Below are 96,990 nucleotides of genomic sequence, written 5' to 3' on the forward strand. Positions count from 1 at the left end.
TTCAACCGTTACCTGCAGCACCGCGGTATCAAGGACACCTCCCAGCAGCACGTCTGGGCGTTCCTCGGCGACGGTGAGATGGACGAGGTCGAGTCGCTCGGCGCGATCGGTGTGGCCGCGCGTGAGGAGTTGGACAACCTCACCTTCGTGATCAACTGCAACCTGCAGCGGCTGGACGGTCCGGTGCGGGGCAACGGCAAGGTCATGCAGGAGTTGGAGGCGTTCTTCCGGGGCGCCGGCTGGAACGTGATCAAGGTCGTCTGGGGTCGGGAGTGGGACCCGCTGCTGGCCGCGGACACCGACGGCGCGTTGGTCAACCTCATGAACACCACGCCCGACGGTGACTACCAGACCTACAAGGCCGAGTCCGGGGCGTACGTGCGGGAGCACTTCTTCGGCCGCGACCCGCGCACCCGCAAGATGGTCGAGCACCTGTCCGACGACGAGATCTGGAACCTCAAACGCGGTGGCCACGACTACCGCAAGCTCTACGCCGCCTACAAGGCCGCGATGGAACACACCGGCCAACCCACGGTGATCCTGGCCAAGACCATCAAGGGCTGGACACTCGGCTCGCACTTCGAGGCCCGCAACGCCACCCACCAGATGAAGAAGCTGACCCTGGAAGACCTCAAACTCTTCCGCGACCGCCTCTACCTCGACATCCCGGACAAGCAACTGGAGGACAACCCCTACCTCCCGCCCTACTACCGTCCGGTCGACACCTCCGACGAGATCGAATACCTGCACGAGCGACGCAAGCAACTCGGCGGCTACCTGCCGAGTCGCGTGACGAGGAGCCAGCCGCTGAGCCTGCCCGGCGACGCCGCGTACGCGAGCGTGAAACGTGGCTCGGGCGGCCAGGCGGTGGCCACCACCATGGCCCTGGTGCGGCTGGTCAAGGACCTGATCAAAGATCCCGGGATCGGGCACCGGCTGGTGCCGATCATCCCGGACGAGGCGCGCACGTTCGGGCTGGACGCGCTCTTCCCCACCAAGAAGATCTACTCGCCGCACGGGCAGACCTACACCTCGGTCGACCGGGAGCTGTTGCTGTCGTACAAGGAGGCGACCGACGGCCAGATCCTGCACGAGGGGATCACCGAGGCCGGAGCGACGGCGTCCTGGACGGCCGTCGGCACGTCGTACGCCACGCACGGGGAACCGATGATCCCGCTCTATATCTTCTACTCGATGTTCGGGTTCCAGCGCACCGGCGACGGGCTCTGGGCCGCCGCCGACCAGATGACGCGGGGCTTCCTGCTCGGCGCCACCGCCGGCCGGACCACGCTCAACGGCGAGGGACTGCAGCATCAGGACGGCCACTCCCTGCTGCTCGCCTCGACCAATCCCGCCTGCGTGGCCTACGACGCGGCCTACGCCTACGAGCTGGGTCACATCGTGCGGGACGGCCTGCGTCGCATGTACGGGGAGGCGCAGGAGAACATCTTCTACTACCTCACCCTCTACAACGAGCCGATCTTCCAGCCGGCCGAACCGGATGACGTCGACATCGACGGCATCGTGGCCGGGATGCACCGGCTCCGTGGCGCCGGCAACGCCGAGGCGCCGGCGGCGCACATCCTGGCGTCCGGTATCGCCGTGCCAGCCGCGCTGGCCGCGCAACGCCTGCTCAGCGACGACTGGGGCGTAGCCGCCGACGTCTGGTCGGTCACCTCCTGGACCGAACTGCGCCGCGAGGCCCTCGCCGCCGACGTGTGGAACCTGCACCATCCGGACGAGCCGGCCCGCGTCCCGTACGTCACCAGTCGGCTGCGGGAGCACACCGCGCCGGTGGTGGCCGTGTCCGACTGGATGCGGGCCGTACCGGACCAGATCGCCCGGTTCGTACCCGATCGATGGGCTTCTCTGGGCACCGACGGATTCGGCCGGAGCGACACCCGCGCGGCCCTGCGCCGGCATTTCCACACCGATGAGGCATCGATCGCCCTGCGCGTGATGCAGGAGTTGGCCGCGAGCGGACTGCTGGACAGGGCCACGCTCCGCAAGGCGCAGGCAGCGTACGCCGGCACCGCCCACGGCGGCACAGGATGAGGGGCGGCACGGGTGCCCGGTCGCCAGTCCACCGCGGTGCCGCGGCGGTCAGCGGCTAGGGCAGGTCGCCCCGGAACGGCATGACGGGGTCTGCGCCGGGCCAGTCGATGCCGGTCAGGGTCGCGGTCAGCCGTCCCTCCGCGAGCGCCACACCAACATCCGCGCCGCTTGCCGCAGCCTCGCTGAAGGCGGCGGGCGCGGTGTCTTCGAGGAGGAAGACGAAGTGCAGGGCGAACGGGTACCGGTCCTCGTGGGGGCAGCCGTCGGCGTCCAGCTGGAGATTTGCCTTCCACGCTGGCGGCCCGGATCCGCTTCCGGGGCAGCCGGATGCGGGTCAGCCCGCGATGAGTACGGCGACTGCGCCGTCCGAGGTGACCGTGCGGCCGGTCGTGCGCTCGTAGCGCAGGACGAGATCGTGGTGGCGGGATCGCCGACCGATCCAGCGTTCGGCGCGCAGCAGCGGGTTGCGCTTCGGTGGGGGGAAGGCGTGTGCCAGCTCGGCGAGTAGGGCCGCGGGGTCGACGCCGGCGGCGGGCAGTACCCACCGGGCTCCGGGGTCGAGCGCGACGAGGGTCAGCGCGAGGTGTTCCGGACGGTGTTCGCGGTCGCGACGGGCGAGTGCGAGCCGCAGTGACGCCTCGTAGGCCGCCTGGGCGTCGAGTCCGAGCGGCGGACTCATCCGAGCGCAACGCCGTCGTGCCCTGGCCGCTCCGAGCGGCAGCAGGGGTTCGGCTGCGGTCGGCCGATCCAGGCCGGCCGGACCCAGCAGGGACAGCAACCGGTCCACGTCGACGCCGAGCGGCGCCAGGGTGTCGCGGTCGGCGGCGGCCCCGGCGCCCAGCGGCGCGGCCCGGCACACCACCTCCCGGACGGCCGGCTCAGTCGCCCCGAGCCGGCTGAGCACGGCACCGACCGGGCCGCCCGCAGCGCTGAGGGCCAGCAGGAGGTGCTCGCTGCCGACGCGGTGATGGCCGAGCCGGCGGGCCAGGGCCGAAGCGTGGCCCACCACACGGTGGAGATCGGGGTGAGCGCCCTGGAACATCACGCCTCCTCGTAACGGCGGTACTTGCGGTGCACGGTCTGCTTGGTGACGCCCAACCGGACGGCGATCTCCTGCCAGGACCAGCCGGCCCGGCGCGCCGCCGCGACCTGCTCGACTTCCAGCTGTTCCAGCAGCCGGCGGAGGCGGGCCACCGCGCGCAGGGCGGTATCGGGGTCGCTGCCGCGGGCGGCGCGGTCAAGGTCGGCGATCGCGGACATGGCGTCAGCATATGCTGACGCGGTACCGTCCGTCAATAGATGCTGACGGAGGCGTGCGCGGCCGCGTTGCGCGCACCGGCTCGGTCGGCTGGGGCGCCGGTGGCCGCCAGCCGATGGGATCATGACCGGATGACGCCCTTCCACATCGACGTGCCCGAAGCCGTCCTGGACGACCTGCGGGCTCGGCTTTCGCGGGCGCGACTCGCGCCGGCCGCCCCAGGAGAGCCGTGGGCCGCCGGCACCGACCCCGGGTACCTGGCAGCCCTGGTGCGGTACTGGCTCGATGGATTCGACTGGCGTGCGGTCGAGCGTTCACTCAACCGGTACCCGCAGTTCGTCACCACGGTCCGGGGCGCGCCGGTCCACTTCGTTCACGTTCGTTCGGCGTCGCCCGGCGCCACGGCGCTGATCCTGACCCACGGCTGGCCCAGCGCGTACACGGAGATGCTGCCCCTGGTGTCCCGGCTCGCGGACTTCGACCTCGTCATACCGAGCCTGCCCGGCTTCGTCTTCTCCGGACCCCTCGCCGAGGGCCCGACGACCGAGGCGGCGGTCGCGGACGTGTGGGCTGAGCTGATGACCCGTCTGGGTTACGAGCGCTTCGGCGCCTACGGCGGCGATATCGGGTCCGGCGTTTCCACCTGGCTCGGCGCCCGCCACCCGGAACGGGTCATCGGGGTCTTCTCGCAGCACATCAAGTTCCCGCCAGCAGACCGCCGGGGCGACCTCAGCGCTGCCGAGGAGGCGTTCGTCGCCATGCTCGACGCAAAGGCCCAGGATGACTGGGGCTACGGAATCCTCCAGGAAACCCGGCCCGACACCCTTGCGGCCGCGCTGAGCGACTCGCCGTCCGGACTGGCCGCCTGGATCGTCGAGAAGTACCAGCGCTGGAGCGACTGTGGCGGCGACATCTCCCGCCGGTTCGGCTTCGACGAGCTGCTGACCACCGTGATGCTCTACTGGGTCACCAACTGCATCGGCACGTCCTTCCGGCCCTACCGTGACGACCGCCTGGCCCCAGAGCTGCCGACGGTCGCCGTGCCCGCCGGCATCACGGTCAGCGTGGAGGACGCCGGCCTGCCCCGGTCGTTCGCCGAACGCACCTACGCCAACCTCACCCACTGGCGCGAGCCCACGGTCGGCGGCCACTTCTTCGCCCAGGAAGAGCCCGACCTGCTCGCCGCCGACCTGCGCGCCTTCTTCAGCCCGCTGCGGTGATCCGAGCGCTCCAACGGCACCGCCGCCGGTTCAGGTCAGGGTGAAAGTCCGGCCTGGATCGCCAGGATGGCGGCTCGTACCCGGTCGCGGCTGCCGGTCTTGGCCAGCACGTTGGTGACGTGGGTCTTGACGGTGCTCATGGAGAGGTGGAGCCGTTCGGCGATCTCGGTGTTGTTGAGTCCGGCACCGATCAGCGCGAGCACGTCGGTCTCCCGGGCGGTCAGCTGGTACGCCGCCAGTTCCACGCGGGTGGCCGGTCCGGCCGCGCGTACCCGGTCGAGGACGGCGCCGGTGACCTCGGCGGAGAGGATCGCCTCCCCGGCCGCGACGGTGCGCACCGCGGCGATCAGGTCGCCGGCGCTGCCCCGCTTGAGCAGGAACCCGCGCGCGCCGGCGGCGATGGCGTCCAGGACGTAGGCGTCGTCGTCGAAGGTGGTTACCACGATCACGGCCGGGGCGTGCGGGATCGCGGCCAGCTCGCGGGTGGCTTGCAGGCCGTCGAGTACCGGCATGCGGATGTCGACCAGGGCGACGTCGATGCGCGGGTCGCGGCGTACGGCGTCGAGGAGCTGCCGGCCGTCGGCGGCCTCGGCCGCGACGTGGATGTCGGGTTGGGACCGCAGGATCAGGCTGAAGCCGTCGCGGACCAGCTGCTGGTCGTCGGCGATGGCAACCCGGATCACGGCTTCGCCACCGGCAGGTCGGCCTGGACGACGGTGCCGCCGCCAGGTCGCCGGCTCAGCTCCCAGCTCCCACCGCGAGCTCGCACGCGCTCCTCGATGCCGAGCAGGCCGGAGCCGCGCGTGGGTGCCGGGGGCGGCCCGATGCCGTCGTCGCTGACCCGCAGCCGGACGCGGTCGCCGACGCGGACGAGTTCGACGCAGGCGACCGTGGCTCTCGCGTGCCGGGCGACGTTGGTGAGTGCCTCCTGGGCGATGCGGTAGACGGTCAGCACGCCGATCTCGTCCAGGCCCGGCTCCGGGTCCAGACCTACCCGCACCGTCACACCCTGCTGGCGCAGCGGCTGCGCGAGTAGCTCGTCGATGTCGGACAGGCGCGGCGGCGCGCTCACCGCGATCGCCGCGTCCGGGTCGCGCAGGTGCACCACGAGCGTGTCGAGCTCGCTCAGGGCGGTACGTCCGCTGTCCGCGATCGCCCGCAGCGCCGCCCCCGGGTCGGCACTGAACTGGCCCGCCTCGGCTTGGACCACCATCGCGGTGACGTGGTGGCCGACCACGTCATGCAGCTCGCGGGCCAGGTTCGTGCGCTGCTCGAGCCAGGCTGCCTGGCCGCGCAGCTCACCCGCCTCCCGGGTGAGGGCGTGGCCGCGGGACCACGACCGGAACAGGACCCCCAGGAGGTAGCCGGCCGTCACGAAGCCGATCGGCTGCTCGTACAGCCCACGCTGGTCGAGCAGCGCGACGGTGAGGGTGCCGGCGGCGCCGGTCAGGCCGACCACCCAGCCCAGCCACGGGCGTCGGGCCGGGTCTTCGCAGGTCGAGAGGAACACGAGGCCGGCGGCCGCGAGGCCCAACTGCACCGACTCCCCGGTGCTCACCATCGCCACGAATCCGGCGCAGACCGCGAAGACCAGGGTCCGGTACGCGGGCCGCAGCGCCAGGGCCCCGAGGCCGATGGGCACCACCAGCCGCACCCAGCCCGCCGGCACGGAGAGGCCCCCCTCGACGGTGGTGACCACGCCGGCGATGATCAAGCCCGCCGCACCGTAGGCGACCCGGCGCACTCGCTCGGGGTCGCGCCACCGTTCCCGGTTCCTGGTCCTCACCTGCACAGTCTCGGCGATCAGCCCGGAAGCCGGACAGGTACCGGGGTACCAGACCGGCCGGCACCCCGGTGCCGCCCCCGCGACCAGATCGGCACCGCGGGACGTTCCGCCCGGAACGGTCAGCGCAGGACGCTGCGGAGGTGACTCTTCTCGACCCGCGCACCGCGATCACCATCGGCCCGCTCCGTACGGTGGCCAACCTCATCACCGCCATCCGCACGGTCGCCTCGGTCAGCGTCGGGGTCGCCGCCCTCGTCGCCGGCTCCGTCGGACTGCTGGCGGTGGCGTACGCCATCTACTGGGCCGGCGACGTGCTCGACGGCTGGGCCGCCCGCCGGCTGGGACAGGAGACCCGGGCGGGCGCCGTACTCGACATCGTGAGCGACCGCGCCTGCACCGCCGTGCTCTGCGTGGGTCTGGTGGCGCTCGTGCCCGACGTCGCGGTCGTGGCCCTGGTGTTCCTGCTCTCGTTCCTGGTGCTGGACACCATGCTGTCGCTGGCGTTCCTGTGCTGGCCCGTGCTCAGCCCCAACCACTTCCATCTGGTCGACCGGCGGGTGTGGGCGTTGAACTGGTCGCCCATGGCGAAGGCCGGCAACACCGCCGGGGTTGTCGGCGCCATCGCGTTCGGGCAGTACCGGCTCGCGCTGGCCGTCGCCGTCGCGGTCGTCGGGGTCAAGCTGTGGTCAACCGCGGCGGTGGTCCGGCTGCTCGAACGGGACGGCCGGGCATGAACAGCCTCGCCGAGGCGGTGCTGGCGCTCGGGTACGGTCTCGCCTCCGCTCTCGTCCCGATCGTGAACGCCGAGGCCTACGCCGTCGTCGCCGGACACCGTGGCGGCCACGCCCTGGTCGCCGTCCTCGCGCTGGCGCTCGGGCAGACCGCCGGCAAACTGCTCCTGTTCGAAGCCGGGCGTCGCGGAACGGGATGGCTGGGCCGGAAACTCGCGCGTCGGAGCCGCTCCGGTCGCGTGGCGGCCGGGAGCGCCCGTTGGGCCGGGCGGATCCAGCGTCGGCTCTCCCGCCGGCGCACCGCCCTACCGACGGTGCTCGTCTCCGCCACCGTCGGGGTGCCACCGCTGGCCGTGGTCAGCGTCGCCGCCGGCACCGCGGGGCTCCGGCACGGGGAGTTCGCGGTCGCCTGCCTCCTCGGGCGGGTGTTCCGTTTCGCGCTCCTCGTCCTGCCGGCGGTGTTGGCCTAGCCGGTGGCCCCGTCGTGCCGCGGGGGTCTGCTGTGCAGGCAGCAGCGGACGAAGTCCTGAACGACGGGGTTGCTGTCGGCGGCGGGTGGCCAGGCGACGCCGACCTGGCTGGGGCTGATGTCGGTGACCGGCCGGTAGGTGACGCCCGGCCGGGCGTAGAAGCGGGCGGAGGACTCGGGGGCGAAGGCGATGCCGTAACCGTTGGCGATCGCGCTGAGCCAATCGTCGGGCTGGTCGGTGACCGCGCCGATCCGCACGGGCCGGCCGTCGCGTTCGTCGCTGGCCAGCCAATAGTCGCGCGACCAGCCCGCTTCGGGCGGGGCGGCGACGAACGGCTCGTCCCACAGGTCCCGGACAGAAATCTCGTCGCGCGTGGCGAGCCGGTGGGTGGTGGGGAGCGCGACCCAGCGGGGTTCGGTGAACAACACCTCCACCCGCAGCGTGTCCTGCCCGGGGAACGGCAGTCGGACCAGGGCGGCGTCGACCTTTCCGGCGACGAGCCCAGCGCTCGGGTTCGACCAGGCGGCCTGCCGCATGTCGACCCGCCAGCCGGGTCGGCGGCGGTTGAACGCGGCGATGATCTGCGTCGTGGCCTCGTTGGCGGCGCTGGCTACGAAGCCCACCCGCAGCACGCGGGCCTCCTGGCTGGCCGTGCCCCTGCTCTCCACCAGCAGCTGGTCCCAGCCGGCCAGCAGGGACGGCACCCGCTCCGCCAGGACCCGACCCGGTGCGGTGAGGGCCATGCCGGCGCGGGATCGCACGAACAACTGGATCTCAAGCCGAGCCTCGAGTTGCTTGATCTGTTTGGTCAGCGCCGGCTGGGACACGAACAGTCGGGCTGCGGCGCGGGTGAGGTTCCCTTCCTCGGCCACCGCGATGAAGTAGCGCAACAGCCGGGTATCGACATCCATGCCATCAGGTTATCGATGCAGGTATTGGACGGGCATCCCGTGCTCGGTAAGGCTTCAGCTGCGAGCGAGCACCAGGCTCGCCAACGCTGACGAGGAGGCGCCATGCCTGTCCTGATGGTTCGCTACCAGGTAGCCGACGAGGGCGTCGCGGAGCTTGTCGACGCGATCGAGACGACCTTCGCGGCCGTGGCGGCGCAGGAGCCGGAAGGCATCCGGTACGCGTACCTGCGCCCGACCGGGACCACCGAGTTCGTTGCCCTGCTGGAGTTGGCCGACGGCGTCGAGAACCCGCTGGCCGGTATCCCGGCGGCGCGCCGGTTGCAAGCAACCGTGGCCACCTGGGCCGTGGGCCAGGTCCCGACGCCGCAACCGCTCGACGTCCTCGGCACCTACCGCCTGCTCGACTGAGCGGTAGCACGCGATGTTCACCGCTTACCTGACGGTCACCGTCGTCACGATCGTGGCCAACGCCGGGATCGCCGCCGCTGACTGGGCGCGGGCCAGGTTCGTCCTCGCCAACTCGGCTGAGGTGGGCGTACTGCTGCTGGCCGTCGCCTCGCTTGTCCTGGCCATCGCCCGGTGAACGCCGGGAACGATCGCATCCGGAGGTCTCCCAGGGGGCCGGCGGCGTGGCAGGGGGATCAGGGCACTAGACCATGCGGCGCCGTACCCGCCACACCACCACCCCGATCAGGACCGCCGCGACGGCGACGAACAGGGCCGCCTCGATGAGCTGGAACGGCCAGAACCGGTCGGCCGGGTGGTAGACCCCGAACTGTTGGATGCCCCGCTCGTGCAGGAACTGGTTGAGGTTGGCGCCGGCCCGGTTGGCGGCGCCCTCCAGTTCGTAGTACTCGGTCCAGCTCAGCCTGCGCCCGGTGGCGTCGGCGTAGCCGTGTTCGATCATCCAGTCGGCGAAGCCGGGCCGGTGCCCCGCCTGGTCCGTCGAGCCGCCGACGGGGACCGGCTCCATGGTGGTGAGCGGGGTGGCGTACGCGGGACGGGCCAACAGCGCCACCGACATCCGGGCGGCGAGGAACGCCCCGAACGCGACGCCGAACGCGGGCAGGCTGCGCCGCAGGATCGCGCCGGCGGCGGTGGCGACGCCGAAGGCGAACAGCGCGTACGCCACCGGGACAAGTCCCTCCAGGTCGAAGGCGTCGTACTGGAACCGCCCTTCCCACGCGTCGAATGGCTGACGGAACCAGGTGAGCACCGCGGTGAACAGCGCGGTGAGCGTGACGGTGACGCCGGCGAGTGCCGCGAGCTTGGCCGCCAGCCAGCGCATCCGCGGCACGGCCTGCGTCCAGGCGAGCTGCCAGGTGCCGTCCTCCAGTTCGCGGGCGAGCAGCGGTGCACCGAGGAACGCGCCGATGACGACGGGGACCAGATAGAAGGCCGCCAGGAGGTTCTCGACGTACCCGTACTCCTCGTCGAGCCGGCGGAAGGAGGCCGTGCAGCCCTCGTTGACCCCGGCCGCTCCCGCACACCGGGCGGGACCGCCGGGGAACAGGTCGTGGGCCTGCGTCCCGAGCACGAGCAGGGCAATGCCGAACATGCCGACAAGCAGACCCAGGACGCAGACCTCGGTCCGGTGCTGGCGCCAGATCAACCACGTCATGCCGCCACCGCCGAGGTGACCGCGGCGCCCGGCTCGGACGACCGGCGCAGGTACGCCAGCACCAGGTCCTCCAGCGCGATCGGCTGGGCCTGCCATCCGGGCGCGGCCGGGATCGCGCCATCGCGTACCAGCAGGGTCGTGTGCCGGTCGCTGTGGACGGCCTCCACGACGGTGCCGGCCCGGTCGAGGTCGGTGGCCGTGCGCGGGCCGACGAGCAGCCGGTGCTCGGCGAGGAGGGTGTCGAGGTCACCGGTGAGCGTGACCCGGCCCTGGTTGAGCACGACCAGGTGGTCGCAGACGCGCTCCAGCTCGTGCACGACGTGGGAGGAGAACAGCACGGTCACCCCGCCTTCGGCCACCGCGCCCATGAGGACCTGCAGGAACTCGTGCCGGGCCAGCGGGTCGAGGCTGGCCACCGGCTCGTCGAGGACAAGCAGGTCCGGCCGCTTTGCCAGGGCCAGGGCCAACGCGACCTGGGCCTGCTGCCCGCCGGAGAGCGTGCCGGTCCTGCGGTCGAGTGGGATGCCCAGCTTCGCCAGCCGGCGTTCGGCCAGCCCCTGGTCGAACCGCAGGTTGCAGGCCCGGCCGAAGCGGAGCATCTCGGCGACGGTGAAGCGCTTGTACAGCGGGTGGTCCTGGGCCAGGAACCCGACCCGGGACAGGGTGTGCGGGGTGCTGGCGGTGACGTCGTGGCCGAGCACCTCCACGGTGCCGGTGCTCGGTGCCAGCAACCCGACGACCAGGCGCAGCAGCGTGGTCTTGCCCGCGCCGTTCGGGCCGACCAGGGCGATCACGCCGCCGGCCGGCAGGGTCAGGGTGCAGTCGCGCAGCGCCCAGCCCTTCCGGTACCGCTTGCCCACGCCGTCGGTGCGCAGCGCGAACTCGGTCTCTGTCACGCCACGTCCTCGTTCCTGGTCCGCTGGTGGACGGAGGTGAAAAGCGCGTTGACCGCCTGCTCGTCGAGGCCGGCGGCGTAGGCGCGGCGCAGCCAGGTCGCCAGGCCGCGGTGCAGCGACGTGTACGTCGACGCCGACATGGCGGCCGACTGCTGTTCGTTGACGAACGTGCCCTGGCCGGGCCGGCCGGTGACCAGGTTCTCCTGCTCCATCTGCCGGTACGCCTTGGCGACGGTGTTCGGATTGATCGCCAGGTCCTCGACCACCTCGCGGATGCGCGGGAGACGGTCGCCGGGTTGGAGGAAGCCCAGCAGCACCGCCTGGCGGACCTGCTGGACGAGTTGCAGGTACGGCGGCACGCCGGAGTGGGTGTCGAGCCGGAAGACGAACACGGTAAGCCCCCTGCTGCTTTACTAGTAACATAGTAAAGCAGCAGATCGGCGGTCAAGAGAGCCGACCCGCGGTCAGGCCCTACGGAGCCAGAACCGCAGCCCGCTCGTCTCGTCCGTGAAGGTCCGGGCGCCCGCCCAGGTCGGCTCGCCGGCGGCGTACTCCGTGGCCAGCACCTCGTCGGCGACCAGGTCGCGGTGCTCGGTCAGGGCGAGTGCGGTGTCCTCGTCGCCGGCCACGAAACGCAGCTCGATGCGGTCGGTCACCTCGAACCCGCTGGCCTTGCGCGCCTCCTGGATCTGGCGGATCGCGTCCCGGGCCAGGCCGGCCCGGCGCAGCTCCGGGGTCAGCTGCAGGTCCAGCGCCACGGTCGCGCCGGCGTCCGAGGCCACGGCCCAGCCCTCGCGCGGCGTCTCGGTGATGACGACCTCGTCGGGGCCGAGCGTGACCGGTTCCCCGTCGACCTCGACGGTCGCCCGGCCCGCCGTGCGCAGGGCCGTCGTGAGCGCGGCGGCGTCGGCCGCCGCGATCGCCCTGGCGACCCGCTGCACGCTCTTGCCGAACCGCTTGCCGAGGGTACGGAAGTTGGCCTTGGCCGTGGTGTCCACGAACGAACCGGCGACCGGGGCGAACCCGCCGACGTTCAGCTCCGCGGCGATCTCCGCGAGCAGGTCCGCCGGCAGATCGGCGAAGCCGGCCGCCGAGACCAGTGCCCGGGACAGCGGCTGGCGCACCTTCATCCCCGACTCGGCTCGCGCCGCCCGGCCCAGTTCGACCAACTGGCGGGCGACCACCATCTGGGCGGACAACGCGGGGTCGCGCAACGACTCGTCGACAGCCGGGAACGCCGCCAGGTGCACCGACTGCGGCGCCCGCGGGTCGACGGCCACGATCAGGTCCTGCCAGACGCGCTCGGTGATGAACGGGATGATCGGCGCCATCAGCAACGTCACGGTGCGCAGTGCTTCGTGCAGGGTGGCCAGGGCGGCCGGATCGCCGCGCCAGAACCGCCGCCGGCTGCGCCGCACGTACCAGTTCGACAGGTCGTCGACGAACCCGGCGAGCAGCTTGCCGGTCTCGTGCGTGTCGAACGCCGCCATCGCCGCGTCGACCTTGCCGACCAGGTCGGTCAGCTCGGACAACACCCAGCGGTCGAGCACCGGCCGGTCGGCCGGGGGCGGGTCCGCCGGCGACGGCGACCAGCCCGCGGTACGGCCGTAGAGCGCCTGGAAGGCGACGGTGTTCCAGTACGTCAGCAGCGTCTTGCGGACGACCTCCTGGAGCGTGGCGTGCCCGACCCGGCGGGCCGACCACGGCGAGCCCACGGCCGCCATGAACCAGCGCACCGCGTCCGCGCCGTGGGTGTCCATCAGCGGGATCGGCTCAAGGATGTTGCCGAGGTGCTTGGACATCTTGCGGCCGTCCTCGGCGAGGATGTGACCCAGGCAGACCACGTTCTCGTACGGGGAGCGGTCGAACACGAGCGTGCCGACGGCCATCAGGGTGTAGAACCAGCCGCGGGTCTGGTCGATCGCCTCGGAGATGAACTGCGCCGGGAAGCGCCGCTCGAACAGCTCCCGGTTCTGGTAGGGGTACCCGAACTGGGCGAACGGCATCGAGCCGGAGTCGTACCAGGCGTCGATGACCTCGGGTACCCGGCTGGCGGTCAGCTCGCACGAGGGACAGGCGAACGTCACGTCGTCGATGAACGGCCGGTGCGGATCCAGCGCCGACAGGTCGCGGCCGGCCAGCTCACCGAGTTCGGCCAGCGAGCCGACGCAGGTCAGGTGACCGTCGGGGCAGCGCCAGATCGGCAGGGGAGTCCCCCAGTAGCGGTTGCGGGACAGCGCCCAGTCGACGTTGTTGCTCAGCCAGTCACCGTACCGGCCGTGCTTGACCGTCTCCGGCTGCCAGTTGGTCTTCTCGTTCTCGCGCAGCAGCTCGTCCCGGACGGCGGTGGTCCGCACGTACCAGGACGGCTGCGCGTAGTAGATGAGCGCGGTGTGGCAGCGCCAGCAGTGCGGATACTGATGTTCGTACGGCGTGTGGCGGAAGAGCAGGCCGGCCCTGGTCAGCTCCTCGACCAGCGGCTCGTTCGCCGCCCGGAAGAACAGGCCGCCGACCAGCGGTACGTCCGGGTCGAAGGTGCCGTCCCGGCGTACCGGGTTGACCATCGGCAACCCGTACGCCCGGCAGCTGGCCAGGTCGTCCGCGCCGAACGCGGGCGACTGGTGGACCAGGCCGGTGCCGCTGTCCGTGGTGACGTAGGAGGCCAGGATGACGATGTGCGCGTCCGGCACCTCGACCAGGTCGAACGGTGGCCGGTAGGTCCAGCGCTCCAGCTCCTTGCCGGTGAACGACTCGCCGGTCGTGGTCCAGCCCGCGCCCAGCACCGACGCCATCAGCGGTTCGGCGATCACCACCTGCTCGTCACCGTCGGTGGCCACCACGTAGCTGACCGCGGGGTTGACCGCGACGGCCGTGTTCGACACCAGCGTCCACGGCGTCGTGGTCCAGACCAGCAGCGACGCGCGCCCGGCGAGCTGGCCCGAGGTGAGCGGGAACCGGACGTAGACCGCGGGGTCGACGTCCGTCTCGTAGCCCTGGGCCAGCTCGTGGTCGGAGAGGGTGGTCTGATCCCGCGGGCACCAGGGGGCGACCCGGAAGTCCTCGACGAGCAGACCCTTGTCGAAGATCTGCCGCAGCGACCACCAGACGGACTCGATGTAGTCCCGGTCCATCGTCCGGTACGCGTCCCGCATGTCGACCCAGTAGCCCATGCGCTCGGTCAGTTCGGCGAACGCGTCGGTGTGCCGGGTCACCGACTCCCGGCACCTCGCGTTGAACTCGGCGATGCCGTACTCCTCGATGTCCTGCCTGCCGCTGAACCCGAGTTCCTTCTCGACGGCCAGCTCCACCGGCAGGCCGTGGCAGTCCCAGCCGGCCTTGCGGGCGACGTGGTAGCCCTTCATCGTCCGGTAGCGCGGGAAGGCGTCCTTGAAGACGCGTGCCTCGATGTGGTGGGCGCCGGGCATGCCGTTCGCGGTCGGGGGCCCCTCGTAGAACACCCACTCCGGCCGGCCCTGGGACTGCTCCAGGCTGCGCGCGAAGATGTCATTCGCCCGCCAGAAGCGCAGGATCTCGTGATCGAGCGCGGGCAGGTCGACCTGAGCCGCCACTGAGCGGTACATGGATTCCTCCGTCGGACATCGAAACTGTCGCCAACGGAGGGACGAGGCACCAGACCCCGCGGTACCACCCTCCTTGACCGCGACGCGCCGTCCCGGCCCACTCGAGGTGCTGCGGTCGGTTCTACTCGGCCTCGGCAACCTTTCCTCCGACAGCTCCGGGGTGATCTTCCCGCCGCGCACACCCCCGGGCTTCCACCATCCCCGGGTCGCTCCTGGCTGCGTGCGGCGGTACTCGTCCCCATCCACGCCTTGCGCCGGGCATACTACCGGAGCCGTCCGCCCCGACCGCAACGCTGGTCGCTGTGGGGTCAGCCGCGACCGCGCACCAGGGGCAGGAACACCTCGTCCACGATCTCGACCAGCACCTCGTCGGGGACCGAGGGGTTGCCGCGCACCGCGTACTCGGCGCGCAGCACCATCACGGGCGTCGTCGCCACCCGGTGGTGGACGGCCGCCGCCGGCGCCTCGCCCCGGGCCGCGGCCCGTTCGAGCATACCGATCCAGACCCGGTCCATCGAGGCGGCGCCGGACCGTTCGCGCATGAGGGCGAGGAGTTCCGGTTCGTCGGCCGCGGCGGCGAGCAGGTCACGCAGGACCGCCCCGTGCGGCGACGACCACGTCGCGTTGATCTGCCGCAGCATCTCCAGCGCGTCCCCGCGCAGGCTGCCCGTGTCGGGGTTCGGCATGGCGGCGTCGGACAGGTGGCGGTACGCCGCGATGCCCAGCGCCGCGCGGTGCGGCCACCGCCGGTAGATGGCGTTCTTGTTGGTGCCGGCGCGGGCGGCGACCCGGTCCATCGTCATCCCCGCGTAGCCGGACTCGCGCAGTTCCTCCGCCGCGGCCCGCAGGATCGCCTGTTCCAGCTCCTCGCCCCGACGTCGCCTGCCGCTCATGGTTGTAGGGTACGCGCCGTACGTTATAGGGTACGAGTCGTACCCTATGGAGGGCGGGAGCTTCCGATGCGCGTCTTCGGCATGAACTACGACACCGGCTTCGTGAGTGCCGGGTCCACCACCCACGAGCCGTTCGACCTCGACACCGTGCGGAGCGACCTCCGGGTCATCCGCGACGAACTGCACTGCGACGCGGTCCGGATCACCGGCGGCATCCAGGACCGGCTGGAGCTGACCGCCCGGGCGGCCGCCGAGGCGGGGCTCGAGGTGTGGTACTGCCCGTTCACCAACGGCCTGGACCGCGACGGGCTCATGGCGTTCCTGCTCGACGGCGCCGAGCGGGCCGAGCGGCTACGCCGTAACGGCGCCTCCGTCGTCTACCTCACCGGCTCCGAGATCGCCATGTTCACCGACGGCTTCCTGCCCGGCCGGGACCTGGCCGAGCGGATGGCGCTGTTCACCGACCCGATGCGGATGCGGGAGGCGGTCCCGGCGGCCCGGGCCGCGGTGCGCGACTTCCTCGCCGAGGCGCTACCCGCGGTGCGGGACCGCTTCGGCGGCCCGGTCGGCTACGCCTCGATCCCACTCGAGGACGTCGACTGGGCCGGATTCGACATCATCGCCAGCGACGCCGGCTACCGCGACGCCACCAACGCCGCGGCCTTCCCGCAGAGCCTGGCCGCGGCCGTCGGGCAGGGCAAGCCGTACGCGGCGACCGAATTCGGCTGCTGCACGTTCCGGGGCGCGGCCGACGTCGCGGGCCGGACGGAACCGGTCACCTACGACGAACACGGCCGCGCCGCGACCCTCACCGCCGAGCTGGAACGCGACGAGGAAGGCCAGGCCCGCTACCTCGTCGACCTGCTGCGCGACTACGAGGCCGGCCGAGTGGACGCGGCGTTCGTGTACACGTTCGCCAACCGGCACCTGCCGACCACCGGCGACCCGGAGCACGACTACGACCTGGCGTCCCGAGGCATCGTACGGGTGCTGCCCGACGGCTCCTGGACGCCGAAGGCGGCCTTCCACGCCCTCGCCGAGTACGGCCGCGCCCGCGCGCTCAGCCGGTCCGCCGGATAGCGCACGCCGGAGCGACTATCCGCCGGCGGGCACGGACAGCGGCGCGCTCAGTCCACCGGCGTTGCCGCTGCGGTCCACCCCGGACACGCAGTAGGTCAGGGGGCGATCGCGGGCAGCGGCGGGGTCGGTCCAGGCGGCCGACCGGGTGGTGCCGACGAGTTTCGCGGTGTCACCGTCCACCCGGTACACGGCGAAGCTCGTCGCACCGTCCCCGCGCCAGGTCAGCTCCACGCCGCCGTCGGTACGCCGGGCGCCGGTGAGCGCCGGCGCGTCCGGCGGGGCCGCCGGCAACTGAGCCATCGGGGGCGGCAGGGCCGGTTCGGCGTAGTGCGCCCGGCGGTACCGGGTGACCGCACCGAGCTTGTCGGCGCGTACCTGCCGGGCGCTGAAGTGCACGCTTCCGCTCACCCCGTACCGCCGGTTGAGGGCGAGCTGGCGGTCCAGCTCGGCCGGGTCGCGCCACGCGCCGCGCTCGCCCACCCGGTAGTCGGCCTGGCCGATCCAGAGCTGCACGCCGGTGCCCTTGACCGTCGCCGCCCACCAGGGCAGCAGCTTGGCGTAGTCGGCCCGGTCGAAGCCGATGTGCCAGTAGAGCTGCGGCACGATGTAGTCCAGCCACCGCTGGCGTACCCAGAGCCGGGTGTCGGCGTAGATGTCGTCGTAGCTCTGCAGGCCCCGGCTGGCCGAGCCGGCCGGGTCGGTGCGCTGGTTACGCCAGATGCCGAACGGGCTGATGCCGAACTTCACCCACGGCTTCATCGCCTTGATCCGTTCGCTCATCTCCCGGACCAGCGTGTTGACGTTGTCCCGGCGCCAGGCGTGCCGGTCGGTGAACCGCTGGCCGTACCGGGCGAACGCCGCGCCGTCCGGGAAGTCCTGCCCCTGCTCCGGGTACGGGTAGAAGAAGTCGTCGAAGTGCACCCCGTCGACGTCGTACCGCTGGACCGCCTCCAGCATCGCGTCCTCGACGAACCGGCGCGCCTCCGGCACACCGGGGTTGAAGTAGAGGCGGCTGCCGGGCCGGTCGGCGCTCGGGTAGGTGACCACCCAGTCGGGATGCCGGCGCAGCGGATGGTTCGGCGCGAGCTGGTCGAGCCGGGGGCCTGGGCCGCCCACGGTGGCGGGCTGCCCACCCCGGTACGGGTTGAACCAGGCGTGGAACTCCAGGTTCCGCGCGTGCGCCTCGGCGACCATGAACGCCATCGGGTCCCAACCCGGGTCGCGGCCGTCCCGGCGGCCGGTCAGCCACTCCGACCACGGCGCGTACGCCGACGGCCAGAGCGCGTCTCCGCTCGGCCGCACGTGCACGAACACCGCGTTGTGCTGCTGCCGCACCGCCAGGTCCAGCCAGCCGCGGAACTCCGCCCGCACCTGCTCCGCCGGCAGTCCGCGCCGGCTCGGCCAGTCGATGTTGTTCACCGTCGTGATCCACATCCCGCGTACCTCGCGGGTCGCCCGGGCCGGCCGGCCGGCGCAGTCGGTGCCACCGCCCGCAGCGGCGAGGGCGGCCGCGTCGCGGGAAGCGGGCGGGTCGCCGGCGACCCGGTCCCGCAGCGACCAGGTGCCGACCGCGACCGCGATGGCCAGCACGACGACCACGGCGACCAGCACGCGGACACGACGATGGCGGACGGGACGCACGGGCGGATCGACGACGGGCATCGCCCCAGTCTGCCGAGTGCGGCCGGCCCGGGCGCAACCGGTCCTGATCGGTCGCCTGCTGGTGCGTGCTTTCTCGCCCACCCGAGCGGGTAGGGGACGGGCAGGCCGACGGAGAGAGGGACGACGATGACCGACACCTCGGCCCACCAGCAGACCACGGAGCCCGCGCCGCCGGTGCCCCGGTCGGCCGTGCGGGCCCGCCGCTCGGTGGTGCTGCTCTTAGGACGCGGACGGCCGGCCGGGCGGCTCCGGGAGCCGTTCCATCCGGTTCCAACCGGACCAGCCCCGCTCGCGCATCAGGTCCCGCAGTCGCTCCGCCCGCGGGTCCTTCTCCACGGCCAGCGCGTCCAGCAGGTCCGGTAGGTCGTCCAGCGCCTCCTCGTCGGTGACGACGTCTCCGGCGCGGTACGCCTGCTCGGCCAGGGCGGCCATGATGTCGGCGGCCTCCTCCAGCAGCGCGTCCTCGCCCGGGTCGCCGTCGAAGATCTCGGACAGCACCCGGTAGAGCCGGACGACGCGCGGGTCCTCCAGATGCGCGAGTTTCGCCGGCATCCACTCGATGACGCGATCGGGCCAGCGGGCCACGACCAGGATCCACCCGTCCCGTTCGGCGGCCACCATCCGCTTCGACACCCCGATCTCCCGGAGCCGCTCGAGGTACGCGGCCACCTCCGGGGGCAGCGCCAGGCTGTCCCCGGCGGTGAGCTGCGCGATCTGCCTGCGGCTGGTCTCCAGCCGTTCGATCTCGTCGCGCAGGCGCCGGTCGATCCGCCGCACCGCCTCGGCGAAGGTTGCCGCGTCGGCGTCGAGCATCTCGCTGATCTGCGACAGCGGTACGCCGGCGTCGGCGAGGGTGCGGATCCTGATGAGCGACACGACCGCCGTCGCGCCGTACCGCCGGTAGCCCGAGGAGTCCCGTTCCGGCTCGGGCAGCAGCCCGATCTGGTGGTAGTGCCGCACCGCGCGCACGGTGACCCCGGCGTACGAGGCCAGTTGCCCGATCGTCAGCATGCGGTCGATCCTGCCCTTCCTGGTCCGGACCCGGTCGGCATCGGCTCAGGAGATCCTGCGCCGGTAGGCGAGGGTGGCGAAGGTGTAGGCGACGACGAGGATGCCGACGCACCAGGCCAGGGCGATCCAGATGTCGGTGCCGACCGGTTGCTGGGTGAACAGCGCCCGGATGCCGTTCACGATGACGGTCACCGGCTGGTGCTCGGCGAAGGCGCGCACCGGGCCGGGCATGGTCTCGGTGGGTACGAAGGCCGAGCTGACGAACGGCAGGAACAGGAGCGGGTACGCGAAGGCGCTCGCGCCGTCGAGGGACTTCGCGGTGAGCCCGGGGATCACCGCGAGCCAGGTCAGCGCCAGGGTGAGCAGGACCAGGACGCCGGCGACCGCGAGCCACCCCAGCACGCTCGCCCCGGTGCGGAAGCCCATGGCGAGGGCGACGCCGACGACGACCACGAGCGAGATCAGGTTGGCGACCAGCGAGGTCATCACGTGCGCCCACAGCACGGCGGTGCGGGCGATCGGCATGGACTGGAACCGTTCGAAGATGCCGCCCTGGATGTCCAGGAACAGCCGGTAGGCGGTGTAGGAGATGCCCGACGCGATCGTCATGATCAGAATGCCGGGCAGCAGGTAGTTCACGTACGAGTCGGACCCGGTCTGGATCGCGCCGCCGAAGACGTAGACGAAGAGCAGCAGGAAGGCGATCGGCATGATCGCGGTGGTGATGATGGTGTCCGGGCTGCGGGCGATGTGGCGCAGCGATCGGCCCAGCAGGACGGCGGTGTCGCCGAGGAAGTGCGTGGTCATCGGTTCTCCTTGTCGGTCCGGGCGCCGACGACGGTGAGGAAGACGTCCTCCAGGGTCGGCTGCTTCTCGACGTACTCGACCCGGGCCGGCGGGAGGAGTTGCTTGAGTTCCGCGAGGGTGCCGTTCACGATGATCCGGCCCTGGTGCAGGACGGCGATCCGGTCGGCGAGCTGTTCCGCCTCCTCGAGGTACTGCGTGGTGAGCAGCACCGTGGTTCCGCCCGCGGCGAGTTCCTTGACGGCCTGCCACACCTCGAGGCGCCCCTCCGGGTCGAGCCCGGTCGTCGGCTCGTCGAGGAAGATGACCGGCGGGTCGCCGATGAGGCTCATCGCGATGTCGAGGCGGCGGCGCATGCCACCGGAGTACGTCGCCACCCGCCGGCCGCCCGCCTCGGTCAGCGAGAAGCGCCGCAGCAGCTCGTCGGCGATCAGGCCCGGGTCCCTGAGGTGCCGGAGCCGCGCGACCAGGACGAGGTTCTCCCGCCCGGTGAGGATGTCGTCGACCGCCGCGAACTGGCCGGTGAGACTGATCGACCGGCGGACGTCGCCGGCCTGGGCGGCGACGTCGAACCCGGCGACCCGGGCGGTCCCCGCGTCGGCCCTGAGCAGCGTGGACAGGATCCTCACCAGCGTGGTCTTGCCCGCCCCGTTCGAGCCGAGCAGGGCGAAGATGCTGCCCCGTGCCACGTCGATGTCCACGCCGCGCAGCACCGCCAGCTCCTTGAACGACTTCTCCAGGCCGCGTACCTGGACGGCCGGCTCGTGGGCCGGAAGTGTTGCCGGAATGCTCATGTCAGCCAGCATGGAGGGTTGACGCAGCGTCAAGGTCAAGCCGCGGCGCGGCCCGGATTCGGCGGGTGCCGCCGGCCCGGCCGGTCAGGGCCGGTAGCGGTAGCCCATGCCCGGCTCGGTGATCAGGTGTCGGGGGCGGGCGGGGTCGTCCTCGAGCTTGCGCCGCAGCTGGGCCATGTACTGGCGCAGGTAGTTCGTCTCGTGCTGGTATTCCGGGCCCCACACGTCGTGCAGGAGCTGCCGCTGGCTGATCAGCTTGCCGGGGTGGCGCAGCAGCTTGTCGAGCATCGCCCACTGGGTGGGGGTGAGCCGCACCTCGACGCCGTCGTCGCGGGTGACGGTGCGGTCGGCGAGGTTGACCGTGTGCCGACCCACCCGGGCGGTTGCCGTCGGGGCGGTGCCGTCGGCCGGTGCCGCGGCCAGCCGGCGGGTGACCGCGCGGATGCGGGCGAGTAGTTCGTCGACGCCGAAGGGCTTGGTGACGTAGTCGTCGGCGCCGGCGTCGAGGGCGGCCACCTTGTCCTCGCTGCCAGCCCGGCCGGAGAGCACGATGATCGGCACGGTGGTCCACCCGCGCAGGCCCCGGATGACGTCGACGCCGTCGATGTCGGGCAGGCCCAGGTCGAGCACCACCAGGTCCGGCGGATGGCTGGCCGCGGCCTTGAGGGCCGCCGCGCCGGTGTCGGCGACCTGGACGTCGTAGCCGCGGGCGCGCAGGTTGATCCGCAGCGCGCGCAGGATCTGCGGTTCGTCGTCGACGACCAGGATGCGGATCATTCCGGCGGACCTTCCGCGCTCGTCGGTGCGGCAGCGGGCAGGCGAAGCACCAAGGTGAGGCCGCCACCGGGGGTGGTCTCGGGAGCGATGCTGCCACCCATCGCCTCGGCCAGGCCGCGGGACAGCGCCAGTCCGAGACCGACGCCGGTGGTGTTGTCCCGGTCGCCGAGCCGCTGGAACGGCAGGAAGACGTGCTCCCACTGGTCCTCGGGGATGCCGGGACCGGTGTCGATGACACGCAGCTCGACCTGCCCGGCGTGCGCGCTGGCGGTGATGGTGGGCGGCCGGTCGGGTGGGCTGTGGCGCAGCGCGTTGGCGACGATGTTGACCAGGACCCGCTCCACCAGGCCGGGGTCGGCGTGGGCGGCGGGCAGGTCGGGCGGGATGTCGGTGGTGACGTCGGCGGCGGGCGGCCCCAGCTCGTCCAGGGCGCGGGGCACGACGTCCTCCATGCCGACGGGCACGGCGGTGACGCCGAGCGCGCCGGCCTGGAGCCGGCTCATGTCGAGCAGGTTCGCCACGAGGCGGCCGAGCCGGTCGAGGGACTCGTCGGCGGTGGCCAGCAGTTCGGCCTGGTCCTCGGGATCGAAGTCGATGTCGGGGCTGCGCAGGCTGGACACCGCGGCCTTGGCGGAGGCCAGCGGCGTACGCAGGTCATGGCTGACCGCGGCGAGCAGCGCGGTGCGCATCCGGTCGGCCTCGGCCAGGGGCCGGGCGGTGGCCGCCTCCTCGGCGAGGCGTTCCTGGCGCAGCGCGAGCGCGGCCTGGGCGGCGAACGCCTCGACCACCCGCCGGTCGGCCGCCTCCAGCCGCCGCCCGGACAGCACGACGGTGAGCCGGTCGTCCACCGGTACGGCGGTCTCGCCCGCGCTGGGGCTGCCGGGTGGCGCGTCGCCGACGCTGGCCACCACCCGCCACGCGCTCTCCTCGCGGGCGCGGGCGGGGCGGCCCTCGGCCCCGGCGGTCAGCTCGAGCACGCTGACCGCGCGCAGCCCGAAGGTCTCCCGGAGCCGGTCCAGCAGCGCGGGCAGCGGCCGTTCCCCGCGGAGCACGCCGCCGGCCACCGTGGCGAGGGTCTGCGCGTCGGCGGACGCCCGCGCCGCCTCGCGAGTGCGCCGGGCGGCCACGTCGACCACCCAGCTCACCGCGACGGCCACGCCGACGAAGACACCGAGGGCGAGCAGGTTGTCCGCCTCGGCGATGGTCAGCGTGTGGTACGGCGGGGTGAAGAACCAGTTGAGCAGCAGGGAGCCGCCGAGCGCGGCGACCAGCGCGGGCCACCGGCCACCGACCAGCGCCACCCCGACCACGCCGGCGAGGAAGAGCAGGATGTCGTTGGTCAGCGTGAGGTCCGGCAGCGCCTGCAGCAGCGACGTGAGCAGCGGCAGGCCCAGCCCGGCGAGCGCGAACCCGAGCAGCCGCCGCCGGCGTGACAGCGCCGCCGGCACCCCGGTTGTCCGCCGGCCCCGGCCCGCCTCGGGATGGGTGACCAGGTGTACGTCGATGGCGCCGGACAGCGCGGTGGTGGTGACCCCGACGCCGCGGGCGAACAGCTGGGCGAAGCGCCCCCGGCGGCTGGCGCCCAGCACGAGTTGGGTGGCGTTCACGCCGCGGGCGAACTCCAGCAGCGCGGCCGGGATGTCGGTGCCGAGGACCTGGTGGTAGGTGCCGCCGAGGCTCTCGGTGAGGACCCGCTGGCGGGCGAGCTGGGCGGGGTCGGCGCCGGCCAGTCCGTCGCTGCGGGCCACGTGCACGGCCAGCAGGTCGGCGCCCTTGCTGCGGGCGGCGATCCGGGCCGCGCGGCGGATGAGGGTTTCCCCCTCGGAGCCGCCGGTGAGCGCCACCACGACGCGTTCCCGGGCCTCCCAGGTGGCGGAGATGCCCTGCTGGGCCCGGTACCGGTCGAGCTGCTCGTCGACCTTGTCGGCCAGCCAGAGCAGCGCCAGCTCGCGCAGCGCGGTGAGGTTGCCGACCCGGAAGTAGTTGCCCAGCGCCGCGTCGATCTTGTCCGGCCGGTAGATGTTGCCGTGCGCCATCCGCCGGCGCAGCGCCTCCGGGGTCATGTCGACCAGTTCCACCTGCTCGGCGGCGCGGACGATCTCGTCGGGCACGGTCTCCCGCTGGGTGGTGCCGGTGATCCGGGCGACGACGTCGTTGATCGACTCCAGGTGCTGGACGTTGACCGTCGACAGCACGCTGATGCCCGCGTCGAGGAGTTCCTGGACGTCCCGCCAGCGCTTGTCGTGCCGCGAGCCGGGCACGTTGGTGTGCGCCAGTTCGTCGACCACCACCACCTCGGGTCGGCGGGCGAGCACCGCGTCGAGGTCCATCTCGGTGAACTCGGCGCCCCGGTAGGTGATCGTGCGACGGGGCACCTGCTCCAGGTCGCCGATCATGGCCGCGGTGTGCGGGCGGCCGTGCGTCTCGACCAGTCCGATGACCACGTCCGTGCCGCGTTCGGCGCGGCGCTGGGCCTCCTCCAGCATGGCGTAGGTCTTGCCCACGCCGGGGGCGGCCCCCAGGTAGATGCGCAGTTCTCCGCGGGACACGCAGCCGATCCTTCCTGGTCGGGGGGCCGCTGGCGAGGCGGTCCGGCACAGCGCTCCGCCCGGCGGACGACCCGCTCGCCGGGCCGGGCCGGTCGGGGGCCGCCCGGCCCGGGCGCGGTGTCAGCGGGCGGGGAACCGCTCGTCGAGGGCGAGGTTGAGGGCCAGCACGTTGACCGCCGGTGCGCCCAGGAAGCCCAGCGACCGGCCCGCGGTGTGCTGATCGACCAGGCGACGGACCGCCGCCGGGTCCGCGCCCCGCTCCCGCGCCACCCGGGCCACCTGGATCTCGGCGTACGCCGGGCTGATGTGCGGGTCGAGGCCGCTGCCGCTGGCGGTGACCGCGTCGGCGGGTACCGCCGGCTCGGCGGGGGCGTCGCCGCGGATCGGGGTGACGATCCCGCCGGCGGCCAGGTAGTCGACGCCCGGCTCCGCCGGCTCCACCGGCACGCCCTGGTAGGTGGCCAGGAACGGCGGAGCCGGGGCGGCCTGGTTGACGCTGACCACCCGGGTGATCGGGCCGGTGAGCCCGTCGGCGCGGAACACCGCGAGCACCGCGCCGACCCCGTCCGCCGTGCAGTACGGGCGCCGCCCGTCGACGCCGTCGAGGTCAGCGACGGCCTTGCTGCGCGCGCAGACCTGGGTGAGCAGGCTCGGCGTCGACTGCTCCGGGTCGGTGGCGATGGTGTCGACCACGCTCTCCGGGCCGAGGTTGCTGGCGGCGGTGGCGGTGGGGTCGTAGCCGTCCCCGGCGACCGAGGGACGGGACTGGAAGTAGCGCGGGACGGGGTTGCCGTCGGCGTCGGTGAACGCCTGGCCGATCAGCGCGCTGCCGACGGGCGTCCCCCCGGCGCGGACGAGTGACCCGTCGGCGCGGTCGGCCAGGCCGGGGAGCCGGCCGACGGCGACCAGGGCGAGCGGGTAGGCCAGGCCGAGCAGCACGGTGAAGACCAGCAGCGCGCGCAGGGCGGCGAGGTGGTGGGCGAGCCAGGTGGGTAGGCGCATCACGAGATCCCCGGAATGAACTGGATGAGCAGGTCGATGAGCTTGATGCCGAGGAACGGCACGACGACGCCGCCGAGGCCGTAGATCAGCAGGTTGCGGCTGAGCAGCGCCGACGCGGCGGCCGGCCGGTACCGCACGCCCCGCAGGGCGAGCGGGATCAACGCCACGATGACCAGCGCGTTGAAGATGACCGCGGCGAGGATCGCCGACTCGGGGCTGGCCAGCCGCATGATGTTCAGCGTGTCCAGGCTCGGGTAGAGGCCGGCGAACATGGCCGGGATGATCGCGAAGTACTTCGCGATGTCGTTGGCGATGCTGAACGTGGTCAACGCGCCCCGGGTGATCAGCAACTGCTTGCCGATCTCCACGATCTCGATGAGTTTGGTGGGGTCGGAGTCGAGGTCGACCATGTTGCCGGCCTCCTTCGCGGCCGACGTGCCGGTGTTCATGGCCACCCCGACGTCGGCCTGGGCGAGTGCCGGCGCGTCGTTGGTGCCGTCGCCGGTCATGGCCACCAGCCGGCCGCCCTCCTGCTCCTTCCGGATGAGGGCGAGCTTGTCCTCCGGGGTGGCCTCGGCGAGGAAGTCGTCCACGCCGGCCTCGTCCGCGATGGCCTTCGCGGTACGCGGGTTGTCGCCGGTGATCATCACGGTGCGAATGCCCATCCGGCGCATCTCGTCGAACCGCTCCCGCATCCCGGCCTTCACCACGTCCTTGAGGTGGATCACCCCCAGCGCGCGCGCCGGCTGACCCGCGACGTGCTCGGCCACCACGAGCGGCGTGCCGCCGGTGCCGCTGATCGCGTCCACGATCTCCCCGACCTGGGCGGTGGGATGCCCGCCGTTGTCGCGTACCCACGTCATCACCGCCGCCGCGGCACCCTTGCGGACCCGGCGGGCCGGGCCGGCATCGGCGCTGAGGTCGACGCCGCTCATCCGGGTCTGCGCGGTGAACGGCACGAACGTGGCGTGCGGGATCAGGCCGGGCTCCCGCTCGCGCAGGCCGAACCCGTTCTTGGCCAGCACGACCACCGAGCGGCCCTCCGGCGTCTCGTCGGCGAGGCTGGACAACTGCGCGGCGTCGGCCACCTCGGCGGCGGTGACCGCCTCGACGGGCAGGAACTCGGCGGCCTGCCGGTTGCCCAGGGTGATCGTGCCGGTCTTGTCGAGCAGCAGCGTGTTGACGTCGCCCGCCGCCTCGACCGCGCGGCCGCTCATCGCCAGGACGTTGCGCTGCACGAGACGGTCCATGCCGGCGATGCCGATCGCCGAGAGCAGCGCCCCGATGGTGGTGGGGATCAGGCAGACCAGGAGCGAGACCAGCACCACCCCGGTGACCCCGGCGTCGGTGATCGCCCCGGAGTCCGGCGCGGCGGCCTGGTAACCCTTCGCGAAGATCGCCAGCGGCTGCAGGGAGACCACCGCGAGCAGGAAGATGATCGTGAGCGCGGCGAGCAGGATGTTCAGCGCGATCTCGTTCGGGGTCTTCTGCCGATTGGCCCCCTCGACCAGGGCGATCATGCGGTCGATGAAGCTCTCGCCCGGCTTCTGCGTGATCTTCACGATGATCCGGTCGGAGAGGACCCGGGTGCCGCCGGTGACCGCGCTGCGGTCGCCGCCGGACTCCCGGATCACCGGGGCGGACTCGCCGGTGATGGCCGACTCGTCGACGCTGGCGATGCCCTCCACCACGTCGCCGTCGCCGGGGATGATGTTCCCGGCCTCGACCAGCACGATGTCGCCCTGGGTGAGCTGCGGCGCCGGGACGGCCTCGTCCCGGTAGGTGTTCGCGGCGGCCCCCGGCGTCCAGCCGACCAGCCGGGTGGCGACGGTGTCCCTCTTCGCCTGCCGCAGGGTGGCCGCCTGTGCCTTGCCCCGGCCCTCGGCGACCGCCTCGGCGAGGTTGGCGAAGAGCACGGTCAGCCAGAGCCAGATCGCGATCACGATGGCGAACACCGACGGGTCGGCGCCGGCGAGGACGGTGGTGAAGGCGGCGCCGATCTCGACGATCAGCATCACCGGGTTGCGCCAGAGGGTGCGCGGGTCGAGCTTGCGCAGGGCGTCGGGCAGGGAGCGGCACAGCTGCGCGGGGTCGAGCAGGCCACCGCCGGCCCGGTTGCCCCGGGTGGCCGGGGTGCCGGCGGTCGCCGCGTCGGCGGTGCCGTGCGGTGCCGGCGTGGACGGGGTCATGTCCTTCTCTCTCATGGTGGTCACAGCCCTTCGGCCAGCGGGCCGAGCGCGAGGGCGGGCAGGAAGGTCAGCGCGACCAGGACCACCGTGACGCCGACGACCATGCCGACGAAGAGCGGCCGGTGGGTCGGCAGGGTGCCCTCGGACGCGGGGGCGGGCGCCTGGCGGGCCAGCGAGCCGGCCAGGGCGAGGACGAAGATGATCGGGAGGAACCGGCCGAGCAGCATGCACAGCCCCAGCGCGGTGTCCCACCAGGTGGTGTTGACGGTGATGCCGGCGAAGGCGGAGCCGTTGTTGTTGCTCGCCGAGGTGAACGCGTAGAGCACCTCGGACAGGCCGTGCGGCCCGACGTTGAGCGCGGTGGCGTGGTGACCGGTCGCGAAGGCCGCCGCCGTGCCGGTCAGCACCAGCGCCGGGGTGACCAGGAAGTACAGCGAGGCGAACCGGATCTCGCGGGACCCGATCTTCTTGCCCAGGTACTCCGGGGTACGGCCGACCATCAGACCGGCCACGAAGACCGTGATCACCGCCAGGATCAGCAGGCCGTAGAGGCCGGAGCCGACGCCGCCGGGCGCGACCTCGCCGAGCATCATGTTGACCATGGTCATCAGGCCGCCGAGCGAGGTGAACGAGTCGTGGAACGAGTTCACCGCGCCGGTGGAGGTGAGCGTCGTGGCGGCGGCGAAGGTGGCGGAGTTCGCCACGTCGAACCGCACCTCCTTGCCCTCCATCGCCGCGCCGACCGCCTGCGGCACCGTGCCGTGCCCGGCCAGCTCGAAGGCGTTGGTGAGGGCGACGCTGGCCAGCGCCAGGACGGCCATCACGGCGGTGATCGCGTGGCCCTGCCGGTTCTGGCCGACCATCCGGCCGAAGACCCGGGGCAGGCTGAACGGGATCAGCAGGATCAGGAAGATCTCGCTCCAGTTCGTCCAGGTGGTCGGGTTCTCGAACGGGTGGGCGCTGTTGACGTTGTAGAACCCGCCGCCGTTGGTACCCAGCTCCTTGATGACCTCCTGGCTGGCCACCGGCCCGCCGGTGATCGTCTGGGTGCCGCCGGTCAGGGTGCTCACGTCGGTGCCGCCCGACAGGTTCTGCACTGCACCGCCGATCATCAGGGCCAGCCCGCCCAGCACCGCGACCGGCAGCAGGATCCGCAGGACGATGCGGGTCAGGTCGACCCAGAAGTTGCCCAGCTCGCCGGCGCGGCTGCGGGCGAAGCCGCGGACCAGTGCCACCGCCACCGCGATGCCGACGGCGGCGGAGACGAAGTTCTGCACCGCGAGACCGGCCATCTGCACCAGGTGGCCCAGGGTCGACTCACCGGAGTACGACTGCCAGTTGGTGTTGGTCACGAACGACACCGCGGTGTTCCACGCGCCGTGCGGCGGCACCGCGGGCAAGCCCAGCGACAGCCACAGGTGCTGCTGCACCCGCTGGAAGGCGTAGAGGAACAGGATCGAGACGGCGGAGACGGCCAGCACGCCGCGGGCGTACACGCCCCAGGACTGCTCGGCGGCCGGGTTGACCCCGACCAGGCGGTAGACGCCCCGCTCCAGCCGGGAGTGCCGGGTGCCGGACAACGCGCGGAACAGGTGGTCGCCGAACGGCTTGTGGACCGCGATCAGGGCCCCGATCAGCGACAGGACGAAGATGACGCCGGCTGTCGTCGTGGTCATCAGAAGCGCTCCGGGAACAGCAGGGCGACGACCAGGAACACACCCAGGCCGACCGCCAGCACCAGGCCCACCGCGTTGACCGCGCTCACCGCTTCTCCACCGCCCGCACCACCAGGGCGAGCACTGCGAACAGCGCCACCGTCAAGGCCACGAACACCACGTCAGACACGGCTGACTCCCCCTACCGGAACTGAGTTCGTCACGACCGCCAGTCGGTCGCGCCGGGCAATCAAAGCCCCTCAGATACCGGCCGGACAGGGCCGTTGACGCAGCCATGACGCCGGCCGCCGGATTCTTGACGCCCTTTTAACGCCGGGCCGTTGAGCACGTGAAACGGGTCACCGGCGGTGCGGGGTGAGCGGCACGGCAGGGCGTCGGCCGGGGTGGATGCGTACCGGTGGTTCCGCCGGCGGCAGCGGGCCGGCGGGGTGCGGGTCGAGCCGGCCGGGTGGGGTGCAGGGGGTGGGACGGGTGCGCTAAGCCTGGGCGTCGAGGTCGCGCACGGCGTAGCGGAGGTGCTCCCACTCCTCGTCGAAGATCACGTGGAGGCAGTGCCGGACCGGTTCCTCGTGCTCGGGCCACCAGGCGGTGGGCCGAGGCTCGGCGAGCAGCTCCGGTGTGGCGCTGCTGAGGAAGTCCCGCACCATGGCCTGTCGCTCGGCCCGCAGCTCGAGCACCTCGGCGAAGCTCGGCTGCGCGGTGGCGAAGACGGACATGTCAAAGCCGTCCGTCTCGTACTCGGCGTGCGGCTGCCCGAGCGGATGGAAGGGCTGCGGCCGGCGCAGGATCGCCTTGCCGAGCCAGGCGTCGGTGGCGAACGCGAGGTGGCGCAGGGTCTGCGCGAACGACCACTCGCCGTCGACCGAGACGTCGACGGCGCTCTCGGGCATGGCCTCCGCCCGCTCGACCACGGCCGCCCAGGCGTGTTCGAGGCTCGCCCACGCCGTGCGCAGTCCATCGGGATCCTCGGCGTGCCGCAGCTCCCGCCCCGGAAACCGTCGGTTGAGTTCGGCCTCGACGAGCGGTACGACGTCGACGGAGTTGACCAGCAGCGGGCCGTCCGTCAGCCAGGGCGCGTCGATGTCGAGCCCGCGCACGTCGACGCCGCGCATCACCGCGCCGGCCAGCGTCGATCTGCGGAAGCGCGCGCCCTGCAGGTCCCGGTCCACGAAGGTCGTGCTGTCGCCCTGGGCCACGGCGCTCTCCCTTCCGTTGGCGATCGCGTCCGTCGGCGATCGAGGCGATGCTAGCTGGCGGGTCCGACTGAAAACGCGACGCGCCGGGTCCGGGGCCCGCCGGTGACGATCGCGGCCGGGGGAGAGTCAGCCGGGTCGGGTGGTGTCATCCCTCCATTGTGGAGTCGTTGGTCTCGACCCGGGCGATGAGCAGCTTGAGCCGCCCGATCTCGTCGGCCAGCGCGGTCCTGCCGGCGGGGGTGAGCGTGACCCAGGTCCGGCCGCGCCGGCCGGCGTACCCCTTCTCGATCTCGATGAGGCCGGCGGACTCCAGCACGCCCAGGTGCTGGGAGAGGTTGCCGGCGGTCAGCTCCAGCTGGGTCCGCAGGTAGCCGAACTCGACCCGGCGGGCCTCGTGCGTGATGGTGAGGACGCCGAGCCGGACCCGCTGGTGCACCACGTCGTCGAGGCCGGTGACCGGGTGGGCGGACGAGGCGTCCGGGTCCGGGCTCGCGGCCCCGCCGGTCACCGCCGCCACCGGCGGGCCACCCGGAAGCCGGCCGCGCCCAGCAGCAGCACGGCGCCGTTGACGACCTGCGGCACCAGGGACTCCGCCAGGTATCCCCCCGGGGCATGCCAGCCGAGGCCGATCGGCGCCAGCACCACCGCGAGGTAGCCGAGGGTGAACACCAGCAGCGCGACATGGCGCTCCAGCCAGGCCAGCACCAGCAGCGCGACGCCGATGGTGCCCGCCGGTTCGAGCAGCCGGTGCAGCAGGAGCACCCAGTAGGGGAACGGCTCCGTCATCGGCGGGCGACTGAGCAGGTCCTGGCGGCTCACCAGCCACACGACCGTGCTCAGGACGGCCAACGCGACGCCGGTGAGCGCGTACGGCAGCACCCGGGTGCCCAGCCCTCGCGCCCGGGCGACCCGCACGGCGTACCCGGCGATCGCCAGGTAGGCCAGCAGCAGCGCGGGCGGCCAGTAGAGCTCCGGGCCCAGGTGCCGCCCGACCTGGCACATGGAGCCGCCCGCCACGCTGGGGTCGCTGATCCACGCGCTCGGGGACCCGCAGTCGGCGTCGAGCGAATACCAGGCGATCGGGATCGCGGCGAACGTCACCACGGCGAGCACCAGCAGCGCGACCGAGGTCACCCGCTGGTCCAGACGCACCCGGTGGGCGAGCGCGCGTACGTCGGACAGCAGCCGGCGGGGGTCGTCGCCGGCGGGTACCGAATCGGTGGTCATGCCAATAGGTTTCCATAACAAACCTGTTTCCGCTAGTGGCTCGGGCGGCCGCCGCACGGTGGGTCCACAGCGAGCGCAGTCGCGCGGGTCCCGGCTCGGCGCGACCCCGGCTCGTGCGCCGACCGCCGGCGCCGGCGGCGTCGGCCGGGGGAGCTTGATCGCCCCAACTGGCTGTGCCCGTTCCTCGACAGCCAACTGGGGCAATCTACGATCCCCTGGTGAGCCTCGGCCTGGACCTGCACCTCGACCTCTCGCCCGTCCGGCCCGGGCGGTCGTTGGAGGCGGCGCTGCGCGCCGCCATCCTCGACGGCCGGCTCACCCCGGACACCCGGTTGCCCGCGGCCCGGACGCTCGCCACCGACCTCGGCATCAGCCGCAACACGGTGGCCGACGTGTACGCGCAGCTCGCCGCCGAGGGCTGGCTGGAATCGAGGGTCGGCGCCGGAACCTGGGTCTCCGGCCAGACGCCGTCGTACGTCCAGGCGGGGCTGCGCCAGCGGACGGTCCGGCGGCGCTGGGTCGACCTGCGGGGCGGGATACCGGACACCGCCGGGTTCGCCCGCCGGGAGTGGGCGTCCGCGGCACGCCAGGCGACCCTGGACGTCACCACCGCCGAACTCGGCTACCCCGACCCGGCCGGCACCACGCGGCTGCGCGGCGCGCTGACGTCGTACCTGGCCCGCACCCGTGGCGTCGCGGTCGAGCGGGAACGGGTCATGGTCGGCCAGGGCTTCGGGGAGCTGCTCGTGCTGCTGTGCCGGGCCCTGCGCCAGCGCGGCGCGACCCGGATCGCCGTGGAGGAGTACGGCCACGACACCCACCGGCGGTTGATCGCCTCGACCGGCATGACGCCCGTACCGCTGCCGGTCGACGAGGACGGCGCCGACGTGCAACTCCTGGCGCGGCTGGACGTGTCGGCGGTGCTGCTCACGCCCGCTCACCAGTTCCCGGTCGGCGTGCCGCTGGCCGCCGACCGGCGCCGCTGGCTCGTCGGCTGGGCGGAGCGGCACGACGCCCTCGTCATCGAGGACGACTACGACGGCGAGTTCCGCTACGACCGGCGGGCGATCGGGGCGCTCCAGTCCCTGGCGCCCGAACGGGTCGCGTACCTGGGCACCGCCAGCAAGGCGGTGGCGCCGGCCGTCGGCCTGGCGTGGGGAGTGCTGCCCACCTGGCTGCTGCCCGACGTGCTGGAGCAGCGGGCGCTCTCCGGCGGGCAGCCGGCGGCGCTGCACCAACTGGCGCTCGCCAGGTTCGTCGAGGCACACGACTACGACCGCACCGTGCGCCGGCTGCGCGCCACCTACCGGTCGCGTCGCCGACGCCTGGAGGAGGTCGTCGCGGACCGGCTTCCCGGTTGCGAGGTGACCGGCCTCGCCGCCGGCCTCCAATGCCTGCTCACCCTGCCGGCCGGGACCACCGAGGAGGTGGTGGAGCAGGAAGCCGCCGCGCGCGGGCTGCGGTTGGAGGGTCTGAGCTCCTTCCACTTCGGACCGGCCCGCCAGCCGGCGGGGCCGGCCCTGGTGATCGGGTACGGCGGCCCGACCCCGGGACAGTACGAGACCGCGCTCGAACTGCTCGTGGCGAGCATCCGGGGGAGTGCCCGACGGCGCGCGGATTGACCCAGCAGGCAGCCGCCAGATTGCCCCAGGGAACTGGTGCGATCGAGTTCTAGCGTCCTCGGCATGACAGCGACCGAGTACGTCCCGATCCCCGCGCGTCTCGACTTCGACGCCCTCGTACCCGCCTTCGCCCGCGTCGTGAACGACCTGGACGAGGCCGCCACGGCCGAGCTGGACCAGGCCGGCATCGACCCGGCGCTGCGCGAGCTGGTGCGGCTGCGCGCCTCCCAGCTCAACGGCTGCGCCTACTGCGTCGACATGCACGCCCGCGCCGCCCGCCGGGCCGGCGTCACGCCGCAACGCGTGGACGCCGTCGCCATCTGGTCCGACTCCAACCTGTTCACCGCCGCCGAGCGCGCCGCCCTCCACTTCGCCGAGGACGTCACCCTGCTGGCCAGCACGAAGGTGCCGGCGTCGACCGTCGAAGCCCTCGCCAAGGCGTACGGCGAGGAGGGCGCCGCGGCGCTTCTCACCCTCGTCATCGCGATCAACACGTGGAACACGATCGGCGTGACCACCCGCTGCTGGCCGACCGCCATCCGCCGGCACGACTGAGGCCGGTGTCCAGGTCCCGGGCCGCCCACGGCGGGCCGAGACGACGACCCGCGGCATCGGAGATCCCGGCCGGATCCGGTATCCGGCCGGGATCTCCGCGCTGTCGACCGGCGCGCCGCGGTGCCGGTGCGGACCGGGGTCGGCTCGTCACAGGTCTCGGTCAGGTTACGGGGATTCAACACGTGTTGCGTTCGCCACTGTGCCCGTCACATGATTCCTGGCACATCGAGCGCAACTCGTGTTGACCGGAGGTCCCGTGACGGTTCGGCGGACGGATGTGGCCCGGCTGGCGGGCACCTCGCCAGCGGTGGTGAGCTATGTCCTCAATGGTGGGCCGCGCCCCGTGTCGGCACAGACCAGGGCAAAAGTGCTCGCCGCGGTCGAGCAGCTCGGCTACCGCCCCAACGGCATCGCCCGGTCGCTGCGGATGAGCCGCACCATGACCCTCGGCCTGGTCATCCCGGACAACGCCAACCCCTACTTCGCCGCGCTGGCCCGCGCGATCGAGGAGGAGTCGTTCGCGAAGGGCTACACGCTGCTGATCGGCAACGCCGCGGAGAACGACGAGCGGCAGACCACCTACGTGCGTACCTTCCTCGCCCGGCAGGTCGACGGGCTGTTCATCGTCCCCGCGCACGGGCCGGCCGGGTTCCTCCCCGACCTGCAACGCTCCCGTACCCCCTGGGTCTCGCTCGACCGCCAGGTGCCCGGCGCCAGCGCCCCCAGCGTGCTGGTCGACAACCGCGGGGGGGCCTACCTGGCGACCCGGCACCTGATCGAGCACGGCCGCCGCCGGATCGCCTGTATCGGTGGCCCCGAAGACGTCATGCCGGCCCACGACCGGGTCAGCGGCTGGCGGGACGCGCTCTCCGACGAGGGCGTCCCCCGCCGCGCGATGTCGGTCGTGCAGTCCGCGTTCGGTCGGCGCGCCGGCTACCAGGCCGCCCGCGAGCTGCTCTCCCGGCCCGAACCGCCGGACGCCATCTTCGTCGCCAGCGACGAGCAGGCCGCCGGCGTGTTCCGGGCGATCAACGAGACCGGCCGGCGCTGCCCGGACGACATCGCGGTCGCCTCGTTCGACGGCATCCCCGGGGCCGCCTACTCGACCCCGGCACTGACCACCATGGCCCAGCCGTTCGCCGCGATCGGCCGGGCCGCGCTGTCCCACCTGCTCGCCCAGCACGAGGGCACGACCAGCCCGACCGACGTGCTGCCCGTCGCGCTGATCCGCCGCGGGTCGTGCGGGTGCCCGGATCCACCCGGCGGTGACGCGCCGAGCGAGGGAGACAAGTCATGAGCCGTGTCGTGGTCGTCGGCAGCGCCAACCTCGACCTCGGGGTCGCCGTGCCGCACCTGCCCGCGCCGGGCGAGACCGTGCTCGGTGACGACATCGCCGCCCGACCCGGCGGCAAGGGCTGCAACCAGGCCGTCGCGGCCCGCCGGCTGGGCGCCGCCACCCTGTTCTTCGCCGCGGTCGGCGACGACCGGTTCGGCGCCGACGTGCGCGCGGCGCTCACCGCCGAAGGGCTGCCGCCCGAGCACCTGACCACGGTGGCCGGCACCGCGACCGGCGTGGCGCTGATCGTCGTGGACGCGGCCGGGGAGAACACGGTCGTCGTCGCGCCCGGCGCGAACGCCCGGCTGACCGACGACGCGCTGGCCGCCCTGCCGGCCACGCTCGGGCCCGACGTGGTGCTCGTCCTGCAACTCGAGATCCCGCTGGCGACCTGCCTCGCCGCCGCCCGGCACGCCCGCGACGCCGGCGCCCGGGTGGTCCTCAACGCCGCGCCGCTGCCCGACCCGGTACCGCCGGCGATGGCCACGCTGCTGCGCCACGTCGACGTGCTGGTGGTCAACGAGGGCGAGGCGCTGCGGCTGGCCGGCGCCCCCACCACGGACTGGGCCAGCCTCGCCGTCGCCCTGCGCGCGCTCGGTCCGGCGGCCTGCGTGATCACCCTCGGCGAACGCGGCGCGATACACGCCGACGCCACCGGCGCCACCGGCCACCCGGCCTTCCCGGTCGACGCGATCGACACCACCGGCGCGGGCGACAGCTTCGTCGGCGCGCTCGCCGCGGCACTGGCCGACGGCCGGAGCCTCGCCGAGGCGGTACGCCGCGGCTGCGCGGCGGGAGCCCTGGCGACCACCCGGATGGGCGCGCAGTCGGCGCTGCCCACGAGCGCCGAGCTGGACCGGTTCCGTGCCGCACACCCGGAGCTCAGCCATGCGTGACGCCGGCCTCTGGCACCCCCGGCTCGCCGCCCTGGTCGCCGGGATGGGCCACACCGACACGATCGTCGTCGCCGACGCCGGCCTGCCGGTCCCGCCCGGCGTCGAGATCGTCCACCTCGGCGTCGCCCGGGGCATCCCGACCTTCCTGCCGGTGCTCGCCGCGATCACCGCCGACCTGGTCGTCGAGGAGGCGACGGTGGCCTGGGAGCTGACCGACCCCGGCATCCTCGCCGGGCTGCACGCCGGGCTCGCCGGTATCCCGGTGAAGACGACCAGCCACGACGACCTCAAGGCGGCCTGCCGCAGCGCGTGCGCCGTCGTCCGTACCGGCGAGGCGACGCCGTACGCCAACGTCATCCTGCGAGCGGGGGTTCCCTTCTGATGACCGACTTCCCGACCGACTACGAGGAGCGGGTCTACGCCGGCGTGCTCGGCAAGGTGATCGCCGTCTACCTCGGCCGCCCCTTCGAGGGCTGGCGCTTCGAACGGATCCAGGCGGAGCTGGGCGACATCACCGGCTACGTCAACCACCGCACCGACCTCGCGTTGAAGAACCACCTGCTGGTGGTCACCGACGACGACATCAGCGGCACGTTCATGTTCCCCCGGGCGCTGCGCGACCACGGCATCGAACCCAGCTCGGCCCAGATCGGCGACACCTGGCTGAACGAGATCGCCGAGGGGCAGTCGGTGCTCTGGTGGGGCGGGGTGGGCAACTCGACGGAGCACACCGCGTACCTGCACCTCAAGGACGGGGTCCGCGCACCGGACAGCGGGTCGATCGCCCGCAACGGCCTGGTCGTGGCCGAGCAGGTGGGCGCGCAGATCTTCGTCGAGGGTTTCGCGATGACCCGTCCCGGCGACCCGGAGGCGGCCGCCGACCTGGCCGAGCGGGCCGCCCGGGTGAGCCACGACGGCGAGTCGATCCACGCGGCCCGGGTGGTGGCCGCGCTGGTCGCCGGCGCGTTCACCGAGACCGACATGGACCGGCTGCTCGACACCGCGGTGGCGCTGATCCCGAAGGACAGCCTGATCCACCGGGTCATCGCCGACGTGCGGGAGTGGACCGCCGCCGACACCGACTGGACGACCACCCGGGCCCGGATCGACGCCCGCTACGGCTACCAGAGCTACGGCGGCAACTGTCACGTGGTGCCCAACCACGCCACCGTGATCCACGCGGTGGCCCGCAGCGGCGGCGCGTTCCTGCCCGCCATGACGGTGGTCAACACCTCCGGCTGGGACACCGACTCCAACGCGGGCGACGTCGGCGCGATCTGCGGCGTCCTCGGCGGCCTCGCCGGGATCGACGGCGCCGGGCCGGACTACCGCGGGCCGGTCGCCGACCGGATGTACCTGCCGAGCACCGACGGTGGGTCCACGGTCACCGACGTGGCCCGGGAGGCGCTCACCCTGGCCGGACACGGCCGGGCCTGGGCCCGGCAGCCGGCGCGTGACCTGACGAAGGGCGGCGCCCGGTTCCACTTCTCGCTCCCGGGCAGCGTGCAGGGATTCACCGTCCTGGCCGGGACGGCCCGGGTGCACAACCCGGGCGGGCGGCTGGCCGTCGAACCGGCCACCCCCGAGGTCACCGTCGCGACGCCGACCTTCATCCCGCCGGAGGCGCGCGCCATGCCGATCTACGGCCTGATCGCCAGCCCCACCCTGTACCCCGGGCAGACCGTCCACGCCCGGCTGCGGGCCGACGCCGGCGTGCACGTCCGCCCGGTCCTCGGGCACTACGCCGACGACGGCGACACGCTGAGCTGGGTCGAAGGCCCGGCCGCGGCCGGCAGCGAGATCCGCTGGCGGGTGCCGGACCTCGGCGGCCAGCCGATCGCGTACGTCGGCCTGCGCGCCACCGGGCCGGTCGAGCTGGAGTCGCTGACCTGGGACGGCGCGCCGACGCTCACGCTGACCCGCCCGGCCACCGCCGGGACCGGGCACGGCAGCGCCGCCGACGCGATGTGGCGGCGGGCCTGGGTGCGGACCGTCGACCGCTGGGACCCGCACTGGCCGGAGCCGTTCCGGATCGTGCAGAACCGCGGCACCGGCCTGCTCGTCCAGGGTGAGCGCGGCTGGCGCGACTACACCGTGCACGCCGACGTCACCCCCCACCTGGCCGAGGCCGCCGGCCTCGCCGCCCGGGTGCAGGGCCTGACCCGCTACTACGCGCTGCGGCTGGCCGGCCGCGACCGGGTCGAGCTGGTCCGCCACGAGACCGTGCTCGGCAGCCGCGACTTCCCCTGGGAGTACGGCACCACCTACCGGCTCGCCATCCGGGTGGCCGGTACCCGTCTTACCGCCAGCGTCGACGACCGGGTGCTCTTCGACCTCGACGACGACGCGCTCAGCTGCGGCGGCGTCGCGCTCCTCGTCACACAGGGGCGCGCCGCCACGCAGACCGTCCGCATCACCCCCATTCCCGTTGAGGAGACATCGTGACCGCTTCGCTGAGTCGCCGGCGGTTCCTCGCCGGTGCGGGCCTGACCGCTCTCGGTATCGCCACCCCCAGCCTGCTCTCCGGCTGCGGTGGGGACAGTGGCGGCGGCGCCGGCAACGGCACCGGCAAGGTCGACCTGTGGCTGGACATCCAGGGCGACGTCAACCAGAAGTACTTCACCGACAACGTGGCCGCCGTCTTCGAGAAGGCCAAGCCGCAGATCGACCTGAACACCACCTTCTACAAGGGCGAGGACCTGCGCCGGCTGGTGCAGACCGCGTTGCAGTCGCGTTCCGGCCCGGACATCGTGCGCGGGCCGAGCGCCACCCAGACCATTGCGTGGAGCAAGGCGCACGTGCTGGCCGACCTGACCCCGTACGCCAAGAAGTTCGGCTGGAAGGACAAGCTGTCCAGCTGGGCGGTCGAGGCGTTCACCACCGACGGCAAGCTCTACGCGCTGCCGATGCGCGTCGACACCATGCTGCTCTACTTCAACAAGACGCTGTTCGCGCAGAAGGGCTGGCAGCAGCCGACCGACCGGGCGTCGCTGGAGGCGCTCGCCACCGAGGCGGCCGGCCAGGGCATCGTCCCGTTCGGCTCGTCGAACGTCGACTGGAAGGCCGCCGGCGAGTGGCTGATGACGGTCTTCTGGAACCACTACTCCGGCCCGGACGCGCTGCGGCAGGCGCTCTCCGGCGAGATCAAGTTCACCGACCCGGTGTTCGTCGACGCGGTCGCGCTGATCAAGAGCTACTTCGACAAGGGCTGGATCGGCGGCAGCGTGGAGAAGTACTTCTCCGTCCCGTCCCAGGAGATCGGCGCCAACTTCGGCAAGGGCAAGGTCGCGATGGTCCCGCAGGGCAACTGGTTCATGAGCCAGGTCGGCCAGTACTTCGGGGCGAAGGCCAAGAACGAGAACGACTGGGACTGGATGCCGGTGCCCGCGCTGCGGTCCGAGGTGAAGTATCCGCTGTTCGAGATGGGCATCGGCGGCTCGCTGGCGATCAACGAGGCGAGCAAGAACAAGGACGCCGCCGCCGAGTACCTGAACTGGTATTACGGCGACCGGGCCGCCGCGCTCAAGCGGATGGCCGACGTCCCCTCGACGTACAACATCCCGATCGACTTCGCAGACGGCGACATCCCGTCGAGCATCGACCCGCGCGCGGGCCGGGTGCTCACCTCGCTCAACAAGGCGGTCGCCGACGGCCAGTACGGCTTCGTCACCTGGACCTGGTGGCCGCCGAAGACCGACGTCTTCGTCTACGAGGGCCTGGAGCAGGTGCTGACCGGCAAACTGACGCCGGCCGCGTACTGCAAGCAGATCGACCAGATGTTCACCGAGGAGAAGGCCAACGGCAACCTGCCGCAGCTGCCCGCCAAGGGGTCCGGAAAGTGACCGCCACCGCCGCGCCGCTGACCGCGTCCGGCGCCCGCCGCGCACGGCTGCGCGCGGCGGTGGTCGGCTGGGCCTTCCTCGCGCCGCTGCTGGTGCTCAACCTGCTCGTCGTGCTCGGACCGTCCGTGGCCACCGTCTACTACTCGTTCACGGACTGGTCCGGGCTCGGGCCGGCCACCTTCATCGGCCTCGACAACTACGTCACCGCCTTCGGCGACGCGAAGGTCCACCAGGCGCTGCTGCACAACCTCGTCTGGTTCGTGCTGTTCCTGACCGTGCCGATGGCGATGGGGCTGCTCGGCGCCTACCTGCTCAGCCAGGTCCGGCGCTTCCAGATGCTGTTCCGGGCGCTCTACTTCATCCCGTACGTGGTCGCCAGCGTGGTCAACGCGGCGGTGTGGAAGATGCTGCTGTCGCCGACCAGCGGCATCACCCACCAGTTCGGCATCGACCAGTCGTGGCTGGGTGACACCAGCACCGCGCTGCTGTCGGTCAACTTCGTCGTGGACTGGCACTGGTGGGGCTTCCTCGCGGTCATCTTCCTGTCCGCGATGCAGGGCGTGGACCCGGCGCTCTACGACGCGGCCAAGGTCGACGGCGCCAGCCGCTGGCAGCAGTACCGGAACGTCACGCTGCCCGGCATCCGGCCGACCATGGTGTTCATCGTGCTGATGACGGTGATCTGGTCGCTGAAGGCGTTCGACTACATCTTCATCATGACCCAGGGCGGGCCGGCCGGGTCCAGCGAGGTCGTCTCGACGCTCATGTACAAGCAGGCGTTCAACGAGTACTCGGCCGGCTACGCGGCCGCCCTGGGCCTGTCGATGACGCTGGTCACCGCGGTGATCCTCGCCGTCTACCAGTGGATGCGGAAGAAGGGATGGGAGGACGAATGACCGCCACCACCGTCGACCGGCCGGCGCCCGCCGGGGCCACCCCGAGCGCGCCGGGGCGCGGCCGCCGTCGCGTGCGGCTCAGCGGGGGTACGCACTACGTCGTGCTGATCGTCCTCGCGCTGTTCGCGATCGGGCCGCTCGTCGCCGTGCTGTTCAACGCGTTCAAGAACAACGCCGAGATCGGCTCCAACCCGCTCGCGCCGCCCACCTCGTTCAGCCTCGACAACTTCGTCGAGGCCTGGACCCGCGGCGACTTCGCCACCACGATGCGCAACAGCCTGATCATCTGCCTGGGCTCGGTGCTCGGCACCTGCCTGGTCGCCGGGCTGGCCGCGTTCGCGCTGAGCCAGCTGCGGGTGCCCGGCGGCGGGGCGGTCGTCGCCTACCTGTTCCTGGGCAGCGCGCTGCCCGTACAACTGTTCCTGGTGCCGTTGTTCTTCCTCTGGACGCAGCTGCACCTGACCGACAACCTGTTCGGGCTGATCGTCATCTACTGGGCGACCGACGCGCCGTTCGCGACGCTGCTGTTGCGGTCGTTCCTGCTGAAGATCCCTAAGGACTTCACCGAGGCGGCCCGGCTCGACGGCGCGTCGAGCCTGCAGATCGCCTGGCGGGTGGTGCTGCCGCTGGCCCGGCCGGGATTCCTCACCGTGGCGCTGATCGTCGCGCTCTGGTCGTGGAACGAGTTCTTCTGGGCGATCACCTTCATCCACACCCCCGAGCTGCGGCCCGTCTCCACGAGCTTCCTCGCGTTCCAGGACCAGTACTCCACCGACTGGGGTCTGACCAGCGCCGCGGCGATCTTCATGCTCGGGCCCGTGGTGATCCTGTTCCTGGTGCTGCAGCGCAAGTTCGTGAGCGGCCTGACCTCCGGAGGTATCAAATGAGCCGTCCCAACCTCATCCTGATCATCGCCGACCAGCTGCGGCGCCAGGCGCTGGGCTGCTACGGGGACCCGAACGTCAACACCCCGCACATCGACGCGCTCGCCGCCGCCGGCACCCGGTTCGACGCCGCCTCCTCGACCTATCCGGTCTGCGTCCCCTACCGGTTCTCGCTGATGACCGGCGAGTACGCGCACACCCGCTTCATCCCGTCCATCGAGTGGCGGATGTCGCCGGCGGAGCGGACGCTGGCCGACGAGCTGAACGAGGCCGGGTACGCGACGGCGCTGTTCGGCAAGTGGCACCTCTACGGCAACTTCGGGCACTACCCGGGGCACAACGTGGTGAAGGCGTCCCGGACGCCGGTGCCGCGGCCCTTCCAGGGGCGGTTCCAGCGGTTCGCCGGGTTCGACATCTGCAACGACCCGTGGGACACGTACTACTGGAACGAGGACGACCCGACCCCGCACAAGATCGACGGCTTCCAGACCGACGGCCTCTTCGACCTGGCCATCGCGCACCTCGGTGAGGTCGACCGGCCGTTCGCGACGGTGCTCTCGGTCGAGCCGCCGCACCCGATCTTCACGGCGCCCGAACCGTACCTGGAGCGCTGGCGGGACCGGGAGATCGTGCTGCGGGACAACGTCGAGCTGGGCAAGCAGTACAACAAGCGCGGACCGCACGGCCGCGACCTGCTCGACGACCTCCGCGTCTACTACGCGATGATCGAGAACCTGGACGACAACATCGGCCGGCTGGTCGCCGCGCTGCGCGAGAACGGGCAGCTCGACAACACCGTGATCGCGCTCACCGCCGACCACGGCGAACTGCTCGGGTCGCACGGCCTGCTGGCCAAGCAGCGGCCCTGGGAGGAGTCCCTCGGCGTCCCGCTGATCGTCTCGGGCGGCCCCGCCGTCGCCGCCACGGTGGCCGATCCGGTCTGCACCGAGGACCTGTTCCCCACCCTGCTCGGCCTCGCCGGGGTCACCCCCGCCGCGCCGAAGCCCGGGCTCGACCTGAGCCCGGTGGTGCGGGGCGAGGCCGCCGGCGTGCCGCGCGAGGGCGTACTGCTCGAGTTCGTCGCGGAGATGCGGCCCGGGCTGCCGTTCCACGAGGAGACCTGGCGCGGGATCCGGACCCGGCGCTACAAGTACACGGTCCTCGGGGACGCGCACGGCGGCCGGCCCTGGCAGTTCTTCGACCTGGAGAACGACCCCTACGAGATGACCAACCTGGTGGACGACCCGGCGCAGGCGGCCGAGGTGAGCCGCCACCACGCGCTGCTCCGCGACCGGCTGGTGGAGACCCACGACCACTACGTCCTGGCCCCCGCGTTCGGCGCGCCGGGCCTGAACGAGTGGGACCCGGAAGCGAAGTTCCAGCGCCGCTTCGGCTGACCCCCCGACGACCAGGAAGCGGGTACCCCCATGCCACGCGGCCTTCCCCTCCTCGCCACCGCCACCGTCCTCGCCCTGGCGCTCGCCCCGGCGGGCGCGGCGCACGCCGACGGCGCCCCCTACACCGGCAAGCAGTACGACTTCGGCGGCACGATCACCCAGATCAGCGGCGACGTGCCGGTGGTCGACGACATCGCGGACAGCATCACCGCGTCGACCGCGGCCACCGTCGACGAGATCGCGGCGCACCGGGCGGCGCTGCCCTACGGCGACATCTATCCCGCGCCGGGCACGCCCGACCAGCTCACCACCTATCCGGGGCCGGCCGGGATCCCGGCCTCCGACCAGTACACGGTCACCGTCGAGCAGTCGGGCGGCCCGGTGCCGTCGTTCGTCTACCAGTCGCTCGCCCGCAAGACCGACACCAACCGGGAGTTGGACACGTCGTGGACCTCGTTCTCGTTCTCCGGGGCGGTGACCGTGCGGGTGACCCGGGCGCGGCCGGGCGCGACCGGCTGCCTGGTCCGGCCGTACTCGGCGGCCGTCGCGACCAGCTTCAGCGGCAGCACCTGCACGTTCACCCTCACCCGGCCCGGCAATCTCTCGGTCGAGTTCGCGCCCGAGATCCACAACCCGGTGCCGCACCCGATGCTGGTCTTCGCCAACCCGCCGGAGGTCGACGTCCCGGACCCCGGTGACCCGAACGTGCGCTACTTCGGGCCCGGCGTGCACACCGTCGGCGCCGGTCAGCCGATCACCTCCGGGCAGACCATCTACGTCGCCGGCGGGGCGTTCGTCTCCGCCGCGTTCATCGCCACCGGGCCGGTCTCCGACGTGACCATCAAGGGCCGCGGCATCATCTCCGGCCTGTTCATGGACACCGGGAGCCAGGAACTCAACAAGAACCAACCGGGCATGATCGACATCGCCGACCAGTCCTCGTCGAACCTGCTCGTCGAGGGCGTGACCTTCGTCGACGCGCCCCGGTTCAACGTGCGCGCGCTGGCCCGGTACACCACCATCCACAACGTCAAGACGATGTCCTGGTGGTACAGCACCGACGGGATGGTCGGTGGCAACAAGAGCCTGCTGGAGAACAACTTCGTCAAGTCGAACGACGACTCGATCAAGCTGTTCTGGGGCGACACGACCGCCCGTGGGAACACCATCTGGCAGCTGGAGAACGGCGCACCGTTCATGATCAGCTGGAACATCCACGACAACAGCCAGACGTTCCACGTGCACGACAACGACGTGATCCACGCCGAGCACTACCAGATCGAGAAGTCCGGCATCTTCCGGTCGCTGCACGCCGGCAGCGGCACGCTGTCCCGCTACCTCTTCGACGACATCCGGATCGAGAACGCCAACTGGCGGCTGTTCTACCTGACCATCGAGAACAACAAGTGGTACGACCCGGCGCGCGGGCACGGGGAGATCGAACAACTGATCTTCCGCAACATCCACGCGTACACCACGTACCAGAAGCCCAACGTCGTGCAGGGCTTCGACGGCACGCACAAGATGCGCAACATCAACTTCCAGAACGTGTACGCCGACGGCGTCTGCTTCAACAACGTCCAGGCCGGCAACTTCATCCTCGATCCGGCGACCACCAACGCGGTACGGATCTACCGCAGCACCGACGGGAGCTGCCGCACATGAGACCCAACATCGTCGTCGTCCTCGCCGACGACCTGGGCTGGGGGGACCTCGGCTGCTACGGCTCGGCGATCCCCACCCCGCACATCGACGCGCTCGCCGCCCGGGGCGTACGCGCGACCGACGCGCACTCCGCCTCGGCGGTCTGCACGCCGAGCCGCTACGCCCTGATGACCGGCCGCTACGCCTGGCGCGGGCCGCTGAAGAACTTCGTGCTGATGGGCCACGGTCCGGCGCTGATCGAACCGGGCCGGCCGACCCTCGCGTCGGTGCTGCGCGACGCCGGCTACGCCACCGGCGCGTTCGGCAAGTGGCACCTCGGGCTCGGCTGGCGCCACACCGACGGCACGGTCCGCGACGCCTTCGCCCCGGGCGCGCGGCTGCACGACGACGTCGAGACGGACTTCGGGCGGGACATCGACTACACCGCGCCGATCACCGGTGGCCCGACCGCACTCGGCTTCGACCGCTTCTTCGGCATCGCCGGCTCGCTGGACATGCCGCCGTACGCGTTCATCGACCAGGACCGCACCCTCGGCGTCCCGGACCGGGAGAAGGGGGAGTACCTCACCGAGCAGCGGCCCGGCCTCCAGGCGCCCGGTTTCCGGGAGGACGCGGTCGATGTCCGCTTCGCGGCGGAGGCGGTGCGCTGGATCCGCTCGGTGCCGACCGACCAACCGTTCCTCTGCTACGTCACGCCCTCGGCGCCGCACCGCCCGGTCGTCCCGCCGGACGGGGTGCGCGGGCGGTCCGGGCTCGGCGACCGCGCCGACGGGGTCTGCCTGGTCGACGACATCGTCGGGCAGCTGGTCGCCGCCATCGACGAACGTGGTCAGCGCGACAATACCCTGGTGATCGTCACCAGCGACAACGGCGCTCCCATGATCTTCACCGACGACGGTGACATGTCCGAGCACCGGCCCAACGGCGACTGGCGCGGCCAGAAGGGCGACCTCTGGGACGGCGGCCACCGGGAGCCGTTCGTCGCGTCCTGGCCCGGTCGCATCCCGGCGGGCGGGGAGCTGGGCGCGCCGGTCTGCCTGACCGACGTGCTGCCCACCGCCGCCGCGGCCGCCGGCGCGACCCTGCCCGCGGGCGCCGCCGAGGACGGCGTCGACCTCCTCGGCGCGCTCACCGGAGCAGCGCCGCCGCCACCGGCCGACCGCCCGATCGTGCACCACAGCCTCGGCGGCCGGTTCGCGCTGCGGGCCGGCCGGTGGAAGGCCGTCTTCGCGCCCGGCTCGGGCGGCGGATTCTCCGAGCCGTCGATCGACGCGTTGTTCAGCTCCGGCTCCGGCAAGGCGCACGAGAACCCGCCGTGGGACGCCGACCACCCGCGCGGCCAGCTCTACGACCTCGGCGCCGATCCGCGCGAGACCACCGACCGCTGGGACTCCGAGCCCGAGGTGGTGGCCGCGCTCTACGACCAGCTGCGCGGGATCTGCCGCGACGAGACCAGCGGGCTGGCGTTCGACGTACCCCTATCGAAGGTCTGATCGTGTCCCACGCATGCTGTTCCCCCGCCCGCCGCCCGCACGACGACGAGGCACCCGCACCGGTCGTGCCGGTGCGGGTCGTCGACCGGCAGCAGGCCGCGCGCGGCACCGTGCTGATCTCGGCCGGCCCGTTCCGGATGGGAAGCGACGACCCCGACGTCTTCCCCGACGACGGCGAGGGACCCGTGCGCGAGGTGTCGGTCGCGGCGTTCCGGATCGACGCGAAGGCGGTCACCAACGCGCAGTTCGCCACGTTCGTCAAGGCCACCGGCTACCAGACCGACGCCGAACGGTTCGGTTGGTCCTACGTGTTCCACCTGTTCGTCCGGGGCGAGGCGGCGCACCGGGTGCTCGACGGCCAGGTGCCCGGCGCGCCGTGGTGGCTCCCGGTGGAGGCGGCGTCCTGGCGCGCGCCCGAGGGACCGGGCTCGGACGTGTCCCGGCGGGCGAACCACCCGGTGGTGCACGTGTCCTGGAACGACGCGACCGCCTACGCCGCGTGGGCCGGCAAGCGCCTGCCGACCGAGGCCGAATGGGAGAAGGCCGCCCGGGGCGGCCTCGACCAGGCCCGCCTCCCGTGGGGCGACGAACTCACCCCGCGCGGCCAGCACCGCTGCAACATCTGGCAGGGCGACTTCCCACGACGGAACACCGGCGAGGACGGCCACCTCGGCACCGCGCCGGTGGGCGCGTACCGGCCCAACGGCCACGGCCTCTACAACACCAGCGGCAACGTCTGGGAGTGGTGTGCCGACTGGTTCAGCACCGACTGGCACGCCGAGCCCTCGCCGGCGACCCGGATCGACCCGGTGGGCCCGTCAGCCGGCATGACCCGGGTCATGCGTGGCGGCTCGTACCTCTGCCACGAGTCCTACTGCAACCGCTACCGGGTGTCGGCGCGTACCTCGTCCACGCCGGACAGCACGACCGGTCACGCCGGCTTCCGGTGCGCGGTGGACGCCTGAGCCGCTCCGGGGGCGGGAAACCGAGGCGACCCACCCGGACGCCGGGCGGCGGCGCGGGGAGTCAGCGGGCCCGGTCCGGCTCCGGTGACGGTTGCCACTCCCGCCTGATCAGCCCGTAGACCCACGAGTCGGAGACCTCGCCGTTCACCACGCAGTCCTCCCGCAGCGTCCCTTCCCGCACGAACCCGACCTTCTCCAGCACCCGGGCCGAGGCCACGTTGCGGGTGTCGGCCTCCGCCTGGACGCGGTTGAGGTCCAGCGTGTCGAAGGCCCACCGCAGCAACGCGTGCGCGGCCTCCGTCGCGTACCCCCGGCCCCACGCCGCCTGCCGGTAGCAGTAGCCCAGCGTCGCGCTGCGGTGTTCCGGATTCCACCGGACCAGGCCGCACCAGCCGAGGAAGGTCTGGTCCGCGGCGCGGTCCACGGCCACCCGGGCCCCAGTGCCCTCGGCGGCCAGTTGCCGGCAGGCCGCGATGAACCGCTCGGCCCGCTCGGGTTCGCGCCATGGCGGCGCGTCCCAGTAGCGCAACACGTGGGGGTCGCGGTGCAGCGCGAAGGGGTCGTCGGCATCCGCGTCGCCGAAGGGGCGCAGCCGGAGCCGAGCGGTGTGCAGGGTGGGAGTGGGCAGCGCCATGGGCGTCATGATCCCGCCCCGGCCTTTGGCCGATCAACCGGGTTCGAGCACGTCGTCGGTCACCCCCGCCGCGGATTCCAGGACGGGCCCGACACGCGGCGGCGGGGCGAGCGCGGACCCGCCCCCGTGGCCGCGGTGGACCGTCGCGCGAAACGGAATGTCCCGAAGCGACGCGGAATTGTCTTTTGGCGGGCTGCCGCCCCTTAAGGCCGGATGAATGCTTTAAAGAAAATCGTTATGCGTCGTTGACGCTGATGGTCTTGATCGATAAGAAGTAGACCATCCGGGCGAGGTCCGGCCACACGGGGAGAGGCATCTATGAGATGTCGGTTGGCAATGCTCTGCGCCCTTTTACTGCTCACGGGAATGGTTTTTGCGCCCCCGGCGTCGGCCGCGCCCCCGCCGTCTCCCACCTCCACCGCGCCGGCCCGGGTGGCACCCCAGGCCGTGGTGCCGACGGCGAGCACGGCCGGCAAGGTGATGGTGGTCGGGGACTCCATCTCGCACGGCAGCAGCGGGGACTGGACCTGGCGCTACCGGCTGTACAAGCATCTGGTCGCCAACAACGTGACCGTGGACCTGGTCGGGCCCAAGACCGGCCTGGAGAACATGATGACGCCGGAGTCCGGCGACGAGGACCACACCTACGCCGACCCGGCCTTCGACCAGGACCACGAGGCGACCTGGGGTCAGCCCCTGGACACCGAGGTGGGGGTGATCCGGGACCGGGTCACCACCTACCGGCCCGATTACCTGCTGGTGCTGCTGGGCATCAACGACCTGGTCTGGCTGTCGCACACGCCGGCCCAGGTCGAGGCGAACCTGCGGACCTTCATCGCCAACGCGCGGCTCGGCAACCCCAACGTCAAGCTGGTCTTCAGCAAGCTCCTGCCGACGCAGCGCGCCGCGGACGAGACCGCCTTCGCGGCGAAGGTGTCGGACGTGAACCAGCGGCTGGTGACCGTCGCCGCCCAGTTGACCACCACCGCCTCACCCGTGGTGGTGGCCGATCCCACCGGTGAGTTCGTGCCCGGCGAACACACCTGGGACGGCGTACACCCGAACGCCCGCGGTGAGCTGCGGATCGCCGCCGCCTTCGCCGACGTCCTCGCCAGCCGCTTCGCGGTGGGTGCCAGTTACCCGCGCCCGTATCAGGAACCGCCCCTGGGACCGCAGCAGGCGCCGGTCGCGTCGGTCGTCTCCACCGGGGCCGGCAAGGCGGACCTGTCCTGGACCCCGTCGGTGGGGGCGAACCAGTACTGGGTCTGGACCCAGGACGACGTGCTCAATGCCGAGTGGACGAAGCTGCCCATCCCGCTGACCGCCGACTACAACCCCTGGCACATGACGGACCTGGTGCCGGGCGCGACGTACAAGTGGAAGGTGCAGGCGGCCAAGGGCAACGACGCCGGGGCGACCTCCAACGAGGTGACCCTCACCGTGCCGGGGACGCCACCGGCCGCGCCCACCGCGCCGAGCGCCGCGCCGGGGAACCGCTCGGCCACCCTGAGCTGGACCGCCGCGCCGAACGCCAGCGGCTATCTGATCCACATGCGCAACCTCACCCTCGGCGAGACGACCTTCACCCAGCTGCCCTACCCGGTGGCGGCGTCGCCGTGGGTCGCCGAAGGGCTCATCAACGGCGCCCGGTACGAGTTCAAAATCCAGTCCCTCAACGGCAGGATCGCGGGCGGGACCTCCAGCGCGGTGGCGGTGACCCCCACCGGACCCGCGCCGGCCGGGGTGACCGACCTGCGGGTCACCAACGGCAACGGCGAGGCGAGCCTCCAGTGGACCGAGGTGGCGAACGCCACCGGGTACTACATCCACCAGCGCAACGTCACCGCCGGGGAGACCTCCTTCACCCGGCTGCCGTGGCCGGTGCCCGGCCCGCAGTGGACGGCCGAGGACCTGGTCAACGGGGCGACCTACGAATTCAAGCTCCAGTCTGCGAACGGGCTCATCGACGGTGGCCTGTCGAACGTGGTCACGGCGCGTCCGACGATCGCGGCGCCCGCCGCCCCCACCGGCCTCAGCGCCACCGCCGGCAACGGCACGGCGACGCTGCGCTGGACCGCCGCCGCGAACGCGACCGGCTACCTGGTGCACATGCGCAACGTGACCGCCGGCGAGAGCGACTTCACCGAGTTGCCGTTCCCGGTCTCCGGCACCCAGTGGCTCGCCGACCTGCTGGTCAACGGCGCGACGTACGAGTTCAAGTTGCAGTCGGTCAACGGGCTGGTCAAGGGCGGCTTCTCCAGCACCGTGTCGGTGCGCCCGACGGTGGCGCCACCCGCGGGCCCGACCAACCTGAGCGTCAGCAACGGAAACCGCGAGGTGACGCTGAGTTGGACGGCCGCGACGAACGCCACCGGCTACATCGTCTACATGCGCAACGTCAGCGCCGGGGAGAGCAGCTTCACCCGGCTGCCCTTCGCGGTGTCGGGAACGAGGTGGACCGCCGAACTGCTGACCAACGGCGCGACGTACGAGTTCAAGTTGCAGTCGGAGAGCGGGTTGATCGCCGGCGGCTACTCCGCGACGGTCACCGCGCGGCCGACCGGCCCGGCGCCACCGGCACCCACCAACCTGGTCGCCAAGGCGGGCGACCGGGAGGCGGTGCTCACCTGGAGCATGCCCGCCAACGCCACCTGCGTATACGTGTACACGCGGAACGTGACCGCGGGCGAGAGCTTCGCCAAGCTGCCGATCGCGATCTGTGACGACTCCTGGACGGCCGGCTCGCTGATCAATGGCGCGACCTACGAGTTCAAGCTCCAGGCGTACGACGGACTGATCGCCGGCGGCACCACGGCGGCGGTCTCGGTACGGCCGACCGCGCCGCCGCCCGCCGGACCGGAGACGCTCACCGTGACCGGCGGCGACCACAAGGCCACCCTGCAGTGGACCGGCGCCTCCGGCGCGACCGGCTACTACATCTGGGTCCGGGAGATCACCTTCGGCAAGTCGTGGGAGCGGCTGCCGTACGCCATCGGCTACCGCTACTTCGTGGCCAACAACCTGGTCAACGGGGCCACCTACGAGTTCAAGGTGCAGTCGGTCGACGGCTACATCGCCGGCGGCTACTCCAACACCGTCGCGGTGGTGCCACTGGGCCCGACGCCGCAGGTCGGCACGCTCTCGGTGACCCCGAAGCTCGGCGAGGCGTCCCTGTCCTGGGGCCGCTCCGGCACCGCGACGGGCTACTACATCTGGATGCGCGACGTCACCGCCGGCCAGGCGTTCAGCCAGTTGGAGTTCGCGGTCTCCGGGCCGACCTTCCAGGCCAAGTTCCTGGTTCCCGGCGACCGGTACGAGTTCAAGGTCCAGGCCGTGAACGGCCTGCAACGGGGGGCGTACTCCAACACCGTCGGGGTGACCATCCTGTTGCCGGCGGCGCCCACCGGCCTGACGGCCAGCCAGGGCGGGGCCTACGAGGCGAAGCTCAAGTGGAACGCGGTGCCGGGCGCGGACGGCTACATCATCTACCACGGCGTCAGCAGCCGGCCGGACGAGGACGCGGCGATGACTCCGCTGCCGTTCCCGGTGACCGGGACCAGCTTCACCATGGAGTACCTGGTCGACAAGGGGATCCACCACTTCCAGGTGGCGGCGACGAAGTACGGCCGCACGGGTTCCCGCTCGAGCGAGGCGTTGATGTCGCCGTTGATGACGAATCCCCTGTTCTTCCAGGCCCAGTACCGCTACTTCCAGGGCTCGGTCCTGTCCAAGGACCGGCGGTCGGTCTACGGTGCGCCGGCCGCGCCGAGCAACGGCATCCTGGTGGCCCGCGCCTACATCGGCGACAAGTTCCCGTACAACCCGATCAGCGACGGCCGGGTCAACCCCGACTACCGCCCGTACGCCAGCGCCCGGATCCACGTGGCCTGGGCGTCGGACGGCAGCCCCGGGAACCGGTACGGCAGGTTCGGCGTCCTCGCCCAGGGCAGCTGTGTCTTCAGTGCCTGCGTCGACGCGTTGCCGGTGGTCAACTCCTCCTCGCCGGCGGACGACCTCGACACGGTGAGCCTGAACTACTTCTGGTACAGCGGCACCGGCAGTGCCCTGACCTTCAACTGGAAGGCGAGCAACTCCCAGACGAACAGCATCTGGCCACTCAGCGCCCACATCGACACCCGGGTCGACCTGCAGGGCGTCAGCGCGGCGCGGCTCACCACCGACCACTTCCCGTCCTACGAGGTGATCCACTACCCGAAGCTGACCGCCAACGGCGTCGAGGACTGGCGGACCCTGGTCACCTGCGGGCAGTACCAGATCGACGGCCTGTACGACAGCCCGGGGGAGCGACGCACATGCTCCTGACGTACCGGAAGGCCGCCGCCCTGCTGGCCGGGCTCCTGCTGCTGGCCGGGTGCGACGACGGGGGCCCCGATCGGGTCACGCCGCGCCCGAGCCCGCACGGGACGGTGCCGGGCGCGCCGGGCAGCATGAGTTCCCCGGCGGCGTTCACCGAGGCGGACGTGGTCTTCGTCGACGGGCTGCTGGCCCGGCGCAGGCAGGCGGTGGCGATGGCCACCGCCATGCGGGACCAGGCCCGTGATCGGGAGGTCGCCGGCCTGGCGTCCGGGGTGGTGACGGTCTATCCCGGGGAGATCGAGCGGGCCACCGCCCTGCTGAGCGGCTGGGGCCGCCGCCCGTCCGGTCCGGCCGGATCGGCGTCGGCCTGGCCGAACGCCCCGGCCGGTGCCGAGCTGGACCTGCGGTTCGTCTCGTCGCTGCTGGAGAACCAGCGGGCGGTGCAGCGGCTGGCCTCGACCCGGCTGGCCGCGGCCGGTTCGGGCCCGGTGACCCAGTTGGCGACGACGACCGCCGGCGGCGCCACCGCGCAGATCGCCGGCCTGGAGGCCACGCTGCGGCGGCTGAACGGAGCGGCCGGTTAGCTCGCGGTGATCGGCGGCCGGCCGGGGACGACCCGGCCGGCCGCCGAGCGGTCAGCGCCGGCCGGCCCGATCCGCGCCCGCGTCACCCGCGCGGGCCGCGTCGCCAGATCCGGGCGGCGCGGCCCGCGTCGCCCAGGTCACCGGCAGCTCGGCCAGGCCGAAGGTCACCGCGTTCGGGCGCCAGGGCACCTCGCCCGCCGGTACGGCACACCGCAGGTCGGGCAGGCGGCGGGCCAGCTCCACCAGGGCGATCCGCAGCTCGGCCCGGGCGAGCGGCTGCCCGATGCACTGGTGGACGCCGAACCCGAAGGCGAGGTGTTGGTGGACGTCCGCGCGCCCGGGGTCGAGCCGGTCGCCGTCCGGGAAGACGGCGGGGTCGCGGTTGGCCAGCGGCAGCATCGCCACCACCCCCTCGCCCGCCCGGATCCGCTGGCCGCCGATCTCGATGTCCTCGAGCGCCAGTCGGGGCAGGCCGGCGCGCACCACGGTCAGGTAGCGCAGCAGCTCCTCCACCAGGTCCGGCGCCCGCTCCGGGTCGTCGCGCAGCGCCGCCAGGTGCTCCGGATGCTCGAGCAGCGCGAGCACCGAGAGCCCGATCATGTTGGCGGTGGTCTCGTGGCCGGCGATGAGCAGCAGCATGCCGATGCCCAGCAGCTCCTCCACGCCCAGCTCCCCGGGGACGACATGGTCGACCGTCAGCCGGCTCAGCAGGTCGTCACCGGGCTCGACGCGCTTGGCCTGGATCAGCTCGAACATCAGGGCGCCGAGGTCGGCGAGGGCCGCGTTGATCTCCGCCGGTCCGGAGGCCCGGTCCATGATGGCCAGGCTCTGCCGCTGGAACCGCTCGTGTTCGGCATAGGGCACGCCGAGCAGGTGGCAGATGGTCATCGAGGTGACCGGCAAGGCGAACGAGCTGATCAGGTCGGCCGGTGGCCCGGCCGCCCGCATCCGTTCCAGCGCGTCCACCACGGTCTGCTCGATCAGCGGCTCGATCCGCCGGATGTTGCGGAGCATGAACTCCGGCAGCAGCATCTTGCGCAGCCGGCTGTGCTCCACGCCGTCCAGGTAGATGAACGCCCCCGCAGCGCTCTCCTGCTCGGGCGGGATCGGGTTGAGCACCGGAAAGCCGGGACGGTACGGGTTGGAACTCAGTCCGGGCGCCCGCAGCAGCGCCCGGACGTCGGCGTGGCGGGTGACCAGCCAGGCCCAGCCGCCGAAGGGCAGCCGCACCCTGGTCACCGGCCCGTCCAGGCGGGCCAGGTCGGGCTCGCCGACCGGGATGAACGGCTGGGCCCGGGGGCTCAGGAAGGGAAACGCCGGAAGTTCGGCGACGTCGACATCGGACATGGCAACACCTCGACAGACGTTCGAGCGAACGGGTCCGTCAACCTATCGGCGATGCGTCGACTTCGCTGTCCTTCATGGCCTTTCACGTCATTCGCCCCGGATTCGGACAGTTGGCGGAGTACGGCGTCGGTCGGCCGGCGTCACGGGGGCGTCCAGCGCCGGGGCGATGATCGCCATGGCCCGCTCCGTCAGGTCCGCCAGCCGATCCTTCTCGTCCCCCGCCTGCCAGCGCTGCAGTACGGCGTCGATCGCGGTCAGGGTCATCCCGGCGGCCAAGGTGGGGTAGAGGTCGCTCTCCGGATCCAGCCCCAGGCGGGTCGCCAGCTCGGCGGCGAGCCCGACGCGCCACTGCGTCTGGCGCTCCAGGTAACGCGCCCGCAGGGCGGGGGTCTGCATGATCAGCCGGACCACCGGGAGGGCCCGGTCGGAGTGATCCGCGCAGGCCGCGACCGGCACCCAGGCGGCGTGGCGCAGTGCCACGGACGGCGGCTCGTCCACCGGGCGGGCCGCGAGCGCCTCGACGATGGCGGCGCCCATCCCCGCCAGGAACTGGACGACCACGTCCTCCTTGGAGGCGAAGTAGCGGAAGAAGGTCCGCCGCGAGACGCCCGCGGCGGCCACGATGTCGTCGACCGTGACGGCGTGGAAGCCGCGCTGCGCCAGGAGTTGTAGTGCGGCCTCGACCAGCTCGTCGGTCACGAACTGGCGCTTCCGCTCGGCCATGCTCATCGCTGGGGTGCCCTCACGCCCCGATGATACGCGATGCCAGACCTGGCACTCACGGGCACCTTGACACTGAGTGCCACGACTGCCATAGTGCCCGGTATGCCGCGCCAACGCTGGACAGCCGAGCAGATTCCCGACCTTGACGGCAGGGTCTTCGTGGTGACCGGAGCCAACAGTGGCCTCGGGCTCGCCACCACCCGCGCACTCGCCGCGCACGGCGGACAGGTCGTCCTCGCCGTCCGGGACGAGGAGAAGGGCCGGCGCGCGGCCGCCGAGGTCACCGCCGGCACGCCCGGCGCCACCGTGCGGGTGCACGGCGTCGACCTCACCGACCTCGACTCGGTCCGGAGCTTCGCCAAGCGGCTGCACGACGAGCACGGCCGGGTGGACGTGCTGATCAACAACGCCGGCGTGATGGCGCCACCGCGGACCCTGACCCCCGCCGGGCACGAGGTGCAGTTCGCCGCCAACCACCTCGGGCACTTCGCCCTCACCGGCCTCCTGCTCGACCTGCTCACCGTCGGCCGGGACCCGCGGGTCGTCACGGTCACCTCCACCAACCACCGCCAGGGGCGCATGCGCTTCGACGACCTGACCGGCGAGCGCGGTTACTCGGCGATGGGCTTCTACAACATGTCGAAGCTCGCCAACGCCATCTTCGGCTGGGAGCTGCACCGCCGACTGACCGACGCGGGCAGCCCCGTACGCAGCATCCTGGCCCATCCCGGCTACACCGCGACCAACCTCCAGACGGCGGCCACCACCGGGATGTGGAAGCTGCTGCTCGGCCGGCTCGGCAACCCGATGCTCGCCCAGCCCGTGGAGCGCGGCGCCTGGCCGCAGCTCTACGCGGCGACCGATCCGGGTGCCCAGGCCGGCCAGCTCATCGGCCCGGACGGGATCGCCGAGCTGCGCGGCCACCCCAGGCCGGTGAAGCTCGCCGCCGCCGCGACCGACCCGGCGAACGGCCGCCGGCTGTGGGAGCTGTCCGAGCAGGCGACCGGGGTGCGGTTCGCCTTCGCGGCCGCGGTCTGACCCGTACCGTGCCGGCCCGGCGCGCGCCGCGACGGTCCTCCGGGTACGGCCTGGTCGGCCCCGCACCGTCGACACCAGTCGTCACCTTCCCCGCAGCGCTCCGGCGCCTACCCCGGCGGGTCGAGCCGGCCGCGGCGCCGATCGGACGACCGGCACCGCGGACCAGCCGGCAGGGTGCCGCGTCGACCGCCACTCCACCCGTCCAGACGTACGTCCGCCCGGCGCGTGGTCGCTCAGTCCATGACCTCCTGCAACGCCGGATTGGTGAACAACGCCAACTCGGCGGCGCGGGCACCGGCCTGGAAACGGGAGTTCGCGCGGATCCCCCGCATGATCTCGGCGACGTGGCGACGGTAGGTACGCACCGAGATGCCCAACTTGCGGGCGGCCACCTCGTCCTTGTCGCCGGCGACCAGGCTGGCCAGGATCGAGCGCGCGGGTTGACCCCGGAGCTTCTCCCGGATCTGGCGAAGCTCCGCGATCGGAACCCCGTAGCTCCAGGTGACGCCGAACATCGCGCGGAGGACGTGCACGAGCGGGTCGATCGAGACGAGCAGCGTCCCGTCCGGCTCCTCGTCGCGGCGCGGGATGCGCAGCGCCGCCTCCCGGCCGTCCGCGATCAGCAGGTCCTGGCTCGGCATCTCACAGGTCCGGTAGCTGGCCTGTTCGCCCAGCTCGCGCATGGTCCCGGCGGTCGTACCGACGAGGTGCGGCGGCACCAGGGCCTTGACGTCGACACCCCGCTGATCCGCCTCCTGTAGTAGTTGGAGGGTCCGGCGCCGGCGCTCGGCGGAGGCATCGCGGGTCGAGTGGACGTAGAGGACCTCCCGCCGGGCCGTGGCGATCATGTCGCCGATCGCGGAGTGGAAGACCGCGTCGTCGCCGGGCAGGTGTCGGACCCCCCGGCTGGCGCGCCGGCGGCTCAGCATGGCCCGCCCGATCAACTCCTGCGCCTGGTGCAGGCTCGTCTCGACGTCGTCATCGTCGTCGGAACGCCCGCGTGCGCCATTTCTGTCTGCCACGACGGTTGCGAAATCACCAGGTTCCTGGCGACGCAAATCACTGACATCTGGCCTCTTCATCAAATCTCCCCGAAGATCGATCAAGGCAACAGATGTCGATGCTACAGATCAAGCGGATCCTCATGGTGCCAGCCGCCCGGCGTCCGGCGGCGGCACGCATTCGGCGGTACGGGTCAATCGCCCGCCGGCCTTTCCAGATTTGGCATGACCATGCCATTGTGGCGCGGCCGGTCAGCCCTTCCGGCCGAACAGCCGGTTCTGCCCGCCCCGAAGGCTCGCCGGGCAGTTGTGGACATTGCCGGTGGCCCGGAACGGGCCGGCCGGGGGCGGCCCGACCAATGTTGACAGCTTCCGGCCAACGAACTCTTGAGCCCTGCTCGCGATACGTAGCCTCCCGAGGACACCGGACCACACGGAGCCACAACGGGGGTGCCATGACCGGCACGGACGGACAGCGGATCGCCATCGTAGGTATCGCGGCCAGGGTGCCGAGTGCCTCCGGGCCGGAGGAGTACTGGCGCCTGCTGCGCGACGGGACCGACACCATCCGGCGGCGCGACCCCCGGCGCCCGTACGGACCCGAGCGGGGCGGCTTCGTCGACGGCGTGGAGGAGTTCGACGCCGACTTCTTCCACCTGTCCCCCCGGGAGGCCGCCGCGACCGACCCGCAGCAGCGGCTCGCCTTGGAGATGGCCTGGCACGCGATGGAGGACGCGGGCGTCGCGGTCACGGCCACGGAACGCGCGCGGGTCGGCGTCTTCCTCGGTGTCATGGCGGCCGACTACGCGGATCTGGTCGCCATGTCCGGTGAGGTGGGCCGGCACACCCTGACCGGGGTCAGCCGGGCGTTGATCGCCAACCGGGTCTCCCACGCGCTCCGGTTCGACGGTCCCAGCATGACCGTCGACAGTGGTCAGTCGTCCTCGCTCGTCGCGGTGCACCTGGCCTGCGAGAGTCTGCGCCGCGGCGAGGCCGAGGTGGCGCTGGCCGGCGGGATCCACCTCAACGTCTCGCCGCGCAGCAGTGCCGCCGTGGCGGCCGCCGGAGCACTGTCACCGGACGGCAGGTGCTTCGTCTTCGACGAGCGGGCCAACGGGTACGTGCGCGGCGAGGGCGGTGGCCTGGTCGTGCTCAAGCCGCTGGCGCGGGCCGTCGCCGACGGGGACCGCATCTACGCGGTGATCGAGGGCAGCGCCGTGCGTACCGGCAGTGACGACAGTGGACTGTCCGTGCCGAGCGCCGAGGTGCAGGCCCAGACCATCGGCGAGGCGCTGAGCCGTGCCGGGCTGCGTCCGGACCAGGTGCAGTACGTCGAACTGCACGGCACGGGCACCCCGGTGGGCGACCCGATCGAGGCCGAGGCGCTCGGCGCGGCGTACGGCCGCTCCCGCCGTACCGCGCTGGTCGTCGGCTCCGTGAAGACGAACATCGGCCATCTGGAGGGCGCCGCCGGCATCGCCGGTCTCATCAAGACGGCGCTCTGCGTCCACCGGCGGGAACTCGTCCCCCAGCTGAACTTCGTCACGCCGAACCCCCGGATCCCGCTGGACGAACTCGGCCTGCGGGTCGCGACCCGGCACGAGCCCTGGCCGGCGGACGGCGAGCCGATCGCCGCCGGCGTCACCTCGCTGGGCATCGGCGGCTCGTGCTGCCACCTGGTGCTCACCGCCGCCCCGCTCCCCGTCCGCGCCGACCGGCCGGCGCCGGAGGCGCCGTTGGGTGTGGTGCCGTTGGTGGTGTCGGGTCGGGGTGGGGTGGGTTTGCGGGCGCAGGCGGGTGGGTTGCGGGGTGTGTTGGTGGGGTCGGGTGTGGGTGTGGTGGATGTGGGGTTTTCGGCTGCGGTGGGGCGGGCGCAGTTGGGGTCTCGGGCGGTGGTGGTGGGTGCTGGTCGGGGTGAGTTGGTGGCGGGGTTGTCGGCGTTGGTGGCGGGGGAGTCGGTTGCGGGGGTGGTGGAGGGCCGGTCTGCTGCTGGTGGTGGTGGGGTGGTGTTTGTTTTTCCTGGTCAGGGTGGGCAGTGGGAGCGGATGGCGGTGGAGTTGTTGGATTCTTCGCCGGTGTTCGCGGCGGAGTTGGGGGCGTGTGGGCGGGCGTTGTCGGGGTTTGTGGATTGGCGTGTTGAGGATGTGTTGCGGGGGGTGGTGGGTGCGCCGTCGTTGGAGCGGGTGGATGTGGTGCAGCCGGTGTTGTTTGCGGTGATGGTGGCGTTGGCGGGGTTGTGGCGGTCGGTGGGGGTGCGGCCGTCGGTGGTGGTGGGGCATTCGCAGGGTGAGATCGCGGCGGCGTGTGTGGCGGGGGTGTTGTCGTTGGAGGACGCGGCGCGGGTGGTGGCGTTGCGTTCTCAGGTGGTGCGGGATCGGTTGGCCGGTGCGGGGGCGATGGTGTCGGTTGGGTTGCCGGTGGCTGAGGTGGGTGGGTTGATCGCGCCGTTTGGTGGGCGGGTGTCGGTGGCTGCGGTCAATGGTCCGTCGTCGGTGGTGGTGGCGGGGGAGGTTGGTGCGGTTGATGAGGTGATGGGGGTGTGTGAGCGGCGGGGGGTGCGGGCGCGGCGGGTGCCGGTGGATTACGCGTCGCATTCGGCGCAGGTGGAGGTGGTGCGGGAGGAGTTGTTGCGGGTGTTGGGGCCGGTGCGGCCTCGTTCGGGTGGGGTGCCGTTGTTTTCGACGGTGTGTGGTCGGTTTGTGGATCCGGTGGAGTTGGGGGCGGAGTACTGGTATCGGAATTTGCGGGAGCCGGTGGGGTTTGAGCCGGCGGTGCGGGCGTTGGTGGCCGATGGGGCGTCGTGTTTTGTGGAGGTGTCGCCGCATCCGGTGTTGACGGTGGCGGTGCAGGAGGTGGTGCAGGCCGTCGGGGTGGGTGAGTCGGTGGCGGTGGTGGGTTCGTTGCGGCGTGGTGAGGGTGGTGGGCGGCGGTTTGTGACGTCGGTGGCTGAGGCGTTTGTGGCCGGGGTGGGTGTGGATTGGTCGGGGGTGTTCGCGGGGTCGGGTGCGGTTCGGGTTGATCTTCCTGGTTATGCGTTTGCGCGGCAGCGGTACTGGTTGTCCGGGGGTGGGGCGGTCGGTGACGTGGTGGGTGCGGGGTTGCGGCGGGTGGGGCATCCGTTGTTGGTCGCGGCGGTGCCGGTGGGTGATGGTGGGCAGTGGGTGTTCACGGGTCGGTTGTCGGTGCGGGCGCAGCCGTGGTTGGCCGATCATGTGGTGTTCGGTTCGGTGGTGGTGCCGGGTGCGGTGTTGGTGGAGTTGGCCGCGGCGGCGGGTGGGCAGTTGGGTGTCGGGTTGGTCGAGGAGTTGGTGCTGCACACGCCGTTGGTGTTGGGTGAACACACCGCGGTCCAGGTCCAGGTCCAGATCAGCCCACCCGACCCCGACCACCACCGCCGCGAGATCGGCATCTATTCCCACCAGCCCGACACCTCGATGGGTGACGGGTCACCACCGACCTGCCACGCCCGCGGGTACCTGCGCCCCGCCGACGACCGGCCCCACCCCTGGCGCCCCACCCAGTGGCCACCGGCCGGCGCGACGCCGATCGACGCCGACCTGCTCTACGCCCGGCTCGGCGCGGCCGGTTACGACCACGGGCCCGCCTTCCAGGCCCTGCGCTCCGCCTGGCAGGGCGACGACCAGGCCGTCTACGCGGACCTCGCGCTGACCGACGAGCAGGCCGAGGAGGCCACCGGGTACGACCTCCATCCGGCGCTGCTCGACGCGGCCCTGCACGGCCGGCTCGCGCTGCGGACCGACGGGGCGGAGACCGGCGGGACGCCGTACTCGTGGTCGGGGCTGCGGGTGTCGAAGCCGGGCGCCGTACGGGCCCGGGCCCGCCTCGCCCGGTCCGGCCCCGCCCAACTCCGCGTGGACCTCGTCGACGAGGACGGCGTGCCGCTCGCCGCCGTCGACACGGTGGACCTCCGCCCGCTCGACGCCGCCGACCTGGACGCCGCCCGGCCGGTCGGCGACCTCTGCCAGTTGGACTGGGTGCCGGTGCCGCACAGCGGCACGCGCCCCGGTTCCGGCGCATCCGTCGTGCTGCTCGGCGACGGCGTTCCCGGCGACGGCGAGCGGTACCCGACCCTGCCCGCCATCGAGCAGGCGATCGCCGAGGGCACCGCCGTTCCGGAGGTCGTCGTCGCCGCCGTCGCGGATCCCGGCCAGCCCGACGGGCGCACGCCCGCCGGCCACGCGCTCACGCTCGCCCAGCGGTGGCTGGCGTCGCCGCGACTGGCCGGCACCCGGCTGGTCCTGGTGACCCACCGGGCGGTGGCGATCGGTGACGAGGCCCCCGACCCGCTGGCGGCCGCGGCGTACGGCCTGGTCCGCACCGCACAGGCCGAGCACCCTGGCCGGTTCGTGCTGGTGGACCTGGCCGGCGACGCCGGCCAGCCGGACTGGGCCGCCCTGGCCGACCTGGACGAACCGCAGCTCGCCGTACGCCACGGCCGGCTGCTCGCCGCGCGCCTGACCCGCGTCGGCCCGCCCAGGCAGCCCGCGGCGCCGATGCTGGACGGGGCCGGGACCGTGCTGGTCACCGGCGGCGCCGGCGGTACGAGCACGCTGCTCGCCCGGCACCTGGTGCGGGTCCACCAGGCCCGGCACCTGGTGCTGGTCAACCGCCCGGCCCCGGCCGACGACGAAGCGCCTGACCCGGCGGACGGCAACCCGGCGGATCCGGCCGACGGCGACACGCCCGGCCGGGCCGAGGACGGAGCGGCGGGTCTCGGTCGGGAGCTGACCGCTCTCGGCTGCCGGGTCGACGTGGTGACCTGCGACCTCGCGAGTCGTGACCAGGTCGCGAACCTGCTCGCCACCCTCGACCGCCCGCTGACCGCGGTCGTCCACGCCGCCGACGTGCCGGACGAGGGCACGCTCGAGTCGCTGAGCCCGGACCGGATCGACCACCTGGTGCGTACCGAGGCGGACGTGGCACGGCACCTGCACGAACTGACCGAGGCGCTGCCACTGGCCGCGTTCGTGCTGCTCACCAGCGCCACGGCGTGGCTCGGGACGCCGGGGCAGGCCGGCCACGCGGCCGTGCACGCGTACCTGAACGCGCTGGCCGCCCGCCGCCACGCCGCCGGCCTGCCGGCCACCGCGCTGGCCTGGGGCCCGCTGCGGGACGACACCACCGGCGACCTCGACCAGGCCGCTGCCGCCCGCTGGGCGCGCGCCGGCCTGCGGCCACTTCCCGCCGGCCCGGCGCTCGACCTGTTCGACCGGGCCGGCGGGTACGCGCAACCGGTGCTGGCGCCGGTCGGCCTGGACCGGGCCGCGCTGCGCCAGCAGGCCCGCGACGGCGGGCTGCCGACGCTCTTCGCGGACCTGGTCCCGGCGCCGGCACGCCGCACCGCACCGGAGCCGGGGTCGCTGGCGGGACGGCTGTCGGGGCTGCCGCCGGCGCGGCGCGACCGGGCCATCCTCGACGTGGTCCGGGCGCAGATGGCGGCCGTGCTCGGCCATTCCTCGCCCGGGGCGATCGACCCGCTGCGCACCTTCAAGGAACTCGGCATCGACTCCCTGGGCGGGGTCGAGCTGCGCGACCGGCTGACCCGGACCACCGGGCTCGCGCTGCCGTCCACCCTGGTCTTCGACCACCCGACCGGCGGGGACGTCGCCCGGCTGCTGGGCCGGCTGGCGGCCGGCGCCGACCACGACACCGACCGGTCGCCGGCTCCGCCGCGCCCCGAGACGACCGACGAGCCGCTGGCGATCGTGGGGATCGGCTGCCGGTACCCCGGCGGGATCGGCTCGCCGGAGGAGTTCTGGACCCTGCTGGCCGAGGGGGGCGACGCCATCTCGGAGCTGCCGCGGGACCGGGGCTGGGACCTGGAACGGCTCTACCACCCCGAACCGGACCGCGCCGGCACGCTCTACACCCGCGGCGGCGGGTTCCTGCCGGACGCGGCCGACTTCGACGCCGACTTCTTCGGCATCAGCCCTCGCGAGGCGCTGGCCACCGACCCGCAGCAGCGCCTGATGCTGGAGGCGTCGTGGCACGCCTTCGAGGACGCCGGCATCGACCCCACCTCGCTGCGCGGCTCGGACACCGGCGTCTTCTGCGGGGTCATGTCGTCGGACGACTACGGGGCGCCGGGCGCCGCGGAACTCGAGGGCTTCCGGCTGGCCGGCACCACCAACAGCGTGGTCTCCGGCCGCGTCGCGTACACCCTGGGGCTGGAGGGTCCCGCGATCACCGTCGACACCGCGTGCTCGTCGTCGCTCGTGGCGCTGCACCTGGCGGCGCAGGCGCTGCGCAACCGGGAGTGCTCGCTGGCGCTCGCCGCCGGGGTCACCGTGATGGCCAAGCCGTTCCTGCTGGTGGAGTTCAGCCGGCAACGCGGCCTCTCCGCCGACGGCCGGTGCCGGCCGTACGCGGCGGCCGCGGACGGCACCGGCTTCTCCGAGGGTCTGGGCGTGCTGGTGCTGGAGCGGTTGTCCGACGCGCGGCGCAACGGTCGCCGGATCTGGGGCGTGGTACGCGGCAGCGCGATCAACCAGGACGGCGCGAGCAACGGGCTGACCGCCCCGAACGGGCCGTCGCAGGAGCGGGTCATCGCGCAGGCGCTGGCGAACGCCGGCCTCGCCCCCGCCGACGTCGACGCCGTGGAGGGCCACGGCACCGGGACGCGGCTGGGGGATCCGATCGAGGCGCAGGCGCTGCTGGCGACCTACGGTCGGGACCGGGTCGGTGCGGACCCGCTGTGGCTGGGATCGGTGAAGTCGAACATCGGCCACACCCAGGCCGCCGCCGGCATCGCCGGTGTCATCAAGATGGTGCTGGCCATGCGGCACGAGTTGCTGCCCCGCACGCTGCACGTGGACGCGCCGTCCCCGCACGTCGACTGGAACGCGGGCCAGGTCCGGCTGCTGACCGAGCCGGTGCCGTGGCCGGCGTCCGAACGGCCCCGCCGGGCGGGCGTCTCATCGTTCGGCATCAGCGGCACGAACGCTCACGTGATCCTGGAGGACCCGCCCCGCGACCCGGCCGCCGACGACCGTCCGGCGCCGGAGGCGCCGTTGGTTGGGTCGGGTTTGGTGGGCGCGGGTGTGGTGCCGTTGGTGGTGTCGGGTCGGGGTGGGGTGGGTTTGCGGGCGCAGGCGGGTGGGTTGCGGGGTGTGTTGGTGGGGTCGGGTGTGGGTGTGGTGGATGTGGGGTTTTCGGCTGCGGTGGGGCGGGCGCAGTTGGGGTCTCGGGCGGTGGTGGTGGGTGCTGGTCGGGGTGAGTTGGTGGCGGGGTTGTCGGCGTTGGTGGCGGGGGAGTCGGTTGGGGGGGTGGTGGAGGGCCGGTCTGCTGCTGGTGGTGGTGGGGTGGTGTTTGTTTTTCCTGGTCAGGGTGGGCAGTGGGAGCGGATGGCGGTGGAGTTGTTGGATTCTTCGCCGGTGTTCGCGGCGGAGTTGGGGGCGTGTGGGCGGGCGTTGTCGGGGTTTGTGGATTGGCGTGTTGAGGATGTGTTGCGGGGGGTGGTGGGTGCGCCGTCGTTGGAGCGGGTGGATGTGGTGCAGCCGGTGTTGTTTGCGGTGATGGTGGCGTTGGCGGGGTTGTGGCGGTCGGTGGGGGTGCGGCCGTCGGTGGTGGTGGGGCATTCGCAGGGTGAGATCGCGGCGGCGTGTGTGGCGGGGGTGTTGTCGTTGGAGGACGCGGCGCGGGTGGTGGCGTTGCGTTCTCAGGTGGTGCGGGATCGGTTGGCCGGTGCGGGGGCGATGGTGTCGGTTGGGTTGCCGGTGGCTGAGGTGGGTGGGTTGATCGCGCCGTTTGGTGGGCGGGTGTCGGTGGCTGCGGTCAATGGTCCGTCGTCGGTGGTGGTGGCGGGGGAGGTTGGTGCGGTTGATGAGGTGATGGGGGTGTGTGAGCGGCGGGGGGTGCGGGCGCGGCGGGTGCCGGTGGATTACGCGTCGCATTCGGCGCAGGTGGAGGTGGTGCGGGAGGAGTTGTTGCGGGTGTTGGGGCCGGTGCGGCCTCGTTCGGGTGGGGTGCCGTTGTTTTCGACGGTGTGTGGTCGGTTTGTGGATCCGGTGGAGTTGGGGGCGGAGTACTGGTATCGGAATTTGCGGGAGCCGGTGGGGTTTGAGCCGGCGGTGCGGGCGTTGGTGGCCGATGGGGCGTCGTGTTTTGTGGAGGTGTCGCCGCATCCGGTGTTGACGGTGGCGGTGCAGGAGGTGGTGCAGGCCGTCGGGGTGGGTGAGTCGGTGGCGGTGGTGGGTTCGTTGCGGCGTGGTGAGGGTGGTGGGCGGCGGTTTGTGACGTCGGTGGCTGAGGCGTTTGTGGCCGGGGTGGGTGTGGATTGGTCGGGGGTGTTCGCGGGGTCGGGTGCGGTTCGGGTTGATCTTCCTGGTTATGCGTTTGCGCGGCAGCGGTACTGGTTGTCCGGGGGTGGGGCGGTCGGTGACGTGGTGGGTGCGGGGTTGCGGCGGGTGGGGCATCCGTTGTTGGTCGCGGCGGTGCCGGTGGGTGATGGTGGGCAGTGGGTGTTCACGGGTCGGTTGTCGGTGCGGGCGCAGCCGTGGTTGGCCGATCATGTGGTGTTCGGTTCGGTGGTGGTGCCGGGTGCGGTGTTGGTGGAGTTGGCCGCGGCGGCGGGTGGGCAGTTGGGTGTCGGGTTGGTCGAGGAGTTGGTGCTGCACACGCCGTTGGTGTTGGGTGAACACACCGCGGTCCAGGTCCAGGTCCAGATCAGCCCACCCGACCCCGACCACCACCGCCGCGAGGTGACGATCTACTCCCGTCCGGAGCAGCAGGAACTGGGTGACGGCGCCACCCGCCACGCCCGGGGATTCCTGCGCGAACCCGACGACACCGCACCGGCCTGGCGCCCCACCCACTGGCCCCCGCTGGGGGCCGAGCCGGTGCCGGTGGAGGACCTCTACCTCCGGCTGCTGGCGGCGGGCTACGAGTACGGGCCGGTGTTCCAGGGCGTACGCGCCGCCTGGCGGGACGGCTCGCACGTCTACACCGAGCTGGCGGTGCCGGACGACGCCTGCGGCGACGGGCACGCCGTACACCCGGTGCTGCTGGACGCGGCGCTGCACGGCACCCTGCTGGACAAGGCGGCGGGGTCCGCGACCGACCTGCCGTTCTCCTGGTCCGGGGTGCACGCCGGGAACGGACGGGTCACCCGGGCCCGCGCCCGGATCGCACTCGCCCCGGACGGCGCCGCGAGCGTCGACATCGTGGACGACACCGGCGAGCCCGTCGCGAGCGTGGCCCGGCTGGTCTCCCGGCCGATCGACCGGACGCAACTCGACCGGATGCCCGCGGACCCGCAGGAGTTCCTGTTCCACGTGCAGTGGCGGGCAGCCGCCGACCCGACCCCGGCCGCGGCGGTGCGGATCGCCGCCGTCGGCGCGGCGGTGGACGGGATCGCGGACCGGTACCCCGACCTGGCGGCGCTGGACCGGGCCATGGCCGAGGGCCAGGCAGCACCGGACCTCGTGATCGCCGCGATCGACGGCGACGGCGACGGCACGGCGGCCGGGCACGCGGCAGCGCGTCAGGCCCTGACGCTGGTGCAAGGGTGGCTCGCCGCGAGCTGGTCGACCGGGGTACGGCTGCTGGTGGCGACCCGGAACGCCATCGCCACCGGCGGGGAGCCGGTCAACCTCGCCCAGTCGCCGGTGTGGGGCCTGCTGCGCAGCGTGCAGTCCGAACACCCGGGCCGCTTCGGGCTGGTGGACCTGGACCGCGACGGTGGGCAACCGGCGTGGGCGGCCCTGGCCGACCTCGGGGAGCCCCAGCTGGCGGTGCGGGCCGGCCGGCCACTGGTGCCCCGGTTGCAGCGGGCGGCGCCCGTGCCGGCCGGTGACGGGTGGCGGCTGACGGTGGGCCGGGCCGGCTCGCTGGAGGACCTCACGATCGGCGAGTCCGACGCGCACCGGCCGCTGGCGGCGCACGAGGTACGGCTCGCGGTCCGCGCGGCCGGGGTCAACTTCCGCGACCTCGTGGTCACCCTGGGCATGGTTCCCGGGCTGACCGGTCTCGGCGCTGAGGCGGCGGGCGTGGTGCTGGAGGTCGGTTCGGGAGTGTCGGACCTGGCGCCGGGTGACCGGGTGATGGGTCTGGTGCTGGACTCGTTCGGTGCGGTCGCGGTGGCGCAGCGTCGGATGCTCGTGCCGATGCCGGCCGGCTTCACCTTCGCGCAGGCGGCCGCGGTGCCGGTGACCTACCTGACCGCGTACTACGGGCTGGTGGACGTGGCCGGGGTGCGGCCCGGCGACCGGGTGCTGGTCCACGCCGCCGCCGGGGGCGTCGGCATGGCCGCGGTGCAGCTCGCCACGCACCTGGGCGCGCAGGTGTTCGCGACCGCCAGCCCGGCGAAGTGGCCCGCCGTCCGCGCCCTCGGCGTGGACGAGCAGCGGATCGCCTCGTCGCGGGAGCTGGCGTTCCGGGAACAGTTCCTGGGGGCCACCGACGGTGCCGGTATGGATGTGGTGCTGAACGCGCTGGCGGGGGAGTTCGCCGACGCCTCGCTGGACCTGCTGCCGCGCGGAGGCCGGTTCGTCGAGCTGGGCAAGACCGACATCCGGGACGCGGCGGACGTCGCGGCCGCGTACCCGGGCGTGCGCTACCGGGCCTTCGACCTCTTCGACGTCGACCAGGACCGGATCCAGCAGTTGCTGCAGGAGGTCCTCGCCCTCTTCGAACGGGGCGTGTTGCGGCACGCGCCGGTCCGGGCCTGGGACATGCGCGACGGGCGGGAGGCGCTCCGCTTCCTCCGCGAGGGCCGCAACGTCGGCAAGATCGTGCTGACCGCACCGGCGCCGCTGGACCCCGACGGGACGGTCCTGCTGACCGGCGGCACCGGCGGCCTGGGCGCGACCGTCGCCAAGCACCTCGCCGGGACCCACCAGGTGAAGCGCCTGCTGCTGGTCAGCCGCCGCGGCCCGGCCGCTCCCGGCGCCGGCGAGCTGGTCGACGAGCTGGCCGCCCTCGGCGCCGAGGCCCGGGTCGTCGCCTGTGACGCGGCCGACCGGCGCCAACTGGCCGAGCTGCTGGACTCGCTGGAGCATCCGGTGACCGCGGTGGTCCACGCCGCGGGCGTGCTCGACGACGGGGTCGTCGAGTCGCTGACCCCCGAGCGGCTCGAGCGGGTGATGCGGCCGAAGCTGGACGCGGCGCGGCACCTGCACGAGCTGACCGCCGGGCGGGACCTGTCCGCGTTCGTGCTGTTCTCCTCCGTCGCCGCGACCATGGGCAACGGCGGGCAGGGCAACTACGCCGCCGCGAACGCCTACCTGGACGCCCTCGCCGCTCAGCGGCGCGCGGCGGGACTGCCGGCGACCTCGATCGCGTGGGGGCTGTGGGCCGACGCCACGGGGATGACCGGCGAGCTCGGCGAGGCCGACCGGGCGAGGCTCGCCCGCAGCGGCATCGCGACGCTCCCGACCGACCTCGGCCTTCGGCTGTTCGACCAGACGATGGGGCGCAGCGAGGCGCTGCTGGTCCCGGTACGGCTCGACTTCGCCGCGCTGCGGGTGCAGGCCGGCACGGCGGCGCTCACCCCGCTGCTGCGTGACCTGGTCCGGGCGCCGGCTCAGCGGACCCGGCGTACCACCGGGTCGCTGGCCGAGCGGTTGGCCGGGGTCGCGCCGGCCGAGCGGGAACAGGTCACCCTCGACCTGGTCCGGGCCCAGGTCGCCGCCGTGCTCGGGCACGCCGCGCCGGAGGCCGTCGACGCGGGCCGGGCGTTCAAGGAGGTGGGGTTCGACTCGCTGGCCGCGGTCGAGCTGCGGAACCGGCTGAGCCGGACCACCGGGCTGAGCCTGCCCACCACCCTGATCTTCGACCACCCGAACCCGGCGGCGGTCACCGCGTACCTGCTGGGCACGATCGGTGGCGCGGACGCCGCGTCCGGCTCCCCGCTGGAGCGGGAACTGCGCCAGGTCGAGGCGTTGCTGAGCGAACTCGCCGGAGACGCGCAGCGGCTCGCCGAGGCGGAGCCGCGCCTGCGCGCGTTCGGCAACCGGCTGCGACACGTGCTCAGCGGCGCCGCCGGCCACCACGACGAGGCCGACGCCGGCACCGAGGACGGCCTCGGCACGGTCTCCGACGAGGACCTGTTCACGTTGATCGACAGGGAGCTCGGGTCGGCCTGACGCGGGCCGTATCCGGGCTGCCGGAACGGTTTGGCAGCTTCCGGACGATCCCCTCTGGACGGACTGACAGGCGCGGAAACCGCTGCGTATGGTCCGGCCAAGGCGAGCGCGCCGAGGGAGCCGGGACACGGCCCCGGCCTGACCGGCCGCGTCGCGGTGACCTGGACGACGGCCGCGACGAGGTCTCCTCCGCGAGAGTCTCGACCTGATCCACGAGGAGCTTCGATCAGCATGACGCAGGGCAGCCACGACCCACGCAACGCCAGTACCGGAGAGGAGCGGAAGCTCCGCGAGTACCTGCACAAGGTGACCGGCGAGCTGCTCACCGCCCGGCGCCGGGTGCGTGAGCTGGAGGAGTCGGATCTCGAACCGCTGGCCATCGTGGGCATGAGCTGCCGCTACCCCGGCGGCGCCAACTCGCCCGAGCGGCTGTGGCAGCTTCTTGCCGACGAGCGGGACGCCGTCACCGGGCTTCCCCAGGACCGCGGCTGGGAGCTGGAGCGGCTGTACGACCCGGACCCGGACAGCGCCGGCACCGTCTACACGCGCGGCGGTGGCTTCCTGCCGGAGGTCGGCGACTTCGACGCCGAGTTCTTCGGGATCAGCCCCCGGGAGGCGCTGGCGATGGACCCCCAGCAGCGGCTGCTGCTGGAGGCGTCCTGGGAGGCGCTGGAGGACGCCGGGATCGACCCGACCGCGCTGCGCGGCTCCGACACCGGGGTGTTCTGCGGCGCGTTCTCCTCCGACTACGGCGGTTCGATGCCGCCGGAGCTGGAGGGCTTCCGGCTCACCGGCACGTTGGCCAGTGTCGTGTCGGGACGGATCGCGTACGTCCTGGGCCTGGAGGGTCCGGCGGTGTCGGTGGACACGGCGTGCTCGTCGTCGCTGGTCGCCCTGCACCTGGCGGTACGGGCACTGCGGGCGCGGGAGTGCTCGCTGGCCCTGGTCGGTGGCGTGACGGTGCTGGCCGAACCGTTCCTGCTGGTGGAGTTCAGCCGGCAGCGCGGGCTGGCGCCGGACGGGCGGTGCAAGTCGTACGCGGCCGGCGCCGACGGCACCGGGTTCTCCGACGGCCTGGGCCTGGTGGTGCTGGAGCGGCTGTCGGACGCCCGCCGCAACGGCCACCGGGTGCTGGCGGTCGTCCGGGGCAGCGCGGTGAACCAGGACGGCGCGAGCAACGGGCTGACCGCACCGAACGGCCCGGCGCAGGAACGGGTGATCCGGCAGGCGCTGGCCAGTGCGGGGCTGACCGCCGCCGACGTGGACGCCGTCGAGGGACACGGGACGGGGACCCGGCTGGGCGACCCGATCGAGGCGCAGGCGCTGCTGGCCACCTACGGCCAGGAGCGCCGCGACGGGCCACTGCGGCTGGGCTCGGTCAAGTCGAACATCGGGCACACCATGGCGGCGGCCGGCATCGCCGGCGTGATCAAGATGGTGCTGGCGATGCGGAACGGCACGCTGCCGCGCACCCTGCACGTGGACGCCCCGTCCCCGCACGTGCCGTGGGCAGCCGGTCAGGTCCGGCTGCTCACCGAGGCCGAACCGTGGCCCGCCGCGGGCCGGCCGCGCCGCGCCGGGGTGTCGTCCTTCGGCATCAGCGGCACCAACGCCCACGTCATCCTGGAAGAGGCGCCGGCCGACCCCACCGGCGTGCCGGCGGACCCCACCGGCGTGCCGGCCGACCCCGCGCCCGAGCGGGTCGCGGCGCCGGTGCCGGTGCTGCTCTCCGGCCGGACCGAGGCGGCGTTGCGGGCGCAGGCCGGGCGGCTGAGGTCGCATCTGCTGGCGCACCCGCAGGCGCGGCCGGCGGACGTGGCGTACTCGGCGCTGACGGCGCGGGCCCGCTTCGAGCGGGCGGCGGCCGTGGTGGCGGCCGGTCGGGACGAGCTGCTGACCGGCCTGGCGGCGCTGGCCGCGGGCGAGCCGGGCGTGCCCCGTGGGCGGCCGGTGGCCGGCGGGACGGCCGTGCTGTTCAGCGGCCAGGGCGCGCAGCGGGCCCGGATGGGCGCCGGGCTGGCCGAGGTGTACCCGGTCTTCGCCGAGGCGCTGGACGAGGTGTGCGCCGAGTTCGGCGGCGCGTTGCGGGACCTGCTGGCCGCGCCGCACGCCCCGGAGCTGGACGAGACCGCGCACACCCAGGCCGCGCTCTTCGCCGTCGAGGTGGCGCTGTACCGGCTCGCCGAGTCGTTCGGCGTACGCCCGGACTTCCTGATCGGACACTCGGTCGGTGAGCTGACCGCCGCCCACGTGGCCGGGGTGTGGTCGCTGCCCGACGCGTGCCGGCTGGTGGCGGTCCGGGGCCGGCTGATGGGCGCGTTGCCGGCCGGCGGCGGCATGGTGGCGCTCCAGGCCGGCGAGGACGAAGTGCTGCCCACCCTGCCGCCGGGGCTGTCGCTCGCGGCGGTCAACGGCCCGCGTGCCGTGGTGGTCTCCGGCGAGATCGCGCAGCTGGAGGCGTGGCTGCCCGGCTGGCACGAGCGGCGGTCCAAGTGGTTGACCGTCTCGCACGCGTTCCACTCGGCGTTGATGGATCCGATGCTGGCCGAGTTCCGCGCGGTCGCGCAGGGGCTGACCGCCCACCCGCCGCGGCTCCCGGTGGTGTCGAACCTGACCGGCCGGGTGGTGTCGGCGGAGCTGACCGATCCGGACTACTGGGTCCGGCACGTGCGGCACGCGGTGCGCTTCGCCGACGGGATCCGGACCCTGCGGGAGCAGGGGGTGAGCCGGTTCCTGGAGCTGGGCCCGGACGCCGTGTTGACCGGGCTGGCCCGGCAGGGCGTCGAGGACGCGGAGGCCGTGTTCCTCCCCGCGCTGCGGGCCGGGCAGCCCGAGCCGGCGGCGTTCACCACCTTCCTGGCGCAGGCCGAGCTGGCCGGCGTGCCGGTCGACTGGTCCGCCGTCCTGGCCGGCGCCCGCCGGGTCGATCTGCCCAGCTACCCGTTCCAGCGGCGGCGCTACTGGCTCAACCCCACCACCGGCGGCAACCCGGCCGGCGCCGGCCTGACCCCGCTGGACCACCCGCTGCTCGCCGCCGTCGCCCGGGTCGGTGACCGCGACGAGTGGCTGTTCACCGGCCGGGTGAGCCGGGACGGCGCGCCCTGGCTGGCGGACCACACGGTGCTCGACACGGTCATCGCGCCCGGCACCCTCCTGGTCGACCTTGTGCTCGCCGCCGGCCGGCACACCGGCAGCCCGGTCATCGGCGAACTCACCCTCGAAGCGCCCCTGGTCCTGCCGGACACCGCCGCGGTCCGGTTGCAGGTCACCGTCGGCGAACCCGACGCGGCGGGACACCGCCGGGTCGGCGTCTACTCGCTCTCCGGCGCCGACGACCCCCGCTGCCACGCCCGCGGCGTGCTCACCGGCAGCGCACCGCCGCCCTCCGGCGGCCCGCACCGGCCACCACCGGCCGCCGAGCCGCTCACCGCCGACGCGCTCTACGCCCGCCTCGCCGACGCCGGCTACGAGTACGGCCCGGCCTTCCAGGGGGTACGGGCGGCGTGGCGGGCCGGGGAGCAGCGCTACGCCGAGGTCACCCTGCCGGCGGACGCCACCGGGACCGGGTACCTGCTGCACCCGGCGCTGTTCGACGCCACCCTGCACGGCGGCGCCGACCTGCTGGACGGGGACGACCCGGCCGGAGCGAGCCTGCCGTTCAGCTGGTCCGGGGTCCGGGTCGACCGGCCCGGCGCCGAACGGGTGCGGGTCCGCATCGGCCCGGCCGGTCCCGGCGCGCTGCGCATCGACATCACCGACGAGCAGGACCGGCCGGTCGCCGCCGTCGAGCGGCTCGCCTTCCGTCCCGTCGCGCGGCACCAGCTCGCCGGCGCCACGCCCGCCGGCGCCGACGCGCTCTACGCGGTGCACTGGACGCCGTTGACCGTCGGCGAGGCGGGACCGGCGCGGGTGCGCCGCTTCGATTCGTTCGACCGGGCCACGGTCGAGCCCGCCGAGCGGCCCGACCTCGTCGTCGCCACCGTCGCCCACCCCGGCGAGCCGGACGGCGACGTGCCGGGCGCGGCCCGGCACGTCACCCTGGCCGCGCTCGACCTGCTGCGCGACTGGCTCGGCGACCCGGGTACGGCCGGCACCCGGCTCGTCGTGGTGACCCGGTTCGCGGTGGCGACCGCCGACGAGGCGCTCGACCTCGCGCTCTCCCCGGTCTGGGGACTGGTCCGCAGCGCCCAGTCCGAGCATCCGGGCCGGATCCTGCTCGTCGACCTCGACCACGGGGCGGAACCCGACTGGGCCGCGCTGGCCGCGCTGGACGAACCGCAACTGGCGGTCCGGGACGGGCGGGTGCTCGCCCCCCGGCTCGGCCGGCCGCCGGCGCCCACCGGGGACGAGCGGCCATCCGCGCCGGCGGGGGACGGCCGGCCGGCGGCACCGGCCGGGGAGGCCCGGCCGGCGACGGCGGCCGGCGACGAGCAGCCACCGGCGACCGGGGACGCGCCGGCGGACGGTGACCGCCCGGCGGCCCTGGACCCGGACGGGACCGTGCTGATCACCGGCGGTACCGGCGGGCTCGGCGCCCTGGTCGCCCGGCACCTCGTGACCGCGTACGGCGCCCGGCGGCTGGTGCTGGTCAGTCGCCGTGGACCGGACGCGGACGGGGTCGGGAAGCTGACCGCCGAGCTGGCGGAGCTGGGCTGCGCGGTGCGGGTCGCCGCCTGCGACGTGAGCGAGCGGGACCAGGTGGCCGACCTGCTCGTCGGGCTGGAGCGGCCGCTGACAGCGGTGGTGCACGCGGCGGGCGTACTCGACGACGGCGTGCTGGCGTCGCTCACCGCCGAGCAGGTGGCGCGGGTCACCCGACCCAAGATCGACGGCGGGTGGCACCTGCACGAGCTGACCGCCGGCACGGAGCTGTCGGCGTTCGTGCTCTTCTCCTCGGTGGCCTCGGTGCTGGGCAGTCCCGGGCAGGGCAACTACGCCGCCGCGAACGCGTTCCTCGACGCGCTCGCCGCACACCGCCGGGCCGAGGGCCTTCCGGCGAGCGCGCTCGCCTGGGGCATGTGGGCCGGAGAACGGGGGATGGCGGGCCGGCTCGACGAGGTGGCCGTCGGCCGGTGGGCGCGGCTGGGCGTCGAGGGCTTCTCCGCCGAGGACGGCCTGGACCTCTTCGACGCGGCGTGGCAGCGCGACCCGGCGCTGCTCGTACCGGCCAAGCTCAACCAGCACACGCTGCGGGCCCAGGGCCGCGCCGGGACGCTGCCGCCGCTGCTGCGCGGGCTGGTGCGCGCCACGGCACGACCGCCGGCCGCCGGCGGCTCCCTCGCCGACCGGCTCGCCCGCGCCCCGGAGGCCGAACGCCGGCAGGTCGCCCTCGAACTGGTCTGGACACAGGTCGCCGCGGTCCTCGGCCACACCTCGCCGGCGGCGGTCAACCCCGAGCGCGCCTTCAAGGACCTCGGCTTCGACTCGCTGGCCGCCATCGACCTGCGCAACCGGCTCACCGAGACGACCGGGGTCCAGCTGCCGTCCACCCTGGTCTTCGACCACCCCAACACGGCCGCCGTCGTCGAACTGCTGCTGGCCGAACTCGGCGGCGGGGACAGCGGCGCGCCGCCGTCGCTCGACGACGAGGTCGGCCGGTTGGCGGCGGCGCTCGACTCGGCCCCGGCCGACGAGCGGGCGCGGGTCGCCGGCCGGCTGCGCACCCTGCTCGCCTCGATCACCGAGGACGAGCAGCGCACGAGCGAGCGGATCCTGGCGGCCGCCACCGCCGACGAGGTCTTCGAGCTGATCGACGCCGACTACGGCGAGCTGTGACAGGTACGACGGATGAGCGGGGGCACGGGGATGAGCGCTGAGGCCACGGAGGCGCAACAGGAGAAACTCGTCCGGTATCTGAAGCGGGTCGCCGTCGACCTCAACGAGACCCGGGCGCGGCTGCGCGAGCTCGAGGACCGGGCCAGTGAACCGCTCGCCGTCGTCGGCATGAGCTGCCGGTACCCCGGCGGCATCAGTTCCCCGGACGAGCTGTGGCGGTTCGTGGCCGAGGAACGCGACGCGAGCACCGACTTCCCGGTGGACCGCGGCTGGGACGTCGAGCGCCTCTACGACGCCGACCCGGACCACCCCGGCACCTCGTACACCCGGCGGGGTGGCTTCCTGGACCGGGTCGGCGAGTTCGACGCCGACTTCTTCGGCATCAGCCCCCGCGAGGCGCTCGCCATGGATCCCCAGCAGCGGCTGCTGCTGGAGGTGGCCTGGGAGGCGTTCGAGGACGCCGGCCTCGACGTGACCGCGCTGCGCGGCTCCGACACCGGCGTCTTCTGCGGGGTGATGTACCAGGACTACGGCTTCGTGGCCGGGCAGAGCGACCGGCGCCCGGAGATCGAGGGCTACCTGAGCACGGCCTCGGCCGGCAGCGTCGCCTCCGGGCGGATCGCCTACACGTTCGGCTTCGAGGGCCCGGCGATCAGCGTCGACACCGCCTGCTCGTCGTCGCTGGTGGCGATGCACCTGGCCGGCCGGGCGCTGCGCGCCCACGAGTGCTCGCTCGCCCTGGTGGGCGGCGTCACCGTGCTCGCCCGCCCGGACCTCTTCGTCGAGTTCAGCCGGCAGCGGGGGGTCGCCCCGGACGGCCGGTGCAAGGCGTACGCGCAGGCCGCCGATGGCGTCGGGTGGGCCGAGGGGGTCGGTCTGCTGCTGCTCGAGCGGCTCTCCGACGCCCGCCGCAACGGCCACCGGGTGCTCGGCGTGATCCGGGGCAGCGCGGTCAACCAGGACGGCGCCAGCAACGGCCTGACCGCGCCGAACGGCGCCGCCCAGGAGCGGGTGATCCGCCAGGCGCTCGCCGACGCGGGCCTGGGCCCGGCCGACGTCGACGTGGTCGAGGGGCACGGCACGGGTACCACGCTCGGCGACCCGATCGAGGCGCAGGCGCTGCTCGCCACGTACGGGCGGGAGCGGGAGCACGGCCCGCTGCGGCTCGGCTCGGTGAAATCCAACCTCGGTCACACCCAGGCCGCCGCCGGCGTCGCCGGGGTGATCAAGATGATCCAGGCGATGCGGTACGGCACGCTGCCGCGCACCCTGCACGTGGACGCCCCCTCGTCGCACGTGCGCTGGGACGAGGACGCGGTACGGCTGCTGGTCGAGGCCGAGCCGTGGACCGGTGGCGGGCGTACCCGACGCGCCGGGGTCTCGTCGTTCGGCGTCAGCGGCACCAACGCCCACGTCATCATGGAGGAGCCGCCGGCGCCCGAGCCGGCTGCCGGCGGGGACGGCGGGCCGGTCCCGCCGGCCGGCGCGCCGACCGCCGTCCCGGTGCTCGTCTCGGCGCGCAGCGAGGCGGGCCTGCGGGCCCAGGCCGGCCGCCTGCACGCCCGGTTGACCGCCGATCCCGACCTCACCCTGGCCGACGTCGGGTACGCCTCGGCGACCGGTCGGGCGCACCTGGAGTGGCGGTCGGCGGTCGTCGCCGCCGACCGGGACACCCTGGCGGCGGGCCTCGCCGCCCTGGCCGCGGGCGAGCCGGACCCGGCGGTGTGCCACGTCGGCCCGACCGCGAGCCGGGTCGTTCTCGTCTTTCCCGGTCAGGGCTCGCAGTGGGAGCGGATGGCGGTCGAACTGCTCGACTCCTCCCCGGTCTTCGCCGCCGAGATCGACGCGTGCGGCACCGCGCTGTCGAAGTACGTGCCGTGGCAGGTGGCGGACGTGCTGCGCGGGCGGCCCGGCGCGCCGTCGCTGGACCGGGTCGACGTGGTGCAGCCCGCGCTGTTCGCGGTGATGGTCTCCCTGGCCCGGCTGTGGCAGGCGCACGGGGTCCGGCCGATCGCCGTGGTGGGCCACTCGCAGGGTGAGATCGCCGCCGCGTACATCGCCGGCGGGCTCTCCCTCGACGACGCCGCCCGGGTGGTCGCGCTGCGCAGCCGCGCGGTCGGCGACCGGCTCGCCGGCCTCGGCGGCATGGTCTCCGTGGCCCTCGACGCCGAGCAGGTCGAGGCGCGGCTCGCCCGGTACGACGGCCAACTCTCCGTCGCCGCCGTCAACAGTCCCCGCACGACGGTGGTGGCCGGCGACCCGGCCGTCCTCGACGAGCTGATGCGGGACTGCGAGCAGGACGGCATCCGGGCCCGGCGGATCCCGGTGGACTACGCGTCGCACTCCGCCTCGGTCGAGGCGATCGAGGAGGAGATCGGTCGGGATCTGGCGCCGATCGCGCCGCGCTCGGGTGAGATCCCGTTCTACTCGACCACCGCGGGCACCTTCCTCGACACCGCCCGGCTCGACGCCGGCTACTGGTACCGCAACCTGCGCGGCCGGGTCGACTTCGCGCCGGCGGTGCGCGCCCTGGTGGAGTACGGGGCCACCTGCTTCGTCGAGGTCTCCGCCCACCCGGTGCTGACCATGGCGGTGGAGGAGACCGTCGCGACCGTGGACCCGGCCGAGCCGGTGCGGGTCGTCGGATCCCTGCGGCGGGACCAGGGCGGACCGGCCAGGTTCGCCGCCGCCCTGGCGGAGGCCCACCTGGCCGGCGTAGCGATCGACTGGGCGGCCTTCCACGCCGGAACCAATGCGGTCCGGGTGGCGCTGCCCACCTACGCGTTCCAACGGCAGCGCTACTGGCTCACCCCGGGCGTCCGGGCCGCCGACCCGGGCGCGGCCGGGCTGAGCCGCGTCGAGCATCCGGTGCTCACCGCGGCCATCCAACTCGGTGACCGGGACGAGTGGCTGTTCACCGGGCACCTCTCCGCCGACGGCCAGCCGTGGATCCGCGACCACGCGATCGTCGGCACGCTGGTCGTGCCGGGCGCGGCGCTGGTCGAACTGGCGCACACCGCCGGGCGCCGGGTCGACCGCCCCGTCGTCGACGAACTGGTGCTCGAGGCCCCGCTCGTCCTCCCGACGGACACCGTCCGGCAGGTGCAGGTCACCGTGGGCCGGCCGGGGCAGGACGGCCGGCGCGCGGTCGAGATCTTCTCGGCGGAGGACACCGACGGCGACGCGGAACGCCGGGTCACCTGCCACGCGCGCGGCTGGCTGGCCGCCGAGACCGAACCGACCGCGGCCCTCCCGGCCGCCTGGCCGCCGCCCGGTGCGCAACCGGTCCCGGTCGACGCGCTCTATCCGCGGCTGGCCGGGGCCGGCTACGAGTACGGCCCGCTCTTCCAGGGCCTGCGCGCCGCCTGGCGGGACGCCGCGCACGTCTACACCGAGGTGGTGCTCGACGACGAGGCGGCCGCCGAGGGCTACGCCGTGCACCCGGCGCTGCTCGACGCGCTGCTGCACGGCGCGCTGCTCGACAAGGGCGCCGACGCCCCCGTCGAGCTGCCCTTCTCCTGGTCCGGGGTGAGCCTCGGACCCGGCCGGGGACCGGTGGCGCGGGTACAAATCTCCCCGGCCGGGCCGTCCGCGCTGGGCATCGCGGCCGTCGACGAGAGCGGCACGCCGATCCTGTCGGTCCGGGCCATGGCGTCCCGGCCGGTCGACCCGGCCCGGCTGGCCGCCGCGTCGGGCGCGCCGGCCGGCGACGGCCTCTACGAACTGCGCTGGCTGCCGGCGCCCGCCGAGGTCGGGACCGGTCCCGGCGACGCCGCCGACGTGCTGCGGGTCGAGCCGGGCGGTGACCCGCGCGCCCGGGTGGGCGAGGTGCTGGCCGCGGTGCAGCAGGCGCTGGCCGTCGACCGGTCCCTGACGGTGGTGACCAGCGGGGCCCGCGGTGCCGACCCGGCGAGCGCCGCCGTCTGGGGGTTCGTCCGGTCCGCGCAGCTTGAGCACCCGGGCCGGTTCACGCTGGTCGACACCGACACCGACACCGACACCGACACCGACACCGGAAGTGACGCCGACGCCGGCCGCGACGCTGACGCCGACGCCGACGCCGACCGCGAGGCTGGCGCGGACGCCGGCATCGGCGCGGGCGTCGGGAGTGCGGTGGCGCGGGCGGTGGCCAGCGGCGAGCCGCAGGTCGCCTTGGCCGATGGGGTGCCGCTGGTGCCGCGCCTGGTGCCGGTGCCGCCGCCCACGGGCAGCCGCTGGTCCACCTCCGGCACCGTGCTGATCACCGGCGCGTCCGGGGCGCTGGGCCGCCTGCTGGCCCGGCACCTGGCCACCGAGTACGGGGTGCGGCGGCTGCTGCTGCTCAGTCGCAGCGGCACCGCCGACGTGGGGGAGCTGCCCGCGGAGATCGTCCGGGTGCGCTGCGACGTCGCTGACCGGGAGGCGTTGGCGGCGGTGCTGGCGGAGCACCCGGTGTCGGCGGTGTTCCACGCCGCGGGGGTGCTGCACGACGGGGTGGTGGCCGCGTCGACCGCCGCGCAACTGGACCTGGTGATGCGCCCCAAGGTGGACGGGGCCCGGTGGCTGGACGAACTGACCCGGGAACACGCGCTCGACGCGTTCGTGCTCTTCTCCTCGGCGGCCGGCGTGGTCGGATCGGCCGGGCAGGCGAACTACGCGGCGGCGAACGGGTTCCTCGACGGGCTGGCCGTGGCCCGCCGCGCCGCGGGCCGGCCGGCGGTGTCGCTGGCCTGGGGACTGTGGGACGCCGACAGCGCGATGACCGCGCACGTGGGCCGGACCGAGCTGGCCCGCCTGTCGCGCGCCGGGTTGGCGGCGATGAGCCCGCAGCAGGGGCTGGCCCTGCTGGACCGGGCCCTGGCGACCGACCGGTCCGTGCTGGTGCCCGCCCTGCTGGACCTGGCGGCGCTACGGGCTCGCGCCGCCCAGGGAACCCTGCCGCCGATCTTCGCTGAGCTGGTGCGTACCCCGGCGCGGCGCGCGACGGGTGGCGCGGCCGGCGGCGGCTCGGCGTGGCTGCGGCGGACGGCCGCGCTGGACGGGGCGGGCCGCCGGGCCGCGCTGCTCGAGCTGGTCACCGGCCAGGCGGCGCTGGTGCTCGGGCACGCCGGCGCGGGCACGGTCGACGCCGGGCGCGCGTTCAAGGACCTCGGCTTCGACTCGCTGACCGGTCTGGAGCTGCGGCAACGCCTGCAACAGGTGACCGGCCTGAAGCTGCCCGCCACGCTCGTTTTCGACTACCCGGGCCCGCAGGCGCTGGCGGACCACCTGGACGCCCTGGTCGTCGGCGCTCCCGCCGAGGCGCCGGGCGCCGCGCCCGCCACGGCCACGGACGACGACCCGGTCGCCGTGGTGGGGATGGCTTGCCGGCTGCCGGGCGGCGTGGACTCCCCGGAGGCGCTGTGGCGGCTGGTCGCCGACGGGGTGGACGCCACCTCGGAGTTCCCGACCGACCGCGGCTGGGACCTCGCCTCCCTGTACGACCCGGACCCGGACCACGCGGGGACCAGCTACGCGCGTCGGGGCGCCTTCGTCGACGGGGTGGGTGAGTTCGACGCCGCCTTCTTCGGGATCAGCCCCCGGGAGGCCACGGCCATGAACCCGCAGCAGCGGCTGGTGCTGGAGACGTCCTGGCAGGCGATCGAGAGCGCCGGCATCGACCCGGCCGGTCTGCGCGGTGAGCCGGTCGGCGTCTTCGTCGGCGCCATGCCGACGGAGTACGGGCCGCCGATGCACGAGCTGGTGGAGGAGCTGGACGGGTTCCGGCTCAGCGGCAACGCGACCAGTGTGGCGTCCGGGCGGGTCGCGTACACGCTGGGCCTGGAGGGGCCGGCGCTGACCGTGGACACCGCCTGCTCGTCGTCGCTGGTGGCGCTGCACCTGGCCGCCCAGGCGCTGCGCCGGGGCGAGTGCACGCTCGCGCTGGCCGGCGGCGTGACGGTGATGTCCACCCCGGCGACGTTCGTCGAGTTCTCCCGGCAGCGGGCGATGTCGCCGGACGGCCGGTGCAAGGCGTTCTCCGCCGACGCCGACGGCGCCGGCTGGGCCGAGGGCGCCGGCATGCTCGTGGTGGAACGGCTCTCCGACGCCCGCCGCCACGGGCACCCGGTCCTCGCCGTGGTGCGGGGCAGCGCGGTGAACCAGGACGGTGCGTCGAACGGGTTGACGGCGCCGAACGGTCCGTCGCAGCAGCGGGTGATCCGGCAGGCGTTGGCCTCGGCCGGGTTGGTCGGTGCGGACGTGGACGTGGTGGAGGGGCACGGTACGGGTACCACGTTGGGTGATCCGATCGAGGCGCAGGCGTTGTTGGCGACGTACGGTCAGGATCGGTCGGCGCAGCGTCCGGTGTGGTTGGGGTCGTTGAAGTCGAACATCGGGCACGCCCAGGCCGCCGCCGGGGTGCTCGGGGTCATCAAGATGGTGCTGGCGATGCGGCACGGGCTGCTGCCCCGCACCCTGCACGTCGACGAACCCTCCCGCCAGGTCGACTGGACGTCCGGCGCGCTCGAGCTGCTCCGCGACCAGCGTCCCTGGCCGGAGACCGAGCGGCCCCGCCGGGCGGCTGTCTCCGCCTTCGGCATCAGCGGCACCAACGCGCACGTCATCCTCGAACAGCCGCCCACCGACGAGCCGCCGCGGCCGGAGCCGGCCGGCCCGCCCGTGCCGTGGGTGCTCTCCGCCAAATCCGCCGCCGGCCTGCGGGACCAGGCGACCCGGCTGCTCGGCCAGCTGGCGGCGGACGACGCGCCGCCGGCGCGCGACGTCGCGTACACCCTGCTCGCCGGCCGCTCGGCGATGGCACACCGGGCCGTGCTCCTCGGCGACGGCCACGACGCGCTGCTGGACGGGCTCACCGCGCTGGCCGACGGCCGGGAGAGCGGCGCCGTGGTCACCGGCGTGGCCCGGCCCGAACGCGGCCGGCTGGCCCTGCTCTTCTCCGGGCAGGGCGCGCAGCGCGCCGCCATGGGCCGGGAGCTGTACGACCAGCACCCCGCCTTCGCGGCCGGCTTCGACGCGGCGTGCGGACTCCTCGACGCCCGGCTCGCCGGCCACGCCGAGCACCCGCTGCGTGACGTGGTCTTCGCGCCCGCCGGTTCCGAGCCGGCCCGCCTGCTGCCGCAGAGCATGTACACGCAGGCCGCCCTGTTCGCCGTGGAGGTCGGGCTGCTGGAGGTGGTACGGGCGGCCGGGCTCGCCCCCGACTACGTGACCGGCCACTCGCTGGGCGAGATCACCGCCGCGTACGCCGCGGGGGTGTTCTCCCTGCCGGACGCCTGTGCGCTGGTCGCGGCCCGTGGCCGGCTCATGCAGGCGCTGCCGGCCACCGGGGCGATGGCCGCGATCGCCCTGTCCGAGCAGGAGATCCGGGCGCACCTGGACCACGTCGAGGGGGTCGAGCTGGCCGCGGTGAACGGTCCGCGGTCGGTGGTGGTCTCCGGTGACGAGGCGCCGGTGCTCGCGCTCGCCGAGTCGGTGCGCGCGGCGGGGCACGGTGTCCGGCGGCTGGACGTCTCGCACGCCTTCCACTCCCGGCACATGGAGCCGATGCTCGCCGAGTTCGCCGCGGAGCTGGCCGCCATCTCCGCGAAGCAGCCCCGCATCCCGGTCATCTCGAACGTGACCGGCGCCCCGGCCGACCCGGAGCGGATCCGCACCGCCGGGTACTGGGTGGACCACGTGCGCCGTACCGTGCGGTTCGCCGCCGGGGTCCGGGCGTTGCGGGACCTCGGCGTCACCACCTTCGTCGAACTGGGCCCGGGTGCCGTGCTCACCCCGATGGTCCACGAGACCCTCGACGACCAGGACGGACCCGGCGGGGCGCTGGCCATCGCGGCGCTGACCCGGGGCCAGCCGGAGCCGTTGGCCCTGCGCCGCTCGCTCGCCCAGCTCTTCGTCGCCGGCGTACCGGTGTCCTGGGAACGCGACCTGGCCGGCGCGCGCCGGGTGACCCTGCCCGGCTACCCGTTCCAGCGCCGGCGCTACTGGCTGAACGCGACCGGGCCAGGGCAGGGGATGAACGCGGCCGGGTTGAGCAACGCCCGGCACCCGCTGCTCGGGGCGGCCGTGTCGCTGGCCGGCGGCCGGTCGGGCGCGCTGCTCACCGGGCGGGTGGCGCCCGGCGCGCACGCCTGGCTCGCCGACCACGCGGTCCGGGGCACGACGCTGCTGCCCGGCACCGCGCTGCTGGAACTGGCCCTGCGCGCGGCCGACCAGGTCGGGTGCGCGGTGGTGGAGGAGCTGACCCTGGAGGCGCCGCTGCCGCTGACCGCGACCGCCCCGGTGTTCCTCCAGGTCGTGGTGGGCCCGGCGGACCCGGCCGGTCGGCGTACGGTCGAGGTGTACTCGGCGTCCACCCCGGACGGCGCGGACACCGCGGCGATCCGGCACGCCACCGGCACGGTGGCCCCCGCCGTCGACGCCCCGGTATCGGACGGCGCGGCCGACTGGCCCCCGGCCGGCGCGGAGCCGGTGCCGGTGGGCGACCTCTACGACGACCTCGCCGAGCGCGGCTACGACTACGGGCCGGCGTTCCGGGGCGTCCAGGCGGCCTGGCGGGCCGGCGCGGAGGTCTACGCCGAGGTCGGCCTCCCCGTCGAGCCGGAGAGTTTCGGCATCCACCCCGCCCTGCTGGACGCCGCCCTGCACGCGATGCACCTGGCCGACCCGCCGGTCGCCGGCAGCGACGGCGGGCAGCAGGTGCTGCCCTTCTCGTGGACCGGCGTGACCCTGGCCGCCACGGGCGCCACCGCGCTGCGGGTCCGGCTCGCCCCGGCGGGCGAGCGCGCCGTCTCGGTCACCGCCGTCGACCGCGCCGGGCGGCTCGTGCTGCGGGCGGAGTCCCTGGCGCTGCGCCCGTTCGCCGGGATCGCGCAGCCCCGCGCCGACACCGACCTGCGGCTGCACTGGCGGCCGGTCCCGGCGGCGCGGGACGCCGGCGCCGCCGCGCCGGCCACCGTGCACGTCGAACCCGACGGCGACGTGCACGCCACCCTGGCCGGTGTCCTCGCCCGCGTGCAGCGGTTCCTCGCCGACGCCGGGCCGCGGGACCGGCTCGCGGTGGTCACCCGGGGTGCACTCACCGACGTCCCCGACCCGGCCAGCGCCGCGGTCTGGGGCCTGATCCGGTCGGCCCAGACCGAACACCCGGACCGGCTGCTGCTGGTGGACCTCGACGAGCCCTCGGACGCGGCGCTCGCGGTGGCGGTCGGCACCGGCGAGCCGCAGGTCGCGGTCCGGGCCGGCCGGGCGTACGTGCCGCGGCTCGCCCGGGTCGCCCCACCCGCCGAGGCGGCGTCGGAACCCGCCGAGGTGGCACCGGAACCCGCCGGCCGGACCCTCGACGACGGGGAGGTGCGCGTGTCGCTGCGCGCCCGCCGGCTGGCCGCCGAGGACCGGGCCGCCGGGGTGGTGACCGAGGTCGGGCCGGCCGTCACCGGCATCGCCGTGGGCGACCGGGTCACCGGGTCGTTCCCCGACGGGCCGGTGACCGAGGCGCGGCTGCTCGCCCCGGTCCCGACCGGGTGGAGCTTCGCCGAGGCAGTCGCCGCCGACCCGGCGACCCCGGACCCGACGGTGACACCCCCGCCCCGGGTACGCGCGTTCGACGCCCGGCAGCGGGCCGAGGCGCACCGCTACCTGGCCGAGGCGACGGACCCGGCCACGGTGGTGCTGACCCTGCCGCGCCCGCTCGACCCGGCCGGCACCGTGCTGGTCACCGGCGCCAGCGGCACCCTCGCCGCGCTGGTGGTGCGGCGGCTCGTCGAGGAGCACGGGGTCCGGAACCTGCTGCTGCTGAGCCGCCGGCAGCCCCGCGCCGTCGACCTGCCGCCGGACGTCCGGGTCCAGGCGCTCGCCTGCGACGTGGCCGACCGGGAGCAGGTGGCACGCGCCCTCGCGGCGGTGCCCGACGAGCACCCGCTGACCGCGGTGATCCACACCGCCGGGGTGCTGGACGACGGCGTTCTCGACGCGCTGAGCACCGAGCGGCTGGCCGCCGTGCTGCGACCCAAGGCGGACGCGGTGAACCACCTGCACGAGCTGACCGCCGACGCCGACCTGGCCGCGTTCGTGCTCTTCTCGTCGGCCGCCGGGCTGCTCGGCTCGGCCGGGCAGGCCAACTACGCGGCCGCCAACGCCTACCTGGACGCCTTCGCCGCGCGGCGGCACGCCGCCGGGCGTCCCGCCGTGGCCGTTGCCTGGGGCCTGTGGACGCAGGCCAGCGCCATGACGGCCGGCCTCGGCGAGGCCGACCGGAACCGGCTCACCCGCGCCGGGATCCGGCCCACCGGCACCGAGGAGGGGCTGCGCGCCTTCGACCGGGCCCTGCGCGGCCCGGACGCGCTGGTCGTCCCGCTCCGGGTCGACCGGGCCGCGCCGCCGGACGCCGCCGTACCGCCGCTCCTGGCCGAGCTGCTCGGGGCGCCCCGGCGGCGCGCCGCCGGGACGGCCGCGCCGGCCGAGGCGCCGCTGGCCACCCGGCTGTCCGGCCTGCCCGAGCAGGAGCGCCGGGACCTGCTGCTGGAGATCGTGCGCTCGGCGGTCGCGGCGGTCCTGGGCCACCCCGACCCGGCCGCGGTCCCCGCCGGGCTCGCCTTCCGCGATCTCGGCTTCGACTCGCTGACCGGCATCGAGCTGCGCAACCAGCTCGCCCAGCGGACCGGCCTGAAGCTGCCGGCCACCGCGGTCTTCGACCTGCCCAGTCCGGAGGCGCTCGCGGGGCACCTGTACGACCGGCTCGCGCCGCCCGCCGCCGCCCCGGGCTACCCGCACCTGCTCGGCGAGCTGGACCGGCTGCGGACCCGGCTGGCCTCGCTCGACCTCTCCGCCGACGAGCGGGCCGGGGTCGGCACCACGCTGCGCGGCATGGCCGCGTGGTGGGACGCCGGTGGGGTGCCCGCGCCCGCCGGGCCGGCGGTGGCCGCCCTCGAGACGGCCACCACCGCCGAGGTCCTCGACTTCATCACCGACAACCTCGGCATCTCGCTGACCGCCGACGACGCCCCCGCCAGCTGACCGGGCCACCTTCGGTCCGAACAAGAGGAGACGCATGTCCACCGAAGCGGAACTCGTCGCTTACCTCAAGCGCGTGGCCGGCGAACTGCACGTGGCCCGCACCAGCCTGGACACCCTGCAGCGCCAGCGGGACGAGCCGATCGCCATCGTCGGCATGAGCTGCCGGCTGCCCGGCGGCGCGGCCTCGCCCGACCAGCTCTGGGAGGTGGTGGCCGGGGCGGCGGACGTGATCGGCGACTTCCCCGCGGACCGCGGCTGGGACGTCGACGCCCTCTACCACCCCACCCCCGGCCAGCCGGGGCGCACCTACACCCGCTCGGGTGGGTTCCTGCCCGGCGCCGGCGACTTCGACCCCGCGTTCTTCGGCATCGCGCCGCGCGAGGCGCCGGCCATCGACCCGCAGCAGCGGCTCACCCTGGAAACCGCCTGGGAGGCGCTGGAGGACGCCGGGATCGACCCGCACACGCTCAAGGGCACCCCGGCCGGGGTCTTCACCGGTTCGCTGCACCACGACTACGGCGACGGCGGCAACGCGGCCAGCCTGATCTCCGGGCGGGTCGCGTACACGCTCGGCCTCGAAGGACCGGCGGTCACCGTGGACACCGCCTGCTCGTCGTCGCTGGTGGCGCTGCACCTGGCCGTCCGCTCGCTGCGCGCCCAGGAGTGCTCGCTGGCCCTGGTCGGCGGGGTCACCGTGATGGCGACGCCGGCGCCGTTCCTGGAGTTCTCCCGGCAGCGCGGCCTGGCCCCGGACGGCCGGTGCAAGGCGTACGCGGACGCCGCCGACGGCACCGGCTGGAGCGAGGGCGCGGGCATGCTCGTCCTGGCCCGGCTCTCCGACGCCCAGGAGCGCGGCTGGCGGGTCCGGGCGCTGGTGCGGGGCAGCGCGGTGAACCAGGACGGTGCGTCGAACGGGTTGACGGCGCCGAACGGTCCGTCGCAGCAGCGGGTGATCCGGCAGGCGTTGGCCTCGGCCGGGTTGGTCGGTGCGGACGTGGACGTGGTGGAGGGGCACGGTACGGGTACCACGTTGGGTGATCCGATCGAGGCGCAGGCGTTGTTGGCGACGTACGGTCAGGATCGGTCGGCGCAGCGTCCGGTGTGGTTGGGGTCGTTGAAGTCGAACATCGGGCACGCCCAGGCCGCCGCCGGGGTGCTCGGGGTCATCAAGATGGTGCTGGCGATGCGGCACGGGCTGCTGCCCCGCACCCTGCACGTCGACGAACCCTCCCGGCACGTGGACTGGACCGCCGGCGAGGTCCGGCTGCTGACCGAGAGCCGCGCCTGGCCGTCCGGGGACCGGCCCCGCCGGGCGGGTGTCTCCTCCTTCGGCTACAGCGGCACCAACGCGCACGTGATCATCGAGGAGCCCCCGGCGGGCGGCGCCGAACCGGCCGCCGCGCCGGCCGCGAACCCGGTCGCCTGGGTGCTCTCCGCGCGGACCGCCGACGGGGTACGCCGGCTGGCCGATCGGCTGCGCGAGCGGGTCGGCGAGGCCGCGGACCTGGACCCCCGGGACGTGGCGTACACGCTCGCGACGGGCCGGGCCCAGTGGGATCACCGGGCCGTGGTCGTGGGCCGGGACCGGGACGAGCTGGCCGGCCTGCTGGCCGACGTCGAGGTGGCCGAGCGGGCCGTACCGGGCGACGGTGCGGTGTTCGTGTTCCCCGGCCAGGGCGCGCAGTGGGCCGGGATGGGCCGTTCCCTGATGGACTCCTCGCCGGTGTTCGCCGCCCGGATGCGGGAGTGCGCCGCGGCGTTCGCGCCGCTCACCGACTGGTCCCTGCTCGACGTGATCACCGGCCGGGACGAGGAGTGGCTGAACCGGGTGGACGTGGTGCAGCCGGCCCTGTTCGCGGTGATGGTGTCGCTGGCCGAGGTGTGGCGGTCGGCCGGGGTGCGGCCGGTGGCGGTGGTGGGCCACTCGCAGGGCGAGATCGCGGCGGCCTGTGTGGCCGGCGCGTTGTCGCTGCCGGACGCGGCGCGGGTGGTGGTGCTGCGCAGCCGGGCGGTGGCCCGGTTGGCCGGGCGGGGCCGGATGGCGTCGGTGCTGGCCGAGCCGGCCGCGGTGGCGGACCGGTTGCCGGCGACGGTGGAGATCGCCGCGGTCAACGCGCCCGAGCAGGTGGTGGTCTCCGGCCCGGCCGACGAGGTGACCGCGTTCGTGGCCGCGTGCCACGCCGACGGGCTGCCGGCGCGGTTGGTCGCGGTGGACTACGCGTCGCACTCACCGCAGGTGGACGAGCTGGCCGACGAGGTGCTGGCGGCCCTGACCGGCATCGAGCCCCGGGCGGGGCAGGTGCCGTTGGTGTCGACGGTGACCGGGGAGGTCCTGGACACCGGCGCGATGGACGGCGCGTACTGGCTGCGGAACCTGCGGCGGACGGTCCGCTTCGACGCGGCGGTGGGCCACCTGCTCGCGGCCGGGCACCGGGTGTTCGTCGAGGTGAGCCCCCATCCCGTGCTGACCGGCGCGGTGACCCAGGTCGCCGAGGCGCAGCGCCGGCCGGTGACGGTGACCGGCACGCTGCGGCGCGGCGAGGACGAGCAGGTGTGCCTGCTGCGCGGCCTCGGCGCGGCGTACGCGGCCGGGATCCGGGTGGACTGGTCCACCTGGACGGCCGGCGGCCGGCTGGTCGACCTGCCCACCTACCCGTTCGAGCGGGCGCGCTACTGGCTGCCGGCGGGCACCGCGACCGCCGACGTCCGGGCCGCCGGCCTCGACCCGGTGCGGCACCCGCTGCTCGGCGCCGCCGTCCCGCTGGCCGGCGCGGACGGTGTGGTCTGCACCGGCCTGGTCTCCCGCGCCACCCATCCCTGGCTCGCCGACCACGTGGTGCTCGGCACGGCGCTGCTGCCCGGCGCCGCCTTCGTCGAACTGGCCGTCCGGGCCGGGACGGAGGCCGGCTGCCCCCAGGTGCGGGAGCTGATCCTGCACGAGCCGCTGCCCCTGCCCGAACAGGGCCAGCTGCGGTTGCAGGTGTCGGTCGGGCCGCTGGACGCCGACGGCCGCCGGATCGAGGTGTACTCCCGGGCCGACGGCACCGGCGACGACAACGACGCCGACGGCGACGAGGGCTGGCGGCACCACGCCAGCGGCCTGCTCGGCGAGGCCGAGCCGCCGGGCCCGCCGGACGACGCGCCCTGGCCACCCGCCGGCGCCCGGGTCGTGGACCTCGCCGAGCACTACCCGGCCATGGCCGACGCCGGGCTGGAGTACGGCCCCGCGTTCCAGGGCCTCGCCGAGCTGTGGGCCGCCGGCGACGACCGGTACGCCCGGATCACCCTCCCCGCCGAGCTGGCCGACGAGGCGGCCCGCTACGCGCTGCACCCGGCGCTGCTGGACGCCGCGCTCCAGGCGGCCGCCGCGGCCGCCGGGGTGCGCCGGGCGCTGCTGCCGTTCTCCTTCGGCGGCGTGTCGGTCTGGCAGCCCGGCCGCACCGACCTGCGGGTGCGGATCACCACCGACGGCGACACGTACGGCCTCGACCTCGCCGACCCGGACGGCCGACCGGTCGCCCGCATCGCCTCCCTGCTGGCCCGTCCGGCCAGCGCCGGCAACGAGGCGCTCTGCTCGGTCGGCTGGTCGGCGTACGCCGGCCCGGCCTCCCGGCCGATCGGGGAGCTGACCGTGCTGAGCACCGCCGACCACCCGGTCGACGGCGACCTGCCGCACCGCACCCGCACCCTGCTCACCGAGACGCTGCACGGGCTCCAGCGGTGGCTCGACGGTCCCGGCCCGGAAACCTCCCGGCTGGTCGTGCTGACCCGCGACGCCGTCCTCACCGGCAGCGGCACCGAACGGATCGATCCCGCCCAGGCCGCGGTCTGGGGTCTGGTGCGGGCCGCCCGCGCCGAGAACCCCGGCCGGATCATCCTGGTCGACGGCGCCCGGGACGCGGCGGACCCGCGGGTGCTCACCGCGGTGCGCGCCGGGCTGCCGGAGGCGGCCGTCCGGGACGGCCGCCTGCTCGTCCCGGCGCTGGCGCGGCACCCGGTGGACACCGGCGGCGCGGTCGCCGCGCTCGGCGCCGGCACCGTCCTGGTCACCGGCGGCACCGGTGGGCTCGGCGCGCTGGTCGCCCGGCACCTCGCGGGGCTGGGCGTGAAGCACCTGCTGCTGCTGTCCCGGCGCGGTCCGGCGGCCGACGGCGCGGACCGGCTCCGCGACGAGTTGGCCGGGCTCGGCGCCCAGGCGCGGGTGGTGGCCTGCGACGCGGCCGACCGGGACCAGCTCGAACGGGTGCTCGCCACGATTCCCGCCGAGCATCCGCTGACCGCCGTGGTGCACGCGGCGGGCGTGCTCAGCGACGGCCTGGTGACCGCCATCGACGCCGAGCGGCTGGAGGCGGTGCTGCGCCCCAAGATCGACGGTGCCTGGCACCTGCACGAGCTGACCGCCGGCCTGCACCTGGACGCGTTCGTGCTGTTCTCCTCGGTGGCCGGCGTCCTCGGAGGGGCCGGCCAGGGCGGCTACGCCGCCGCCAACGCGTTCCTCGACGCCCTGGCCCAGCAGCGCCGGCAGGCCGGGCTGGCCGGCACCTCGCTGGCCTGGGGGCTGTGGGCCGAGGCGACCGGGATGACCGGCCACCTCACCGAGGAGGACGTGCGGCGCATCGGGCGCGGCGGCATCACCGCCCTGGACACGGCGGCCGGGCTGGCGCTGCTCGAGGCCGCGCTCGCCCGGTCGCTGGCCCGGCCGGCCGCCGTACCCGAGGCGCTGCTGCTGCCGCTGGCGGTGGACCTGCCCACCCTGCGCGCCACCGACCCCGACCTGCTGCCGCCCCTGCTGGCCACCGTGCTGCCGCGCCGGGCCCGCCCCGCCGCCGCGCCGGGTCCCGTCGGCCTGCACGACCGGGAGGAGGTGGTGGCCCGGATCCGGCAGCGCTTCGCCGGGGTGCTCGGCTTCGCCGTCGACCGGCTGGACACCGCGGCGCCGCTGGTCGGCCAGGGACTGGACTCGGCGATGGCCATGCAGACCCGGGGCCTCATCCAGGCCGACTTCGGCCGCTCGCTGCCGATCGCCATGATGTTCAACGGCGCCAGCGTGGAGAGCATCGCCGGCTACCTGATCGACGCCGCCGACGCGGCGACCGGGCAGGGCGACGACGGCACCCCGGCGGCGCCCCTCGACGAGACGGTGATCCGGCCGGCGACCCGGGACGTGGTCCGGCTGGTCCGCACCGAGCAGCGCGGCGTCCCGGCCGTCACGCACCACATCGGACTGGCCGTCCGCCTCGGCCCGACCGCCACCCCGGAACGGCTCACCGAGGTGCTCACCGCCCTGGCCGGCGCGCACGCCGCGCTGCGTACCGGGATCGTCGCGGACGCCGACGGGGGATACCGCCTGGAGGTACGCCCCGAGGCCGGCGCCGGGCTGGTGCGCTGGTCGCCGGTGCCCGCCGGGACCGACCCCCAGGACCGGCTGCGGGACCTGCTGGCCGCGCCGTTCGACCTGGCGGCGGCCCCGCTGTGGCGGTTCGAGCTGCTGGCCTACCCCGACGGCGGGCAGGTGCTGCTGGTCGGCGCCCACCACGCGGTGTCCGACCTGGCGTCCCTGCTGCTGATGGCGGCCCGGACCGGCGAGGCGCTGGCCGGCGCGCCGCTGCCGGCGGCCACGAACGCCGACCTCGACCTGCTGCTCCGGGCCCAGGCAGGGCTGCTCACGACGCCGTCGGACGACCGCGGCGGCACCGGGTTCGCCGGCTGCCGGCGGCTCGACCTGGAACTCGCGCGGCCCCGGCCCGCCACGCGCTCCTACCGCGCCGACAGCCACTTCGCCGAACTGCCCGCCGGCCTGGTGGAGCGGGTCGCCGAGCAGGCCGGCCGGCTCGGCGTCACGCCGGCCGCGTTCTGGCTGGGCTGTCTCACCGTGCTGCTGGCCCGGCTGCGCGACCGGGACCGGTTCGTCCTCGCCGTGCCGGTGGACACCCGGCTGCACGTGGAGGCGCCCGACGCGATCGGGTTCTTCGGGGTGCCCATCCCGTACGCCGCGCACGTGCCGCCCGGCACGCCGGTCGCCGAGGTGGTGCGGCGGACGGACCACCGGCTCAGCACCGTGCTGGAGCAGGGCATCAGCTTCTTCGACGCGATGTCGGCGCTGGTCGCGGAGGGCCTCCACCGGCCGGAGGCGCCGCTGGTCGAGGTGTACTTCAACTACCTGCCGCCGCAGCCGCCCGGCGCCGCCGACGTGGAGATCCTGCCCGCCGGCACCGGCCACTCCGACCTGGACCTGATGGTCACCGTGCTGCCCGGTCTGGGCCGGATCGGCCTCGACTACAACGTCGACATCCTCGACGAGGCCAGCTGCGCCCGGTTCGCCGCCGACTACCTGGCGGTGGTGGCCGAGGTCGTCGCCGACCCGCAGACGCTCACCACCGCGCCCGAGCCGGGACCGGCGGGCACGGTCGCGGTCGCCGCCACGTTCGCGCTGGGCAACCTCCCGGCGCTGCTCGGCCTCGCCCTCGACGGCGGCACCGAGCGGTACGCGGTCGCCGAGGCGCCGTACCACCAGGTGCTGGCCGCCCTGCACGACCCGTCCGGGGTGCTCGCCGCGCCGGGGACGGTCGCCGACCTGATCCTGCTGCGCGCCGCCGACCTGACCCGCTTCCAGCCGGCGAACGCCGACCTGGTCACCGAACTGGCCGGGGAGTACGCGGCGGCGCTGCGTACGCTCGCGGAGCGGGCCGGGATCCCGGTGCTCGTCGGCTTCCTGCCGGACCGCGTCGACGACGAGCGGCTGCGGCAGTGGCCGGAGCAGATCGCCGCGGAGCTGGCCGAGCAGCCGGGTGTCGCGGTGTTGCCGCCGTCCTGGTGGGCGGCCGGGTTCACCGCCGCCGAGATCTTCGACGACGACACCGACGCCATCGCCCACCTGCCGTTCCGGGAGGAGTTCCAGGCGCAGGTGGCGCTCTCGGCGGCCGAGGTGATCGGGTACGCCCGCCGCCCACCGCCGAAGGTGATCGTGGTGGACGGCGACGACACGGTGTGGGGCGGCATCGCCGGCGAGCTGGGGCCGGAGCACGTCGACCTCACCGGGCCGCGCGCGCTGCTGGCCCGCCGGCTGCTGCAGTGGCGGGCCGCGGGTGTGCTGCTGGCGCTGGTGTCCAACAACGACGAGGGCACCGTGCACGCCATCCTGGACCGCGCGGACAGCCTCCTCGGCCGGGAGCACTTCGCGGTCATCTCCGCGGCGTGGGACCCGAAGCCGGTGCGGATCGCCGCGATCGCCGATCGGCTGGGGCTGGGCCTGGACTCCTTCCTCTTCCTCGACGACAACCCGGTCGAGATCGCCGCGGTCCGGGCCGCCCTGCCCGAGGTGCTCTGCCTGACCTGTCCGCCCGCCGCCGAGCTGGCCGGCTTCGTGCGCCGGATCTGGCCGGTGGTGCCCCGGGCGGCCACCACCGAGGACGCCGTCCGCGCCGACTTCTACCGCCAGGAGCAGGCGCGCACCGAGGTCCGGGAACAGACCGGCTTCGCGGAGTTCCTGGCCCGGCTGCGACTGGAGCTGGACGTGGCGCCGGTGGACGAGCGGACCGCGGAGCGCACCATCCAGCTCAGCCGGCGTACCAACCAGTTCAACCTCCGGCCGCTGGCGCTGGACGCGGACATGCTGGCCCGGCTGCGCGGCGAGGGCGAGGTCTGGACCGCCGCCGCCCGGGACCGGTTCGGCGACTACGGGCAGATCGGGGTGCTCGTCGTGCGCCCCGACGGCGGCGTGCTCGACGTGGTGGCGTGGATGCTGAGCTGCCGGGTGCTCGGCCGCGGCGTGGAGGACCGGTTGCTGGCCTGGCTGGCCGACCGGGCGGAGGCGCTCGGCTGCCCGGCGGTGCGCCTCACCGCGGAGCACACGCCCCGCAACATTCCGGCCCGCCGGCTGGTCGCCCGCCTCGGCGGCGGCGACGTGGACGCCGAGCGGCTGCAGGTCACGGTGGATTTGACGCGACTCCGAGAGTTCCGGTCCTGGGACCTCGGGTCGACGAGCGCTGCGGAGGTAGGCAATGCCTGAGACGCACATCGGCACGAGCCGTAACCGGGACGTCGATCGACGGTCCGAGGGCGAGCTGATCGAGGCAGGCGGGGGGCGGAGGCAGGCGGCGGACCTGCTCGCGCGGTTCCGGCAGCCGGACGCCCCGGATGCCCCGGCCGCGCCGGCCCGGACCGGCACCGGTCCGCGCACCGTCGAGGAGGCCGCCGCGGTGATCGCGGCGACGGCGTCCCGGTTCCTGCGGGGCCGGCACACCGACCCGGAACTGGATCTGTTCGACGCGGGCCTGACCTCGGTCGACGCGGTGGAACTCGTCGCGGAACTGGCCCGGGAGGGCGGCGTGCGGCTGAGCCTCGACGACGTCTTCGCCGACGCCCGGCCCGGCCGGTTGGCGCGTCGCTGGGCCGAGAGCAGCGGGCTGCCGGACCTCGCACCACTGCCGGCGAACGGCACCGACCTGGTGCCCGATCCCGCCGGCGCGGTCGTCGCCGCGGAGCCGACCGGCGCGGACGACGACATCGAGATGATCCTCGCGGATCTCGCGTTGGCCGACCGGCTGCCCTGGTGCGACGCCCCGGAGCCGCGGGAGCCGACCCGGATCCTGCTCACCGGGGCCACCGGGTTCCTCGGCGGTCACCTGCTGCTGGACCTGTTGCGGCGCAGCGACGCGCACGTGGTCTGCCTGGTCCGGGCGGCCGACGAGGAGGCCGCCGAGAACCGCCTCGGCGCGGCGCTGAACCGGTTCTCGCTGCCCTGGTCGGCGGAGGTGCGGCGGCGGGTCACGGTGCTCGCCGGGGACATCCGGGAGCCCCGGCTCGGGCTGAGCGACGAGCGCTGGGCCGACCTGGCCGGCGGCGTGGACTCGATCGTGAACGTCGCCGCCGCGGTGGACTTCCTGCGCGGCTACCCCTCGTTGCGCCGTACCAACGTCATCGGCCCGTTGCGGCTGGCGGAGCTGGCGATGACCGGACCGCCCAAGCCGTTGCACCACGTCTCCTCGGTCGCCGTCTTCAACGAGCTGGGCATCGAGTCGATGGGAGAGGACGACCCGGTGGCGCACATCACCCGGCTCGTCGCCGGCTACGACAAGTCCAAGTGGGCGGGGGAGGCGGCCCTGCGCCGGGCCAGCGAGCACGGCCTGAAGGTGACGATCCTGCGCCCCGGCGCGATCGCCGGGCACACCCGTACCGGCGCCTACAACCCGCAGGACCTCAGCACCGGCTTCCTCACCGCCTTCTCGCGGTACCGCACCGTCCCGGCGTTCCGGGCGATGAACACCGCCCCGGTGGACTGGGTCAGCCGGATCGGCGCCGCGATCATCTGCAAGCCGGAGGCGTGGGGGCAGAACTACCACCTCACCGGCCGCCCCGACACCCTGCCGGAACTGCGCCGGGACATGAAGGTGGCCGGCATGAACGTCCGGGTCACCGGGTGGGAGCAGTGGCGGGCCGACATCCTCCGCCGGCAGGACGCCGATCCGCTGCCCGAGTTGGAGTTCGTCGCCCGGCTGCTGCGCAGCTCCACCGCCACCAAGCTCTGCGAGGGCCTGATGTTCGGGCCGCCGGCGACCGCCGAACGTACCGAGGCGTTCATCGCCCGGCACGACCTGCCCGAGCCGGCCCGCTACGACTCCCGGGCCCAACTGCGGACCATCGAGCGGATGGCCGGCGACGGCCGGGTCAAGCTCCCGGACCGCGACGACGCGCCGTACCTGTGGTTCACCGAGACCACCGAGGGGCGGATCGGCGGGGTGGACGACGTGGGGGAGAGCCGCTGCACCATGTCGCTGACGCTCTCCATCGCCAGCATGTACCAGGTGCTCCAGCACCGGCGCATCGACGTCAGCGGCACCGTGCGCTGCAACCGGCTGCACCCGCAGCCGCTCACCGTCCGGCAGGGCGAGATCTGGGTACGGCCGGACGAGGGGATCCCGCACCAGCACGGCACCGACCACCCGCTGCTGCGCTACCGCCTCGCCCTGGTCGACAACGACGGTCAGGAGTGGTGGCTGGAGGGCTGGAAGACCGCCCGCGCCCGCCGCGACCTGTGGCGGCAGTCCCGCACGTTGGAGATCACGGTGGGCCGGGCCGGCGAGCCGGCGAGCTTCGCCGGCGTCGTGCGGGTGCCGGCCGCCAGCTATGTACGCGAGCAGATCGACGGCATCCACGTCGACCCCCGGCTGTCCCCCCAGGAGCAGCGGCTGGCCAAGCTGACCTGGCTCGGCTGGTTCTTCGTCCAGATGGGCAAGGGGCTGGCGGAGCCGGGCATGCGGGCCGTGGCCGACCTGCTGGATCTGCGCCGCGACGCCATCGACCGGGACCGGGACATCCTGCGCCGCAAGATCCGCAAGCTGAGCAAGGACAGGAAGCGGTTGTCATGACACTCAGGCCCCTCCACGCCCGCCTCGACGCCGGCACCGTCGAGCAGATCCCGTTCGTCGCCTCCGACGGCACGGAACTCGGCCTGTGCCGGGTGGTGCCGCGCGGTGGCGACACCGACCGCCCGGTGGTGCTGCTGCTGCACGGGCTGACCGCCTCGGCCGACATGTTCGTGCTTCCGGAGACCCGCAACCTGGTCGAGGTGCTGCTCGACGCCGGGTACGAGCCGTGGCTGCTGGACTGGCGGGGAAGCTGCCGGCTGCCGCACAACGAACGGCGGGTCCGCTACTCCTTCGACGACGTGGCCCTCTACGACATCCCCGAGGCGGTGGCGGCGGTCCGGCAGCGGATCGACGACCGGCCACTGTCGATCGTCGCGCACTGCATGGGGGCGCTGTGCCTGTCGATGAGCATGGCGGCCGGTCTGGTGCCGGGGCTCAGCGCGGTGGTCGCGCAGGGCGTCTTCCTGACCCCGAAGATCTCCTGGCAGACCCGGGCCCGGCTGCACTTCGGCGGCGAGTTCCTCCGGTCGCGGTTCGCGAACTTCCCGGTCGACTTCAAGAAGGTGGGGATGTGGTCGCGCTATTCGCTCATCTTCGCCGAGGCGTCGATCGGCGCCGAGTGCAAGGACCCCACCTGCCACATCCTGCAGAACGACGCCTGGGGCGTCGGCGCGTCGCTCTTCGAGCACGACAACCTGCACGAGCGTACGCATGACCGGCTGGCCGAGCTGTTCGGCACCGTCCCGGTGTGGATCCTGCCGCACCTGCGCCGGGTCGAGCTGGCGCACAGCGTGGTCCGGTTCAGCACCGATGACGGGCGCTACGACCGCCTACCGGAGAACGCCCTCGACGAGGCCGGCCGCATCGACGCGCCGGTGCTGCTGATCTCCGGCAGCGACAACGGCTTCTGGCTGGACTCCAACAAGCTCTGCCACCAGGTCCTGTCGACGCGTTACCCGGAGCTGGACGTGCGGTACACCGAGGTGCCGGGTTACGGCCACGTCGATCCGATCATCGGCCGCAACGCCGCGCTCGACGTGTTCGGCTACATCGTCGACTTCCTCGACGAGTGCCATGTCAAGGCCGTACCGGGCCGGCCGGCGCGAGCCTGACCGGGCCGGCCGGGCCGACCCCCGCCGCCCCGGGCGGGGGATAGGAAGGGCGGCGG

General features: G+C 73.6%; 56 protein-coding genes. 29 read left to right on the top strand and 27 right to left on the bottom strand.

The window, feature by feature from the left end; all coding sequences use genetic code 11:
* Positions 1-12 precede the first annotated feature (12 nt).
* Complete coding sequence (gene aceE / locus AB0I11_RS22730) at positions 13-2,055, top strand: pyruvate dehydrogenase (acetyl-transferring), homodimeric type (protein ID WP_357323992.1); 2,043 nt, start codon at positions 13-15, stop codon at positions 2,053-2,055.
* Between the two features lie 334 nt (positions 2,056-2,389).
* Here the strand turns inward: aceE and AB0I11_RS22735 are convergent, their stop codons facing one another.
* Together AB0I11_RS22735 and AB0I11_RS22740 are read right to left on the bottom strand one after the other, a co-directional pair.
* On the bottom strand, positions 2,390-3,097 hold the full coding sequence (locus AB0I11_RS22735; protein WP_357323812.1) for a Clp protease N-terminal domain-containing protein: 708 nt from the start codon (positions 3,095-3,097) through the stop codon (positions 2,390-2,392).
* Positions 3,097-3,315, bottom strand: coding sequence for a helix-turn-helix domain-containing protein (locus AB0I11_RS22740; protein WP_357323815.1), 219 nt, complete (start codon positions 3,313-3,315; stop codon positions 3,097-3,099). The genes AB0I11_RS22735 and AB0I11_RS22740 overlap by 1 nt, the downstream gene beginning before the upstream one ends.
* Before the next feature lie 129 nt (positions 3,316-3,444).
* Between AB0I11_RS22740 and AB0I11_RS22745 the strand changes: the two genes are divergently transcribed.
* Positions 3,445-4,533, top strand: a complete 1,089-nt coding sequence (locus AB0I11_RS22745) for an epoxide hydrolase family protein (RefSeq protein WP_357323817.1) — start codon at positions 3,445-3,447, stop codon at positions 4,531-4,533.
* A 35-nt stretch (positions 4,534-4,568) separates the two neighbouring features.
* Here AB0I11_RS22745 and AB0I11_RS22750 read toward each other — a convergent pair whose 3' ends face one another.
* Together AB0I11_RS22750 and AB0I11_RS22755 are read right to left on the bottom strand one after the other, a co-directional pair.
* Positions 4,569-5,216 carry a response regulator transcription factor gene (locus tag AB0I11_RS22750; protein ID WP_357323820.1) on the bottom strand — a complete coding sequence of 216 codons (648 nt, stop codon included), beginning with the start codon at positions 5,214-5,216 and terminating at the stop codon, positions 4,569-4,571.
* Positions 5,213-6,319, bottom strand: coding sequence for a sensor histidine kinase (locus AB0I11_RS22755; RefSeq protein ID WP_357323823.1), 1,107 nt, complete (start codon positions 6,317-6,319; stop codon positions 5,213-5,215). The genes AB0I11_RS22750 and AB0I11_RS22755 overlap by 4 nt, the downstream gene beginning before the upstream one ends.
* Before the next feature lie 140 nt (positions 6,320-6,459).
* Here AB0I11_RS22755 and AB0I11_RS22760 point away from each other — a divergent pair, with 140 nt between their 5' ends.
* On the top strand, positions 6,460-7,053 hold the full coding sequence (locus AB0I11_RS22760; protein ID WP_357323828.1) for a CDP-alcohol phosphatidyltransferase family protein: 594 nt from the start codon (positions 6,460-6,462) through the stop codon (positions 7,051-7,053).
* On the top strand, positions 7,050-7,520 hold the full coding sequence (locus AB0I11_RS22765; protein ID WP_357323830.1) for a VTT domain-containing protein: 471 nt from the start codon (positions 7,050-7,052) through the stop codon (positions 7,518-7,520). Before AB0I11_RS22760 ends, AB0I11_RS22765 begins: the two co-directional genes overlap by 4 nt.
* On the opposite strand, the gene AB0I11_RS22770 is transcribed toward AB0I11_RS22765, so the two are convergent.
* On the bottom strand, positions 7,517-8,431 hold the full coding sequence (locus AB0I11_RS22770; protein WP_357323833.1) for a LysR family transcriptional regulator: 915 nt from the start codon (positions 8,429-8,431) through the stop codon (positions 7,517-7,519). The two genes, AB0I11_RS22765 and AB0I11_RS22770, sit on opposite strands and share 4 nt — an antisense overlap.
* Positions 8,432-8,533: 102 nt before the next feature.
* Here AB0I11_RS22770 and AB0I11_RS22775 point away from each other — a divergent pair, with 102 nt between their 5' ends.
* Both AB0I11_RS22775 and AB0I11_RS22780 read left to right on the top strand, forming a co-directional pair.
* Positions 8,534-8,839 carry a hypothetical protein gene (locus AB0I11_RS22775; protein WP_357323835.1) on the top strand — a complete coding sequence of 102 codons (306 nt, stop codon included), beginning with the start codon at positions 8,534-8,536 and terminating at the stop codon, positions 8,837-8,839.
* A gap of 13 nt (positions 8,840-8,852) precedes the next feature.
* Positions 8,853-9,014: a hypothetical protein gene (locus tag AB0I11_RS22780; RefSeq protein ID WP_357323838.1), complete on the top strand. Its 162-nt coding sequence runs from the start codon at positions 8,853-8,855 to the stop codon at positions 9,012-9,014.
* A 66-nt stretch (positions 9,015-9,080) separates the two neighbouring features.
* Here AB0I11_RS22780 and AB0I11_RS22785 read toward each other — a convergent pair whose 3' ends face one another.
* The 5 genes from AB0I11_RS22785 to AB0I11_RS22805 all read right to left on the bottom strand — a co-directional run bounded on the left by AB0I11_RS22785 (position 9,081) and on the right by AB0I11_RS22805 (position 15,422).
* A complete protein-coding gene (locus AB0I11_RS22785) occupies positions 9,081-10,052 on the bottom strand; it encodes an ABC transporter permease subunit (protein ID WP_357323841.1) in 972 nt (323 codons plus the stop codon).
* Positions 10,049-10,948, bottom strand: a complete 900-nt coding sequence (locus AB0I11_RS22790; RefSeq protein WP_357323844.1) for an ABC transporter ATP-binding protein — start codon at positions 10,946-10,948, stop codon at positions 10,049-10,051. The genes AB0I11_RS22785 and AB0I11_RS22790 overlap by 4 nt, the downstream gene beginning before the upstream one ends.
* Complete coding sequence (locus AB0I11_RS22795) at positions 10,945-11,340, bottom strand: GntR family transcriptional regulator (protein ID WP_357323849.1); 396 nt, start codon at positions 11,338-11,340, stop codon at positions 10,945-10,947. Before AB0I11_RS22795 ends, AB0I11_RS22790 begins: the two co-directional genes overlap by 4 nt.
* A 72-nt stretch (positions 11,341-11,412) precedes the next feature.
* Entirely contained in the window at positions 11,413-14,529 is a 3,117-nt protein-coding gene (gene ileS, locus AB0I11_RS22800) for an isoleucine--tRNA ligase (protein ID WP_357323852.1), read from the bottom strand.
* A gap of 308 nt (positions 14,530-14,837) precedes the next feature.
* Positions 14,838-15,422, bottom strand: coding sequence for a TetR/AcrR family transcriptional regulator (locus AB0I11_RS22805; protein ID WP_357323855.1), 585 nt, complete (start codon positions 15,420-15,422; stop codon positions 14,838-14,840).
* A gap of 66 nt (positions 15,423-15,488) precedes the next feature.
* Between AB0I11_RS22805 and AB0I11_RS22810 the strand changes: the two genes are divergently transcribed.
* Positions 15,489-16,502: a hypothetical protein gene (locus tag AB0I11_RS22810; RefSeq protein ID WP_357323858.1), complete on the top strand. Its 1,014-nt coding sequence runs from the start codon at positions 15,489-15,491 to the stop codon at positions 16,500-16,502.
* Between the two features lie 15 nt (positions 16,503-16,517).
* Here AB0I11_RS22810 and AB0I11_RS22815 read toward each other — a convergent pair whose 3' ends face one another.
* The 13 genes from AB0I11_RS22815 to AB0I11_RS22875 all read right to left on the bottom strand — a co-directional run bounded on the left by AB0I11_RS22815 (position 16,518) and on the right by AB0I11_RS22875 (position 31,389).
* The gene (locus AB0I11_RS22815; RefSeq protein WP_357323861.1) at positions 16,518-18,164 is read right to left on the bottom strand and encodes a family 10 glycosylhydrolase; all 1,647 of its coding nucleotides are present in this window, start codon (positions 18,162-18,164) and stop codon (positions 16,518-16,520) included.
* A 219-nt stretch (positions 18,165-18,383) separates the two neighbouring features.
* Positions 18,384-19,175 carry a MerR family transcriptional regulator gene (locus AB0I11_RS22820; protein WP_357323865.1) on the bottom strand — a complete coding sequence of 264 codons (792 nt, stop codon included), beginning with the start codon at positions 19,173-19,175 and terminating at the stop codon, positions 18,384-18,386.
* A gap of 45 nt (positions 19,176-19,220) precedes the next feature.
* Positions 19,221-19,982 (bottom strand): ABC transporter permease, encoded by a 762-nt coding sequence (locus AB0I11_RS22825; RefSeq protein WP_357323870.1) that lies wholly within the window; start codon positions 19,980-19,982, stop codon positions 19,221-19,223.
* The gene (locus AB0I11_RS22830; protein WP_357323875.1) at positions 19,979-20,773 is read right to left on the bottom strand and encodes an ATP-binding cassette domain-containing protein; all 795 of its coding nucleotides are present in this window, start codon (positions 20,771-20,773) and stop codon (positions 19,979-19,981) included. The genes AB0I11_RS22825 and AB0I11_RS22830 overlap by 4 nt, the downstream gene beginning before the upstream one ends.
* Before the next feature lie 84 nt (positions 20,774-20,857).
* Positions 20,858-21,550 carry a response regulator gene (locus AB0I11_RS22835; protein WP_357323881.1) on the bottom strand — a complete coding sequence of 231 codons (693 nt, stop codon included), beginning with the start codon at positions 21,548-21,550 and terminating at the stop codon, positions 20,858-20,860.
* The gene (locus AB0I11_RS22840) at positions 21,547-24,099 is read right to left on the bottom strand and encodes a DUF4118 domain-containing protein (protein ID WP_357323885.1); all 2,553 of its coding nucleotides are present in this window, start codon (positions 24,097-24,099) and stop codon (positions 21,547-21,549) included. Before AB0I11_RS22840 ends, AB0I11_RS22835 begins: the two co-directional genes overlap by 4 nt.
* A gap of 120 nt (positions 24,100-24,219) precedes the next feature.
* The gene (locus AB0I11_RS22845; RefSeq protein WP_357323889.1) at positions 24,220-25,101 is read right to left on the bottom strand and encodes a potassium-transporting ATPase subunit C; all 882 of its coding nucleotides are present in this window, start codon (positions 25,099-25,101) and stop codon (positions 24,220-24,222) included.
* A complete protein-coding gene (kdpB, locus tag AB0I11_RS22850; RefSeq protein WP_357323995.1) occupies positions 25,101-27,290 on the bottom strand; it encodes a potassium-transporting ATPase subunit KdpB in 2,190 nt (729 codons plus the stop codon). Before kdpB ends, AB0I11_RS22845 begins: the two co-directional genes overlap by 1 nt.
* Before the next feature lie 20 nt (positions 27,291-27,310).
* Positions 27,311-28,966 (bottom strand): potassium-transporting ATPase subunit KdpA, encoded by a 1,656-nt coding sequence (gene kdpA, locus AB0I11_RS22855; RefSeq protein WP_357323894.1) that lies wholly within the window; start codon positions 28,964-28,966, stop codon positions 27,311-27,313.
* Positions 28,966-29,055, bottom strand: a complete 90-nt coding sequence (gene kdpF, locus AB0I11_RS22860) for a K(+)-transporting ATPase subunit F (protein ID WP_357323899.1) — start codon at positions 29,053-29,055, stop codon at positions 28,966-28,968. Before kdpF ends, kdpA begins: the two co-directional genes overlap by 1 nt.
* 387 nt (positions 29,056-29,442) lie before the next feature.
* Positions 29,443-30,162: a DinB family protein gene (locus AB0I11_RS22865; RefSeq protein WP_357323904.1), complete on the bottom strand. Its 720-nt coding sequence runs from the start codon at positions 30,160-30,162 to the stop codon at positions 29,443-29,445.
* Positions 30,163-30,307: 145 nt separating this feature from the next.
* Positions 30,308-30,670, bottom strand: a complete 363-nt coding sequence (locus tag AB0I11_RS22870) for a transcriptional regulator (RefSeq protein ID WP_357323998.1) — start codon at positions 30,668-30,670, stop codon at positions 30,308-30,310.
* The gene (locus AB0I11_RS22875; RefSeq protein WP_357323908.1) at positions 30,667-31,389 is read right to left on the bottom strand and encodes a hypothetical protein; all 723 of its coding nucleotides are present in this window, start codon (positions 31,387-31,389) and stop codon (positions 30,667-30,669) included. Before AB0I11_RS22875 ends, AB0I11_RS22870 begins: the two co-directional genes overlap by 4 nt.
* Positions 31,390-31,607: 218 nt before the next feature.
* On the opposite strand from AB0I11_RS22875, the gene AB0I11_RS22880 reads away from it, so the two are divergent.
* From AB0I11_RS22880 to AB0I11_RS22940, 13 genes are all read left to right on the top strand, one after another.
* On the top strand, positions 31,608-33,011 hold the full coding sequence (locus tag AB0I11_RS22880) for a PLP-dependent aminotransferase family protein (RefSeq protein WP_357323911.1): 1,404 nt from the start codon (positions 31,608-31,610) through the stop codon (positions 33,009-33,011).
* A gap of 63 nt (positions 33,012-33,074) precedes the next feature.
* On the top strand, positions 33,075-33,566 hold the full coding sequence (locus AB0I11_RS22885; RefSeq protein WP_357323914.1) for a carboxymuconolactone decarboxylase family protein: 492 nt from the start codon (positions 33,075-33,077) through the stop codon (positions 33,564-33,566).
* 277 nt (positions 33,567-33,843) lie between these two features.
* Complete coding sequence (locus AB0I11_RS22890; protein WP_357324001.1) at positions 33,844-34,863, top strand: LacI family DNA-binding transcriptional regulator; 1,020 nt, start codon at positions 33,844-33,846, stop codon at positions 34,861-34,863.
* Positions 34,860-35,798 (top strand): ribokinase, encoded by a 939-nt coding sequence (locus AB0I11_RS22895; RefSeq protein ID WP_357323917.1) that lies wholly within the window; start codon positions 34,860-34,862, stop codon positions 35,796-35,798. The genes AB0I11_RS22890 and AB0I11_RS22895 overlap by 4 nt, the downstream gene beginning before the upstream one ends.
* The gene (gene rbsD / locus AB0I11_RS22900) at positions 35,791-36,180 is read left to right on the top strand and encodes a D-ribose pyranase (protein WP_357323923.1); all 390 of its coding nucleotides are present in this window, start codon (positions 35,791-35,793) and stop codon (positions 36,178-36,180) included. Before AB0I11_RS22895 ends, rbsD begins: the two co-directional genes overlap by 8 nt.
* Positions 36,180-38,243, top strand: a complete 2,064-nt coding sequence (locus tag AB0I11_RS22905) for an ADP-ribosylglycohydrolase family protein (protein ID WP_357323928.1) — start codon at positions 36,180-36,182, stop codon at positions 38,241-38,243. The genes rbsD and AB0I11_RS22905 overlap by 1 nt, the downstream gene beginning before the upstream one ends.
* A complete protein-coding gene (locus AB0I11_RS22910; protein WP_357323932.1) occupies positions 38,240-39,640 on the top strand; it encodes an extracellular solute-binding protein in 1,401 nt (466 codons plus the stop codon). The genes AB0I11_RS22905 and AB0I11_RS22910 overlap by 4 nt, the downstream gene beginning before the upstream one ends.
* Positions 39,637-40,536: a sugar ABC transporter permease gene (locus tag AB0I11_RS22915; protein WP_357323935.1), complete on the top strand. Its 900-nt coding sequence runs from the start codon at positions 39,637-39,639 to the stop codon at positions 40,534-40,536. The genes AB0I11_RS22910 and AB0I11_RS22915 overlap by 4 nt, the downstream gene beginning before the upstream one ends.
* Positions 40,533-41,423 (top strand): carbohydrate ABC transporter permease, encoded by an 891-nt coding sequence (locus AB0I11_RS22920; RefSeq protein ID WP_357323938.1) that lies wholly within the window; start codon positions 40,533-40,535, stop codon positions 41,421-41,423. Before AB0I11_RS22915 ends, AB0I11_RS22920 begins: the two co-directional genes overlap by 4 nt.
* Positions 41,420-42,817: a sulfatase gene (locus AB0I11_RS22925; protein ID WP_357323941.1), complete on the top strand. Its 1,398-nt coding sequence runs from the start codon at positions 41,420-41,422 to the stop codon at positions 42,815-42,817. The genes AB0I11_RS22920 and AB0I11_RS22925 overlap by 4 nt, the downstream gene beginning before the upstream one ends.
* 30 nt (positions 42,818-42,847) lie before the next feature.
* On the top strand, positions 42,848-44,482 hold the full coding sequence (locus AB0I11_RS22930) for a hypothetical protein (protein WP_357323944.1): 1,635 nt from the start codon (positions 42,848-42,850) through the stop codon (positions 44,480-44,482).
* Complete coding sequence (locus tag AB0I11_RS22935) at positions 44,479-45,975, top strand: arylsulfatase (protein ID WP_357323947.1); 1,497 nt, start codon at positions 44,479-44,481, stop codon at positions 45,973-45,975. Before AB0I11_RS22930 ends, AB0I11_RS22935 begins: the two co-directional genes overlap by 4 nt.
* A gap of 2 nt (positions 45,976-45,977) precedes the next feature.
* Positions 45,978-46,940, top strand: a complete 963-nt coding sequence (locus AB0I11_RS22940; protein WP_357323950.1) for a formylglycine-generating enzyme family protein — start codon at positions 45,978-45,980, stop codon at positions 46,938-46,940.
* Positions 46,941-47,001: 61 nt separating this feature from the next.
* Here AB0I11_RS22940 and AB0I11_RS22945 read toward each other — a convergent pair whose 3' ends face one another.
* Complete coding sequence (locus AB0I11_RS22945) at positions 47,002-47,574, bottom strand: GNAT family N-acetyltransferase (RefSeq protein WP_357323953.1); 573 nt, start codon at positions 47,572-47,574, stop codon at positions 47,002-47,004.
* Positions 47,575-48,006: 432 nt separating this feature from the next.
* Between AB0I11_RS22945 and AB0I11_RS22950 the strand changes: the two genes are divergently transcribed.
* On the top strand, positions 48,007-51,897 hold the full coding sequence (locus AB0I11_RS22950) for a GDSL-type esterase/lipase family protein (protein ID WP_357323956.1): 3,891 nt from the start codon (positions 48,007-48,009) through the stop codon (positions 51,895-51,897).
* Positions 51,888-52,475: a DUF305 domain-containing protein gene (locus tag AB0I11_RS22955; RefSeq protein ID WP_357323959.1), complete on the top strand. Its 588-nt coding sequence runs from the start codon at positions 51,888-51,890 to the stop codon at positions 52,473-52,475. The genes AB0I11_RS22950 and AB0I11_RS22955 overlap by 10 nt, the downstream gene beginning before the upstream one ends.
* Positions 52,476-52,526: 51 nt before the next feature.
* Here the strand turns inward: AB0I11_RS22955 and AB0I11_RS22960 are convergent, their stop codons facing one another.
* Both AB0I11_RS22960 and AB0I11_RS22965 read right to left on the bottom strand, forming a co-directional pair.
* Positions 52,527-53,822: a cytochrome P450 gene (locus tag AB0I11_RS22960; RefSeq protein ID WP_357323962.1), complete on the bottom strand. Its 1,296-nt coding sequence runs from the start codon at positions 53,820-53,822 to the stop codon at positions 52,527-52,529.
* Between the two features lie 87 nt (positions 53,823-53,909).
* On the bottom strand, positions 53,910-54,545 hold the full coding sequence (locus AB0I11_RS22965; RefSeq protein WP_357323965.1) for a TetR family transcriptional regulator: 636 nt from the start codon (positions 54,543-54,545) through the stop codon (positions 53,910-53,912).
* A gap of 102 nt (positions 54,546-54,647) precedes the next feature.
* Between AB0I11_RS22965 and AB0I11_RS22970 the strand changes: the two genes are divergently transcribed.
* The gene (locus AB0I11_RS22970) at positions 54,648-55,583 is read left to right on the top strand and encodes an oxidoreductase (RefSeq protein WP_357323968.1); all 936 of its coding nucleotides are present in this window, start codon (positions 54,648-54,650) and stop codon (positions 55,581-55,583) included.
* A 233-nt stretch (positions 55,584-55,816) separates the two neighbouring features.
* Here the strand turns inward: AB0I11_RS22970 and AB0I11_RS22975 are convergent, their stop codons facing one another.
* Positions 55,817-56,605, bottom strand: coding sequence for a hypothetical protein (locus AB0I11_RS22975; RefSeq protein WP_357323971.1), 789 nt, complete (start codon positions 56,603-56,605; stop codon positions 55,817-55,819).
* 434 nt (positions 56,606-57,039) lie between these two features.
* On the opposite strand from AB0I11_RS22975, the gene AB0I11_RS22980 reads away from it, so the two are divergent.
* The 6 genes from AB0I11_RS22980 to AB0I11_RS23005 all read left to right on the top strand — a co-directional run bounded on the left by AB0I11_RS22980 (position 57,040) and on the right by AB0I11_RS23005 (position 96,934).
* On the top strand, positions 57,040-68,688 hold the full coding sequence (locus AB0I11_RS22980; RefSeq protein WP_357323974.1) for an SDR family NAD(P)-dependent oxidoreductase: 11,649 nt from the start codon (positions 57,040-57,042) through the stop codon (positions 68,686-68,688).
* Positions 68,689-68,919: 231 nt separating this feature from the next.
* A complete protein-coding gene (locus AB0I11_RS22985; RefSeq protein ID WP_357323977.1) occupies positions 68,920-74,463 on the top strand; it encodes an SDR family NAD(P)-dependent oxidoreductase in 5,544 nt (1,847 codons plus the stop codon).
* 12 nt (positions 74,464-74,475) lie between these two features.
* Complete coding sequence (locus tag AB0I11_RS22990) at positions 74,476-85,455, top strand: SDR family NAD(P)-dependent oxidoreductase (protein WP_357323979.1); 10,980 nt, start codon at positions 74,476-74,478, stop codon at positions 85,453-85,455.
* Positions 85,456-85,489: 34 nt separating this feature from the next.
* Entirely contained in the window at positions 85,490-93,463 is a 7,974-nt protein-coding gene (locus tag AB0I11_RS22995) for an HAD-IIIC family phosphatase (protein ID WP_357323982.1), read from the top strand.
* Positions 93,456-95,822, top strand: a complete 2,367-nt coding sequence (locus AB0I11_RS23000) for a thioester reductase domain-containing protein (RefSeq protein WP_357323985.1) — start codon at positions 93,456-93,458, stop codon at positions 95,820-95,822. Before AB0I11_RS22995 ends, AB0I11_RS23000 begins: the two co-directional genes overlap by 8 nt.
* Positions 95,819-96,934 carry an alpha/beta fold hydrolase gene (locus tag AB0I11_RS23005; protein WP_357323988.1) on the top strand — a complete coding sequence of 372 codons (1,116 nt, stop codon included), beginning with the start codon at positions 95,819-95,821 and terminating at the stop codon, positions 96,932-96,934. Before AB0I11_RS23000 ends, AB0I11_RS23005 begins: the two co-directional genes overlap by 4 nt.
* The last annotated feature ends 56 nt before the right edge of the window (positions 96,935-96,990 follow it).

The sequence above is a fragment of the Micromonospora sp. NPDC050495 genome, from assembly GCF_040655175.1.
Taxonomy (GTDB): domain Bacteria; phylum Actinomycetota; class Actinomycetes; order Mycobacteriales; family Micromonosporaceae; genus Micromonospora.

Coding starts and splice junctions, on each gene's coding strand:
- AB0I11_RS22875 (WP_357323908.1), bottom strand. CDS start 31,389: ATGACCACCGATTCGGTACCCGCCGGCGACGACCCCCGCCGGCTGCTG.
- AB0I11_RS22960 (WP_357323962.1), bottom strand. CDS start 53,822: ATGTCCGATGTCGACGTCGCCGAACTTCCGGCGTTTCCCTTCCTGAGC.
- AB0I11_RS22785 (WP_357323841.1), bottom strand. CDS start 10,052: ATGACGTGGTTGATCTGGCGCCAGCACCGGACCGAGGTCTGCGTCCTG.
- AB0I11_RS22945 (WP_357323953.1), bottom strand. CDS start 47,574: ATGGCGCTGCCCACTCCCACCCTGCACACCGCTCGGCTCCGGCTGCGC.
- AB0I11_RS23005 (WP_357323988.1), top strand. CDS start 95,819: ATGACACTCAGGCCCCTCCACGCCCGCCTCGACGCCGGCACCGTCGAG.
- AB0I11_RS22835 (WP_357323881.1), bottom strand. CDS start 21,550: ATGATCCGCATCCTGGTCGTCGACGACGAACCGCAGATCCTGCGCGCG.
- ileS (WP_357323852.1), bottom strand. CDS start 14,529: ATGTACCGCTCAGTGGCGGCTCAGGTCGACCTGCCCGCGCTCGATCAC.
- AB0I11_RS22735 (WP_357323812.1), bottom strand. CDS start 3,097: ATGTTCCAGGGCGCTCACCCCGATCTCCACCGTGTGGTGGGCCACGCT.
- rbsD (WP_357323923.1), top strand. CDS start 35,791: ATGCGTGACGCCGGCCTCTGGCACCCCCGGCTCGCCGCCCTGGTCGCC.
- AB0I11_RS22925 (WP_357323941.1), top strand. CDS start 41,420: ATGAGCCGTCCCAACCTCATCCTGATCATCGCCGACCAGCTGCGGCGC.
- AB0I11_RS22780 (WP_357323838.1), top strand. CDS start 8,853: ATGTTCACCGCTTACCTGACGGTCACCGTCGTCACGATCGTGGCCAAC.
- AB0I11_RS22935 (WP_357323947.1), top strand. CDS start 44,479: ATGAGACCCAACATCGTCGTCGTCCTCGCCGACGACCTGGGCTGGGGG.
- AB0I11_RS22820 (WP_357323865.1), bottom strand. CDS start 19,175: ATGCTGACGATCGGGCAACTGGCCTCGTACGCCGGGGTCACCGTGCGC.
- AB0I11_RS22775 (WP_357323835.1), top strand. CDS start 8,534: ATGCCTGTCCTGATGGTTCGCTACCAGGTAGCCGACGAGGGCGTCGCG.
- AB0I11_RS22805 (WP_357323855.1), bottom strand. CDS start 15,422: ATGAGCGGCAGGCGACGTCGGGGCGAGGAGCTGGAACAGGCGATCCTG.
- AB0I11_RS22990 (WP_357323979.1), top strand. CDS start 74,476: ATGAGCGGGGGCACGGGGATGAGCGCTGAGGCCACGGAGGCGCAACAG.
- AB0I11_RS22930 (WP_357323944.1), top strand. CDS start 42,848: ATGCCACGCGGCCTTCCCCTCCTCGCCACCGCCACCGTCCTCGCCCTG.
- AB0I11_RS22970 (WP_357323968.1), top strand. CDS start 54,648: ATGCCGCGCCAACGCTGGACAGCCGAGCAGATTCCCGACCTTGACGGC.
- AB0I11_RS22885 (WP_357323914.1), top strand. CDS start 33,075: ATGACAGCGACCGAGTACGTCCCGATCCCCGCGCGTCTCGACTTCGAC.
- AB0I11_RS22995 (WP_357323982.1), top strand. CDS start 85,490: ATGTCCACCGAAGCGGAACTCGTCGCTTACCTCAAGCGCGTGGCCGGC.
- AB0I11_RS22985 (WP_357323977.1), top strand. CDS start 68,920: ATGACGCAGGGCAGCCACGACCCACGCAACGCCAGTACCGGAGAGGAG.
- AB0I11_RS22765 (WP_357323830.1), top strand. CDS start 7,050: ATGAACAGCCTCGCCGAGGCGGTGCTGGCGCTCGGGTACGGTCTCGCC.
- AB0I11_RS22740 (WP_357323815.1), bottom strand. CDS start 3,315: ATGTCCGCGATCGCCGACCTTGACCGCGCCGCCCGCGGCAGCGACCCC.
- AB0I11_RS22770 (WP_357323833.1), bottom strand. CDS start 8,431: ATGGATGTCGATACCCGGCTGTTGCGCTACTTCATCGCGGTGGCCGAG.
- AB0I11_RS22905 (WP_357323928.1), top strand. CDS start 36,180: ATGACCGACTTCCCGACCGACTACGAGGAGCGGGTCTACGCCGGCGTG.
- AB0I11_RS22745 (WP_357323817.1), top strand. CDS start 3,445: ATGACGCCCTTCCACATCGACGTGCCCGAAGCCGTCCTGGACGACCTG.
- AB0I11_RS22965 (WP_357323965.1), bottom strand. CDS start 54,545: ATGGCCGAGCGGAAGCGCCAGTTCGTGACCGACGAGCTGGTCGAGGCC.
- AB0I11_RS22830 (WP_357323875.1), bottom strand. CDS start 20,773: ATGAGCATTCCGGCAACACTTCCGGCCCACGAGCCGGCCGTCCAGGTA.
- kdpB (WP_357323995.1), bottom strand. CDS start 27,290: ATGACCCCGTCCACGCCGGCACCGCACGGCACCGCCGACGCGGCGACC.
- AB0I11_RS23000 (WP_357323985.1), top strand. CDS start 93,456: ATGCCTGAGACGCACATCGGCACGAGCCGTAACCGGGACGTCGATCGA.
- kdpA (WP_357323894.1), bottom strand. CDS start 28,966: ATGACCACGACGACAGCCGGCGTCATCTTCGTCCTGTCGCTGATCGGG.
- AB0I11_RS22825 (WP_357323870.1), bottom strand. CDS start 19,982: ATGACCACGCACTTCCTCGGCGACACCGCCGTCCTGCTGGGCCGATCG.
- AB0I11_RS22895 (WP_357323917.1), top strand. CDS start 34,860: ATGAGCCGTGTCGTGGTCGTCGGCAGCGCCAACCTCGACCTCGGGGTC.
- AB0I11_RS22980 (WP_357323974.1), top strand. CDS start 57,040: ATGACCGGCACGGACGGACAGCGGATCGCCATCGTAGGTATCGCGGCC.
- AB0I11_RS22815 (WP_357323861.1), bottom strand. CDS start 18,164: ATGCCCGTCGTCGATCCGCCCGTGCGTCCCGTCCGCCATCGTCGTGTC.
- AB0I11_RS22810 (WP_357323858.1), top strand. CDS start 15,489: ATGCGCGTCTTCGGCATGAACTACGACACCGGCTTCGTGAGTGCCGGG.
- AB0I11_RS22920 (WP_357323938.1), top strand. CDS start 40,533: ATGACCGCCACCACCGTCGACCGGCCGGCGCCCGCCGGGGCCACCCCG.
- AB0I11_RS22955 (WP_357323959.1), top strand. CDS start 51,888: ATGCTCCTGACGTACCGGAAGGCCGCCGCCCTGCTGGCCGGGCTCCTG.
- AB0I11_RS22845 (WP_357323889.1), bottom strand. CDS start 25,101: ATGCGCCTACCCACCTGGCTCGCCCACCACCTCGCCGCCCTGCGCGCG.